Origin of the sequence: Verrucosispora sp. FIM060022 (assembly GCF_003977705.1) — a bacterium.
GTDB lineage: Bacteria > Actinomycetota > Actinomycetes > Mycobacteriales > Micromonosporaceae > Micromonospora > Micromonospora gifhornensis.
This window is the reverse complement of the sequence record NZ_RQIV01000007.1, coordinates 228,817-323,515: the sequence shown is the minus strand read 5'-3', so window position 1 is coordinate 323,515 and position 94,699 is coordinate 228,817. Positions and strand designations below refer to the sequence as shown.

90 protein-coding genes, 3 tRNA genes and 1 pseudogene (1 of these 94 cut by a window edge) are annotated in these 94,699 nt (G+C 70.6%); 60 read left to right on the top strand and 34 right to left on the bottom strand.

Features of this window, described 5'->3' with window-relative positions:
* A partial coding sequence (locus EG812_RS20560) for a non-reducing end alpha-L-arabinofuranosidase family hydrolase (RefSeq protein ID WP_199743912.1) occupies positions 1–1,066 on the bottom strand: 1,066 nt, incomplete at its 3' end.
* A 465-nt stretch (positions 1,067–1,531) separates the two neighbouring features.
* Here EG812_RS20560 and EG812_RS20555 point away from each other — a divergent pair.
* From EG812_RS20555 to EG812_RS20540, 4 genes are all read left to right on the top strand, one after another.
* A complete protein-coding gene (locus tag EG812_RS20555) occupies positions 1,532–1,747 on the top strand; it encodes a mycothiol-dependent nitroreductase Rv2466c family protein (protein WP_233579556.1) in 216 nt (71 codons plus the stop codon).
* A gap of 96 nt (positions 1,748–1,843) precedes the next feature.
* Entirely contained in the window at positions 1,844–2,974 is a 1,131-nt protein-coding gene (locus EG812_RS20550) for an ABC transporter permease (protein ID WP_126712488.1), read from the top strand.
* Positions 2,971–3,657, top strand: a complete 687-nt coding sequence (locus EG812_RS20545; protein ID WP_126712487.1) for an ABC transporter ATP-binding protein — start codon at positions 2,971–2,973, stop codon at positions 3,655–3,657. The genes EG812_RS20550 and EG812_RS20545 overlap by 4 nt, the downstream gene beginning before the upstream one ends.
* 40 nt (positions 3,658–3,697) lie before the next feature.
* The gene (locus EG812_RS20540) at positions 3,698–4,300 is read left to right on the top strand and encodes a TetR/AcrR family transcriptional regulator (protein WP_013736450.1); all 603 of its coding nucleotides are present in this window, start codon (positions 3,698–3,700) and stop codon (positions 4,298–4,300) included.
* A 37-nt stretch (positions 4,301–4,337) separates the two neighbouring features.
* Here EG812_RS20540 and EG812_RS20535 read toward each other — a convergent pair whose 3' ends face one another.
* The gene (locus EG812_RS20535) at positions 4,338–5,585 is read right to left on the bottom strand and encodes a putative manganese transporter (RefSeq protein WP_158632527.1); all 1,248 of its coding nucleotides are present in this window, start codon (positions 5,583–5,585) and stop codon (positions 4,338–4,340) included.
* Between the two features lie 197 nt (positions 5,586–5,782).
* Between EG812_RS20535 and EG812_RS20530 the strand changes: the two genes are divergently transcribed.
* The gene (locus EG812_RS20530; RefSeq protein WP_126712485.1) at positions 5,783–6,424 is read left to right on the top strand and encodes a response regulator transcription factor; all 642 of its coding nucleotides are present in this window, start codon (positions 5,783–5,785) and stop codon (positions 6,422–6,424) included.
* A 6-nt stretch (positions 6,425–6,430) separates the two neighbouring features.
* Here the strand turns inward: EG812_RS20530 and EG812_RS20525 are convergent, their stop codons facing one another.
* Both EG812_RS20525 and EG812_RS29115 read right to left on the bottom strand, forming a co-directional pair.
* The gene (locus EG812_RS20525) at positions 6,431–7,219 is read right to left on the bottom strand and encodes a spermidine synthase (RefSeq protein ID WP_126712484.1); all 789 of its coding nucleotides are present in this window, start codon (positions 7,217–7,219) and stop codon (positions 6,431–6,433) included.
* 56 nt (positions 7,220–7,275) lie between these two features.
* Complete coding sequence (locus EG812_RS29115; protein WP_158632526.1) at positions 7,276–7,452, bottom strand: hypothetical protein; 177 nt, start codon at positions 7,450–7,452, stop codon at positions 7,276–7,278.
* Between the two features lie 467 nt (positions 7,453–7,919).
* Between EG812_RS29115 and EG812_RS20520 the strand changes: the two genes are divergently transcribed.
* Both EG812_RS20520 and EG812_RS20515 read left to right on the top strand, forming a co-directional pair.
* The gene (locus EG812_RS20520) at positions 7,920–10,370 is read left to right on the top strand and encodes a non-reducing end alpha-L-arabinofuranosidase family hydrolase (protein WP_502697207.1); all 2,451 of its coding nucleotides are present in this window, start codon (positions 7,920–7,922) and stop codon (positions 10,368–10,370) included.
* Between the two features lie 155 nt (positions 10,371–10,525).
* Entirely contained in the window at positions 10,526–11,872 is a 1,347-nt protein-coding gene (locus EG812_RS20515) for a poly(ethylene terephthalate) hydrolase family protein (RefSeq protein ID WP_013736455.1), read from the top strand.
* 146 nt (positions 11,873–12,018) lie between these two features.
* On the opposite strand, the gene EG812_RS20510 is transcribed toward EG812_RS20515, so the two are convergent.
* The 3 genes from EG812_RS20510 to EG812_RS20500 all read right to left on the bottom strand — a co-directional run bounded on the left by EG812_RS20510 (position 12,019) and on the right by EG812_RS20500 (position 14,045).
* Positions 12,019–13,653, bottom strand: coding sequence for a hypothetical protein (locus EG812_RS20510; protein ID WP_126712482.1), 1,635 nt, complete (start codon positions 13,651–13,653; stop codon positions 12,019–12,021).
* Between the two features lie 193 nt (positions 13,654–13,846).
* Positions 13,847–13,919, bottom strand: a tRNA-Arg gene (locus EG812_RS20505).
* A 35-nt stretch (positions 13,920–13,954) separates the two neighbouring features.
* Positions 13,955–14,045, bottom strand: a tRNA-Ser gene (locus EG812_RS20500).
* Positions 14,046–14,658: 613 nt separating this feature from the next.
* Here EG812_RS20500 and EG812_RS20495 point away from each other — a divergent pair.
* Positions 14,659–15,540 (top strand): hypothetical protein, encoded by an 882-nt coding sequence (locus EG812_RS20495; protein ID WP_126712481.1) that lies wholly within the window; start codon positions 14,659–14,661, stop codon positions 15,538–15,540.
* 72 nt (positions 15,541–15,612) lie between these two features.
* Here the strand turns inward: EG812_RS20495 and EG812_RS20490 are convergent, their stop codons facing one another.
* Positions 15,613–16,383 (bottom strand): CPBP family intramembrane glutamic endopeptidase, encoded by a 771-nt coding sequence (locus EG812_RS20490; RefSeq protein ID WP_013736458.1) that lies wholly within the window; start codon positions 16,381–16,383, stop codon positions 15,613–15,615.
* 141 nt (positions 16,384–16,524) lie between these two features.
* Here EG812_RS20490 and EG812_RS20485 point away from each other — a divergent pair, with 141 nt between their 5' ends.
* On the top strand, positions 16,525–17,643 hold the full coding sequence (locus EG812_RS20485; protein ID WP_013736459.1) for a globin domain-containing protein: 1,119 nt from the start codon (positions 16,525–16,527) through the stop codon (positions 17,641–17,643).
* A gap of 163 nt (positions 17,644–17,806) precedes the next feature.
* Here EG812_RS20485 and EG812_RS20480 read toward each other — a convergent pair whose 3' ends face one another.
* Positions 17,807–19,321 carry a peptide deformylase gene (locus tag EG812_RS20480; RefSeq protein WP_126712480.1) on the bottom strand — a complete coding sequence of 505 codons (1,515 nt, stop codon included), beginning with the start codon at positions 19,319–19,321 and terminating at the stop codon, positions 17,807–17,809.
* Positions 19,322–19,655: 334 nt separating this feature from the next.
* Between EG812_RS20480 and EG812_RS20475 the strand changes: the two genes are divergently transcribed.
* A complete protein-coding gene (locus EG812_RS20475; protein WP_126712500.1) occupies positions 19,656–20,378 on the top strand; it encodes a hypothetical protein in 723 nt (240 codons plus the stop codon).
* 48 nt (positions 20,379–20,426) lie between these two features.
* On the opposite strand, the gene EG812_RS20470 is transcribed toward EG812_RS20475, so the two are convergent.
* Positions 20,427–22,250, bottom strand: a complete 1,824-nt coding sequence (locus tag EG812_RS20470) for a hypothetical protein (RefSeq protein WP_502697206.1) — start codon at positions 22,248–22,250, stop codon at positions 20,427–20,429.
* Between the two features lie 210 nt (positions 22,251–22,460).
* On the opposite strand from EG812_RS20470, the gene EG812_RS20465 reads away from it, so the two are divergent.
* Entirely contained in the window at positions 22,461–23,171 is a 711-nt protein-coding gene (locus tag EG812_RS20465) for a class I SAM-dependent methyltransferase (RefSeq protein ID WP_013736463.1), read from the top strand.
* A 120-nt stretch (positions 23,172–23,291) separates the two neighbouring features.
* Here EG812_RS20465 and EG812_RS20460 read toward each other — a convergent pair whose 3' ends face one another.
* On the bottom strand, positions 23,292–23,825 hold the full coding sequence (locus EG812_RS20460) for a YbhB/YbcL family Raf kinase inhibitor-like protein (protein WP_126712479.1): 534 nt from the start codon (positions 23,823–23,825) through the stop codon (positions 23,292–23,294).
* Positions 23,826–23,925: 100 nt separating this feature from the next.
* Positions 23,926–24,012, bottom strand: a tRNA-Ser gene (locus tag EG812_RS20455).
* Positions 24,013–24,169: 157 nt separating this feature from the next.
* Between EG812_RS20455 and EG812_RS20450 the strand changes: the two genes are divergently transcribed.
* Positions 24,170–25,147: an NAD(P)H-quinone oxidoreductase gene (locus EG812_RS20450; RefSeq protein ID WP_126712478.1), complete on the top strand. Its 978-nt coding sequence runs from the start codon at positions 24,170–24,172 to the stop codon at positions 25,145–25,147.
* Between the two features lie 32 nt (positions 25,148–25,179).
* Here the strand turns inward: EG812_RS20450 and soxR are convergent, their stop codons facing one another.
* The gene (gene soxR, locus EG812_RS20445; protein ID WP_013736484.1) at positions 25,180–25,617 is read right to left on the bottom strand and encodes a redox-sensitive transcriptional activator SoxR; all 438 of its coding nucleotides are present in this window, start codon (positions 25,615–25,617) and stop codon (positions 25,180–25,182) included.
* 47 nt (positions 25,618–25,664) lie between these two features.
* Between soxR and EG812_RS20440 the strand changes: the two genes are divergently transcribed.
* A complete protein-coding gene (locus EG812_RS20440; protein WP_013736485.1) occupies positions 25,665–26,399 on the top strand; it encodes a thiamine pyrophosphate-binding protein in 735 nt (244 codons plus the stop codon).
* A 32-nt stretch (positions 26,400–26,431) separates the two neighbouring features.
* On the top strand, positions 26,432–27,328 hold the full coding sequence (locus EG812_RS20435) for a transketolase family protein (protein WP_013736486.1): 897 nt from the start codon (positions 26,432–26,434) through the stop codon (positions 27,326–27,328).
* On the opposite strand, the gene EG812_RS20430 is transcribed toward EG812_RS20435, so the two are convergent.
* Positions 27,325–28,023, bottom strand: a complete 699-nt coding sequence (locus tag EG812_RS20430; protein ID WP_013736487.1) for a glycosyltransferase family 2 protein — start codon at positions 28,021–28,023, stop codon at positions 27,325–27,327. The two genes, EG812_RS20435 and EG812_RS20430, sit on opposite strands and share 4 nt — an antisense overlap.
* A 124-nt stretch (positions 28,024–28,147) precedes the next feature.
* On the opposite strand from EG812_RS20430, the gene EG812_RS20425 reads away from it, so the two are divergent.
* Together EG812_RS20425 and EG812_RS20420 are read left to right on the top strand one after the other, a co-directional pair.
* Positions 28,148–30,382, top strand: a complete 2,235-nt coding sequence (locus EG812_RS20425) for a glycosyltransferase family 39 protein (RefSeq protein WP_126712477.1) — start codon at positions 28,148–28,150, stop codon at positions 30,380–30,382.
* Between the two features lie 130 nt (positions 30,383–30,512).
* Complete coding sequence (locus EG812_RS20420; RefSeq protein ID WP_013736489.1) at positions 30,513–32,114, top strand: ricin-type beta-trefoil lectin domain protein; 1,602 nt, start codon at positions 30,513–30,515, stop codon at positions 32,112–32,114.
* A gap of 73 nt (positions 32,115–32,187) precedes the next feature.
* Here the strand turns inward: EG812_RS20420 and EG812_RS20415 are convergent, their stop codons facing one another.
* Entirely contained in the window at positions 32,188–32,697 is a 510-nt protein-coding gene (locus EG812_RS20415; protein ID WP_013736490.1) for a hypothetical protein, read from the bottom strand.
* A gap of 93 nt (positions 32,698–32,790) precedes the next feature.
* A complete protein-coding gene (locus EG812_RS20410) occupies positions 32,791–33,963 on the bottom strand; it encodes a thiolase family protein (protein ID WP_013736491.1) in 1,173 nt (390 codons plus the stop codon).
* Positions 33,964–34,090: 127 nt separating this feature from the next.
* Between EG812_RS20410 and EG812_RS20405 the strand changes: the two genes are divergently transcribed.
* Complete coding sequence (locus EG812_RS20405; protein WP_126712498.1) at positions 34,091–34,561, top strand: PH domain-containing protein; 471 nt, start codon at positions 34,091–34,093, stop codon at positions 34,559–34,561.
* On the opposite strand, the gene EG812_RS20400 is transcribed toward EG812_RS20405, so the two are convergent.
* On the bottom strand, positions 34,517–35,428 hold the full coding sequence (locus EG812_RS20400) for a rhomboid family intramembrane serine protease (RefSeq protein WP_043722339.1): 912 nt from the start codon (positions 35,426–35,428) through the stop codon (positions 34,517–34,519). The two genes, EG812_RS20405 and EG812_RS20400, sit on opposite strands and share 45 nt — an antisense overlap.
* Positions 35,429–35,574: 146 nt before the next feature.
* Positions 35,575–36,105 carry a peptidylprolyl isomerase gene (locus EG812_RS20395; RefSeq protein WP_013736494.1) on the bottom strand — a complete coding sequence of 177 codons (531 nt, stop codon included), beginning with the start codon at positions 36,103–36,105 and terminating at the stop codon, positions 35,575–35,577.
* Positions 36,106–36,164: 59 nt separating this feature from the next.
* On the opposite strand from EG812_RS20395, the gene EG812_RS20390 reads away from it, so the two are divergent.
* Entirely contained in the window at positions 36,165–36,971 is an 807-nt protein-coding gene (locus EG812_RS20390) for a hypothetical protein (protein ID WP_043726069.1), read from the top strand.
* Between the two features lie 123 nt (positions 36,972–37,094).
* Here the strand turns inward: EG812_RS20390 and corA are convergent, their stop codons facing one another.
* The 3 genes from corA to EG812_RS20375 all read right to left on the bottom strand — a co-directional run bounded on the left by corA (position 37,095) and on the right by EG812_RS20375 (position 40,386).
* A complete protein-coding gene (gene corA, locus EG812_RS20385) occupies positions 37,095–38,153 on the bottom strand; it encodes a magnesium/cobalt transporter CorA (RefSeq protein ID WP_431883091.1) in 1,059 nt (352 codons plus the stop codon).
* A 478-nt stretch (positions 38,154–38,631) separates the two neighbouring features.
* The gene (locus tag EG812_RS20380) at positions 38,632–39,726 is read right to left on the bottom strand and encodes an aminotransferase-like domain-containing protein (protein ID WP_126712475.1); all 1,095 of its coding nucleotides are present in this window, start codon (positions 39,724–39,726) and stop codon (positions 38,632–38,634) included.
* A gap of 159 nt (positions 39,727–39,885) precedes the next feature.
* Entirely contained in the window at positions 39,886–40,386 is a 501-nt protein-coding gene (locus EG812_RS20375; protein WP_126712474.1) for an ester cyclase, read from the bottom strand.
* Between the two features lie 236 nt (positions 40,387–40,622).
* Here EG812_RS20375 and EG812_RS20370 point away from each other — a divergent pair, with 236 nt between their 5' ends.
* The 5 genes from EG812_RS20370 to EG812_RS20350 all read left to right on the top strand — a co-directional run bounded on the left by EG812_RS20370 (position 40,623) and on the right by EG812_RS20350 (position 44,438).
* Positions 40,623–41,072 (top strand): NUDIX domain-containing protein, encoded by a 450-nt coding sequence (locus EG812_RS20370; protein ID WP_013736499.1) that lies wholly within the window; start codon positions 40,623–40,625, stop codon positions 41,070–41,072.
* Positions 41,073–41,313: 241 nt separating this feature from the next.
* Complete coding sequence (locus tag EG812_RS20365; RefSeq protein WP_043726079.1) at positions 41,314–42,045, top strand: phosphocholine cytidylyltransferase family protein; 732 nt, start codon at positions 41,314–41,316, stop codon at positions 42,043–42,045.
* Complete coding sequence (locus EG812_RS20360; protein WP_043722342.1) at positions 42,033–43,100, top strand: iron-containing alcohol dehydrogenase family protein; 1,068 nt, start codon at positions 42,033–42,035, stop codon at positions 43,098–43,100. Before EG812_RS20365 ends, EG812_RS20360 begins: the two co-directional genes overlap by 13 nt.
* On the top strand, positions 43,084–43,797 hold the full coding sequence (locus EG812_RS20355; protein ID WP_013736503.1) for a CDP-alcohol phosphatidyltransferase family protein: 714 nt from the start codon (positions 43,084–43,086) through the stop codon (positions 43,795–43,797). The genes EG812_RS20360 and EG812_RS20355 overlap by 17 nt, the downstream gene beginning before the upstream one ends.
* Positions 43,798–44,090: 293 nt before the next feature.
* Positions 44,091–44,438: a hypothetical protein gene (locus EG812_RS20350; protein ID WP_126712473.1), complete on the top strand. Its 348-nt coding sequence runs from the start codon at positions 44,091–44,093 to the stop codon at positions 44,436–44,438.
* Between the two features lie 72 nt (positions 44,439–44,510).
* On the opposite strand, the gene EG812_RS20345 is transcribed toward EG812_RS20350, so the two are convergent.
* Entirely contained in the window at positions 44,511–45,842 is a 1,332-nt protein-coding gene (locus EG812_RS20345) for a glycosyltransferase family 4 protein (protein ID WP_126712472.1), read from the bottom strand.
* A gap of 80 nt (positions 45,843–45,922) precedes the next feature.
* Here EG812_RS20345 and EG812_RS20340 point away from each other — a divergent pair, with 80 nt between their 5' ends.
* From EG812_RS20340 to EG812_RS20305, 8 genes are all read left to right on the top strand, one after another.
* Complete coding sequence (locus tag EG812_RS20340; protein ID WP_126712471.1) at positions 45,923–46,783, top strand: Fpg/Nei family DNA glycosylase; 861 nt, start codon at positions 45,923–45,925, stop codon at positions 46,781–46,783.
* 265 nt (positions 46,784–47,048) lie between these two features.
* Positions 47,049–48,620: a sugar transferase gene (locus EG812_RS20335; RefSeq protein ID WP_050814664.1), complete on the top strand. Its 1,572-nt coding sequence runs from the start codon at positions 47,049–47,051 to the stop codon at positions 48,618–48,620.
* 44 nt (positions 48,621–48,664) lie between these two features.
* Complete coding sequence (locus EG812_RS20330) at positions 48,665–49,891, top strand: sensor histidine kinase (RefSeq protein WP_013736508.1); 1,227 nt, start codon at positions 48,665–48,667, stop codon at positions 49,889–49,891.
* The gene (locus tag EG812_RS20325; protein ID WP_013736509.1) at positions 49,888–50,661 is read left to right on the top strand and encodes a LytR/AlgR family response regulator transcription factor; all 774 of its coding nucleotides are present in this window, start codon (positions 49,888–49,890) and stop codon (positions 50,659–50,661) included. The genes EG812_RS20330 and EG812_RS20325 overlap by 4 nt, the downstream gene beginning before the upstream one ends.
* 244 nt (positions 50,662–50,905) lie before the next feature.
* Positions 50,906–51,304: a hypothetical protein gene (locus tag EG812_RS20320; RefSeq protein WP_050814807.1), complete on the top strand. Its 399-nt coding sequence runs from the start codon at positions 50,906–50,908 to the stop codon at positions 51,302–51,304.
* Position 51,305: 1 nt separating this feature from the next.
* Complete coding sequence (locus EG812_RS20315) at positions 51,306–52,946, top strand: sodium/solute symporter (protein WP_013736511.1); 1,641 nt, start codon at positions 51,306–51,308, stop codon at positions 52,944–52,946.
* Positions 52,947–53,091: 145 nt separating this feature from the next.
* On the top strand, positions 53,092–53,856 hold the full coding sequence (locus EG812_RS20310; RefSeq protein ID WP_013736512.1) for an ABC transporter ATP-binding protein: 765 nt from the start codon (positions 53,092–53,094) through the stop codon (positions 53,854–53,856).
* Positions 53,841–55,532: an ABC transporter permease gene (locus EG812_RS20305; protein WP_126712470.1), complete on the top strand. Its 1,692-nt coding sequence runs from the start codon at positions 53,841–53,843 to the stop codon at positions 55,530–55,532. The genes EG812_RS20310 and EG812_RS20305 overlap by 16 nt, the downstream gene beginning before the upstream one ends.
* A gap of 112 nt (positions 55,533–55,644) precedes the next feature.
* Here EG812_RS20305 and EG812_RS20300 read toward each other — a convergent pair whose 3' ends face one another.
* Positions 55,645–56,061, bottom strand: coding sequence for an endonuclease domain-containing protein (locus tag EG812_RS20300; RefSeq protein ID WP_050814665.1), 417 nt, complete (start codon positions 56,059–56,061; stop codon positions 55,645–55,647).
* A 328-nt stretch (positions 56,062–56,389) separates the two neighbouring features.
* On the opposite strand from EG812_RS20300, the gene EG812_RS20295 reads away from it, so the two are divergent.
* From EG812_RS20295 to EG812_RS20240, 12 genes are all read left to right on the top strand, one after another.
* On the top strand, positions 56,390–57,025 hold the full coding sequence (locus tag EG812_RS20295; RefSeq protein WP_233579555.1) for a flavin reductase family protein: 636 nt from the start codon (positions 56,390–56,392) through the stop codon (positions 57,023–57,025).
* A 210-nt stretch (positions 57,026–57,235) separates the two neighbouring features.
* On the top strand, positions 57,236–57,589 hold the full coding sequence (locus EG812_RS20290) for a DUF485 domain-containing protein (RefSeq protein WP_013736516.1): 354 nt from the start codon (positions 57,236–57,238) through the stop codon (positions 57,587–57,589).
* Positions 57,586–59,262 carry a monocarboxylic acid transporter gene (locus tag EG812_RS20285; protein ID WP_013736517.1) on the top strand — a complete coding sequence of 559 codons (1,677 nt, stop codon included), beginning with the start codon at positions 57,586–57,588 and terminating at the stop codon, positions 59,260–59,262. Before EG812_RS20290 ends, EG812_RS20285 begins: the two co-directional genes overlap by 4 nt.
* A gap of 74 nt (positions 59,263–59,336) precedes the next feature.
* Complete coding sequence (locus EG812_RS20280; RefSeq protein WP_126712468.1) at positions 59,337–60,311, top strand: NAD-dependent epimerase/dehydratase family protein; 975 nt, start codon at positions 59,337–59,339, stop codon at positions 60,309–60,311.
* Positions 60,312–60,378: 67 nt separating this feature from the next.
* On the top strand, positions 60,379–61,605 hold the full coding sequence (locus EG812_RS20275) for an LCP family protein (protein WP_043722357.1): 1,227 nt from the start codon (positions 60,379–60,381) through the stop codon (positions 61,603–61,605).
* 328 nt (positions 61,606–61,933) lie between these two features.
* Positions 61,934–62,983: an LCP family protein gene (locus EG812_RS20270; RefSeq protein ID WP_013736520.1), complete on the top strand. Its 1,050-nt coding sequence runs from the start codon at positions 61,934–61,936 to the stop codon at positions 62,981–62,983.
* A 170-nt stretch (positions 62,984–63,153) separates the two neighbouring features.
* The gene (locus tag EG812_RS20265) at positions 63,154–64,119 is read left to right on the top strand and encodes an LCP family protein (RefSeq protein WP_502697205.1); all 966 of its coding nucleotides are present in this window, start codon (positions 63,154–63,156) and stop codon (positions 64,117–64,119) included.
* Positions 64,120–64,178: 59 nt separating this feature from the next.
* Positions 64,179–64,514: a rhodanese-like domain-containing protein gene (locus EG812_RS20260; RefSeq protein WP_043726098.1), complete on the top strand. Its 336-nt coding sequence runs from the start codon at positions 64,179–64,181 to the stop codon at positions 64,512–64,514.
* Positions 64,515–64,520: 6 nt separating this feature from the next.
* Complete coding sequence (locus EG812_RS20255; protein ID WP_013736523.1) at positions 64,521–65,312, top strand: glycerophosphodiester phosphodiesterase; 792 nt, start codon at positions 64,521–64,523, stop codon at positions 65,310–65,312.
* A 49-nt stretch (positions 65,313–65,361) separates the two neighbouring features.
* Complete coding sequence (locus EG812_RS20250) at positions 65,362–66,612, top strand: sensor histidine kinase (RefSeq protein WP_013736524.1); 1,251 nt, start codon at positions 65,362–65,364, stop codon at positions 66,610–66,612.
* Positions 66,613–66,680: 68 nt separating this feature from the next.
* Positions 66,681–67,094 (top strand): ATP-binding protein, encoded by a 414-nt coding sequence (locus tag EG812_RS20245; protein ID WP_013736525.1) that lies wholly within the window; start codon positions 66,681–66,683, stop codon positions 67,092–67,094.
* Between the two features lie 70 nt (positions 67,095–67,164).
* Positions 67,165–68,049, top strand: a complete 885-nt coding sequence (locus tag EG812_RS20240; RefSeq protein ID WP_126712467.1) for a DUF5926 family protein — start codon at positions 67,165–67,167, stop codon at positions 68,047–68,049.
* Positions 68,050–68,116: 67 nt separating this feature from the next.
* Here the strand turns inward: EG812_RS20240 and EG812_RS20235 are convergent, their stop codons facing one another.
* Positions 68,117–69,316 carry an arginine deiminase gene (locus EG812_RS20235; RefSeq protein WP_043722366.1) on the bottom strand — a complete coding sequence of 400 codons (1,200 nt, stop codon included), beginning with the start codon at positions 69,314–69,316 and terminating at the stop codon, positions 68,117–68,119.
* Between the two features lie 163 nt (positions 69,317–69,479).
* Here EG812_RS20235 and EG812_RS20230 point away from each other — a divergent pair, with 163 nt between their 5' ends.
* From EG812_RS20230 to pheA, 4 genes and pseudogenes are all read left to right on the top strand, one after another.
* Positions 69,480–70,214: a hypothetical protein gene (locus EG812_RS20230; protein ID WP_126712466.1), complete on the top strand. Its 735-nt coding sequence runs from the start codon at positions 69,480–69,482 to the stop codon at positions 70,212–70,214.
* Positions 70,215–70,387: 173 nt separating this feature from the next.
* Positions 70,388–70,846: a hypothetical protein gene (locus tag EG812_RS20225; protein ID WP_013736529.1), complete on the top strand. Its 459-nt coding sequence runs from the start codon at positions 70,388–70,390 to the stop codon at positions 70,844–70,846.
* 210 nt (positions 70,847–71,056) lie between these two features.
* Positions 71,057–71,521: pseudogene (locus EG812_RS20220) on the top strand (hypothetical protein); the annotation flags it as partial.
* Positions 71,522–71,648: 127 nt separating this feature from the next.
* On the top strand, positions 71,649–72,605 hold the full coding sequence (gene pheA, locus EG812_RS20215) for a prephenate dehydratase (protein ID WP_126712465.1): 957 nt from the start codon (positions 71,649–71,651) through the stop codon (positions 72,603–72,605).
* A 6-nt stretch (positions 72,606–72,611) separates the two neighbouring features.
* On the opposite strand, the gene EG812_RS20210 is transcribed toward pheA, so the two are convergent.
* The 3 genes from EG812_RS20210 to EG812_RS20200 form a co-directional block, all read right to left on the bottom strand.
* Complete coding sequence (locus EG812_RS20210; protein WP_013736532.1) at positions 72,612–73,328, bottom strand: AIM24 family protein; 717 nt, start codon at positions 73,326–73,328, stop codon at positions 72,612–72,614.
* Positions 73,329–73,385: 57 nt separating this feature from the next.
* Complete coding sequence (locus EG812_RS20205) at positions 73,386–73,730, bottom strand: metallopeptidase family protein (RefSeq protein WP_193386341.1); 345 nt, start codon at positions 73,728–73,730, stop codon at positions 73,386–73,388.
* A gap of 135 nt (positions 73,731–73,865) precedes the next feature.
* Complete coding sequence (locus EG812_RS20200; RefSeq protein WP_013736534.1) at positions 73,866–74,297, bottom strand: OsmC family protein; 432 nt, start codon at positions 74,295–74,297, stop codon at positions 73,866–73,868.
* Positions 74,298–74,481: 184 nt separating this feature from the next.
* Between EG812_RS20200 and EG812_RS20195 the strand changes: the two genes are divergently transcribed.
* The 3 genes from EG812_RS20195 (at position 74,482) to EG812_RS20185 (ending at position 77,040) form a co-directional block, all read left to right on the top strand.
* Positions 74,482–75,183, top strand: a complete 702-nt coding sequence (locus EG812_RS20195) for a hypothetical protein (RefSeq protein WP_126712464.1) — start codon at positions 74,482–74,484, stop codon at positions 75,181–75,183.
* Positions 75,184–75,403: 220 nt separating this feature from the next.
* Positions 75,404–76,225 (top strand): HAD family hydrolase, encoded by an 822-nt coding sequence (locus tag EG812_RS20190; protein WP_013736536.1) that lies wholly within the window; start codon positions 75,404–75,406, stop codon positions 76,223–76,225.
* Positions 76,225–77,040, top strand: coding sequence for an HAD family hydrolase (locus EG812_RS20185; RefSeq protein ID WP_013736537.1), 816 nt, complete (start codon positions 76,225–76,227; stop codon positions 77,038–77,040). The genes EG812_RS20190 and EG812_RS20185 overlap by 1 nt, the downstream gene beginning before the upstream one ends.
* A gap of 39 nt (positions 77,041–77,079) precedes the next feature.
* Here the strand turns inward: EG812_RS20185 and EG812_RS20180 are convergent, their stop codons facing one another.
* Positions 77,080–77,685 carry a bacterial proteasome activator family protein gene (locus EG812_RS20180; RefSeq protein WP_043722382.1) on the bottom strand — a complete coding sequence of 202 codons (606 nt, stop codon included), beginning with the start codon at positions 77,683–77,685 and terminating at the stop codon, positions 77,080–77,082.
* Between the two features lie 98 nt (positions 77,686–77,783).
* On the opposite strand from EG812_RS20180, the gene EG812_RS20175 reads away from it, so the two are divergent.
* Positions 77,784–78,581 carry an alpha/beta hydrolase family protein gene (locus EG812_RS20175; protein ID WP_126712463.1) on the top strand — a complete coding sequence of 266 codons (798 nt, stop codon included), beginning with the start codon at positions 77,784–77,786 and terminating at the stop codon, positions 78,579–78,581.
* 78 nt (positions 78,582–78,659) lie between these two features.
* Positions 78,660–79,856 (top strand): ABC transporter substrate-binding protein, encoded by a 1,197-nt coding sequence (locus tag EG812_RS20170; protein ID WP_043722387.1) that lies wholly within the window; start codon positions 78,660–78,662, stop codon positions 79,854–79,856.
* A gap of 55 nt (positions 79,857–79,911) precedes the next feature.
* Here the strand turns inward: EG812_RS20170 and ddaH are convergent, their stop codons facing one another.
* Entirely contained in the window at positions 79,912–80,745 is an 834-nt protein-coding gene (gene ddaH / locus EG812_RS20165) for a dimethylargininase (protein ID WP_193386280.1), read from the bottom strand.
* A gap of 59 nt (positions 80,746–80,804) precedes the next feature.
* Here ddaH and EG812_RS20160 point away from each other — a divergent pair, with 59 nt between their 5' ends.
* Both EG812_RS20160 and EG812_RS20155 read left to right on the top strand, forming a co-directional pair.
* On the top strand, positions 80,805–81,263 hold the full coding sequence (locus EG812_RS20160; RefSeq protein ID WP_013736542.1) for an Lrp/AsnC family transcriptional regulator: 459 nt from the start codon (positions 80,805–80,807) through the stop codon (positions 81,261–81,263).
* Positions 81,264–81,329: 66 nt separating this feature from the next.
* Positions 81,330–83,222, top strand: a complete 1,893-nt coding sequence (locus EG812_RS20155; RefSeq protein ID WP_126712462.1) for a beta-propeller domain-containing protein — start codon at positions 81,330–81,332, stop codon at positions 83,220–83,222.
* A gap of 107 nt (positions 83,223–83,329) precedes the next feature.
* Here the strand turns inward: EG812_RS20155 and EG812_RS20150 are convergent, their stop codons facing one another.
* The 3 genes from EG812_RS20150 to mobA all read right to left on the bottom strand — a co-directional run bounded on the left by EG812_RS20150 (position 83,330) and on the right by mobA (position 85,382).
* The gene (locus tag EG812_RS20150; RefSeq protein WP_013736544.1) at positions 83,330–84,409 is read right to left on the bottom strand and encodes a T3SS (YopN, CesT) and YbjN peptide-binding chaperone 1; all 1,080 of its coding nucleotides are present in this window, start codon (positions 84,407–84,409) and stop codon (positions 83,330–83,332) included.
* 86 nt (positions 84,410–84,495) lie between these two features.
* The gene (locus tag EG812_RS20145) at positions 84,496–84,744 is read right to left on the bottom strand and encodes a DUF6457 domain-containing protein (protein WP_013736545.1); all 249 of its coding nucleotides are present in this window, start codon (positions 84,742–84,744) and stop codon (positions 84,496–84,498) included.
* Positions 84,741–85,382 (bottom strand): molybdenum cofactor guanylyltransferase, encoded by a 642-nt coding sequence (gene mobA / locus EG812_RS20140; protein WP_126712461.1) that lies wholly within the window; start codon positions 85,380–85,382, stop codon positions 84,741–84,743. The genes EG812_RS20145 and mobA overlap by 4 nt, the downstream gene beginning before the upstream one ends.
* Before the next feature lie 73 nt (positions 85,383–85,455).
* On the opposite strand from mobA, the gene fdhD reads away from it, so the two are divergent.
* Positions 85,456–86,310, top strand: a complete 855-nt coding sequence (gene fdhD / locus EG812_RS20135; protein ID WP_043722393.1) for a formate dehydrogenase accessory sulfurtransferase FdhD — start codon at positions 85,456–85,458, stop codon at positions 86,308–86,310.
* Between the two features lie 63 nt (positions 86,311–86,373).
* Here fdhD and EG812_RS20130 read toward each other — a convergent pair whose 3' ends face one another.
* Both EG812_RS20130 and EG812_RS20125 read right to left on the bottom strand, forming a co-directional pair.
* Entirely contained in the window at positions 86,374–87,084 is a 711-nt protein-coding gene (locus EG812_RS20130; protein ID WP_126712460.1) for a GAP family protein, read from the bottom strand.
* Between the two features lie 76 nt (positions 87,085–87,160).
* The gene (locus EG812_RS20125) at positions 87,161–88,198 is read right to left on the bottom strand and encodes a DUF4192 domain-containing protein (protein ID WP_013736549.1); all 1,038 of its coding nucleotides are present in this window, start codon (positions 88,196–88,198) and stop codon (positions 87,161–87,163) included.
* A 228-nt stretch (positions 88,199–88,426) separates the two neighbouring features.
* On the opposite strand from EG812_RS20125, the gene EG812_RS20120 reads away from it, so the two are divergent.
* The 5 genes from EG812_RS20120 to EG812_RS20100 all read left to right on the top strand — a co-directional run.
* Entirely contained in the window at positions 88,427–89,341 is a 915-nt protein-coding gene (locus EG812_RS20120) for a fructosamine kinase family protein (RefSeq protein ID WP_126712459.1), read from the top strand.
* Entirely contained in the window at positions 89,338–90,348 is a 1,011-nt protein-coding gene (moaA, locus tag EG812_RS20115) for a GTP 3',8-cyclase MoaA (protein ID WP_013736551.1), read from the top strand. Before EG812_RS20120 ends, moaA begins: the two co-directional genes overlap by 4 nt.
* Before the next feature lie 2 nt (positions 90,349–90,350).
* On the top strand, positions 90,351–90,596 hold the full coding sequence (locus tag EG812_RS20110) for a MoaD/ThiS family protein (protein WP_013736552.1): 246 nt from the start codon (positions 90,351–90,353) through the stop codon (positions 90,594–90,596).
* A gap of 14 nt (positions 90,597–90,610) precedes the next feature.
* The gene (locus tag EG812_RS20105) at positions 90,611–91,969 is read left to right on the top strand and encodes a metallophosphoesterase (RefSeq protein ID WP_126712458.1); all 1,359 of its coding nucleotides are present in this window, start codon (positions 90,611–90,613) and stop codon (positions 91,967–91,969) included.
* Positions 91,970–92,030: 61 nt separating this feature from the next.
* Positions 92,031–94,699 carry the 5' portion of a UvrD-helicase domain-containing protein gene (locus tag EG812_RS20100; RefSeq protein ID WP_126712457.1) on the top strand. It continues 526 nt past the right edge of the window, so the window shows 2,669 of its 3,195 coding nt (coding positions 1–2,669); it begins with the start codon at positions 92,031–92,033; its stop codon lies beyond the right edge, outside the window.

The window sequence follows — 94,699 nt, the reverse complement described above, 5'->3', positions numbered from 1 at the left end:
ACATGTTCTGGTCATCACCGATCAACGCCTGATCGATCGGCCCGGTACCCGAGTTCGAGATGCTGCCCGTGAACAACGTCTGATGCGCCGACCAACTGTTCACATTCGCCGGGTTCGTCGACGTCCGGTACGAGAACGCCGGCCCACCCCACTGGTAGGCGAGGACCCAGATGTTGCGCGGCGCGAAGTAGAACAACGACGGCGCCACCGCGGCGAACGGCATCTGGTTCTGGCTGGCCGAACCCATCTGGTTCCAGTTCGAGAACAGACCGAAGTTCATCGAACCCCACGTCGTACCCGTGTCATGCGTGGTGGCGTACACCAGGTGCTGACCGTTGTACGGGGCGTGCGTGAAGTCCTTCAACGACACCCAACCCGCCCGAGGCTGCGCGAGCGCACCGGTCGACGACCACCGGTACGACGACGGCAGGTTGCAGGTGCCCGTCGGCGGCGGCGTGGTGGGGGTCGGGTCGGGGTTGTTACCCCCGTCGACGCGGACGAGCTGCCACTGCTGGTTGGCGCCGTTCCAGTCGTCGTACTGCACGATGTTTCCACCGTCGGCGGTCGAGGCGCCCTGCACCTCCACCACCTTGTTGCTGTGCCGGCTGATCAACCGGACGTGGCCACCGTCGGAGTCGGCCAGCCGGAACTGCTGATTCGCTCCGTTGTGGTCGGTCCACTGCACGATGCTGCCACCGTTGGCGGTCGACCAGTTGTAGATGTCGAGCACCTTGCCCGACAACCGCGACTTCAGGCGGTAGTAGCCGCCACCCGAGTCGACGAACTGCCACTGCTGCTGATTGCCGTTGTTACGCGTCCACTGGGTGATCCGCGCTCCGTCGTTGGTGGCCAGGTTGTACACGTCCAACGCCTTGCCACTGTTGCGGTTGAGCAGCACGTACCACGCGTTCGTGTCGACCGTCGCCGCGGCGGCCGGGGTCGATGTCACCGCTACGGCGGTGACACCGCCCACCACCGCCGCCACGCCGGCCGCGACGACGCGCAGCAACCGCCCGCGCCGACGCGACGGCGGCGCGAGCAATTCAGATCTACCAAAGGCAGACATGATCCTCCTTCAAGATGACCAGGACCCCGAACGGTCCAGGACGGGCACACCACGACGCGCAGCGACCGAGCCGTGACGTGTTAGCGCTAACAGTGGCGTCCGCATGCCCTGGCGCACGCCTGAACCAAGATCCGACGACACAGGCCTGCCCGGTGAACCTCCGGCGTCATCACCCTTGAACATCGAATGTGGGCGATAACATGTCGTTCGTCAAGTCGTAACTTGGTGGTTTCATGGAGACTGGCCGCGCCGGGAACCTGGGCGCGGCCAGTGCCAAACCGTCGCTGCGCAGGCATCGCCCTGCCCACCGCCGCAGCCCAGGGGGAGCCGCCCGCAGCAGGCTCCCTGATGGCGCTAACATCGGCGTTTACGCATGATTCGGTCGCCCCGCGCCCGCCCCGGAAAGGCGTACCGAACCCGGCCGGGCAGAGACTCGCCTTGCGGCGCACCATCGCGCTCGCTCGGATGGACGACGGACTGGCGAACAACAGCACCATCGACAGTGGTGGAAATCCAATGACCTTCTTCGGCCCGGTGATCTCCCGGATTCCGCGGGGCGAGGAGGCGGGCCGGCTCTGGGACGGCGTCGTACTCGTCGCCGCGATGCCCGGCTTTCACGAATTGAAGGGGCGCCCACCTGCCGAACCGCAATTCGGCGAGGTCACCCCTCACTCTGCGTGAGTTCCCTTACAGCATCCACCCTGACGCCATCTTCTCGACAGGGCGTCGGTATCTTTGCCGACATGCTGTCGGCTACCTATCGGATGCGGTGAGCCCATGTTCCTCGCCATACGCGAACTTACCTTCGCCCGCGGTCGATTCGCCCTGATGGGCGTCGTCGTCGCGCTCATCGCGATCCTCACCGTACTGCTGAGCGGACTCTCCGTCGGTCTGGTCAACGACGGAGTCTCCGGCCTGAAACGTCTCCCCGTGACCTCGCTGGCCTTCCAGCACGAGGTCGCCAAGGACTCCGCCTTCTCCCGCAGCGTGGTGGACACCTCAGCCGTCGACACCTGGGCGGCCCAGAACGGTGTCGCCGAGGCGGCACCGCTGGGCAACACCCTCGCCAACGGTCGGACGAACCAGGGAGTCGAGGTCGACCTCGCCCTCTTCGGCGTCGAGGTCGGTTCCTTCCTCGACCCGGCCGTCGCCGAGGGTCAGCGCCTGGCCGGCGAAGGCGAGGTGGTGATCAGCTCCACCGCCGCCGAGCTGGGCATTTCGGTGGGCGACACGATCGCCCTGGAACCCGCCGGGACCCCCCTCAAGGTGGTGGGCATCCTCGGCGAGCAGCACACCTTCGGTCACGTCGACATCGGTTACCTCCCGCTGCGCTCGTGGCAGGAAGTGAAGGCAGGCGTACGGGCCGGCGACGCCGCACCCGAGCGCATCTACAACGAGATCACCGCGGTCGCCGTACGCGCCGCCGACGGTGCCGACATCGACCTGGCCGCCGGTGACAAGGCCGCCGGCACGACCTCGCTGACCCTGGAGCAGTCCTTCGGTGCCTCGCCGGGCTACACCGCCGAGACCTCCACGCTCCAGCTGATCCAGGTCTTCCTCTACGCCATCTCGGCCCTCGTGGTGGGCGCGTTCTTCACCGTGCTCACCGTGCAGCGCAAGCAGGAGATCGCGGTGATCCGGGCGCTCGGTGCCAGCACCCGTTACCTGCTTCGGGACAGCCTGCTCCAGTCGGTGGTGCTCCTCGTCCTCTCCGCCGGGGTCGGCGTCGCCATCGGTGTGGCAGCCGGCGTCGGCATCTCGGCCACCCCCATGCCGTTCGTGCTGGAGGCCGCCCCCATCGCCGTCGCCACCGCTCTGCTGCTCATCCTGGGCGTCGTCGGTGCCACCGTGGCCGTCCTGCGCATCACTCGCGTCGACCCGCTCACCGCGCTCGGAGGCAACCGATGACCGCCATGCTGTCCCTGTCCGACGTCACCCTGATCCACGGCGACGGCGAAGACACCGTCACCGCCCTCGACAAGGTCAACCTGGAGGTCGAGGCGGGCGAGCTGGTCGCGATCGTCGGCCCCTCCGGCGCCGGCAAGTCCAGCCTGCTGGCGGTCTGCGGAGCGCTCATCAGCCCCACCTCGGGCACGATCCGGCTCAACGACCTGGACCTCAGTGCGCAGTCGCCGCGCCGGCTCACCGCGATCCGTCGGGAGCGGATCGGCTTCGTGTTCCAGAGCGGCAACCTGATCCCCTCGCTCACCAGCCTGGACCAGGTACGGCTGCCGCTGACCTTCGGCAAGGTCGCCAACTCGCGCGACCCCCGGGAGCTGCTGGCCGAGGTCGGCATGTCGCACAAGGCGGACCGACGCCCGCACCAGCTCTCCGGCGGCGAACGGCAGCGGGTCGGCATCGCGCGGGCACTTGTCACCCGCCCGCAGGTGCTCCTGGTGGACGAGCCGACCGCGGCGCTGGACCGCCAGCGCAGTCAGGACGTCGTCGCCCTGCTGGCCCGCGAGGCGCACGAGCACGGGGTCGCCACCGTCATGGTCACCCACGACCACGAGGTGCTGCACCACTGCGACCGGGTGCTTGAGATGATCGACGGCAGGCTGTTGCCCGCCGAGAGCAACGCCGCGGTCTGAGGTCACCGCCTAGGCCAGCTACTCAGACGAGGAGGAGCGCGTGCCGCGGATCCAGGCGGCCAGCGTCGCCGAGCACCACGCCCGACAGCGGCGTGCCCTGCTGGACGCGGCACGCGCACTGCTGGCCGAGACCGAGCAGGCGCCCTCCATGGCGGCGATCGGACGTCGCGCCGGGCTCGCCCGCTCCAGCGTCTACCAGTACTTCGCCTCCGCCGAGGATCTCCTGGCCGCCGTCGTCGCGGACGTCTTTCCGACCTGGGCGGGCCAGGTCCTGGAGCGGGTGGCGGCGGCGCCGACGCCGGGCACCCGCATCTGGGCGTACGTGGTGGCGAACGTCGACCTGTTCGCAAGCTCCGAGCAGGCGGTGGCCCGAGCCCTCACCCGGGTGGTGGAACCGCGCGTGTTGCAGGGCCCGATGGAGGAGTTCCACGCCCAACTCCAGGGGCCACTGCGGCAGGCGCTCACCGAGTTCGGTGAGCCGGAGCCGGAGACGATGGCCGAGCTGATCGACTCCCTCATCGTGCGCGCGTCCCAGGACGTCGGCGCCACCGCCCGTACGCAGGCGAGGAAGACCGCAGACGTCACGCTCGCCCGGTTGCGCCGACTGCTCGGCCCGTACCTCGGCCTGGGTCCGCAGGACTGACGCCCACCGACCCCGGCCGAGGCACGGGCCGCGCTGGTCAGAGCAGAAGCAGCAGGGCCGACCCGACCACCACCGCCGGAATGGTGGTGATGACCGTGGCCATCAACGCGGAGTGCCGGCGCAGCGTGGCGAGCGGGATCAACGCGTCGCCGTCCTGACTTATCGCGTTCGCGACCAGGGTCGGCAGCGGCAGTCCCCCGCTGACGTACAGGCCGGTGAAGACGATCTGCACCGCGCAGCCGGGGATCAGGCCGATGCCGGCGCCGACCAGCACCCCCAGCAGCCCACCGAGCGCGATCTGCGAACCGTCGAATCCGGTGGTGCTGGTGACCACCTGCCAGGCCAGGTACGCCACCGCCACCCAGACGGTGATGAAGGACGCCTCGTGGGCGCTGTGCCGCAGGGTCGCCCCGATCGACTGCGGATGCGCCGTCTCCAGGTTGTCGTCCGCCAGCCGCCCGCGACCGGCAGCGAAGATCACCGCGGCGAGCAGGGTGCCGAGCACACCGAGCGCCAGGTACGGGTCGATCCCACCGAGTGCCCGAGTCAGCACCGTCGGGTCGACCAGTTGGAACAGCACCGGCACCGACACGGCGAAGGCCGGCACGGTCAGGCCCCAGAAGAGCGTGGACGCCGACATCTGCGGCAGCACGCCACCGAGCAACCGTCGTGAGCCGGCCAGGTCGGGCACGCCGACTGCAACCAGGCCGCCACCGGCCCCGGACCCGACCGGCACGGACCCGGAACCGCCGACCCCAGAACCGCCGGACCCGGAACCGCCGACCCCGGATCCGACGGGCGTGGGCCTGACGGGTGCGGATCCGGCGGGCGTGGGCACCGCCGCGGACCCGGCGGGCACGGCCACCACGGCGGGTGTCCGGCGTACCGCACGTGCCGGGTCGATGCCGAGCGCGTCCACCACGTACCCGGTGATCAGGCCGACCACGAAGAGCAGCGTATGGATCTTGAGCGCGAACATCGGATTCCAGGCCATCACCACCCACGAGGAATCGCCCAAGGTCGCCACCAGGGCGGCGATCACCGTGCCGAACGACACCTTGCCCCGGGCGTACAGCGGCATGAGGATGATCGCGCCACCGCAGCCGGGACTCACCCCCAGCAGCGCCCCGACCATCGGCCCGAACCGCCGATGCCGGGTCAAGCCGTCGGTGACCCGGTCTCCGTAGCGCCAGCGCAGCCAACCGAAGAGCGCCACCATCACGGCGACGTAGACACCAACCTGCATGAACGCGTCAGCGATCGGACGCAGGACGATTTCGGTCATCAACACACCTCCAGGCGACAGACGGCCTGCGGGGGATGTGCTGCTCCAGGCCGCAGCAGGTACGCCACGGCACTTCCCCGGACGCTGGCCCTTATGGGCCAGTCGGCGACCCCGCTGGGTCATCCGGTCCAGTCACGGTCCGGGATCACCTTCGGTACGAATGCGCATGATGGCTCGTTAACCGGGAAGGAGCGAACATGTCACACTGTTCCCCCATCCGGGTCGCAGTCGTCGACGGCCAGCCGATCTTCGCTCGCGGCCTCGAACTGCTGCTTCCTGCTGCCACCGATGGGCGGGCGCAGGTGGTGGGCTTCACCGCTGACGCCGCGGCGGCGGCCTCGCTGGTCCGCCGGTGCGTACCCGACCTGGCCCTGGTCGACCTGCACATGCCGGCGCCGGGAGGGATCCGAGCCGTGGCGGCGATCCGACGGACCACACCACAGGTCCGCATCGTGGCGATGTCCGACGCGGAGGACCTGAGTTCGCCGCTACAGGCGTTGGAGGCCGGTGCCGAGGCGTACATGCCCAAGAGCGCCGAGCCGGAGAAGCTGCTTCCCCCACTGCTGGCGGTCCTGGACGGCTGGGCGGTGATGCCGACGCAACTGCTGAGCACGTTGCTGCGACCCGCCCGGTTCCCGCCGGTCAGCCTCGACGAGGCGGAGCGTGCCCTGCTCCGATCCATCGCCGCCGGCCGGAGCACCCTGGATATCGCCGATCAGATGCACGTCTCCGACCGGACCGTGAAGCGGATGTCGGCCGCGCTGTTGCGCAAGTTGCGGGTCTCCAACCGCGCCCAGGCCGCAGCTTTCGCGGGCCATGCGGGGCTGCTCGACGACTGACCGGTCTCACCGCTCGACGTCGTCGGTACGCGGACGGGCACCGGCGATGAACGTGTCGAGCGCCGGCCCGTGCAGCACGCCGCCGGGCAACGGATCACGCAGTGCCCGTACCACCAGGCGCGCCACGGGTAGTCGGTCCGGGCGCAGCGCCGCCGCGAGGACCACGTTGCCGTACCGCCGGCCGCGCAGCATCCGGCGGTCGGCGACGATGCAGACGTCGGCGAAGACCGCCCGCAGGGTGGCCGCCTGCACCCGGGCGAGGACCAACGGCGGCAGGTCTGTCACGTTGACCAGGTAGATGCCGTCCGGGCGCAGCACCCGGGCGACCTCGGCGGCGAACGCCACCGTCGCCACGTGCGGCGGCATCCGGGCCGCCCGGTAGATGTCGGCGAGCACCAGGTCGTACGCCCCGGCGGGGACCTCGGCGACCGCCTCCCGCGCGTCGGCGACGTGGATCTCGACGCCGGCCGGGACGGGTGGCAGCTCGCGTGTCACCAGGTCGACCACCGCCGGCTCCCGCTCGACGACCAACTGCGTCGAGCCGGGCCGGGTGGCGGCGAGATAGCGCGGCAGCGTCAGCGCACCGCCGCCGAGGTGCAGCACGTCCAGCGGCCGACCGGCGGGCGCGGCGAGATCGGCCACGGCGGCCATCCGCCGGACGTACTCGAAGTGCAGGTACGTGGGATCGGCAAGATCGACGTACGACTGCTCGACACCGCCGGCCAGCAGCGTACGCCCGGTGGGTCGGACCGGATCGACGACAAGTTCCAATCGGTCGTCGTCGGATGCCCCCATGACCAGGCAGGCTAACCGACCCGCCCGAGCTGCTCTGCCGGCCCGCCGGCACCGCCTCAGGCGGTGCCGGTATCGCGGCCGGCCCGGGTCGACCCGCCGGTCGCGAGCCGCATGAGGTCGGTGTTGAAGTCGATCTCCTGCGGGCCGCTGCTCGGCCGGGCGTTTCCACCCCAGGTGTGCTGGTAGCTGTCCCAACTCTGGTCGGTGATGGCGCTGCGGACGGAACTCGCCACCAGCGCCGCCAGCAGGCCGGGCCGGAAGGTTAACGCGCACTTGGCGGGTCTTCCGCGCCACCGGAGGTGTCGAGTCCTCCACTCCGGAGCGACGGCCGGAAACGGTACCGATTACTTACCGAAACTACCGGTTGAAAAGGCTGGAACTTTCTGCCAGCCTGATAGCCACCGATCGATGTTGTCGCTAACATGATCTTCCGGACCGGGGAGGCGCCTCTCGCGACCAAGGCCACCTACGCACCCGGTCACATCTCCACCACCTGCCAGTCCACCGCCCGCAACAACGTCTCCGCGGGCAGACCGGGCAACTCATTTGGAACCCTTTTACCCGCTGGTCAGCCGACTCGCCTCCGGGCGGACGCTGATGTGATTCCTGGCCCGGTCGGCGGACCTACATCGCAGCTCGCCGCCGTCCGAGCGCCCCGAACAGCGACAGACATCTCCTATCCCACTAGTGGAGGATCAGCATGATCTCCCGGACCCGTCCCTCCGGGCGTCGACTTCGAACGCTCTCCCTATCCGGAACGACCGCGATAGTTGCGGTCCTCGCCGCGTCGATGCTGCCCACTCTGGCCCACGCTGCCGAGTCCACCCTCGGTGCGGCCGCGAACCAGTCCGGCCGGTACTTCGGTGCCGCCGTGGCGGCTAACAAGCTCAACGACGGCGCGTACACGACGATCCTGAACCGCGAGTTCAACAGCGTCACGCCCGAGAACGAAATGAAGATCGACGCGACCGAGCCGCAGCAGAACAACTTCACGTTCGGCAACGCGGACCGGATCGTCAACCACGCCCTCTCCCGGGGCTGGAAGGTCCGGGGTCACACCCTGGCCTGGCACTCGCAGCAGCCCGCCTGGATGGAGCGGATGGAAGGCCAGGCGCTGCGCTCGGCCATGCTCAACCACGTCACCCGGGTCGCGACCTACTACCGCGGCAAGATCGACTCGTGGGACGTGGTGAACGAGGCGTTCGAGGACGGCAACAGCGGCGCCCGCCGTAACTCCAACCTCCAGCGCACCGGCGGGGACTGGATCGAGGCCGCGTTCCGCGCCGCCCGCGCCGCCGATCCGGGCGCGAAGCTCTGCTACAACGACTACAACACCGACAACTGGACCTGGGCCAAGACCCAGGCCGTCTACAACATGGTGCGCGACTTCAAGCAGCGCGGCGTACCGATCGACTGCGTAGGCTTCCAGTCGCACTTCAACGCCCAGTCGGCGTACAACAGCAACTACCGCACCACGCTGTCCAGCTTCGCCGCCCTCGGGGTGGACGTGCAGATCACCGAGCTGGACATCGAGGGCTCGGGCACCACCCAGGCCAACACCTTCCGCGCCGTGGTCAACGACTGCCTCGCGGTGCCGCGCTGCAACGGCATCACGGTATGGGGCATCCGGGACAGCGATTCCTGGCGTTCCTACGGCACGCCGCTGCTGTTCGACAACAACGGCAACAAGAAGGCCGCCTACACGGCCACCCTGGACGCGCTGAACAGCGCCACCCCCGGGCCGACCCCCACGCCGACCACTCCGGGCCCCACCCCCACCCCCACCCCGACCCCGCCTCCGTCCGGCTCCGCCAACGAGATCGTCGGCAGCCAGTCGGGCCGGTGCATCGACGTACCGAACGCGTCACAGAGCAACGGCACCCGGGTCCAGCTCTACGACTGCAACAAGCAGACCAACCAGGCGTGGACCTACACCGCCAACAGGCAGCTCCAGGTGTACGGCAACATGTGCCTGGACGCCGCCGGCACCGGCAACGGCGCAGCCGTACAGATCTACAGCTGCCACACCGGCACCAACCAGCAGTGGAACGTCAACTCCAACGGCACCATCAGCGGAGTCCAGTCCGGGCGCTGCCTCGACGTCTGGAGCACCTCCAACGGCGCCCAGGTCCAGCTCTACGACTGCCACACCGGTGCCAACCAGCAGTTCCGGCTCGTCTCCCTCGGCGGTTCCAACCCGCCGCCGACCACCCCGCCGCCGACGACTCCGCCGCCCGGCACCAGCTGTGACCTGCCGTCGTCGTACCGGTGGTCGTCGACCGGCGCTCTCGCGCAGCCGAGGTCCGGTTGGGTGTCGCTGAAGGACTTCACGCACGCCCCGTACAACGGTCAGCACCTGGTCTACGCCACCACCCACGACACGGGTACGACCTGGGGTTCGATGAACTTCGGCCTGTTCTCCAACTGGAACCAGATGGGTTCGGCCAGCCAGAACCAGATGCCGTTCGCCGCTGTCGCGCCGTCGTTGTTCTACTTCGCCCCGCGCAACATCTGGGTCCTCGCCTACCAGTGGGGTGGACCGGCGTTCTCGTACCGGACCTCGACCGACCCCACCAACGTCAACAGCTGGTCGTCGGCCCAGACGCTGTTCACCGGGTCGATCTCCAACTCCAGCACCGGCCCGATCGATCAGGCGTTGATCGGTGACGACCAGAACATGTACCTGTTCTTCGCCGGCGACAACGGCCGCATCTACCGGGCCAGCATGCCGATCGGGAACTTCCCCGGCAGCTTCGGCTCCAACTACACCACGATCATGACCGACACCACGAACAACCTCTTCGAGGGCGTTCAGGTGTACAAGCTCCAGGGCCAGCAGCGCTACCTGATGATCGTCGAGGCGATCGGCTCGCAGGGCCGCTACTTCCGGTCCTTCACGGCCACCAGCCTCGGTGGGACGTGGACGCCGCAGGCCACCTCCGAGAGCAACCCGTTCGCGGGCAAGGCCAACAGCAACGCGACCTGGACCAACGACATCAGCCACGGCGAGTTGATCCGCTCCAACGCCGACCAGACGATGACCGTTGACCCCTGCAACCTGCAACTGCTCTACCAAGGGCGGTCCCCCAACTCGGGCGGCGACTACGGCCTCCTGCCCTACCGCCCGGGAGTACTGACTCTGCAGCGCTGACCGCGTGCAGGTCCGGCTCGGGCACAGCCGGAGCGGGCGGGTTCGGCACCAGCCGAGCCCGCCCACCCCTCAATCACCCCCACCACCAGGAGGTACCGACCGTGCAAGGACAGGCACACCATCCCCCACCCGCGGCGACTGCCGATGCTGACCGAGTGCCCACCCTTCGGGGACGGCTGACCAAGCTCGCCGCAGCCGGGATCGCCGCCGCCGTCGGACTGCTCACCGTGACGGTGGCGGCCGGGTCGGCGTCGGCCGCCGACAACCCGTACGAGCGGGGCCCGGACCCCACCCGGACCAGCGTCGCCACCGAACGCGGCCCCTTCGCCAACACCTCGGTCAGCGTCCCCACCGGGTACGGCTTCAACGGCGGCCGGATCTACTACCCGACCGACACCAGCCAGGGCACCTTCGGGGCCATCGCCATCTCGCCCGGCTACACCGCACTGTTCTCCGCGGAACTGGCCTGGATGGGACCGTGGCTGGCGTCCCACGGCTTCGTCGTGATCGGCATCGAGACCAACAGCCGTAACGACTTCGACACCGCCCGCGGCACCCAGCTGCTCGCCGCGTTGGACTACCTGACGCAGCAGAGCCCGGTACGCGACCGGGTCGACGCGAGCCGGTTGGCCGTGGCCGGTCACTCCATGGGCGGCGGTGGGGCGCTGAGCGCCGCCACGCGGCGTCCGGCGTTGAAGGCGGCGGTCGGCATCACGCCCTTCTCGCCGTCGTCGAACCTGGCCAACGACCGGGTGCCCACGATGGTCATCTCCGGGCAGGCCGACACGGTGGTCACCCCGTCCTACGCCCTCGACCTGTACAACAGCCTCCCGTCCACCACGGAGAGCGTGTACGTCGAGGTCGCCGGCGGAGACCACGGCTTCATGGTCGGCCGGTCGAACCCGGTGATGATCCGGACCATGCTGCCCTTCCTGAAGATCTTCGTCGACAACGACGCCCGGTACAGCCAGTTCCTGTGCCCGCTGATGGACAACAGCGGCGTGGTCACCTACCGCAGCACCTGCCCGCTGATCAACACCCCGACCACTCCGCCGCCCACCAGCCCTCCGCCCACCAGCCCGCCGCCGACCAGCCCTCCGCCCACCACGCCGCCGCCGGGCTCGGCCACCCAGATCGTCGGCGTCCAGTCGAACCGCTGCATCGACGTCCCGAACTCCTCTCGGAACAACGGCACCCGGGTCCAGCTCTACGACTGCCACGGACAGACCAACCAGGCCTGGACCTACACCGCGAACAAGCAACTCCAGGTGTACGGCAACATGTGCCTGGACGCCGCCGGCACCGGCAACGGCGCGGCCGTGCAGATCTACAGCTGCCACGGCGGTGCCAACCAGCAGTGGAACGTCAACTCCAACGGCACCATCAGCGGAGTCCAGTCCGGGCGCTGCCTCGACGTCTGGAGCACCTCCAACGGCGCCCAGGTCCAGCTCTACGACTGCCACGGCGGCACCAACCAGCGATTCAACCTCGTCGCACGATGACAGTGGTTGACGGCCTGTTCGAGAACAGGCAGATCAGCCAGTTCTAAACCGAAAGCGGGCGGGCTCGACATCACGTCGGGCCCGCCCGTTTCGCGTAGGCACCCTCCGCCCGACTTCAGCGGAGCGCCTTTGTCGGAGCCTGTCGATCAGCCGATCGCGTACGCCCGGATGATCGTCACATCGGTGTAGCCGCCGGTGGTGTCGGTGACCTTCGCCCGCAGCGAGACCGCACCGGAGGTCGGGTTGCCGACCTGGGCGGTCCAGGTGCCGTCGATCTTCCTGACCTTCACCGAACGCCAGGTCTTACCGCCGTCGAACGAGGCCTTGGCGGTGACCGTCTTCACCTTCGGGTTCTTGCCCAGTTTGGCGTCGGGGTTGAGCTTGGGCCGGCTCAACGTCAACTTGACGTCGGTGGTGCTGCCCGGCTTCGCCTGGTTGTAGAGGTTCAGGCCGGTGGGCAGCATGGTGACGGCGTAGACGGGCGCCGTCACCGAGGTGTTCGGCTTCGCCTTGAACCGGTACGTGACGCTGGTCTTCGGCGACAGCATCCCGGCCGGGAAGGTGATCTCCGGGTAGTAGCGGCTCGCGTTGTTGGTGAGCTTGTACCAGCCGGACTTCTTCACCTTGTATTCGAGGTACGTATCGCCGGGCTCCCAGCCCTTGTCCTTCTTGGTCTTGACCGTCTTGCCACCGAAGGTCAGCGTCGCGGTCGCCTTGTCGCCGCCCTCGACGTTGTCGTCGCGAGGAAAACCGGGATCGGCGAACATGCTGTTCAGCGAGTAGGAGATCCGGCCGTTGATCACGACCGGCAGCCGCGCGGACGGGCCCCAGGCAGCCCGGAAGAAGTTGAGGGTGTGCGACTTGCCCGCCACAACCTTGCGGGACACCATGTAGCCGCCGAGGGTGACAGTGGTGCCATCCTTGGCTGCTGCATAGCTGCTGGCGCGGATCAGCCAGTTGCCGGGTGAGAGGTGCACCTTGGTCCGGTACGGCCGGTCGGCACCGAACAGGCCCGCGTACATGTGGTCACCGCAGACGCGTTTGATCGGCTGCACGGCGAGGTGGAGGCCGTCGATGGTCGCGGCCGTGCCCTGCCGGCCCGTCGCATTCACCGTACCGAGCGAGGAGCGCTTGTAGGTCTTGGACAGCCCACTGGGGACGCCGGTGCGGGTGTACATGACCGCGTAGCTGTCGGAGAGCCCGGAGCTGTCGCTCCACTGCCGCATCGCGCCGAAGGCAAGCTTCTTCGACGAGTTGGGAATGACGTAGAGGCTGCTGCCGTCCCAGTCCGAAGCCTCGACGTCGTAGCTGGCGGAGTCGGATTTGGTGCAGATCTGCGCCCTGGTCTGCGCCATGATTCCTTCACCGGCTGGTGCTGGACTGACACCCAAGGTGATCTTCTTGCCCTTGCGGGCGTCCACAGTCGTCTTGCTGGCACCGGAGACCTTGACCGTACGCGCGCCGAGCGTCACCGCGGAGCCGGTCCTGATCGAGGCGAGCACCGCGTAGCTGCCCTTCGGCAGCTTCGTCGACTTGTTGGACTTCACCGAGCGGCTCGAATTGGTGGCGAGGTTGACCACCGTCGTGGTGACGTTGACCTTCTTGCCGTTGCGATCCAGCGTGGTGATGGTGAGCGTGTTGCTGGCGGCGACCGCAGGAGCGCCGATGGCCAGCAGGATTGCCGGCACGAGCGCCGCCGCGACGACCTTGCCGGCAATCCGGCGGCGGTTACGGGTGGACGCGCCCAGGCTGGCACCGGCCGGGCTGAGTCGATCAGACAATTCCACATCCTCATGGGTGGAAACCAATCCAGCCCGTACGACAACGGGCGGAGCGCCGATGATAGATCGGGACCACCCACTCCCGCTGACCCGAATGACCGCGACGAGGGCCGCTGCCGCGGCGCGGGCATGACCGGCGGCAAGACAGAAAGAAGCCCCCTAGCGGCTGTTGGGCCTGCTAGGGGGCTGTCTGCGCGCCCGAAGGGACTCGAACCCCTAACCTTCTGATCCGTAGTCAGATGCTCTATCCGTTGAGCTACGGGCGCTGGTGCTCGGCCAGTCTACACACCCGGCCTTCGCGCGGAGACTCCGGGATTCGAACCCGGGAGGGGCTTTAAGACCCCAACCGCATTAGCAGTGCGGCGCCATAGACCAGACTAGGCGAAGTCTCCCTGGTGGCCCTGCAGACCACCGCGCCCGAGGATACAGGTCCGCCCCGGCCGGGAGCAAAGCGACTATCGGGTGCCGCTCGACCGTGGCCGCGCGGATGGGGAACGTGACCGCTGTGCGCTGCCGTTTTCCGGACTACGCTCCATCGACATGCAGGAGCAGCCGCCCAGCGAGCAGGACCGCCCGAAGTCTGCCGAGGGAGCACGTCGGCGCTCCCCGGAGGCGACCTTCACGCCACCTCCGGCACCGCCCGCCCCGACCCCGGATGAGCGGAACGAGCCTGGTGGGGCACGTCCTCGGCGGGCGAAGGCGGCTCCCGGCGTGCTGTTCCAGCCGCCTCCCACTGCGGAGCAGCCGCTGCCGCGTCAGGCGCGGCCAGCCTCGTCCTCACCCGCGCCGCCGCCGTTCGCGGCCACGCCGGTCGACGTCGGCGAGACGCGGATCACCGATTCGACCTCGGGTACGGGGAGACCTCAGCTCAGTGGCGAGGAGGGCCGGCCGGAGTCTCCGACAACTCGGCAGGCTCCCCGCGCAGCGAGGAAGGCCACCCCGAAGAAGGCGACGCCGGCGAAGAGAGCTGCGCCCGCCAAAAGAGCGACTCCTGCCAAGAGCGCCGTGCCGCCGAGCACCACGGTCGAGGACGCCGACGTCACCGGGACGAGCGCTGCGAAGAAGGCACCAGCACGCAGGGCCGCGTCCGCGAAGGCGGCCCCGCAGCCACTCGCGGCCAAGAAGACACCGGCCCGCAAGGCCGCCGCCCAGCAGACCGCACCCACAACCACAGCGGCCGAGCCGGTCCTGACCAGCAGCACGACTGCTGACCGGGCCGGGGACGCTGGCAGCAGCACCGGCGGGGTGCCGGAGGTGGAGTTGCGGGCGCTTGTGGCGCGCGTACTCGATCATCCGGGTTTTGCGCCGGAGTTGTTGGCGCTGACGGCGGTCGAGGTGCTCGGGCCGCGCGCGGCGCAGTGGGCGCGGCGGCTGCGGGAGACGTACCCGGGGGCGAGCGCGGACGGTCTGGCTCGGCTGGCCGGTCAGCGGTTCGTCCGGCAGGCGACGGTCGGTGGGGCGGGTGCCGCGTTGGCCGGTGCCTTCGCGCCGGTGGTCGAGTTGGCCGTGGTGCTCTGGTCGCAGGCGAGTCTGGTGCTGCACCTGGCGGCGGCGTACGGCCGGGATCCGGCGCATCCGGACCGGGCGGCGGAGCTGTTGGTGTTGATCTTGGTGCATCCGGATCTGGAGGCCGCCCGTTCGGCGCTGGCGGCGGCCCGCGCGGCCGACGGGCCCGGCGAGGAGCCCGGCCCACGGGCGGTCGAGGCGGCCTGGCGTCTGGCCGCTCCCCTGACCGCCCAGGCCGGCGGCTGGCTGGTCCTGCGCCTGGCTTCCCGCCTCATCCCCGGCGCCGCTCCCCTGGCCGCCGCCGTCACCACCTCCACCGCCACCCAACGCCTCACCGCCCGGGCCCTCACCGCCTACCGCCCACCCCGAAGCCAGAGTTGATCAAGAGGTTTGCGTCAGGTCAGGCACCGCTACAGACGCAAACCTCTTGATCAACCACGCAGAAAAAGGGGGTCAGAGCCAGGTTAGCCAGGAGTCGGGGACGAGGGTGTAGCCGACGAAGGCGACGATGTCGAGGAGGGCGTGGGCGATGATGAGGGGCATCACGCGGCGGGTGCGTAGGTAGAAGTAGCTGAAGACGATGCCCATCACGGCGTTGCCGACGAATGCGCCGAAGCCCTGGTAGAGGTGGTACGAGGCGCGCAGCAGGGCGCTGGTGGCGATGATCGCGCCGACCCGCCACTGGAGTTGCCGCAGCCGGGTCATCAGGTAGCCGACCACGATCACCTCCTCCAGGATCGAGTTCTGGAAGGCGGCGAGAATCAGCACCGGCACGGCCCACCACAGGTCGGGCAGCGCGGCCGGGACCAGGGTGGCGTTGAGACCCAGCTGCGCCGCCGCCCAGAACAGGACCAGGCCGGGCAGCCCGATCAGCGCCGCCAGCCCGGCACCCTGCGCGAGGTCGGGTCCGGGCCGCCGGAAGTCGACGCCGAGGGTCCGCGCCGGGTCGCCGGGGTCACGCGCCAGCAGGTGTACGGCGAGCAGCACCGGCAGCAACGCGAAGACGATGCCGAGCAGTTGGTACGTGAGGTCGAGGTACGGCCGAGCCGACGCGGAGGTGTTGAGCGCGGCGGTCTGCTTCGACAGCCCACCCTCGGCGGTGAGCTTCGCGATGATCGACACCGTGGCGTAGACGGCCGACTGGCCGAGGGAGAGGCCCAGCACCAGAAGTGTTTCGGTGCCGAGCATCCGGCGGGACGCCGGTCGGGTGAGCTCAACGGTCACCGCACCACTCTGCCGCACTGCTGGCACCCGGGTGCCACTGAGCCGGCCTCACGATGCGATCGCACATTCTGTGCGACCTTCATACACGCTCCGTGGACATTCTATGAGGGCCCGAACCGCCGTCAGAGAAGGAGCGCCCCCGTGGACAACTTCGCGCGGCTACTGAAGGAGAGTTGGGCCCTCGTCGAGGCCGACCGGGTCCGGTTGAGCGAGCACTTCTACGCCCGGCTCTTCCTCCTCGATCCGGAACTGCGCAAACTCTTCCCGGTACAGATGGCCGGGCAGGGCGACCGACTGCTGGAAGCGATCATCGCGGCGATCCACACGGTGGACGACCCGGAGGGCTTCGACGAGTTCCTCCGCGCGCTCGGCCGGGACCACCGCAAGTACCACGTCGAGGCGGCGAACTACGACACCATGGGCGTGGCGCTGTTGGACGCGCTGCGCAGCACCGCCGGGGACGGCTGGAACCTGGAGTACGACCAGGCGTGGCGGGACGCGTACGCGGCGATCAGCGAGAAGATGCTGGCCGGCGCGGCGGCGGACGACAACCCGCCGTTCTGGCACGCCGAGGTACTGACCCACGAGCGGTACGGGCCGGACACCGCCGTGTTCACCTGCCGGGCGCTGCAACATCCGCTCACCTGGAAGGCGGGGCAGTACGTCAGCATCGAGGCACCCCGCTACCACCCTCGGGTGTGGCGCACGTACTCGGTGGCCAACGCCCCGAACGACGACAACGTGCTGGAGTTCCACGTCCGTACGCCGGAGGGGGCCGGCTGGGTCTCCGGTGCCCTGGTCCGCCGGGTGAAGCCGGGCGACCTGCTGCGGGTGGCCGCCCCGATGGGTTCGATGACCCTGGACCGCTCGTCGGATCGGGACGTGCTCTGCGTCGCCGGGGGTGTCGGGCTGGCCCCGATCAAGGCCCTGGTGGAGGAGTTGGTCAGCTTCAACCGGACCCGCTGGGTGCACCTCTTCTACGGCGCGCGTACCGAATCCGACCTCTACGGGCTGGACGGGTTGCGCGACCTGGTGGCCGCCCACCCGTGGTTGTCGGTGACCGCCGCCTGTAGTGACGACCCGGACTTCGACGGCGAGCACGGCGACATCTCCGACGTGGTGGCCCGCTACGGCCCGTGGACGACGCACGACTGCTACGTCTCCGGCTCGGCGGCCATGGTGCGGTCGACGCTGCGGGTACTCGCCGCCGACGACGTCCCGCCGCAGCACACCCGGTACGACACCTTCGGCAATCTGTAGAGCTTTTCTCCCCCCGAACCGGGGCGCGTGCCCCTGCCCCCTGGGGCACGCGCCCCGGTCCCCCGAACGGGCGGACCGGCACCGCCCGCACGACCACGCCTGGCCGGCGTCGTTTCCACCCGGACCAGGCGTGGTCGTGCCACAGCCGTCGCGCGGGCACGACTCAGTAGCGCCAGGGGTGGCCGGTTTCGCGGTATTCCTCGATCGGCACCAGCGGCACGCCGGGTGCCATCCGGTCGACGTACAGCCGGCCTTCCAGGTGGTCGATCTCGTGTGCCACCAGGCGGGCCATGCCGAACTCGAACGAGGTGATCACACGCCGGCCGTCGAGTTGGGCGTGCTCCACGTCGAGCCGGAGCGGGCGCGGCACCAGACCCCGGTGGTCGAAGAAGGAGAGGCAGCCCTCGTACTGCTCGTCGGTGTCGGGTGCCGCGTCGACGACCCGGGGGTTGAGCAGCACCACCGGCTCGGCGGTGCGGTCGGGTGGGCGGATCACGGCCGCGGCCCGGCCGATCTCCAGTTGCGGGGCGGCGATCCCCACTCCCTTGGCGAACGGGTGCAGTTCGTCGAGGCGGGCCAGCGCGTCCGTCAGCCGATCGATGACCTCCCGGGCGGCCCGTGCCTCGCGCGGCAGGTCGAACGGGCGGGCCGGTTGCCGCAGCAGGTCGGCCCCGCGTTGCAGAATGCCGAGCCCGCGCATCCGCTCGGAGGGCCGGATCCGCTCGCCCTCCGGTTCGGCGTCCGACTGGGCCCGGAAGCGCCACTGCATCCGGTAGCGAGCGTTCAGCGGCGGGTCGTCGGTCGCCCATTCGAAGATCGCCCGGTCACCCTCGTCGCGCCGGGCGACGGCCCGGCGCAACGGGCCCTCCTCCGCCGACAGCGAGGTTTCCGCGCCCCAGACCTGCGGATCCAGCTCGGCAGGCAGGTCCAGGCGTACGGCGAGGTGCCGGGTCGGTACGCGGACCGCCCGCTGGAACCACGGCCCCCACTTGTCCCGCCCGACGGTGTACGTGTACTCGATGGTGGCGCGGTGACCGGGGTAGAGCGGGAAGCGCCGTTCGCCGTTCTCGAAGAGCAGCCAGATCTCCTTGAACGCGTCCCGGTCGTACTTGGCCCGCCAGTGCATGGCCTCGCGTTCGCCGGATTCCTCCCGGTAGGCCCGTAGGCCGAGTTCGGCGAAGGTGAGCGGGCGTTCCCGGTGGTGCCGATTGGAGCGGCCAGGATCGTTGGGGTAGCGGTCCACGGCGACCCGTACCAGGTAGCGGGTGATCGGTTCGGTGCCGGCGTTGTACAGCTCCCGGCGGATCAGGCAGCGGTACCCGTCCTCGGTGTAGGTGAGGATGCTCGACTCGTTCTCGACGATCAGCCCGGTGCCCGGCGGGATCCACCGGCCGCTCGGGTCGGGCTCCCGCGGGTCCCGTTCGGTGCGGGCGTGGCGCAGGTGGTCGTACTCCCGGAAGCGTTGCCAGATCGCGCCGCTGGCATCCAGGACGGCCTCGGCGCGCCGGGCGAAGTCCTCGGTGGGTCGGTGCCGCCGCCCTTCGACGTGGCTGACGTACGACGGGTCGAAGCCCATGAGCGTTGCCAGCTGTTTCTTGGACAGACCCCGCTCGGTGCGGTGGCGGGCGAGCTCGGCGGCGAAGGAGTCGGCAGCCCGATCGAGCGGTGAGGTCGTCATCAGCTTCCTCGTGGCCGGGAGTACCAAAACTTTCACGTTCAGTGGCCGGACGTGTACAGGACTGGCACCTTCTCGACAGGACGCTTGACGGCTGGGCGATTCACCCCGATACTGCGGCGCGTTTCCCGATGAACACGCTGGGTAACCGCGTGTCGCGCTTCCCACTTGTTGCCTCTGTAACTGCCTCCGTCGAGGGTTACCACCACCGGCAAAGTGTGGTTAGGCTAGCCTTAATTGAGGATCTCGGACGGAGGTGGAGCAGGTGACAGCCGTACTACCGGCGCACGCCGCCTCCTCGACGGCTCTCGATCCGGTGACCGCGACCCTGCGGGCCATGTTCGGCACCGACGTCCTCCCCGGGCTGGCACCGGGGCTGCTGGTCGTCGACGAGGCCGACTGGGCCCCGGCCGCGACCCTCGCCGACGGCGGTCGGCTGCCGGAGCTGCTCGGTTCCGCCGCCCGACTCTGGGGTGGCAGCCCGCACGCCTCCGCCGCGCTGGCCTGGAAGGCGTACAGCTACTGGGCGGCGTTGCCGGTGGTGCTCGGCTGGGCGGTCGCCCGGCGCGTACCGCTGCTCGACGCCGACAGCACGCTCATCCACTTCGCCGACCCGCACACCCTGATCACCCTCGGCCTGCGCCAGTCGACCCGGGTCGCGGTGCTGCCGGCCGATCCGCTGGTCGTCACCGAGCCGCAGCGGGTCCAGGTGGTGGCCGACGAGCAGGAGTTGCTGGCGACACTGCGGGCCGCCCTGCTGGAGGCGCACCTGTCGCCGCTGATCACCGCGATCCAGGGTGAGGTCCGCATCGGCACCCGTACCCTGCTCGGCTCGGTGGCCTCCGGCATCGCGCACGGATTGCTGACGGCTTCCGACAGCGTGCCCGGTTCGACTGTCGATGCGATCGACACCCTGCTCGACACGCTCGGCCTGGCCGATCTGGTGGAGCTGGTGCCCGACGCGGACGGCAAGCCGACCGTGCAGCGGCGCACCTGCTGCCTCGCCTTCACCCTGCCCAAGCCGAAGGTGTGCCAGGGCTGCTGCCTGCGCACCGCCTGACGGCCCACCGGCCTTCATCCTCTCAGTCGGTCAGCGGCCTTCACGCTCTCAGCCAGTCAGCGGCCGGACATCCCAGACCCACACACCGCCGGTGTGCACCGGCTCGATCCCGGTCAACTCGGTCATCGCCTGGCGCAGCGCGTCCGCGCGCTCCTGCGGGGCGAGGACCACCGCGCCGGCCCGCCAGTAGCGCAGATCCTCGACCGCCTCCCGCCGATTCTCCGCGGTGACCGGTGGCACCTCGCCGCTGCGCCGGACGGTGGCGACGAAGCTGCTGGTCGGGCGGGGTGGTGCGCCGAACAACGCGATCCGGTCCTTGCCGGGGCGGGTGTCCGGGCCGAGGAAGTAGCCGCGGGCGATCGGCATCTCCAGCCGGGTCTGGGCGGACCAGCGCAGCGGGTCGGCGTACTCGGTGTCCGGCAGCGGCAGGGTGACCAGGCTGCGGCCACCGGCCAGGTAGGGACGCCAGGCACCGGAGGTGACGAACTCGGGGGTCGGATCAAGGCGCTTGGTCGGCAGCGGGGTGGGCAGCACCGGCACCAGCGCCATCGCCAGTACGGTCACCGTGCCGAAGCGGATCTGCGAACGCCGGGCCGGATAGCGGGCCGCCAACTCCCGGGCACGCTCGGCAGCATAGGCGAGCAGCAGCCCGATGATCGGTGTGATCGCCAGCGCCCAGCGGGTCGGCACCACCGAGTGCAGCACCGGCAGGTCCTCCAGCAGCGCCCACGGGGCCGGTATGCCGGTCCCCTCCCGGTCGAAGCGGATCTCGCGGCCGAGGGAGAGCACCGCGAAGAGCACGCCCAACGCGGCCAGCGCGAGCACCACCACGTTGCGCCGCAGCCACCAGACCACCGCCGCCATCAGGATCACCAGCGGCCAGCCGAAGAAGGAGTTCTCCTCGGTGGGGTTCTTGGCCAGGCCGGTCGCGCTCCGCGCGTCCCCGGCCAGGGACTCCCGGGCGTACGCGACGAACGAGGCCAGGTCGGTGGAGTAGCCCCGGATCACCCAGGACAGCCCGTTGTAGGCGCCCGGACCGAAGAACTGGACATACAACGGGTACGCCAACAGGACCACGGACGCCGCCGCGGCGATGCCGAGCCCGGCCAGGAAGGTACGGGCCCGGCCGCGTAGTGCGGGTCGGGCGAGGGCCAGTGCCACGATCACCACGCCGAGACCGATCGCGGTCATCAGCAGGATCTCCAGGTTCAGGAAGGCCTGCCAGACGATCACCAACGCGAGCAGGAGGCCGTTGCGCAGCCAGCGTCCCCCGTCGGCCAGCCGCACCGTACGCCAGATGATCAGGGGTACGACGTACTGCGACACGATGTTCGGGTGCGCGTTCGCGTGCGAGATCATCGCCGGCGCGTACGCGCAGAAGGTGGCGCCCAGCCAGGCCGGGCCGCGCGCGCCGACGAGTACCCGGGACAGCACGAAGTACCAGGCGGTCGCCGTGGCGATCATCCCCAGCGTGAGGAATACCAGGAACGCGGTACGGGTGCCGAACAGCAGGGTGACAGGCGTCATTGGCACCGAAACAGACAACACCGAGGTATTTGCTACCAGATTGACTGTTTCGGGGACGTTCATCCGGTCCGACGAGAAGGGGTAGGCAAATTCGGTCACGACCCGCGCGCCGTGCGCCATCATCCATTCGAATTGCGCCATATCCGTCTTGTTGTCCCGAATGCCGTGTGTGGGATTCCACCACATCCGGGCCGTAACCCAGAACGCCAGCAGCACGAAACTCGCCACGGCGGCGACGTCCTTCCACCGCCCTGACCTGCTGAAACGCCTGGTGTCCCGCAGCTCGCCCGGCGACTCTCCCGCCCCGGACTCCTCGACGTGGCGACCCGATTCAGGAGTAGTCATAACAATTCGCAGCGTAGTCGGCCAATCAGGCCGTCGTGCAGGGTTCGGGTCACTCGCGTAACATCTGCCAAGTTCGCTGACCACCACCGATCGTGCACCTAGCCCCCGACCAATTCGGTTGTGCCAGACCCCGACAATTCCGTCACGCCGGGCGGATGGTTCACTCAGTCGGTCCTGGCGCGGTCGAGTCGTATCGTGAGGAATCGACGCATGACAGAAATCACTGGGGATCAGCGCATACAGTCCGAGGTCCTGGAGGGCCTCGCCACCGCGGTCAACCACCGACGCTGGTTCGTCGAGCTGGCCGTGCCCTACCTCGGCGACAACCCGATCGAGATCGGCAGCGGTCTCGGCGACTACGCGCTGGAGTGGGCTGAGCACTTCCCCCGGTTCACCGCCACCGAGGCCGACCCGGACCGCCTGGTCGCGCTCAAGGAACGCCTCGCCGACCGGCCCAACATCGAGGTCCGCCAGATGCTGCTGCCGCACTCGGAGCAGGGTGACTACAGCGCGGCGGTGTCGTACAACGTGCTGGAGCACATCGAGGACCACGTGGGCGCGCTGCGCAGCATGGGCGAGCTGGTCCGGCCGGGCGGCGCCGTGGTCATCATCGTGCCGGCCTTCCAGTTCGCGATGAGCCCCGCCGACATCGCCACCGGCCACGTCCGCCGCTACACCAAGAAGACCCTGTCAGCGGCGATGACCGAGGCCGGCCTGCGGGTGGAGAAGATCCACTACGCGAACGCGCTCGGCCTGATCGGCTACTTCATGGCCACCAAGGTCTTCCGCCTGATGCCGAAGGAGGGCCCCATGGTGAAGGTCTACGACACCCTGGTCCTCCCCGCCACCAAGGCCGCCGAACAGGTCCTCCTTCCCCCCTTCGGCCAGTCCGTCTTCGCCGTAGCCCGCACCCCCGCCTAACCCCTCCACCCACGCACCCTCCCCGCGGCGCTCCCCCGCCGCGTTGATCAAGAGGTTTGCGTCTGGATCCGGCCGGATTCTGACGCAAACCTCTTGATCAACTGGGTCCAGGGCGAGGGGTCAGGGCGTGACCTGGTAGGTGGGGCGGATGGTGGCGCGGGCGAGGGTGTGGAAGGTCAGGTTGAAGCCGACGTACGCCGGGGTGGCGTCCGGGGTGACGTCGAGGCGCTCCACGTCGAGTGCGTGGACCGCGAAGACGTACCGGTGGGGGCGGTCACCGGGCGGCGGGGCCGCGCCACCGAAGCCCTGCTCGCCGTAGTCGTTGCGGACGGTGAATCCGCCGCTCAGGTCGTCGTCGGCGACCCCCCGCGGCAACTCGGTCACGTCGGCCGGCAGGTTCACCAGCACCCAGTGCCAGAAGCCGCTACCGGTCGGCGCGTCCGGGTCGAAGCAGGTCACCGCGAAACCCTTGGTCTCGGCCGGAAAGCCCGACCAGGACAGCTGCGGTGAGACGTTGCCGCCGCCGGTGCTGCCGTGCGCGTGCGCCGCGTCCATCGGCTCACCGTTCTGGACGTCCTGACTGGTCAGCGTGAACGAGGCGACCGTCGGCAGCAGCTCGTACGGGTCCGGGGCGATGGGACGTTCCAGGGTCATCGAGTCAGGTCCTTCCGATGCGGGGTGGCGTTCTGCCGCCCCCTTCATACCCTGTGACCCGCTGGCATTCGTGAAACCCGCGCTGTGTCAGCCCAGTGAGCGGAGGGTGTGGGATTCGAACCCACGAAGACATCGCTGCCTTACCGGTTTTCAAGACCAGCGCCATCGGCCACTAGGCGAACCCTCCCGGACCGCGCGCCGCGCGGCCGTGCTTAGTCTGCCACGCCCGGGCGAGCGCCGAACGGGGGGAGCTACCCGTTTCGTCATGATCACTCACCCTCTGTGCGGGCAGCAGGTGGGGACCTTGAGGTGGGGTGCGGGTCGGATCGGGTAAGACTGGGGACATGCGCGCGATCGTCGTTTCCGAGCCGGGTGGGCCGGAGGTGCTGAGCTGGAGCGAGGTGCCTGATCCGCAGCCGGGGCCGGGCGAGGTGCTGGTCGACGTACGGGCCACCGCCGTCAACCGGGCGGACCTGTTGCAGCGGCAGGGGCACTACCCACCCCCACCGGGCGCGTCGGAGTATCTCGGGTTGGAGTGCTCGGGCGTGATCAGTGCGCTCGGTGCCGGGGTGGACGGCTGGGCGGTGGGGCAGCAGGTCTGCGCGCTGCTGGCCGGTGGCGGGTACGCCGAGCGGGTGGCGGTGCCGGTGGGGCAGCTGCTGCCCGTACCGGATGGGGTTGATCTGGTGGATGCCGCAGCCTTGCCCGAGGTGGCTTCGACGGTCTGGTCCAACGTGGTCCAGGTGGCTCGGTTGGCGGCGGGCGAGACGTTGCTGGTGCACGGCGGTGGCAGCGGGATCGGCACGTTCGCCATCCAGTTGGGTGCGGCGTGGGGCGCGACGGTGGTGGCGACCGCCCGGGCGGCCAAGCACGATCGGCTGCGGGCGTTGGGTGCCGCGCACCTGATCGATTATCGGGAGCAGGACTTTGTCGAGGAGGTCCGCAGGGTCACCTCCGACGCGGGTGCCGACGTCATCCTCGACATCATGGGCGCGTCGTACCTGGGTCGTAACGTGGCTGCTCTGGCGTACGACGGACGGCTCGTGACGATCGGCATGCAGGGTGGGCGCAAGGGGGAGTTGGATCTCGGTGCGTTGCTGGCCAAGCGCGGCACCGTCGCCGCGACGGCGTTGCGGTCCCGCCCGCTGGAGCAGAAGAGTGCCATCGTCCGTGGGGTACGCGAACAGGTGTGGCCGCTGGTCGAGGCCTGTCGGATCCGGCCGGTGATCGACCGGCGGATGCCGATCAGCGAGGCGGCCGACGCGCACCGCCTGGTCGAGTCGAGCGACCATGTCGGCAAGGTGCTGCTGACGGTCGACTGAGCCGACCCGGACCGCAACAAAACAGTGCCGCCTCAGCGGGGCAGGGTCAGTCGCGCTCCGGGGCCTTCACCGGCCAACTCGTCGCCCGGGTTGTAGAGGGCGCAGCGGCTCAGGGACAGGCAGCCGCAGCCGATGCAGCTGTCGAGGTCGTCGCGGAGCCGGTTCAACAACCTGATCTTCTCGTCCAGACGGTCGCGCCAGGCCATCGACAGCTGCGCCCAGTCGTCGGCGGTGGGCGTACGCGAGGCGGGCAGTGAGTCCAGTGCGGACCTGATCTCCTCCAGCGAGATGCCGACCTGCTGGGCGATCCGGATGAAGGCGACCCGGCGCAACTCGCCACGGTGGTACCGGCGCTGGTTGCCGCCGGTGCGCTCGGCCCGGATCAGCCCGAGCCGCTCGTAGTAGCGCAGCGCGGACTGGGCCACCCCACTGCGGGCGGCGAGTTGACCGATGGTGAGTGCTTCGTGCATCACTTTCGCCTTGAACTGAACCTCGCTTCAACTTGCAGGCTAGTCGCATGTCCTCACTAGCCACCATCACCACCCAGGTCGCCGAGGCGGCCGCCCCGCTGGACGGTCGAGACCCCGTCGCCCCGCTGCTGGAGCGGGTCCGCGCCGGCCGCGACTTCGGCCCGAACGTCTACTCGACCCGCGACGTGCTGTGGGTGCTCTACGACCGCGTCCTGCGGGTCACCCCGGCAACCGTCGACGAACCCGACCGGGATCGTTTCCTGCTCTCCAAGGGGCACGCGGTCGCCGGTTACTACGCGGTGCTGGCCGCGAAGGGCTTCATCCCACCCGACTGGCTCGACGACCAGGGCGGGCCGGACAGCCGGCTCGGCGACCACCCGGACCGGACGCTGGTGCCGGGGGTGGAGATCGGCTCCGGGTCGTTGGGGCACGGTCTCGGCCTGGCCGTCGGCAGCGCGCTCGGCCTGCGCGCCCAGGGCCTGCTCGACCCCCGGGTGTACGTGCTGCTCGGCGACGCCGAACTGGACGAGGGCTCCAACCACGAGGCGATCGCGTACGCCGGTGCCGTCGGCCTGGGGAACCTGACCGCGGTCGTGGTCGACAACTCCTCCGCCACGTACGGCTGGCCGGGCGGGGTGGCCACCCGCTTCACGGTCAACGGGTGGACCGCGGCCACCGTCGACGGGCACGACCAGGACGCCCTGCACGCGGCCCTGACCGGGCACCACGGCCACCGGCCGCACGTCGTCGTCGCAGTCGTCAACAACGGAGAGCAGGCATGAGCGAGATGACTACGGCAGTAGCGGAACTGAGCATGCGGGACTGCTTCGTCGACACCACCACCGCCCTGCTGGCCGAGAAGCCGCGTACGGCGTTGGTGCTCGCCGACATCTCCGCCTCCCTGTTCGCCTCGGCAGCCGAGCGGCACCCCGACCGGGTGCTCAACGTCGGCATCCGGGAGCAGTTGATGGTGGGGGTGGCCGGTGGGCTGGCGTTGACCGGGTTGCGCCCGATCGTGCACAGCTACGCGCCGTTCCTGGTGGAGCGGGCGTACGAGCAGATCAAGCTCGACCTCGACCACCAGGCGGCGAGCGCGGTGCTGGTCAGCGTCGGCGGCTCGTTCGACCGGGCGGAGTCCGGTCGCACCCACTTCAGCCCGGCGGACGTCGCGCTGTTCGACACCCTCGCCGACTGGACCGTGCACGTGCCGGGGCACCCGGGCGAGGTGTCCGGGCTGCTGCGTGCGACGGTGGCCGCCGACACCTCGGCGTACCTGCGGCTGTCGACCCTGCACAACGATCGCCCGTACGCCGATGCCGGTGATCTGGTGGTGGTGCGGGACGCGGGTCCCGGCGCGGCCCTGCTGGTCGCGGTCGGCCCGATGCTGGACGCGGCGCTGGCCGCCGTCGCGGACCTGCCCGTCACGGTGGCGTACACGCACCGGCCGCGTCCGTTCGACGTCGCCGGGCTGCGGGCGCTCGCCGGCACGGAGGTGATCCTGGTCGAGCCCTACCTGGCGGGGACTTCCGCCCGCGTGGTCTCGGCAGCGCTGGCGGATCGACCGCACCGGCTGCTCGCGCTCGGGGTCGGTCGGGAGGAGCTACGCCGCTACGGTTCGGCGGAGGATCATCTGCGCTGGCACGGGCTGGACCCGGCCGGGTTGCGCCGCTCGCTGACCGGCTTCCTCACCCCGGCCGCGATCGCGGGCTAGGCAGCGGTGGGACGGCGGCGAGTGCGCTCGCGTCCGAGGATCCAGAGCGCCTCGACCCCGTCCCGCCAGGTGATCTTCTTGCCTTCCTCACGGCCCCGGGCCCGGTAGCTGATCGGCACCTCGTACGGCCGGATACGGCGACGCAGCAGCTTGCCGGTCACCTCGGCCTCCATGCCGAAGCCTCGGGAGCGGATGTCCAGCGAGCGGTAGAGCGCGACCGGCATCAGCTTGAAGCAGGTCTCCAGGTCGCCGATGTAGGAGTTGAACAGCACATTGGCGGCCATGGTGACGCCTCGGTTGCCCATCACGTACCAGAAGCTGTAGGCGCTGTGGCTGCCGAAGGTCCGGTTGCCGTAGACCACGGTGGCCCGGCCGTCGAGCACCGGGGCGAGCAGTTTGGGGATGTCCTGCGGGTCGTACTCCAGGTCCGCGTCGAGGATGACCATGTATTCGCCCTCGGCGGCGGCGACCGCCGTACGGATCGCGGCGCCCTTGCCTGCGTTGCGTTGATGCGTGATCACGCGCAGTCGGGCGTCGTCGGCGCGACCGAGAACCTCTCCGGTGCCGTCGCGGCTGCCGTCATCGACCACCACGAGTTCGATCTCGCACGGATATTCCACGGCCAACGCCTGCTTGAGGGCGTCCCCGATGCGCTCTTCCTCGTTGTAGACCGGCATGAGGATCGACAGCTTCACGGGATTCTCCACGAGGGCGGCAGTGTGTCGGCCATAGCCTAGCCTGGCAGCTCAGCGATGTGGTGGCGACTGCCGATGGACATCCGCCATCGCACATTCAGGCTGATGGTGTTTACTTCCGGCCATGTCGGCCGTCGGCTTTCCGCTCGTCCTGGCACCCGTCGCCGCCGTCGTCGCGCTGACCGTGGCGTTACGGCCACGGGCCGTGGACAGTGTCGCGCCCCGACGCCTCGCGGTGATCCGGGCCGCCCTGGCCACCGGCGCGTTCGCGGTGGTGACCGTCGAGGTGCTGGGCGGGTCGGGGCTGCTGACACCGCCCGCGTTCGCCGTGGCCTGGCTGCTCTTCGTGGCCGGGTGCGTGGCGGCGGCCGGGTGGCGGCAGCGCCGCGACCGGCGGAACCTGTCCACCGAGGCCGCGACGGCGTCCCTTGCGGATGCCGTGGACCGCACCGCCGCACCGCCGCCCGCCCTGGTCGCGGCCGGGTCGGGCACGTCGGTGTCGTCCGGCACCCGACTGGCCACCGAGGTCCGCCCTGCCGGGGCAGGCTTCGACCGGGCGCCGACACCGGGCGGGGACGGCCCGGCACGCTGGTGGGCACCGCTCACCGCTTTCTGGCGTACGGCGGGTCGGGGCGAGCGGCTGCTCGCCGGCACGGTCGGCGGCCTCGTCCTGGTCGAGTTGCTGATCGCACTGCTGGCCGCACCGAACAACTTCGACTCGCAGACCTACCACCTGCCGAAGGTGGAACGGTGGGTGGCGCAGGGTGACCTGACGTTCTGGGCCACGGCGATCCACCGGCAGGTGACCATTCCGCCGGGTGCCGAGTACCTGCTGCTGCATCTGCGCCTGTTCACCGGCTCGGACGTGCTGTTCAACCTGGTCCAGTGGGCCGCCGGGGTGGGTGCCCTGCTGGCGGTGGCCCGGCTGACCGCTCAACTGGGCGGTGGTCGACGGGCCCAGTTGCTTACCGCGTTCCTGCTGGCCACCACGCCGATGGTGGCGTTGCAGGCGACCAGCACCCAGACCGATCTGGTCTGTGCCGCCTGGGCGGTCTGCGCGGCCACCCTCGCCCTGGACGGGCTGCGGCGACGCGCCCACCTCGGCGACCTGCTCGCCCTGGGTGCGGCCACCGGTCTGGTCGCGGTGACGAAGACCAGTGGCCTGCTCGCGGTAGGGCCGCTGCTGGTGCTCTGGGGGCTGGGCCAGTTGCGCCTGGCGTACCTGGCCCGGCCGGCGGGTCGACGGCGGATCCCGGCCGGCGGCCTGGCCCGTACGGTCGGCGCGTCGGTGCTGATCCTGCTGGTCGCCGTCGTCGTGGTCGGTCCCTTCATGGGTCGGGTGTACGCCGAGTTCGGTCATCCCCTCGGCCCGGACCGGCTGCGCAACTCGGTGCCGATGGAGCGGCACGATCCACCGTCGGTGCTGGTCAACGCGCTGCGCATCGGGCACACCGCGTTCGACACCCCGCTGGCCCCGCTGCGTGACGTCACCGCCCGGGCGATCGTCGGGGTGGCCGACCTGCTCGGTGTCGATCCGCAGGACCGCGACATCACCTTCGGGCGGGAGAGCTTCCCGGAGCCGTCCTGGTATCCGGACGAGGATCGGGTGGCCTTCCCACTGGCCGGGGTGCTGGCGCTGCTCGCCGTCGTGGCGGCGCTCCGCCGCCCGGCTCGGATCAGCCCTGGTGCGGCCGGGGCGTCGCGGGCGTACGGCGTGGTGGTCGTCGTGGCGGTGCTGCTGCACACCACGATGATCAAATGGCAGCCCTGGGGGAACCGGCTGTTGCTCTATGCGCTGGCGGTGGCGGTGCCGCTGGCCGGGCTCTGGTTGGACGCGCTGCTGCGCCGCTCGGCCTCGGCGCGGCTCGCCGGCCCGTCGGGACGCGCTGCGGGTGGGCGGCGGTCGGTCGCCGCGACCGTCGTGGTGACGGTGTTGGCGACCTCCGCACTGGCCGGGGTGCTGGCGGTGTCGTACGGCTTTCCCCGCCGGCTGGTCGGCTCGGGCTCGGTCTTCACCACCGCCGAGTGGGAGCTGCGTTTCCTGCGGCGTCCCCAGTGGGCGGAGGAGTACCGGTGGGCGGCCGACGCGGTACGCGCCGCCGAGGCCCGCCGGATCGGCCTGTCGCAGCGCAACGACGACTGGGAGTACCCGTGGTGGTTGCTGCTGCGTGACGAGGACGGCCGGCCACCGGAGCTGCTCGCGCTCCAGTCGGTGGTGGACGGCCGTCCGGCGGCCGACCCGACGTCGGTGGACGCGATCGTCTGCGTCGGCAGCCAGCCCCTCTGCGCGGACCTGGTGCCCGACGGCTGGGAGTTCGAGTTCCGCAGTTACGTCGGTTACGCGCTGCCCGGCCGCTGATCTCCTGCCCCATTGGCCCGGTTGATCGCAGCACGCAAGTATCCCGAAGCGTATTCACATACATGCCTCCACGCGTTACCGTCCGGTAACTCGATCGACGTCCCACGATCGAACCGAAAGGAGCGCGTCGATGTCTGGTTTCCCTGCCAGGCGTGAACGGACGCCCCGACGGCGACTCGTCCAGGTCGCCGTCCTCGCCACCGCTCTCGTCCTGCCCATGTTGGCCGGGCCGGCCTCACCAGCCGCCGCGGCCGACCGTCCCGCCGTCCAGCCACTCCCCGCCCACCTCGAAACGATCCGCGCCGCCGAAGCCACCCAGCTGTACGGCACTCCCGGCATCCGGCCACTCGCCCAGCGCCGCACCGCGCTGATCACCATGGGCGACAGTCAGATCTCCGGCGAGGGGGTGGGCAACTACGTGCCCGGCACCCACCAGCCGGGCAACTGGTGCGACCGCTCGTACGACCAGGCGGTGTTCCGTACCGGCATCGCCGCCGACGAGCGTTACAACATCGCCTGCTCGGGCGCCACCCCGTGGAACCTGATCGCGGGCGGACCGACCCAGCACAACGAGCTGAACCAGGGCGACCACCTCGCCATCAAGGCGCGCAACACCAACATCAAGCTGATCTGGGTGGTGGTCGGCGCCAACGGTGACGGCACGATCCAGTTCGGTCCGGTCGCCACCGACTGCGCGGTGCGCCGCGTCCTCTTCCAGGGCCCCTGCTGGCCCACCTACACCGACCAGTGGACGGTACGCACCGACGGCAGCCGGCGCGCCGTCGAGGACGCGCTGACCGACATCCGCCGGACCATGACCGGTGCCGGTTACCTCAACACCGACTACGAGTTGGTGCTGATGTCGTACTCCAGCCCGGCCAGCCCCGACGTGGAGGACAACCCCAACTTCCCCGGTTGGTACGCCGGCGGCTGCCTGCTCTACCTGGCCGACGCCGCCTTCGCCCGGAACAAGGCGGTACCGCTGTTCGAGTCGGCGCTCCGGGCGGCGGCGGCCAACACCGGCACCCGCTACCTCGACGGCAGCCGACTCTTCCACGGCCATGAGGTGTGCACCGACAACACGTCAGTGCGTGGCCTCTACATCGAACTCGGCGTCTGGGACGAGAACGCGGCCCGCCAGTCGTTCCACCCGAACTACCGGGGTCACGGCATGTTCGCCCAGTGCATCACCCAGTTCTACGCCTCCGGCCAGCAGCAGGGCACCTGCGTCGACCCGGCGAGCACCGGCAACGGCGTGCTCTACCCGGGCCTGATGCAGTTCAAGCAGCTGCGCAACGCCGCCACCGGCACCTGCGTGGACGGCAAGGGGTACGACTCACGCAACAACACCGCGCAGCAGTCGTACCGCTGCCACGGGGGCCGCAACCAGGGCTTCTGGTACGACCCGACGCGGCAGTCGCTGCACTCCGAGCTGTCCCACGACCGCTGCCTGGACGTCTCCGGCGGATCGTTGACCTCCGGCACGACTGTCAACATCTACGACTGCCACGGTGGTAACAACCAGAAGTTCGTCTTCTCCGGCAACCAGATCCGCGCCGCCGGCAACACCAACCTCTGCCTGGCCTTCGACAACCCGCTGCTGGGCACTCCCCGGCTGCGGCTGGCGAACTGCTCCAGCAGCTCCCGGCAGCAGTGGTCGTTCGAGTCACGGTCGTTCGCGCAGCCCGTCGGGTACGGGTACGACGACTTCATCGGGTCTCGCGTCTACTGACGCCGGCCCCTGATCATCGGCGGGGCGGTGGGTTCACCTGCCGCCTCGCCGGTCGTTTTCGCCGAGGCGACGGTCAGTGCGCCGCGGCCGGGTGCAGCGTGGTCGGACGGACGGCGGAGGCTTCCGCGACGGTCGCCAGAACCCGGGGCCGGGTGGCGCGTACCCGGGTGCGGAAGGCGTGGTTGAACAGCGCGTCGAGCTGCCACACCTGCTTCGGGTGCTGGGTGCGGACGAGGAAGCGCTCACGGATGCCGTCGATGGCGGTGGCCGCCAGTTCGACCGAGTGCAGTCGGGGGTCGGGGCTCCAGGTCACGTGGCTCAGCTCGCGCAACTCGGTGTTGAGGTGCAGCCGCAGCCGGTGCAGCACCCGGGTCTGCCGGGTGATCACGAGACGTCGATGGGTGAGCAGGAGAAGGTATTCGCCGGACATCGGCCGGTCGGGCCGGCTGCACCGGGTGACCAGGACTGTGGCGTCGCTGGCGCCGACGCAGCGACGGAACACCGGCATGTGTCGGGTCGCGGTCTGCACCGCCAGCCCGGCCTCGGCGGCGGCGGGAAGGAACGTTCGGGAGAAGACGTCCATGCCCTACCCAACGACCTTGCTCAACCGGTGACGTGGCTCACGCAACTGCTTTTTGCAAATTCCACGTTACGAAGATCGGCTCGGCGGCGCAGGTCAGAGCAGCTCGACGATCGTCGCATTCGCCATTCCGCCACCCTCGCACATCGTCTGCAGGCCGTAGCGGATGCCGTTGTCGCGCATGTGGGCGAGCATCGTCGTCATGATCCGGGCACCGGATCCGCCGAGCGGGTGCCCGAGGGCGATCGCCCCGCCGCGCGGGTTGAGCCGCTCCGGGTCCGCCTCGGTCTCCGCCAGCCAGGCCAGCGGCACCGGGGCGAACGCCTCGTTGACCTCGTACACCCCGATCTCCTCGATGCCCAGCCCCGCGCGGCGCAGCGCCTTCGCGGTGGCCGGAATCGGCGCGGTGAGCATGGCGACCGGGTCGTCGGCGGCGACCACGGCGGTGTGGATGCGGGCCAGCGGCCGCAGTCCGTGCCGGCTGGCCCACTCGCTGGTGGTGACGGCCAGCGCGGCCGCGCCGTCGGAGATCTGCGAGGCCGAACCGGCGGTGACCACTCCGTCCGGGCGGAACGGGGTGGGCAACTCGGCCAGCTTCTCCAGTGAGGTGTCCCGGCGTACGCCCTCGTCCGCGGCGAACTTGCCGCCGTCCGGGAGGACAACCGGTGCGATCTCGCCCTCGAACGCTCCCGCGTCCTGGGCGGCGGCGGCCTTCTCGTGACTGGCCAGGGCGAACTCGTCGAGCTGGGTACGGGACAACCGCCAGCGCTGCGCGATCAACTCCGCGCCGACGCCCTGGTTGAACGGCAGCGGCGAATCCTCGGCGACGCCCTCGACGCCCCGGTAACGGGCCAGGATCAGGTCGCTGAACGGCTGGCCACCGGCCACGCTGGAACCCATCGGCACCCGGGTCATCGACTCCACCCCGCCGGCGACCACCAGGTCGGCCTGGCCGGAGAGCACGGTGGCGGCGGCGAAGTGCAGCGCCTGCTGACTGGAGCCGCACTGCCGGTCCAGCGTGGTGCCGGGTACCGACTCGGGCCAGCCGGCGGCGAGCACGGCGTTGCGTGCCACGTTCCAGGACTGCTCGCCGACCTGGGAGACGCACCCCCACACCACGTCGTCGACCTGCGCCGGGTCGAATCCGGTCCGTTCGGCGAGGGCGCGCAGCACGTGCGCCGACAGATCCACCGGGTGCACTGCGGCAAGGCTGCCCTTGCGCCGTCCGACCGGGGTACGCACCGCACCGACGACAACCGCGTCACTCATCTGTACTCCCCGGTAACTTGGGCTGCCTCGATCCTACGCCCATCTGCCGGTCGTCCGCCCGCGCTGGCATGCTGGTCTCGTGCCTTCCGAAACGGATGCTGGTCGGGTGCCTTCCGGGACGACTCCGATGCAGTGGCGGATACCTGCGGCCCTGCCGGTGCTCAAACTGGTCGGCGCGGCCGGCCTCCTCGCCCTGGGATTCCTGCTGGCCGAGGGTGATCTGCTCCGGCCGGTGGCCGGCGCGTTGGGCGCCGCGCTGCTGGCCGGATGGGGCGTACGAGACGTGATCGCACCGGTCCGGCTGGCGGTCGACCCGAGCGGGATCACCGTGCCGAAGGGCTGGACCGGCCGGCAGCACCTGCCCTGGTCGGCGGTGGAGAGCATCCGGGTGCAGCGCCGACCCGGGCGCGGCTTCGCCGGCCCGGCGCTGGAGATCGACACCAGCGAGACGCTGCACCTGTTCAGCCGGCTCGACCTCGGCACCGACCCGGAGGACGTCGCCGACGCCCTGGCCGCCGTCCGCCCGGAGCCGGCACGACCGTCCCGGCCGCCCTCAGGCGAGCAGAGCGACGGTACGGATCAGAGCCGCGCCGAGTAGCAGCACCATGATCACCGTGCCGCCCACCGCCTGCACCAGCGTCCGGTGTGACCTCGGGGCGTAGGCCAGCACCAGGGCCATGAGCCCGCCGAACACCAGGCCGCCGAGGTGCCCGGCGATCGAGATCTGCGGCACGGTGAACGTGAAGATCAGGTTGATCACCAGGATCGGCAGGATCGCCGAGGTGTCCCGACCGAGCCGTCTCATGATCACGAATATCGCCGCGAAGAGACCGAAGATGGCGGTGGACGCGCCGGCCGACATCTGGTTCGGCGGGCTGAACACGTACACCGCGACGTTGCCGCCGAAGCCGGCGATGAAATAGAGCGCGGCGAAGCGCAGCGGCCCGAGCACCGCCTCCAACGACTGGCCCAGCACCCAGAGGGCCCACATGTTGAGCAACAGGTGCAGGATGCCGTAGTGCAGGAACATCGCGGTGACCAGGCGGTACCACTGGCCCTCGGCGACCCCGCCGATGCTGCCGTCGAGGAACATCGCCCGACCCAGCACGGCACCCCACTCGGTCAGCGGGGTGCTGCCACCCATCAGACCGCCGAAGCCGGTGCCACCGGCCGCCGCGTCCCCGCCCCGGTCGGAGGCGATCGACACCAGCATGATCAGCACGTTGATCGCGATCAGCGCCTTGGTCACGTAGCCGTGCCGGCCGGCGGCACCGCCACCGAAGGCGGTACGCGCCGGCCGGACGCTACGACGTCCTTCCGACACACACTCCGGGCACTGGAATCCGACGGATGCCTCGTTCATGCAGTCCGGACAGATCGACCGGTCGCACCGGGTGCATCTGACGTACGTCTCCCGCCCGGGGTGGCGGTAACAGGCCGGAGTGGTCGGCGCGGACTCACTCACCGCGAGCCCCAGGTGCCCGAGCGCTCAGTCATGCGAGCAAAGGTACCTTGATCCGCCGCAGCGACGGATGGGCCGCACCCCGGTCGGATCCTCCATGCCCGCCACACCCAGGCCCGGGCGGCGGACACGGCCGGACGACGTACGGGTCAGGCGCCCTGACGCTCGATCTCGACCCGCTCGATGACGACGTCCTGAAGCGGCCGGTCGCTCGGGCCGGTGGGGGTGTTGGCGATCGAGTCGACGACCTTCGCGGACTGCTCGTCGGCCACCTGACCGAAGATGGTGTGCCGGTTGTTCAGGTGCGGGGTCGGCGCGACCGTGATGAAGAACTGCGAGCCGTTGGTGCCGGGCCCGGCGTTCGCCATCGCCAGCAGGTACGGCCGGTCGAAGCGCAGTTCGGGGTGGAACTCGTCGGCGAAGTTGTAGCCCGGACCGCCGCGACCGGTGCCGGTCGGGTCACCCATCTGAATCATGAACCCGCTGATCACGCGGTGCGAGATGGTGCCGTCGTAGTACGGACCACTGCCCGGCTGGCCGGTCCGTGGGTCGGTGTACTCGCGCGTGCCCTCGGCCAGCTCGACGAAGTTGCGGACCGTCTTCGGCGCGTGGTTCGGGAAAAGCTCCAGCCGGATCGGACCGGCGTTGGTGTGCAAGGTGGCGTAGACAGCCTCAGCCACGGGTACTCCTCACTCGTTGGTCAGTTCCTTGCGGATCCTCCCATGTGCCCGATCTGGACATGCGGAGGCATCCGAAGGTGGAGGATGACAGAGGACAACTCCCAGGAGGTGGGAACGTGTTTGGATTCGCGCGGCGCAAGACCCAGGGGCAACTGGCCAGGGCCGAGCTGAACCGCGGCGTTGGTCACCTGCGTCAGGCTGCCACGCACGCGGCGAAGGGTGCCGGTGCCACTGTCGGTCCACGGGTCGAGGCGGCTCGCAGTGCCGTCATGCCAGCCACTGTCATGATCCGTGATCGCGCGTCGAGCGGTCTGGCGACGACGGCTGCGGCACTCGCGCCCCTGACCCTGGCGATGCGGCAGGCGCAGGCCGAGGCAGCCGGCAAGGCTGCTGCCGGAAAGAAGGTTGCCGCCACCAAGAAGGCGGCGGCCACCAGGAAGGTCAAGGCGAAGAACATGAAGGCGAAGAAGAAGTCCCGCCGCGGCACCATGATCGGCCTGCTCGCCGCCGGCACGGTGGCCGGTTTGGCCGGTGCGATGGCTCTGCGGCGCTACCGGGAACAGCAGGCGTGGGCCGAGTACGACCCGGGCACGACGCTTGAGCCGATGCGCGAGGAGGTGGAGACCATCGAGGTGCGTACGACCGGACCGGCCGGCGCGGGCAAGGCCTCGACCGGCGCGGGCAGTTCCGCGGTGGCCGCTGGCGACAGCGCCTCCACCACCAAGACCACCACCCCGCCCAAGCCCACCCCGACCGACAAGGTTCCCTCGGTCGCCGAGGGCGCCCGCACCACCAGCGGCCGCCCCGCCGACAATCTCACCAAGGCCGTCAACAACTCCCCCACCTCCTCCAACGGCCGCCCCTAACCCCACCTCCCACCCCGTCGATCTTGCACTTTGTGTCGCTGCATAGCGGACTTATGCCGCGAATCAGCGACCGAAACTGCAAGATCGGCGGGGAGGGGTGGGGAGGGGTGGGGAGGGAGGGCGTTAGAGCCAGTCGTTGCGGCGGAACCAGCGGTAGAGGGCCAGGGAGATGGTGAGCATCAGGGCCAGGACCACGGGGTAGCCGTAGGCGACCTTCAGTTCGGGCATGAACTCGAAGTTCATGCCGTAGATGCCGGCGATGGCGGTCCAGACGGCGGCGATGGCCGCCCAGGCGGCGATCTTGCGCATGTCGTTGTTCTGGTCGACCGTCACCTGGGCCAGACGCGCCTGGAGGATCGAGTTCAGCAGGTCGTCGTACGAGTTGACCTGCTCGACCGTACGGCTCAGGTGGTCCTGCACGTCACGGAAGTAGCGGCGTACCTCCTTGGGCACCTCGCGGTTCATCTGCGTGGTCAACGCGAGCAGCGGACGCTGCAACGGCATCACCGCGCGCTTGAACTCCACCAGTTCCCGCTTCAGCTGGTAGATCCGCTGGATCCGGCCGGTGGCCTGACGGTCGAAGACCTCGATCTCCAACACGTCCATGTCGTCCTCGAGCTGGTCGGCGACCTCCAGGTAGAGGTCGACGACCCGGTCGGTGATCGCGTACGCGACCGCCCAGGGGCCGTGCAGCAGCAGGTCCTGGCGGCTCTCCAACTCCTCCCGCACCGGTGCGAGCCGACTGGCGTCGCCGTGCCGGACGCTGATCAGGAAGTGCGGACCGATGAAGAGCATCACCTGCCCGGTCTCCACGACCTCGGAGTTCTCGGTCAACTCGGTGTGCTCGCAGTAGCGTGCCGTACGCAACACCAGGAAGCTGACCTCGCCGAAACGCTCCAGCTTGGGCCGCTGCTGGGCCTTGACGGCGTCCTCGACAGCCAGCTCGTGCAACCCGTAGCTCTCGGCGATCTCGGTCATCTCGGCCAGCTCCGGCTCGTGCAGCCCGAGCCACACGAAGCCGCTCTCCTCGCGGCGCGCCGCCGCCAGCGCCTCCGCGAAGGTCCACTCGCCGGGCTGGCGCCTACCGTCGACGTAGACGGCGCAGTCCACCACCGCGCTGCGTGGCGACTCGGCCGGAACCGTCACCGTCCGTGTTCCGTCCGGGCTGAGTCGACGTGTCATGGCGCGTACCGGTGACCAGTCGCGGGGCCGCAGTGCCCGGCCGGCGACCGCGGAGCGGGCCCGATCCTGATCCGGAGGTGACGTCCGCTGGTCGGCGGTGGAGGTGTTCCGGCCTCGCTTGATCCGATCGGTCATCACGCCCCCTCCGCACGCCCTGGTTGCGGCTTGCAGGGTACGCCGCAGCAACGATCATGGTGGCTTCGGCGACCGCCGGGGGGTGGCGCCGGACGGACCGGACCGCTACGGGGGGTGAGGCTGCGGCCCGGCCCGCCCGGCGCCATGGGGGCGGGGGTGGTGCTGCCGCGTCACCCAGGGGCGTACGGCGGCCGGCTCGCGTCGGGCATGTCCACGATGGTCGAAGCCCGGAAGGCCGCAGTACGCAGGTGAGTGACGCTCGCAGCATTGTGAGCCGCCGGTCGCCCCGAGGGGGAGCCCTGGAGCGACCGGCGTGGCCGTACTGTCAGAAATCCGACAGATTTCAGCCGCGAACCGCTTCCATCGCCTCGGCCAGCCGCCGGACACCCTCGTCGACACGATCCGCGGTGACTGCCGAATAGGCGAGCCGGAGCGCGTGCCGCCCACCGTCGATGACGAAGTCACTGCCCTTGACCACCGCGACGCCCCGCTCGGCGGCCGCCGGCGCCAGCTTCTCGACGTCGACGTCCTCCGGCAACTCGACCCAGAGGAAGTAGCCGCCGTCCGGCTCCACGAACCGGGCCTCGGGAATGTGCCGGCGCAGCGACTCGGCCAGCACCCGCGCCCGCTCGCCGAGCGCCGCCCGGACCGTCTCGATCGACCGCTCGATGTCGCCGGAGACACAGAACTGGTGCACGATCGCCTGCGCCACCATGCCGGGCGAGATGTAGAGGCTGGTCGCCTTGCTCGCGATGGCACCGATCAGGTCCGCCGGGCCGACCAGGTAGCCCACCCGTACGCCGGGGCAGACCGTCTTGGTGAAGCTGGAGGCGTGCACCACGACACCACGGGTGTCCATCGACAGCATCGACGGCAGCGGCTCACCACGGAACCGGATGTCGGCGTACGGGTCGTCCTCGAAGATCGTGAAGCCGTACTCCGCGGCCAACTCCAGCAGCTCCCGGCGCTTGTCCAGGGAGAGCGTCACACCGGCCGGGTTCTGGTAGTTCGGAATGATGTGCGCCAGCCGTGGCCGCACCCCGGACTCCAGCAGCTTGCGCAGCTCGGCAGTGTCCAGGCCGTCCGGCTGGATGGTGACTCCGTGCAGCTCGCTGCCCATCCGCTGAAGGTTCAGCAGGGTCCGGTCGTAGGTCGGCCGCTCCACCACCACGGCGTCGCCGGGGCGTACCAGGTGGTCGAAGAGGAAGGCGTCGGCCTGCAGGGAACCGTTGGTGATCAACACCTGGTCGGCCTCGACCCCGTGCTTCTCGGCGATCCACTTCCGCAACGGAAGGTAGCCGACGGAGGTACCGTACGCGGTCACCCCGGCGGGGTCGGCGTCGAACGCGCGGACGGCGGCGGCCTTGAGCCCTTCGACATCGACGATGTCCAGCGAAGGCGCGCCACGGGCGAAGGAGATCAGCTGCTCGGCGGTCATGGCTGTTCAGCGTACGTGCGGTGGCAGGGCGTACGCCGACGGCACGGCGATGTCCGCATCCTGAGCCACCGGGTCGGGTGAGCCGGGCGACCGGGAAAGGCGAGTGGGTGATCGGGAGGACGGCCGAGCAGGTCAGGACTTACCTGACGGCGGAGCCGGTCAGGCGGCCGCCGGTTCCCGTCCGGCGAACACCGGCTCGCCGGTCGACACCGGGGACACGGAGGCCAACGGCACCTGCCGGGACAGGCCCGCCACCTGCACCCCGAGCGAGGTGATCAGCTGTCCCCAGTCGAAGTAGGACCGCCAGGTGACGATCCGACCCCGCCGCACCCGGACCATGTCCACCACCTGCCAGGACACGGAGTGACCGGTCGGTGCGACAGTGCCGAACGGGGTGTGCAGCACCCCGGTGTGGGTGCCGGTGAGCCGATGCTCGACCGCCGCCCCACCGGCCGTGCGTACCGCGCCGAGTGGGTCGACCCGCAGGTCAGGAAAGGCACCCGTCCAGGTACGCAGCAGCGCCGGCAACTCGGTCGGGCGCACCGTCACGCCGGGCATGCCGTAGCTGCCGTCGACCGCGTACAACTCGGGCAGGCGGGCCACGTCCCGCCGCAGCAGCATGGCGTACTGCTGCTCGATCAACCGGTCCGCGCCACGCATCCCGTCCTCCCCACCAACCCACTCCACCCCCGACCCAACCCCCATACCCCCCACCCCACCCCACCACACCGCCCACCCCAGGCCGAGGGGGCCAGTCCGTCGATCTTGCAGTTTCGGTCGTTGATTCGCGGCTTGTACCCGTTATGCGGGGACACAAAGTGCAAGATCGCCGAGCAGGTGCCAGCAGGCGCTGGGCGGGGGCGGGGGCGGGGGTGGGGGAGGGTTAGGGTGCTGGGGTGTCGGTCGAGCCGTTGCGGTGTGCTGGGGCGCTGATCGTCGACCCGGAGGGGCGGCTGTTCTTTCAGCGTCGGTCGCCGGACCGGCGCTTGTTCCCCAACTGCTGGGACATCGTGGGTGGTCACCTCGAACCGGGCGAGACCGTCGAGGAGGCCCTGCGTCGAGAGGTCTTGGAGGAGACCGGCTGGCGGGTGGCGGAGATCCTCGGCCCGGTCGGTGAGTTCCGCTACGTCGGTGACGACGGTCTGACCCGGATCGAGTACGACTGGCTGGTCCGGGTCGACGGTGACCTGGCCGCTCCGGTGTTGGAGGCCGGCAAGCACACCGAGTACCGCTGGCTCGGTCCGGATGATGTCGACGTGCTGGACGAGCACCGCCATGTCAACGAGGGCCTGATCCGCCAGATCGCGGAACGAGCCTTCGCCCTGCTGAGGTCAACGCATTCCTGAACGACAGCGGCCGACCGGCGCACCCATGCCGCGATGGTCGCGCCCGCCAACTACCCGCTGTTCGTCGCGACGGTGCCGGCGGACTCGTGCCGCAACGGCTGGACACGCCGGCCGACCCCGGGTCGCGGCGGCTGGAGATGTTGGCCCACCTGGCAGCGGTGTCCGGCTGGGCCGACGGCAGCCCTCGGGACGGCGCTATCCTCCTCCGGTGAACGCCGTGAAGACAGAGACTGGTACCGGCATGGTCGGAATGGTGCTGGCGGCTGGCGCGGGTCGCCGGCTGCGCCCGTACACCGACACGCTGCCGAAGGCGCTGGTGCCGGTGGATGGCGAGATCACCATCCTCGACATCGCCCTGCGCAACCTGGCCGAGGTGGGACTCACGGACGTCGTGGTGGTGGTCGGGTACGCCGCGGACGCCGTCCGGGAACGACAGGCCGAGCTGGAGCGCCGGTACGGCGTCACGATCACTCTCGTGCACAACGACAAGGCCGAGGAGTGGAACAACGCGTACTCTCTCTGGCTGGCCCGGGACTGGTTCGCCCGGGGCGTGCTGCTGGTCAACGGTGACACGGTGCATCCGGTGAGCGTGGAGAAGACGCTGCTCGCCGAGCGGGGTCCCGGTGTCCTGCTGGCCATCGACAACATCAAGCCGCTGGCGGAGGAGGAGATGAAGACCACCTTCGACGCCGCCGGCCAGCTCACCCGGATCACCAAGCTGATGGACCCGGCCGAGGCGTACGGCGAGTACATCGGCGCGACGTTGATCGAGCCGCAGGTGGCCGAGCCGCTCGCCGATGCGCTGGAGGCGACCTGGCGACGCGACCCGAACCTGTACTACGAGGACGGGTACCAGGAGTTCGCCGACCGGGGTGGCGAGGTGCGGGCCGCTCCGATCGGTGACGTGTCCTGGGTCGAGGTCGACAACCACGCCGACCTGGCCCGGGCTCGGGAGATCGCGTGCCGTTACTAGCCCGTACCGTCACGACGCCGCTGTCGATCGAGGTCCGCCGTGGTGCGGTGACGGACCTCGGCGCGCTGCTCGCCGACCGGCGGATCTCCGGTGGCGGCGACGTCGCGGTGGTGGTCGGCCCCGGGCAGGGCGAGAAGATCGCCGAGATGTGCCGGCCCTCGCTCGGATCGGCCGACATCTTCACGGTCAGCGGCGGCACCGTCGACTCGGCCAACGAGTTGGGCGATCAGCTCCGCCGCCGGCACTACGACGCGGTCGTCGGCATCGGTGGCGGCAAGACGATCGACACGGCCAAGTACGCCGCCACCCGCTACGCCCTCCCGATGGTCACCGTGGCGACCAGCCTCGCCAACGACGGCATCGCCTCCCCGGTGGCCTCGCTGAGCCACGAGGGCGGCAAGGGGTCGTACGGCGTGCACATCCCGATCGCCGTCCTGGTCGACCTGGATTTCGTGGAGAACGGCCCGGATCGGCAGACCCAGGCCGGCATCGGCGACGCGGTGAGCAACCTGAGCGCCTGCGCCGACTGGGAGCTGGCCCATCAGGTACGCGACGAGCCGATCGACGGGCTGGCCCTGACGCTGGCCCGGACCGGGGCGGAGGCCCTGGTCAACCACCCCGGCAAGATCACCGACGACGCGTTCCTGACCACGTTGGCCGAGGCGCTGATCCTGGGCGGCATCTCAATGTCGGTCTGTGGTTCCAGCCGACCGGCCAGCGGCGGCGACCACGAGATCTCGCACGCCATCGACCACCTCTACCCGGGCACCGGCTCGCACGGCGAGCAGGTCGGCCTGGGTGCGCTGTTCTGCACCTTCCTCCGTGGTGACCTGGAGCGCTTCGGCCAGCTCGCCCGCTGCCTGCACCGGCACGGCCTCTCCACCCGGCCGAGCGAGTTGGGTCTCACCGACGAGCAGTTCGTCGAGGCGGTCGCCTTCGCGCCGCGTACCCGGCCGGACCGCTACACCATCCTTGAGCACCTTGCGCTGTCCGCTGACGACCTCCGTACCCGGCTGGGAGACTACGTTGACGCCCTCCGTGAGCACCTTGGCTGAGCCGTCCCACCCCACGGTCGCCGACTTCCACCGGGTGAACCGGGGCGGTGGCCTGTTCAGCGAGTCGGTCAGCCAGTGGATCGGTGCGGTCTTCGCGCTTGTCGCCCAGCGTCTCGGGCTCCGGCCGACCGCCCTGACCATCACCAACCTGGTGCTCGGGCTGGCCACCTCGGCGACCGTGGTCGCCCTCGCCGGCCCGGTCGCCGCCGGGGACGTACCGGCCTGGCTGGTCGGGCTGCTCGCCCTGGTCGGCTGGCAGGTGGCGTACGCCCTGGACTGCGCCGACGGCCAGTTGGCCCGGGTGACCGGCCAGGGCAGTGCGGCCGGCGCCCGGGTGGACGTGCTCTGTGACGTGGCGGCGCAGATCGCCCTGGTCGCCGCGTTGTCCGCGACTGCGGTGGCGCAGCGTCCCTCGACGCCGGTGTGGCTGGTGGCCGCGTTCGCCGGGAGTTGGATGGTCAACCTGGTCACCTCGGTGATGCAGTCCGGCCCGAACGCGGCAAGCATGGTCACCTCGACCTCGCTGCCCGTACGCCTGGTCAAGCTGGTCCGCGACTACGGCGCGGTGATCTTCGCCGCGGCGCTGGTCCTGGCCGTCGCCCCGGCGCTGGTGTTCTGGGTGATCGCGGCGTTCACGATCGTCAACGGCGGCTTCCTGCTCGCCAGCATCGCCTTCTCCGCCCGCGCCAGCTGGTAAGGAAGGGCACCTTCTTAACGCCTCGCGTATAGGAAGGGCCCCCTATTAACGCGTCGGGAGCCGGGCTGGTGCACCGGCTATCCCGATGCCGGGCTCCAGGGCATCCCGGTCTGATCCAAGGGCGCTGGTGGCCGGCTGCGACGACGAGACGCCGCTCCCGCTGTGCCGATTTCAAGGTGATCGACAATTGTTGACACTTCAAGCAAAGCCATGGAAGATCCCATAGACGGATATCGCTTCATGGCGAAGCTGATGTTCTCGCTCCCCACGCCACCCCACCCTTGGGAGACCTCATGCGCAAAACCGCCAAGCGGATTGCCTCGGTCCTGGCCGTCGCAGCCCTGACCACCACTCTGGCTGCCGCGCCCGCGGTCGCGAAGGAGGTGGAGCGGGAACCGTTCAAGGTGCCTGACCAGGGCCTGGTTCTCTACACCGCGAACAGCGCCTACGTGGTCGCCCGGCACACCGCAGCCGATGACCTCTGCCACCCGATGCAGGACGCGGCCACCTCCATCAGCTGGACCCCCGTGTACGCCATCGCCTACGCGAGTGACGACTGCACCGGCTACGGGTTGCAGCTCAGCGGCTGGCAGGGCTGGAGCCCCGGCGTATTCCTCTCCTACAAGCTCATTGCCTACTAGATCGACTTCGTTACGCCGTAGTGGCGGTATCCAGGCAGGTGGGATACCGCCACTACGGCGTAACAGCGTTGATCAAGAACGCGCGAGCCCCGCGTACACGGCGAGGAGTTGCTCGGTGACCACGTCGGGGTGGAAGACCCGCTCGTAGCGGGACCGGGCGGGGGCGGCGAGTGCGGCGGCGCCGGCGGCGGCCAGCGGCAGCGCGGCGGCGAGCGCCGCCGGCTCCGGCGGCACCACCCAGCCGGCCTCACCGGCCAGGACCCCGGCCGGCAGCGCGGACGCCACCCCGGAGGCACTGCCCAGACCGGCCATGCCACCGACACCACCCGGCCCGCCTGAAGCGGCGGGGCCGCCGGGGCTGGCCGGGGCGGGGGCCGAGGCGATCACCGCCGGGCCGGTGCCCGCGGGCTCGCGCGGGGTGTCCGCGCCGACCAGGTACGGAATACCACCCAGTGCCGTGCCGAGGACCGGTCGGCCGCTGGCCAACGCCTCGATGATCACCGTGGGCAGCACGTCGTGCCAGGTGGAGGTGGCCAGCACCACGGCGCTCGCGGCCAGTGCCGAGCGGACCCCGGCCCGGTCCAGCGGGCCGAGGAAGGTCACGTCGGCGCGTTCGGCCGCCGCCGCCTCGACCAGCGGACGCAACTCACCGTCACCGGCCACCCGCAGCGGCCCGAGCCCCCCGTCGGGGTGCCGACGCCACGCCTCCAGCAGCAGGCCGAGCCCCTTCTCCGGGGAGAGCCGGCCGAGGAAGAGGAAGCCCTGACCAAGCGGGGCGGGCGTACCAGGATCGGGAATGCCGTTCGGCTTCACCACGATCCGAGAGTCCGGGATGCCGTAGTCGCGCAGGTGGTCGGCGACCGCGCTGGTCAGCGCGATGAACCGGTCCACCGACTTCCAGGTGCCCCGGTGCACGGCCAGGGTGGTGGCCATCAGCGCGCTCTGCGCCCGGGACCCGCGGTAGCAGCGGTGCACCACCGCCGGCACCCCGAGCGCCCGCCCCCGGCAGTCCTGGCAGATCACCCCGTCGCGGAAGTACAGGCCCGAGGAGCAGACCTGGCGGTAGTTGTGCACCGTCTGCACCACCGGCACGCCGTGCTTGTGCGCGGTCCGCACCACCCAGGGCGAGAGCAGCGGGTACGGGTTGTGCAGGTGCAGCACGTCCGGCCGGTGCTCGGTGAGCAACTGGGACAGCTCCTGCTGGGCCCGGGGCGCATAGATCGGGGAGATCGGCAGCAGGGCCTTCGCCGTCTTCGGCATCGACGGGATCTCGTCGGAGCTGCGCAGGAAGGGCAGCACCTCCACACCGGCGGCGGTGAGCTGGGCGATCTCCGCGTCGACGATGGTGTTCTCACCGGAGGGCTGAGCTTCCCGGTACCGGTTGTGCGCCACCACGATTCTCACGGGATTCGTCTTTCGTTCACGACTGCGGGACTCGCAAGCTCATTCCTCGCGCTCACGGGAAAGAAGGCTACCGTTGGACGATGCCCGAACTACCGGAGGTGGAGGCGCTCGCGGGTTACCTGCGACAGCGCGCGGTGGGCCGCCGCGTCGAGCGGTTGGAGGCCGTCGCGATCAGCGCCCTGAAGACGTACGATCCGGCGCTGACCGCGGTCACCGGCCGGTCGGTGACCGACGCCCGCCGGCACGGCAAGTTCCTCGACGTCGTTTTCGACGGTGACCTGCACCTGATGGTGCACCTGGCGCGGGCCGGCTGGCTGCACTACCGGGAGGCGTTCGCCTCGACCGTCCCGCTCCGACCGGGCAAGGGCCCGATCGCGCTGCGGGCCCGTCTGGACGACGGTTCCGGTTTCGACCTGACCGAGGCCGGTACGCAGAAGAAGCTCGCCGTGTACCTGGTGACCGATCCGCAGGCGGTGCCCGGAGTGGCCAAGCTCGGCCCGGACGCGCTCTCAGCCGATCTGGCCGCCTTCGCCGGGGCACTGCGGAGCCGCCGGGGACAGCTCAAGGGGGTGCTCACCGATCAGGCGGTGCTGGCCGGGGTGGGCAACGCGTACTCGGACGAGATCCTGCACGCGGCGAAGCTGTCACCGTTCGCCCTGACCGACCGACTCACCGACGACCAGATGGCGACGCTGCACGCGGCCACCCGACGGGTGCTCGGCGACGCGGTCACCCGCTCACTGGGGCAGCGGGCTGCGGAACTGAAGGGTGAGAAGCGCTCCGGGCTGAAGGTGCACGCCCGTACGGGACTGCCCTGCCCGGTCTGCGGCGACACCGTGCGTGAGGTTTCCTTCGCCGATTCGAGCCTCCAGTACTGCCCGACCTGTCAGACCGGCGGCAAGCCCCTTGCTGACCGAAGGCTGTCCAGACTTGTACGGTGAGTAACGACACGCTTGACTACGGAGCGGAATCGGACGCGGGGTACGCAACCACGGTCCGGCACTCTTCCCGGGCCGCCATCCATCGGTATAGTGGCTCGGTCCCCGGCTTCCGGATGGCGTGGAGCCGGCCAGATCCCAGGCGAAAACGAATCCGTCACGCAATGTCTCTCGGGTCGGCGTCGAGGCGGAATCCGCGTGGGAAACTGGAACGGTGGGAGACTCGGGCCCTTACGGCGAGTAAGCGGTGCGGGTCATGCGGGAGGACATGGGTGAGGTGACGACAAGCCTCCAGCGCCCGGTAACCAACGAAGGCCGGAGCAGACTCGTGCGGCACGTCGACAGCTTCGAGATCCAGCCGCCGAACCCGCCGTCGCACAACGGCGTGCCCCGCTCGGCGTGGGCGCGGGCTCGACGACGCGTCTCCCGCTGGCATCGGCCGTACACCGCGATTCTGCTGCTGCTCGACTTCGCGGCGGCGGCCTTCGCCAGTTTCACCGCGATCCGCACCTTCGACCAGGCCACCGCCGGTTTCCACGAGGCCCAGAACGACCCGACCTGGTTCCACACGGTGGCTTTCCTGCTGCTGCCGCTGGGCTGGCTGACCATTCTGTGGTTCAACGGGGCCTATGACCGGCGCTGTCTCGGTCTCGGGCCGGACGAGTTCAAGCGGGTGATCCGGGCCGGCGTGGCGGTATGCGCGGCCGTGTCGTTCCTCGCCTTCGCCACCAAGACCGACCTGTCCCGGTTCACCGTCGGCACCGCCCTGCTGCTGGCCCTGCTGTTGATCCTGCTGGGCCGGATCCTGACCCGCTTCGTGCTGCACGTGATGCGCCGCAACACCCAGCAGGCGGCCCACCGGATGGTGCTGGTCGGCACCCTGCCGGAGTGCCTGGAGGTCTACACCGCGGTCACCCGCAACCCCGCCGCCGGGCTGGTGCCGGTGGCCATCCACATCACCGACGGTTACGCCGCGGCCAAGGGCGTGCAGACCCCCGTCCCGGTGTACGCCGGCCGTGACGTGCTGGCCCTGGTGCGGGAGGTCGGCGGCGACACGATCGCGGTCTGCGGCTCGGCCAGCGCCGAGCCGGGCGAGCTGCGCCGGCTGGCCTGGCAGTTGGAGGGCTCCGGCGTCGACCTGGTGGTGGCACCGCAGCTGACCGACATCGCCGGCCCCCGGGTGCACATCCGCCCGATCGAGGGCCTGCCGCTGCTGCACGTCGAGGAGCCCACTCTGTCGGGGCCGGCGCTGCTGGCCAAGAACATGATGGACCGGGTCGCCGCCGGCCTGGGCCTGCTGGCGCTGATCCCGGTCTTCATCGTCATCGCCATCGCCATCCGGATCTCCGATCCCGGTCCGGTCTTCTTCCGCCAGCCCCGGGTGGGGCACGAGGGGCGCACCTTCCGGGTGTGGAAGTTCCGCACCATGTACGTCGACGCGGAGGACCGGCTGGCCAGCCTGGTCGACCAGAACGAGACCGACGGCATGTTGTTCAAGATGAAGCAGGACCCTCGGGTCTTCCCGGTGGGTCGCTTCCTGCGTGCCTCGTCGCTTGACGAGCTGCCGCAGCTGATCAACGTGCTGATGGGCGAGATGTCCCTGGTCGGGCCGCGTCCGCTGCCCGCCGACGACGGCGACTTCCTCGGCGACGTACGCCGCCGGCTGCTGGTCCGCCCCGGGATGACCGGGCTGTGGCAGGTGTCCGGCCGCTCCGACCTGTCCTGGGACGAGGCCGTCCGACTGGACCTCTACTACGTCGACAACTGGTCGCTGGCGTACGACCTGAGCATCCTGTGGCGCACGGTGGGCGTGGTGCTGGCGCGCAAGGGCGCGTACTGAATCAGCTCTTTCCCTGCGCCACCGCAACCAGCAGGATCATCGACGTGGGTGGCAACCTCTCGGCCGGCATCGGAGTCTTGTCGCTGGTCGTCGTGCTGACCGGGGCACTGGTCGCGGTCGCTCGGCTGCGTGGCCGGCGGGGCATCGCCACGGCCAGCCAGCGGGCCACCTACGAGGTGCTGCACACCACCGGGTTGGCCGCCGAGCCGCTGCGGGCCGGGCTGAGCCCGGCGGGTGCGGCGAAGGCGGCCCGGCACCTGCGTGGCCTGGTCGGCGCGGCGGGGTTGGCGTTGACCGACACCGAGGAGGTGCTCGCCCTCGACGGGCGCGGTGCGCACCACACCGACCAGCTGCGCGCGGCGGCACAGCGAGTGGTGGCCACCGAGCGGTCCACCGTGCTGGGCGAGGCCGAGTTGTTCTGCGACCGCATCGACTGCGCGGTCCGGGGTGCGGTGGTGGCCCCGATGGCCGGCGCGGAGGGCCGGGTGGCCGGTGCCATGATCGCGGTCACCGACGGCGTGCCCGGTCCGGGCCTGGTGCAGGCGACCATGGAGACCGCCCGCTGGGCGGGCAGCCAACTCGCCCTGGCCGAGCTGGACTCGTCCCGGGAACGGCTGGCCCGCGCCGAGGTCCGGGCGCTGCGGGCGCAGATCAGCCCGCACTTCATCTACAACGCGCTGACCGCGATCGGCTCGTTCGTCCGGACCGATCCGGAGCGGGCCCGGGAGCTGATCCTGGAGTTTGCCGAGTTCACCCGCTACTCGTTCCGGGCCCACGGTGAGTTCACCACGTTGGCCGAGGAGCTTCGGTCGATCGACCGCTACCTGACAATCGAGCGGGCCCGCTTCGGCGACCGGCTTCAGGTGCGGCTGCAGATCGCCCCGGAGGTGCTGCCGGTGACCCTGCCCTTCCTCTGCCTGCAGCCGTTGGTGGAGAACGCCGTCCGGCACGGGTTGTCGCGCAAGCCCGGCACGGGCATGGTGAGCATCGAGGCGCGGGACGCGGGCGCCGAATGTCACATCACGGTGGAGGACGACGGAGTGGGGATGGATCCGGGCACACTGACCGCCGGAATCGCCGAGCTGGCCGGGGCCACCGGTGATCCGGGGGACGACCCGGGCCAGCACGTCGGCCTCTCGAACGTCGACGAACGACTCCGCTCGGTGTTCGGCAGCGACTTCGGCCTGGTGGTGGAGACGGGCGTGGGGTCGGGCACGAAGGTGAGCATGCGGGTGCCGAAGTTCCACCCCGGCGTACGGGCGCGTTCGTGACCGGCAACGGCGGTACGCCCGGCTTCCTGCGGGTGCTGGCGGTGGACGACGAACCCCCGGCCCTGGACGAGCTGGCGTACCACCTGCGTACCGACCCTCGGGTGGCTCGGCTGCACACGGCCGGCGACGCCACCGAGGCGCTGCGGGTGCTCCGCGACGACGAGGTCGACGTGATCTTCCTGGACATCCGGATGCCCGGCCTGGACGGCATGGAGCTGGCCCGGGTGTTGCGTCAGTTCGCCCGGCCACCGGCGATCGTCTTCGTCACCGCGTACGACGACGGTGCCGCGGACGCCTTCGACCTGGGCGCCACCGACTACGTCCGCAAGCCGGTACGCGCGGAGCGGCTCGCCGAGGCGCTGCGTCGAGTCGTCGGGTCACGGGTGCTGCCGTCGCATCCGGCGGCCCTGGCCCGCGCCGAGGAGGACCCGACGATCCCCGTCGAGCTGGCCGGCTCCACCCGGATGCTGCCCCGCTCCGCCGTGCGTTGGGTGGAGGCGCAGGGCGACTACGCCCGGCTGCACACCACAGAAGGTTCGCACCTGGTGCGGGTGTCCCTGGCGACGCTCGCCGAGCGGTGGGCCGACGCCGGGTTCGTCCGGATCCACCGGTCCTACCTGGTGCAGTTGCGGCTGATCGCCGAGCTTCGACTTGTCAATTCCGGCTACGTGGTCGTGGTCGACGACGCGGAGCTGCCGGTGAGTCGGCGGCACACCCGGGAGTTGAAGGACAAGCTGGTCCGAGCCGCGAAGCAGGAATGGAGCCGCTGAGCGTCCACACCCTTGTCCACAGGGTCAGCGGGTTGTCCACAGGTTGTCCACAGCCGCTTGACATTCCCGTCGGGCGGACGAGACTGCCGGGGTGGCCGCCGAGGATTCACCACCGGCACCCCGCCGACCCGAGCCAGCCGGGACCGCCGCGCCGCCGCCCCGGGCTGCGGAGCCGCTTCAGGCTGCATCGCCGCCCCGGGCTGGGGAGGCGCCCCGGGCTGAGGAGCCGCTTCAGGCTGGGGAGCTGGCTGCCGCGCAGCTGCGCGGGTCGGGGCCGGCTGCACGTACCCGGGTGGTGTTGGCCGAGGTCTCGGGCCGACGACAGCGGGCCGGCGGTGCCCGTACCGAGTTGACCCAGCAGACCCGGGTCGGCGAGACGCTGATCCGCGGCCTGGTACGCGCCCAGCTCGCGCTGGCCCTGCAACTGTCGGCGGTGGTCCTGGTCGGGCTGGGTGGACTGCCCTGGCTGTTCGCCATCGCCCCCTCGGTGGGCCGGATGACAGTGCTCGGTGTCAACCTGCCCTGGCTGCTGCTCGCCGTGCTCTCCTTCCCGTTCCTGGTCGCGGTCGGCTGGACGTACGTACGGCTGGCCGAACGCAACGAGCAGGACTTCACCGACCTGGTCCAGCGGCCGGAGCGTTGAGGTGACAAACGACCTCGTCGTACCGGCGATCGTGGCGGTCACCCTGGCCACCCTCGGGATCGGCTTCTACGGGCTGCGGCTGGCCCGCACCACCTCCGACTTCCTGGTCGCCTCGCGGGTGGTCAGCCCGACCTGGAACGCCGCCGCGATCGGCGGCGAGTACCTGTCGGCGGCCAGCTTCCTCGGTGTCGCCGGGCTGATCCTCAAGTACGGCGTGGACGTGCTCTGGTATCCGGTCGGCTTCGCGGCCGGCTACCTGGCCCTGCTGCTCTTCGTCGCCGCGCCGCTGCGCCGCTCCGGCGCCTTCACCCTGCCCGACTTCTGCGAACTGCGGCTGGGCTCCCGTCGCCTGCGCACGCTGGCCACCGTCTTCGTGATCTTCATCGGCTGGCTCTACCTGGTGCCCCAGTTGCAGGGCGCCGGGCTGACGCTGGCCACCCTGGCCGGTTCCCCGTACCCGGTGGGTGCCCTGGTGGTGGCGGTGGTGGTGACCGCCAACGTGGCGCTGGGCGGGATGCGGGCGGTCACCTTCGTGCAGGCGTTCCAGTACTGGCTGAAGTTGACCGCGCTGGCCGTGCCCGCGATTTTTCTGGCGCTTCAGTGGCAGGCCGACGGGCGGCCGGCGGTGACCCCGCCCGACGGGCCGACCTTCCGAACCGCGACCACAGTCGTTGTCGAACATCGCGCCGTCCTGACCCTGCCGGACGGGCAGAGCCGCCAGGTGAACCCCGGCGACGAGTTGACCTTCGCCGCCGGCGAGCCGGTGCCCGAGGTGTCCGGGGTCGCCACCAGCGCGACCGACTGGTTGCTGCCCAGCACCGCCGGCTCGGACGACCGGGGGCTGTTCGCCACGTACTCCCTCATTCTGGCCACCTTCCTGGGCACCATGGGGCTGCCGCACGTGCTGGTCCGCTTCTACACCAACCCGGACGGCACCGCGGCCCGCCGGACCACGCTTGTCGTGCTGGCCCTGGTCGGGGTCTTCTATCTGCTGCCCACCATCTACGGCGTGCTGGGTCGGATCTACACCCCACAACTGCTGGTCAGTGGCCAGACCGACGCGGTGGTGGTGCTGCTGCCCGAGGCGGCGCTCGGTGCCGGGACCACCGGTCGACTGCTGGCCGCCCTGGTCGCCGCCGGGGCATTCGCGGCCTTCCTCTCCACCTCGTCCGGGCTGCTCACCAGCGTCGCCGGGGTGATCTCCACGGATGTGCTGGGCCGTGGCTCGGTACGCGGCTTCCGGCTCGCCACGGTGATCGCCGGTGGGGTGCCACTGATCCTCGCGCTGAACGTCTCCGGACTCGACGTCTCACAGGTGGTCGGGCTGGCCTTCGCCGTCGCCGCGTCCAGCTTCTGCCCGCTGCTGGTGCTCGGCATCTGGTGGCGTGGGCTCACCGACGCGGGCGCGGCCGCCGGGATCCTGGTCGGCGGCGGCGCGGCGGTGTCGGCGGTGCTGATCACCGTGCTCGGGCCGCCGCTGAGCGGCTGGCCGGCCACCCTCACCGCGCAGCCGGCCGCCTGGACGGTGCCGCTGGCCTTCACGGTGATGGTCGCGGTCTCGCTCGCCACCCGTGGCCGTACCCCCGCCGACACCGGCCGCACCATGCTCCGCCTACACGCCCCCGACAGCCTCCGGCTGTGAAAGGAAGGGCACCTTATTAACGCCTCGTGTAGAGCAAGGGCCCCTTGTTAACACTCGCAGCGGATGACGCCTACGACTGTGGGATGAGTCAAGCTCAGCCTGGTGGCTCAGGGTGCGCTGGCCGCCACCGGATACGGTCTGTCACATGACTGGCGAGTACCCTGCGTTGGCGCTACGTGGCCTGGCCAAACGATTTGACAGCAAGGTCGCCGTGGCCGGGGTGAACCTGGACGTACCGGCGGGCTCGTTCTACGGGCTGCTCGGCCCCAACGGCGCGGGCAAGACCACCACCCTGTCGATGGCCGTCGGGCTGCTGCGACCGGACGCCGGCAGCGCGTGGGTGCTCGGGCGCGACGTGTGGGCCGACCCGGTCGAGGCGAAACGGCTGTTCGGGGTGATGCCCGACGGCGTACGGCTGTTCGACCGGCTCAGCGGCGCCGAACTGCTGGCGTACCACGGATTGCTGCGGGGCATGGACCCGGCGGTCGTCGACCAGCGCGCGGCGGAGCTGATCGACGTGCTCGCCCTCTCCGATGCCGGCCGCACCCTGGTGGTGGACTACTCGGCCGGCATGAAGAAGAAGATCGGCCTCGCCTGCGCCCTGCTGCACGGACCCCGGCTGCTGGTGCTGGACGAGCCCTTCGAGGCGGTCGACCCGGTCTCGGCGGCGCTGATCCGCGACATCCTCCAGCGGTACGTCACCGGCGGCGGGACGGTGATCTTCTCCAGTCACGTCATGGAGGTCGTGCAGCGCCTCTGCTCGCACGTGGCGATCCTCGCCGAGGGCACCATCAAGCGGGTGGGCACCCTGGAGGAGGTACGCGGGGAGCGCTCGCTGGAGGAGGTCTTCGTCGAGGTGGTCGGCGGGCGTACGGCAACCGGCGAGGAGTTGTCGTGGCTGTCCCGGTGACCGACCCGGCCAGCCGCGTACACCCGGTCAAGGCGCGGCACTTCGTCCGGCTCAAGCTGCGGGTGATCGGCAACAACTTCCGGGGCCAGGCCTGGCGGGCCGTGCTGTTCGTGATCGGCTCGCTGGTCGGGCTCTGGCTCGCAGCCACCGCCTTCTTCGGCCTGGCAGCCCCCGGGTTCGCCGGCGAGGACCGGTACGCGCTGCTGGTCGCCGCGTTCGCCGGCGGCCTGACGGTGCTCGGCTGGCTGCTGCTGCCCCTGGTCTTCTTCGGCGTCGACGAGACCCTCGACCCGGCCCGCTTCGCGTTGCTGCCGCTGTCCCGCCGGACCCTGGTCACCGGGCTGTTCGCCGCGGCGCTGGTGAGCGTGCCCACGGTCGCCGTACTGGTGGCGCTCTCCGGGCTGGTGGTCACCGCCGGGGTGTTCGGTGGCTGGCCCGCAGCCGCGGTGGCCGTTCTCGGAGTGATCTCCGGACTGCTGCTCTGCGTCGCCGCCGCACGGGCGATGACCAGCGCCTTCGCCAGCATGCTCCGATCCCGCCGGGTACGCGACCTGGCGGCCGTCCTGCTCGCGGTGGCCGCCGCGTTGCTCGGTCCGTTGCAGCTGGCCGGTCTCGCCGCGATCCGGGACACCGACTGGGACCGGCTCACCGGTGTGGCGACCGTGATCGGCTGGACACCGTTCGGCGCACCCTGGACCGCCGGCATCGACGTGGCGCAGGGCCGAGCCTGGGCGGCACCGCTGAAACTCCTGATCACCGTCGTGACGATCGTCGCGCTGCTGGCCTGGTGGTCGCGCTCGTTGGAGTCGGCGATGATCGGTACGGCCAGCACCGGGCCGTCCAAGGGCAAGCCGGAGGTCAGTGGCGGCGCGGTGGCCCAGCTGTTCCCACAGGCGGCCGGCTGGCTGCGCCGGGACCGCTTCGGCGCGCTGGTCGCCCGGGAGGCCCGCTACTGGTGGCGGGACGCCCGACGGCGGGCGAACCTGATCACCATCGCGGTGGTCGGCCTCTTCGTGCCGGTCATGGTCAACGTGGGTGGGCAGGGCTTCAGCATCGACAGCGAGCAGGGCTTCAGCCTCCCCTCCGACACCTCACCGCTGCTGGTCAGTCTCTCCATGCTCTTCGTCGGGTTGCTGGCCGCGATGACCCTGGCCAACCAGTTCGGTTTCGACGGCAGCGCGTACGCGGCCAACGTGATCGCCGGCGTGCCCGGCCGCCTGGAGTTGCGCGCCCGGATGGTCGCCTTCTCGCTCTACGTGCTGCCCATGCTGGTCCTCGTGGCCGTGGTGATGGCGTTGATCCTCGGCGAGCCGACCTGGGTGGGCTTCATGGCCGGCACCCTGATCGCCACCTTCGGCGCCGGGCTGGCGGTCAACTCGTTCGTGTCCGTCCTCGCCGCCTACTCGCTGCCCGAGACGAGCAACCCGTTCGCGATGAACAGCGGCGCCGGGGTGACCAAGAGCCTGCTGGCCCTGGTGGCCATGGTCGCCACCGCCGCGACCGGCCTACCCACGGTGATCGCCGCCGCGCTGCTCGGCGACGCCTGGCTCTGGTTGGGTCTGCCCCTGGGCATCCTCTACGGCGTCGGCGTGGCGCTGCTCGGTTCTTACCTGGCCGGTGACGCCCTGGACCGTCGCCAGCCCGAACTGCTGACCGCCGTCACCCCGCGCCGCTGACCATCCGCGGCCGATCGCGGCTCGCGGCTCGGCGGTCGCTGGTCTGGGGTCGCTGGTTTGGGGTCGCTGGTCGCGGCTCACGGGCCGGCGGTCGCGGGGTGACGGCCGGCGGTCACGGGGCATGCTGCTCGGGGATGCGGGGTGCACCGTTGCGGTGGCCGCGGGAGCGCAGGGCGGCCCGCACCTCGGCGACGAAGCCGTCGAAGTCCTCGCGGAGGCGCTTCGCAGTCAGGTGCAGGACGATCCAGTCACCGCCGACCACCGGCTTGAGCCGTCGGCGATCCGCGTCGAACTGCGCCGGGTCGTCGTGCCAGAGGCCGTCGTACTCGATCGCCACCCGATAGTCCGGCCAAGCAAGATCGAGACGGGCGAGGAACCGACCCTGGGCCGACACCACCCATTGGGTACGCGGACGCGGCAGCCCGGCCAACACGAGCCGAACCCGAGCACGGGACTCCTGCGGCGACTCGGCCCCGGCATCCGCCAGGTCGACCGCGACACGCGGGCCCTCACGGCCCCATAGAGGCATGGCCTCGATGCAGGATCGCGCTCGATGCGGGAGCCCGCTCCACCGCCTGGGCGACCCAACGAACAAGCGCCCTCGCACGTCCCGCAGGGGATTACCTCCAGCAAGATCGCGCTCGACGTGGGAACAAGTGCCCTCGCAGGCCCCGTAGAGGGGTTATCTCGAACAAGGTCACGCTCGATCTGTGATCGAGTGGTTCCGTGCTGGCAACCAGACCACTCGATCCCAGATCGAGCGTGACCTTGTCGGATCGGGCCTTGCTGCGACCCCGCGTTCACCCCCGCCGGGCCGCTAAGCGGCACCCGCGCACGGCGAGTTGGCGTATTCAGCCCTGTTCCGGCCTCTTGCACGCGCCGGTGGGCCGCGACACCGGGCCGAGCTCTATCAGCGGTTCGTCGGCTGGGCGCGGGCACGCGGGCAGGCCGGGCGGGTCACAATGTTTCACGTGAATCCAGAGCCGGGCGCCCAGATCCACCACAGCGATCCGTTCGCCGTACCGGCCGACAAGCGTTCGCCCGTACGCCGGTTTCGGGGTCGGCTCGCCGCGCCGGTGACGCTGTGGACGGCGCCGGGGCCGGCGGGTTTGACGGTTTCGTCGACGTTGGTGGCCGACGGTGATCCCGGGCGGTTGCTCGGCCTGATCGACGCGGAGTCGGATCTCTGGGCGGCGGTCGAGGAGGCGGGTCGGTTCGCCGTGGCACCGTTGAGCCCGGGGCACCGACAGCTCGCCGACCGGTTCGCCGGTCTGTTCCCGTCCCCTGGCGGCCTGTTCGCCATCGACAGCTGGGCCGAGACGCCCTACGGGCCGGTGCCTGCCGACGGCGGCGGTTGGGCCGGTTGCCGGCTTGACGGCGCGCGGGAGTACGGCTGGAGCCTGCTGGTCGAGGCGACCATCGAGCGGGTGGAGCTGACGGACGACGGTGGGCCGCTGCTGCACCACCGTGGCCGCTACCACGAGCTGGGCTGATCCCGCCGAGCCACCACCGTCGCACCCGAGCTACAACCACCTGCCCGCTGCCGCGCGGTTACCGGTCAGCGGTGTGATCCAGGTCATTGAGCGCAGCAGCGCGGCCGTTCGGCGCAGCCGTCGACCGGCACCGATATTGCCTCTTCTCCGGCGGGGAGCGCGCTTTCTACCGTGCGCGAAACTCCTGACGTCTGTGAAGGTGGTGATCAAATGTCCACGGACACCCCTGCTACCGCGCCGACCGACTCGGAACCGGAGCGGTACCTCGCGGTCCAACGGTCCGACGAGTTCGCCGGGTTGCGTCGCGCGCTGCGCGGCTTCGTCTTCCCGATGACCATCGCGTTCTTCCTGTGGTACGCGCTCTACGTGATCCTCTCCGCGTACGCGCGAGACTTCATGGGCACCCGACTGTTCGGCAGCAACATCAATGTTGCGCTGGTCTTCGGCCTGCTCCAGTTCGTCTCCACCTTCCTCATCGCCTGGCTCTACTCCCGGTACGCCGACCGGAAGATCGACCCGGTGGCCGACAAGATCCGCGGCGAGCTCACCGGAGGTGAGTCGTGAACTCAGTCGTCCTCGCGGCCGAGGCGGGCAACACCACCGCCCGCAACCTGACCATCGTGCTGTTCCTGGCCTTCGTGGCGGCGACCCTGGCCATCACGATCTGGGCCAGCCGGCAGACCAAGACCGCCACCGACTTCTACGCGGGCGGCCGGTCGTTCTCCGGCTTCCAGAACGGCATGGCGATCGGCGGCGACTACATGTCCGCCGCGTCCTTCCTCGGTATCGCCGGCATCATCGCGCTCTACGGCTACGACGGCTTCCTCTACTCCATCGGCTTCCTGGTGGCCTGGCTGGTGGCGCTGCTGCTGGTCGCGGAGCTGCTGCGGAACTCCGGGCGGTACACGATGGCCGACGTGCTGGCGTTCCGGATGCGCCAGCGTCCGGTGCGTACGGCGGCGGCGGTCTCCACCATCACCGTCTCGATCTTCTACCTGTTGGCGCAGATGGTCGGCGCGGGCGCCCTGGTGGCACTGCTGCTCGGCATCCGGCCGGGCACCACCTTCCTGGGCATGGACGCGGACACCGCCAAGGTGGCGACCATCATCATGGTCGGCGCGCTCATGATCATCTACGTCACCGTGGGTGGCATGAAGGGCACCACCTACGTGCAGATCGTCAAGGCGTTCCTGCTCATGGGTGGCGCGCTGTTGATGACCCTGCTGGTGCTGGCGAAGTACAAGTTCAACCTCTCCTCGCTGCTCGGTGACGCGGCCGCGAGTTCCGGCCAGGGCACCGCATTCCTGGAACCCGGTCTGAGGTACGGCGTCGAGGTCGCCGGCAACGCGACACAGACCTTCTACAACAAGGTCGACCTGCTCTCCCTCGGCATCGCGCTGGTGCTCGGCACCGCCGGCCTGCCGCACATCCTGATCCGCTTCTACACCGTCCCGACGGCGAAGGCGGCTCGCAAGAGCGTGCTCTGGGCGATCGGCATCATCGGCTCGTTCTACCTGCTCACCCTGGCGCTCGGCTTCGGCGCGGCGGCGCTGGTCGGTGGCGACGCCATCCGGGAGCAGGATCGGGCCGGCAACACGGCCGCACCACAGTTGGCCGAGGCCCTGGGGATCGACTTCTTCGGCGGTGAACTGGGTGGTGCGGCATTGCTAGCGATCATCGCGGCGGTCGCCTTCGCCACCATCCTGGCGGTGGTCGCGGGGTTGACGTTGGCCTCATCGTCGAGCCTGGCGCACGACTTCTACGCCAACGTCGTCAAGCGGGGCTCCGCGTCGGAACGGCAGGAGGTGAACGTCGCCCGGATCTCCGCCCTGGTGATCGGCGCGGTTTCCATCGCCCTGTCGATCTACGCGCAGAACCTGAACGTGGCGTTCCTGGTGGCGCTGGCCTTCGCGGTGGCCGCCTCGGGCAACCTGCCGGCGATCCTCTACAGCTTGTTCTGGAAGCGGTTCAACACCTCCGGCGCGGTCTGGGCGATCTACGGCGGTCTGCTCGCGGCTGTGGTGCTGGTGTTCTTCTCACCGGTTGTCTCCGGTGCGCCGACGGCGATGTTCCCGGACCACGACTGGCAGTGGTTCCCGCTGTCCAACCCGGGCATCCTGTCCATCCCGTTCGGCTTCCTCTGCGGCTGGATCGGCACGGTGATCTCCAAGGAGAGCGACGAGGAGAAGTACGCCGAACTGGAGGTGCGTGCCCTGACCGGTGCCGGCGCGCACTGACCCGCACCTGTTAACAGGGGCCCCCTGTAGTACGCGAGGCGTTAACAGGGGGCCCCTCCTTTAGGCTTGGCGGCATGAAGGTTGAGCAGCGTTTCGGTCCCGGTCACCGGGTCCTGGTCACCGGCGGCGCCGGCTTCGTTCCCTCGCACCTGGTGGATGCGTTGATCGCCCGCGGTTGCACGGTGATCGCGGTGGACAACTTCGTCACCGGCTCGAAGGAGAACGTCGCCCACCTGCTCGACGCGCCGACCTTCACACTTGTCGAGGCGGACATTTCCGACGGGCTGCCGGATCATCCCGCGCTGGCGGAACGGTTCGACGCGATCCTGCACATGGCCTCGCCGGCCAGCCCGACCGACTTCGAGAAGTTGCCAGTGGAGATCCTGCGGGTGGGTTCGGTGGCCACCCTGCACCTGCTGGACCGCGCGGTCGCCGACGGCGCCCGGTTCCTGCTGGCCTCCACCTCCGAGGCGTACGGCGACCCGAAGGAACACCCGCAGCGGGAGACGTACTGGGGCAACGTCAACCCGATCGGCATCCGCAGCGTGTACGACGAAGCGAAGCGCTTCTCCGAGGCCGCGACGATGGCGTACCGACGCAGTCGGGGTCTGGACACCGCCATCGTGCGCATCTTCAACACCTACGGCCCCCGGATGCGGCCGGACGACGGACGGGCCATCCCGACCTTCATCTCCCAGGCGCTGCGTGGTGAGCCGATCACCGTGCACGGCACCGGCAACCAGACCCGCTCGATCTGCTACGTGGCGGATCTGGTCCGGGGCATCCTGCTGTTGCTCGACTCCACCGAGAGCGGGCCGGTGAACTGCGGCACCGAGCACGAGGTGAGCATGCGGGAACTGGCCGAGACGATCGTGTCACTCTGCGGCAGCAGCTCTGAGGTGACGTACGTCACCCGCAGCGCCGACGATCCGGAGATGCGCCGGCCCGATCTCAGCCTCGCCCGCGAGGTGCTCGGCTACGAGCCGACGGTGACGCCGGAGATCGGCCTGCGACGCACCATCGACCATTTCCGGGAGCGGCTGGCCTAGCCGGTCCGACACGGCGCGGGGGTTCGACGCAGGGCGACAGTGGCCGGGGCTGCGTACCCTGAGTGACATGTCAGCGACCAGCCCCGATGCCCACCGGCTCCCTCACCTGCACCGCAGCGCCGGGCGCGCGGCGGTGCCGGGCCCCGGTCGCGGCGGGCGTGCCGCCCGACCGGCCGACACCGCCCAGTGGCAGCCCGGCTACGACGAGGAGCCGGTACGGTCCGGCGGGCCGGGCGGCCCGCGTGGGCCGCTGGGGCCGGGAGGGCCGGGCAGTGGTCCACCCCGGAGGCGGGGACCGCACTGGCGGCGCATCGCCCTGGTGGCCGGCGTCGTCGTGTTGGCGCTGGCGTTGATCGGTGGGGGCGGGGCCTGGTTCTACGCCCGCAGCCTCGACAAGAATCTGGCCCGGACCGACCCCTTCTCGGAGATCACCGGCGGTCGGCCGGCGAAGTCGGTGGACGGCGCGCTGAACATCCTCATGGTGGGTACCGACTCGCGGGATCCGGACGCGCCGATGGACCGGCCCGGTGAGTGGCGGGCCGACACGATCATCGTCATGCACATCCCCGCCGACCACCAGAAGGCGTACCTGGTCTCCATCCCCCGTGACCTGTACGTGCCGATTCCGGAGAGCGCCGGCGCGGACTGCGGCTCCGGCCAGCGTCGCAAGATCAACGCCGCCTTCGCCTTCGGCGGGCTGCCGCTGGCGGTACGCACGGTCGAGTGCTTCACCGACGTGCACATCGATCACGTGATGGCGATCGACTTCGGTGGCTTCAAGCAGGTCACCGACGCCCTCGGTGGAGTGGATCTGGAGGTGGAGCGGACGATCACCTCGATCCACAAGCCGTACCGGAAGTTCACCAAGGGCACCAACCACATGAACGGGACCGAGGCGCTGGACTGGATCCGTCAGCGCAAGCAGTTCCCCGACGGCGACTTCGCCCGGATGCGCCACCAGCAGGAGTTCCTGCGTGCCCTGATGGACAAGGCGGCGAGCACCGGCACGCTGACCAACCCGAAGAAGCTGAACGCCTTCCTACGGTCGGTGACCGACGCGGTCACGGTCGATCACGGCTTCTCGCTCACCGACATGGCGGTGCAGTTCCGCAACCTGCGGGGCGAGAACCTCACCTTCGTCACCAGCCCGCACCTGGGCAGCGAGACCATCAACGGCGAGTCGGTGGTGGTCTCCGACCGGGAGAAGGCCCTGGCCATGTACCGCGCGATGTCCGCCGACACGATGGCCGAGTGGATGTCGGCCAACAAGCCATCGACCAGCGGCAACGGCTGACGCGGCCAGCTGAACCCTTCCTGTGAGCCAACGGCTGATCGGATGTTTGACTCTGACCGTTCGGTCATTTCGCCAGGATGACGCGGCGGAGAACAGTAACTGGCCGTCATGAGAACTCGCTTCGGCGGGATTGCGTACGTAAAGTGTCTCCGCCCCCTTTTGCTACACAAGAGCTGGAGCGCGCATGCCGGTTCACAGTTCCGCCTTGCTCGAACCACCTCATGCGACAGCCACCCCACCGCCGCCGCCCGGGGGCAGGAAGCGATCCGGTAAGGCCGGGAAGGGGCGTCCGCGGCGCAAGGATCCGCTCTGGGCCCGACTCACCGTGGTGGCCGGAGCCGTGCTGATGATGACAAGCGGTGTCGCCATCGTCGGCAGCAAGGCGGTGATCAGCCAGGCCACCGGCAGCATCACCCAGCGCAACCTGCTCGGCGACGCGGGCAAGACGTTGGCCGAGGGCGGGTCCGACCTCAAGGGCCCGATCGACATGCTGCTGCTGGGCGTGGACGCCCGGGAGCGCTGGGCCGCCGACGACGTCCGGGCGGACAGCATCATCGTGCTGCACATCCCGGCCACCCACGACCAGGCGTACCTGATCTCCATTCCCCGGGACACCGAGGCGCAGATCCCCGCCTGGCCGAAGGGCAACTACGCCGGCGGGGTCGACAAGATCAACGCCGCGTTCCAGGTCGGCGCCCGCAACGGCGGCGGCTGGGAGGGCGGCGCCCAGGTGATGGCTCAGACGATCAAGAACATGACCGGCGTCAGCTTCGACGGCGCGGCCATCATCAACTTCGGCGGCTTCAAGAACGTCATCGACGCCCTCGGCTCGGTGCGGATCTGCCCGAAGCAGGACGTCAAGTCGACCCACATGTCGTACGTCGACGGCAAGCCGATGTGGAACGCGGACGCCAAGAAGACCGGCAAGCCGCGTACTCCGGTGGTGCACAAGAAGGGCTGCCAGGAGATGGAGGGCTGGGCCGCGCTGGACTTCTCCCGGCAGCGCTACGGCCTCGCCAACAGCGACTACGACCGCCAGCAGAACCAGCAGCAGCTGATCAAGGCGATGGCGAAGAAGGCCAGCCAGAACGGCACGCTGACCAACCCGGTCAAGCTGAACGAGTTGATCAAGGCGGCGGGCAAGGCGTTCATCCTCGACACCGGCGGCGTCTCGGTGGAGGACTTCGTCTTCACCATGCGCGGCGTCACCGGCAACGAGCTGATCATGCTCAAGACCAACGGCGGCACCTACAACGCCAAGGGCAACGGCAACGAGGCGCTCGACGAGCAGACCCTGGACATGTTCCGGGCGGTCCGGCAGGACAAGCTCGCCGAGTTCGTCTTCTACAACCCCGAGGTGATCTCCAACCGGAAGTGACCGGCGGGCGCGGATCTTCGCAATGTCCCGTCACGCTGCGTAAACCTCTCCTAGCCTGACATGAGACGTGTTCAGGTTGGGCTAGCGGGAGGGACGTCACGGCCAGTCGGGTGCGCGACGGCGGGACGCGGCCGCCGGGGAAGGGTTCCCGGCATCCGCGCTGGGCCCGCGTGCTGCTCGGAGCCGGGCTGGTGGTGGTGCTGCTGGCGGCGGTCGCCGTGGTCGGCCTCCGGGTGCTCGCCGACCGGTACGAACGCACCATCACCCACGAGCAGTTGCTCGATCCGTCCGCCCGCACCGACCGTACCGACCTGGACGGACCGCTCAACTACCTGCTCGTCGGCTCGGACCGGCGTCCCGGCGACACCGGTCCGGAGCAACGCACCGACACCATCCTCATCGTGCACGTCCCCGCCGGGCTGCGCGACGGCTACCTCGTCTCGGTACCCCGGGACCTGTTGGTCAGCATCCCGGCCGCGGCCGGCTGGCCGGGCGGCGATGACAAGATCAACACCGCTTACGAGTACGGCGGGGGCGGCCAGTCCGGTGCCCAGTTGCTCTCCACCACCCTGACCCGGCTCACCGGGATCCGCTTCGACGGTGCCGCCCTCGTCGACTTCGCCGGACTACGCAGCGTCATCGACCTGCTCGACGGCGTCGAGATGTGCGTACGGACCGAGGTGCGCTCGATCCACACCAACCGGGTCTTCCAGCCCGGCTGTCAGCGGATGGACGGCGCTCAGGCACTGGACTACGTACGCCAGCGCTACGACCTGCCCGGCGGCGACTACGACCGGCAGACCCACCAGCAGCAACTCCTGGCGGCGATGCTCAAACGAGCGGGCGAGACCCGGGTGCGCACCAACCCCGTCCAGATGCACCAGCTCATCAGGGCCGTCGGCGAGTCGTTGACCGTGGACACCAACGGCGTACCGGTGGAGGATCTGCTGCTCGCCCTGCGCGGGCTCTCCACCGACGGACTGCGCGGTGTGCAGGTGCCGTCGTACCCGCAGACCATCGACCAGGTCTCCTACGTCCTGCTCGACAACGGCGGTGAGGGACTGTTCGAGGCGGTCCGCGGCACCCGGATGCCGCAGTGGGCCGGTGCGCATCCGCGCTGGGTGACCCAGCTCTGACGGAGCCATAGGTGGCGTCGATCCTCGCCGGGCCCGCCGAGGATCTACCCTTGGTACCCGTGTTCGGATCCCAGATACCCACCGTGACCGTTTCCGAGATCACCGACGACACGTACCTGCTCGACGTCCGGGAGGACGACGAGTGGGCCGCCGGTCACGCGCCGGAGGCCCACCACCTGCCGATGATGGAGTTGCCGGCCCGGATCGCCGAGGTGCCGACCGACCGCGACGTGGCCGTCATCTGCCGCTCGGGCGGGCGCTCCGCCCAGGTCGTGGCGTACCTGATGCGCAACGGGTGGGACCAGGTCCGCAACGTCGCGGGCGGGATGGGCGACTGGGCGAGCGCCGGACGGCCGGTGGTCGCCGACAACGGGCAGCCGGGCCGGGTTCTGTAGGGCGCAATGGGCGCACCCCTCGTATTCGCGCACCGCGGCGCCTCGCACGACCTGCCCGAACACACCCTCGCGGCCTATCTGCGGGCGCTCGACGAGGGTGCCGACGGGCTGGAGTGCGACGTACGGCTGACCCGCGACGGGCACCTGGTCTGCGTACACGACCGTCGGTTGGAACGGACCAGCAACGGCCGAGGGCCGGTCAGCACCCGTACCCTCGCCGAGTTGGAGAGCCTGGACTTCGGTTCCTGGCACCCGGGCTGCGTACCGCCCGACGGTGACGAGGTGCTCGACGAGTCGCACACCCGGCTGCTCACCCTCGAACGGCTGCTGGAGGCGGTCCTCGCCGCCGGTCGACCGGTACGGCTGCTGGTGGAGACCAAGCACCCGTCCCGCCACGGCGGGGACGTCGAACGTCGACTGGTCGCCCTGCTGCGCCGCCACGGGCTGGCCGAACCGCGCCCGGACGCCCCGGTACAGGTCACCGTGATGTCGTTCTCCCCGCTGGCCGTACGCCGGATCCGGGCTCTTGCTCCCGCGCTGCCGACGGTGCTGCTGCTGGAGGTGCTGCCGCGCTGGCTGCGCCTCGGCCGCCTGCCGTTCGGTGCCGGCATCGCCGGTCCGGGCATCGGGCTGGTGCGGGCCCGACCGATGCTGGTGCCCGCCCTGCGGGCAGCCGGCAACCAGGTCTACGTCTGGACGGTGAACGAGCCGAACGACCTCGACCTGGTGCTGGCCGCCGGGGTCGACGGCGTGATCACCGACCGTCCGGCGCACACGCTCGCCCGATTGGCCCGGTAACCAACTCGGGGGTGCCCAGATACACGAATCGCGGGGCACACTCTGGGTCATGCCGGACCGCACCGACTACTCGGCCCTCATCGCCGGGCACACCGTCATCATCGAGATGATCAATTCCGGTGACGCGGGTCTGCCGGTCCTGAACCGACTGCTCCGGATGGCCCAGCCGGCCCTCGGTGCGGCAGGCATGGCGTTCGTCGAGTTCGCGCCGAGCGGTGGGCGGGTGATCGCCGCCACCGGCGCCGCCGAGTGGATCGTCGGCCGGCCGGTGCCTGCCAACGACCCGGCCACCACCTGCCTGCTCTCCGGGCCGCGCGTGCGGTGCGTACGGACCGACCAGCTGACCAATCAACTCGCCGTCGAACTGGCCGGCCGTGGACTGCTGCAAATGGTCGTGTCCCGGGCGGAACTCGGCGGGCACACCGTCGGCAGTCTGCACGCCCTCTACTCCGCCGACGCCGAGGAACCCAGCACCGAGGAACGGGGAGTCGTCGCCTACCTCGGCACCTGCATCGCGCACATGTACGGCGACCACAGCCACCTGCCGGTGCAGGGTGACGATCCGACGGTCGCGACCCGCGCCGACGGGCCGGACCTTCGAGACGCCCTCGACCAGCAACGCCACGACCGCGAACGCGACCTCTTCGTCGCCGTCACCAGCCACGAGCTGCGTACCCCGGTGACCGTCATCAAGGGGTACGCGGACACCCTCAACGATCACTGGGACTCGCTCGGCGAGGCCGACCGGCGGCAGGCGGCCCGGGTCATCGGGCAACGGGCGAACGAACTGGCCCGGCTGCTCGACCGGCTGCTCTCCTCCGCCGCCGAGGTGTGGCCGGGCGACGGCCCACCGGCCCCGTTCGACTTCGCCGAGACGCTCCGGGTCGCCGTCGCCAACCTGCCGGCCGACCTGCGCCGCCGCGCCACGCTCCAGGTGCCGGCCGACCTGCCCCGGGCGGTCGGGCACCGGCAGAGCCTCGCCACCGTGCTCACCGAACTGGTCACCAACGCCGGAAAGTACTCCCCACCCGGCTCGCCCATCGAGATCAGCGCAGCAGCCGACGGCCGGACGGTCAGCCTTCAGGTCAGTGACCGCGGCATCGGCATCCGCCCGGAACACGTCGAACGCGCCTTCGAACGGTTCTGGCAGGGCGACTCCGGCGACCGGCGGCGCTATCCCGGCACCGGTCTGGGCCTCTATCTCGTCCGTCGGATCGTTGAACAGCAGAATGGATGGGTATTCCTTCGACCGAGGACCGGCGGCGGTACGGTCGCAGAGATGCGACTGCCCTGCCGGTGACCGGTGGGAACAACGGGGGCGGAAGAGGGGCAGAGGTGTCGACCGCAGCTGTCGAACGAGCGTGGTGCGTGGTGGTGCCGCACCACGCCACCGGGGCGCGGGTCGCCCGACACCGGCTCGCCACCGAGTTGGCCGAGGTGGTGCCCCCGACGGTCCTCGCCGACCTGGTGGCGGTCCTGGCCGAATTGGTGGGCAACGCCGTCCGGCACGCCGACCCGCTGCCCGGCGGGGTGGTCCGGGTGTCCTGGCGGTTGCGCGCCACGACCGAGGGCACCCAGGTCCGGCTCCAGGTCACCGACGGCGGGGCTGCGTGCGGTCCGCAGATCCGTCCGGCCGACCTGGGCGCGGCCGACGGCCGTGGCCTGCACATCGTCTCCGGGCTGGCCGACCGGTGGGGCGTGGAACGCGACGGTCTCGGGCAGAGCGTCTGGGCCGACTTCGATCCTGTGCCGCAGCGGCCGGGCCTGGTGCCCGCCGGCTGAACGGCCCGCCAAGGTGGCAGGGGTGGGTCCGGCCCACGCGGTGCCGCCGGGGCCTCTAGGCTGTCTGGCCGTGAGCAAGCGTCGAAAGAACCAGCGGGCGGCCACTCCGAGCGCAAAGCGGGAGCGGGTACGCGACGTCTTCGTGCCCCGCCCCTTCGAAGGGCTGGCCGACGAGCCGGAGTGGATCGCCCTGCGCGAGCTGGTGCCCGCCGCCTCCGCGCCGCTGCGGCTCACCCCGGCGCTGACCGAGGAGTACGGCGACCGCCCGATCACGCTGGCCACGGTGCTGCCGATGGCCGCGCCGGCGATGAGCCGGCAGGACGGGCGCGTCTTCATCGGGCTCCAGCGGCACCAGCAGTCCGGTGACGTGTCGCGGGATCTGGCCGAGTCGCTGCTCTGCGCGCTGCGGACGGAACCGGGCGCGCCGGTCGCCGTACCGCCGTTGCCCGGGCCCGGGCCTCGACTGCAGGACATCCTGGCCGACGGTCCGCTGGAGATCACCCTGCACGAGGGGTTCGAGTTCTGGCTGGTTCCGGAGGCCGTCGACGACCCGACCGTGCAGGCGTCGCTGGAGCGGGCCAACGCGGCGATCTACCCGACCGTACGGTTGGCCGCCGCACCTGCCGCGTACTGGTGCCGGGTGCCGGAGAAGGCGCACGTGCGCTGGGTGCTGCCCGAGGACGAGGAGGCCGCCCTGGACGCCCTGGCACGGCTGAGCGCGGCCGGCTCGCTGCCCCTGGGTGAGTCGACCAAGTTCGCGGGCATGTTCCGCGCGCACGGGCGACTGGTGCCGGTCTGGGATCTGCCCGAGGACGTGCCGGCGAGCGACTGGGAGGAGCCGGTCGCCGGGTTCGCCAAGCGGTACGCCGAGGCGCTCGCCGAGACCGGCCCGCTCGACGCGGCGGCCCGCCGGTCCCGGCAGGGTCTGCTCGGCCGCCAGCTCACCCTGCGCTGAGGTCGGGCGCGGGGTGTTAACAGGGGGCCCCGCCTCTACCTGAGGCGTTAAGAAGGGGCCCCTCCTTTCACCCCCGCAGCAGCGGGCAGGACATGCAGCGGGGGCCACCCCGCCCGGAGCCGAGTTCGGAGCCGGCGATCGGGATGATCTCGATGCCGGCCCGTTCCAGCTGCGCGTTGGTCTCGATGTTGCGTTCGTAGCCGACACAGAGTCGGGGTGCCAGCGCCAGCGTGTTGTTGCCGTCGTCCCACTGTTCCCGCTCGGCGGTGACCGGGTCGAGACCGGTGTCGATGACCCGGAGCTGATCCAGGTCCATCGCGTCGGCCGCCGCCCGCAGGAACGGCGCCGGCCCGTCGACCCGCGGGTCGTCGCCGTCGGCACCGGCGATCACGGTGTACGCCGACAGCGAGGTTGCCACGTTCGGGTACATCAGCACCGCGTCGACGTCGACCATCGTGCAGATGGTGTCGAGGTGCATGGTCGCCCGTTCCTGGGCGATCGGCACGACGAGGATGGTGTGGGCCAGTTCGGCGGCGAAGACCCGACGGGCCAGCCGCTCGGCACCGGCCGGAGTGGTCCGCTCGCCCACCCCGACGGCCAGCACCCCGGGCGCCAGCAGCAGAACGTCGCCGCCCTCCAGGTGCTCCAGCTCGGGCCGGTAGACGAACTCGGTGTTGGCGAACCGCGGATGGTGACGGTAGATCGCGTCCGTCAGGGTGGTCTCCCGGCGGCGGGCCGGCATGGCCAGGCTGGTCACGCCCACCCGGTCCCGGATCCACAACGACGAGTCGCGGGTGAACAGCAGGTTGGGCAGCGGTTCGATGACGAAGTCGTGCCGGTCCATCAGGGTGTACACCAGCCCACCCGGGCGGTCCCGGCCGATTCTCAGTTCCTCGTGGGCCAGACCGGCCACCAGCACACCGGCGAGGGCGGCCGGGTCGAGGTACGACAGGTGGGCGGCGACCCGGGCCCGCAGGGTGTCGCCGAGCCGGGGAGAGTCGAGCACCTGCTCGGTGAGTTCGTGCCGGGCGTCGGCCACCGCCAACGTCTCGGTGAGCAGGTCGGTCAGGTAGAGCACCTCGACGCCGCGGGCGCGCAGCGCGTCGGCGAAGCCGTCGTGCTCCTCCTGTGCCCGTCCCACCCAGGGGATCGCGTCGAACAGGAGGGAGTCGTTGTTGCGTGGGGTGAGTCGGGCGAGTTCCGGCCCCGGTCGGTGCACCAGCACGCTGCCGAGCCGACCGACCTCACTGTCCACGTAGTGGCTCACTCTCGCAGCGTAGGGCAGGGTTTGGCGGCATCTGGGAAAACAGCTGTGGATGAATACGGCATTCATCCGCAGTCATTCCGGCGCTCCGGCTTGCCGACCACCCGGACCAGCAACGTAGTGTAGTGAGAACGTAACTTCGAGGGACCTTTTGCCGGAGGTCGCGATGACTGTCTTCCCCGCTCGTCGAGCCGTACCCCCGACCCGGGCACTGCCGCCCGTGGCGGTACCGCACCCCCGGACGGAGGCGGCAGGGGTGGCCGCTCGTCCGTCCCCGTTGGAGTGGGCCCGGCGTCGCCGGGCCGAGCGTGGCGCACGGCGGCTGGAGGCAGCCGGTGCCCGCGCGTTGGGCCAACTGGGTCACCTCGGGCCGGCCTGGCACGTCGTCGACTGGCCCCGGATGGACCCCGCCGACGTGCTGCTCGACGAGAGCGACGACAACCGGGCCGGGTTCCTCGCCATCGGTCCCAGCGGCCTTTTCGCCGTTACCATCGCCGACCACGGCCGGGCTCGCGTACTGGTCGCCGGTGACGTGGTGCAGATCAACGGCAAGCGTCCGCCGTACGTGACGGAGGCCCGGCGGGACGCCCGGCGAGCCAGCAAGGCGCTCACCGCAGCTGTCGGCCATCCGATTCCGGTCACGCCGGTGCTGAACTTCGTCGGCTCCGGCGTGATCAGCGTCTACGGCCTGCCGAAGGACTGCCTGATGGCCACGCACCGGGAACTCGACAGGTTGCTCGTCGCGGGCGGCAACCGGATCAGTCCGGCCACGGCGGAGAAGCTTTCCCGGGTGGCCCAGCATCCCAGCACCTGGACCACCGGTGGACACCAGCCGGCGGCGGACTACCGGTGGTACGAGGACGGCCGAACGGCCGCTGACAAGGCGGCCACCCACCGGTAACGTCTGCCACGACGCCACGCGGCCGGGCTGTCCCGGCTCGGTATTCGTCCCGGCCGGCTCAGCTGCCGACCGGGACACCGATCCCACCGACGACCCGATGCGCGACGCACGGTCGGCGGTCGCCGCGATGACCGGCTAGCGTGGACGTACCGTCGGTGTACATAGGAGGCGCGGTGGCCCACGTCGAACTCTCGCTCTCGGAAGTGTTCGCGCCCACGACGGGGACACCGACAGAGCAGGAGTGCGACAACATCGGTCGCTGGTCGGCGACGGTGTCCAGCGCGGACGAGCCGTGCCTGCTGATCGACGACCAGACGCGGGTGGTGGCCGTCTCCGCCGCCGGCTGTGAGCTGCTCTGTCTGGGTACGCCGGAGGAACTGATCGGCCTGCCGCTGCTCGACGGCGGGTTGCGCCTGCTGGACTTCACCGCCAACCGGGGCGAGTTGACCGAGCCGGAGATCGACAAGATCCCACCGCTGCTCGCGCTCACCTCGGGCCGGCTGGCCCGAGGTCTGTTACGCATCGAGTCGGCCACCGTCGGTGGGCCCGACGCGACAGTCGACGCGGTCTCCACCCCGGTGCTCGCCGATGGTGCCGTCGCCGGCTCGCTGACCTTCTTCTCCGAGGTCTGAGCACCCGTCACCGGCACAGGCTCGCGGGCCGCTGTCGGTGCGGTCTTCCACCACGGCAACGGATCCTCCTACCATGGGCCCACCCCATGCACGCCCCCGCGTTCCCCGAGGATCCCTCCCGTGCCGCCCAGTCCCCTCCGTCGCGCCGCTGCCGGCCGTCGCCCGGCCCGCCCCGACCCGCGCCCGCGCGTCGGCTGGGCGGCCGGTGTCCTGGCGCTGACCGGGCTGCTGCTGTCCGGCTGTGGCGAGCCTCCCGAGGTGCGCGATGGCGGCACATCCGGATTGCCGACCACCACGGCGACTCCCAGCCCTTCCGGGCCCGTTACGCCCTCGCCCTCGGTCGCCGTACCGCCCGTCGCCGGCACGGCCGTTCCGACGACGGATGCCGGCCTGGTCGCCACGGCCTGCCGGGGCGAACCGTCGGGTCAGGGCGTCGTCAATCTGGTCCGGGGGCGCTCCGGCCTCCTGCCCCGCAACGCGAAGGTCAAGGTCAGCGAAGGCCCGTTGTGCGCCGCGGACTGGCACTTCACCGCCCTCGACGTGACCGGTTACGAGCCGCTGCACGTGGTCACCCGCCGGCAGGCGGGCGCGCTACGGCTGGTCACCGCCGGCACCGACGTGTGCTCGGTCGAGGTACGGGTCACCGCGCCGCCCGGCGTCCGTAGGCTGGCCTGCGGCGACGACGCCCCGGTCACCGTGCCGTTGCCGACGCAGTTCCCGACCACACCGACGCCGTTGCCGACGACGCCCGCTGCGACGCCTTCGACCACCACACCCGGACCGGGTGCGTAGGCTGGACGCCATGCCGGGAACACCGCCGACCCGCTTCGCCTTCCTCGGTCCCGAGGGGACCTTCGCGGAGCAGGCGTTGCGCACCCTGCCCGCGGCCGAGCGGGGCACGCGTACGCCGGCCCGCAGCGTCGGTGAGGCGCTGGACGCGGTACGCGCCGGTGACGCCGACGCCGCGCTGGTCCCGCTGGAGAACTCGATCGGCGGCGCCGTCGGGGTGACGCTGGACGAGTTGGCCGAGGGCGAGCCGTTGGTGATCACCCGCGAGGTGATCCTGCCGGTGGAGTTCGTCCTCGGTGCACGTGCGGGCACTCAACTGTCGGCGGTTCGCACCGTCGCCGCTCATCCGCAGGCGTCCACGCAGTGTCGCGGCTGGCTGCGGACGTACCTGCCGGACGCGACAGTGATCGACGTACTCTCCAACGGCTCGGCGGCGGCCGGCGCGGCCACGGGTGAGTACGACGCGGCGATCTGTGCTCCGGTGGGCGCGACGCGACACCGGTTGGCGGTGCTCGCTGACAAGATCGCCGATCATCCCGACGCGGTGACCCGGTTCGCCCTGGTCGCCCGGCCGGGTCCACCACCGCCTCCGACCGGCGACGACGTGACGACGCTTGCGGTGTACATCGCGCACGACCGGGTCGGCGCGCTGTTGTCCGTACTCATGGAGCTTGCGGTCCGGGGTGTGAACCTGAGCCGGATCGAGTCCCGGCCGACCGGCAAGGCCCTCGGGGAGTACGTCTTCTTCCTCGACTGCACCGGCCACGTCGCCGACGTCCGGCTGGGCGAGGCGCTCCAGGGGCTACGGCGGGTCTGCGCCGACGTACGCTTCCTCGGCTCCTATCCGCGTCACCGGTGGAGCGGGGCCGAGGGCGAGCAGGCGGTGCCCGCCCCGGCCGGTCTCTCCGACGCCGACTACGCCGACGCCGCGGCCTGGCTCGCCCGGCTCAGGGCCGGCGAGCTGAGCTGAGTCGGCTCAGCGGAACAGGCCGCCGAGCACGCCGCCCTGATCCTGCTGACCGCTGCCCATGATCGGCGGTTCCTCGGACGGCTGGACGACGACGAAGCCCTGCCCCGCGAAGCTCATCGTGTACGCCTCGCCTGTGGTACGGCCCAGCAGCGTGCCCAACCCGAGCTGGTCGGCCCGGTGGTAGCCGGTCTGCAGGCCGGCCGACCAGCAGACCGCCGCCTGCGGATCCACATAGGTGGGCGCGTCGACGGCGAGCACCACCGGGGTGCCCCGGGTGGTCACGGCGATCCGGCCGTGGCCGGTGAAGACGCAGTTGAACAGGCCGGTCGAGGCCATGCCCGCCCCGCCGACCATCTTGATGTCGTACTGGAGGCTGGGGTCGAAGGCCAGCACGCTGGAGCCGTTGATGGACAGTGCGTCGCCCGGTTCGAGGTCGATGATGTGCACGTCCTTGGCGAAGTCGGCCAGGAAGACGTCACCCTGGCCGGTGAGCTTCATCAGCGGCACGCCTTCGCCGGTGAGCTTCTGCTTGAGGAAGTTGCCCAGTCCGCCGGAGCCGAGCGCCTGGAACTGCACATGTCCCTGGTACGCGACCATCGAACCGACGCGGGCCAGCATTTCGCCATTGAGCTCGATCTTGAGCATCTTGGAGTTCTGGAGCCGCATGCCGGGCTGTGCGGACTCCTGCTCCAGGTTCGCCGCTGAGAACAGTTCGCTGCGCATGTCTTCCTCCGTACTCGGCCGGGACTGGTCGAGACGATAGGTCAGCTGCGCAAACCGTCAACCCCAACCGAGGTCGTGCAGGCGCTCGTCGTCGATGCCGAAGTGGTGGGCGATCTCGTGCACCACGGTCACCGCCACCTCCTCGACGACGTCGTCCTCGGTCTCACAGATCCGCAGGATCGGGTTGCGGTAGATCAGAATGCGGTCCGGCAGGACACCGGCGTAGTCCCACCCCCGGTCGGTCAACGCGTGCCCCTCGTACAGGCCGAGCAGATCCTCCCCAGGCGGGGGATCGTCCTCCACCAGGATCACCACGTTGCTCATCAGCGCCAGCAGTTCCTCCGGAACCTCGTCCAGCGCCTCCCCCACCAGTTCCTCGAACCGCTCCCGCTCCATCTCCACCGCCACGTCACCATTCTCCCCCACCCCCAACCCACCCCCACCCCGCGATCTTGCACTTTTCGTCGCCGCATAACGGGACGTAAGCCTCAACCAGTCGACCGAAAGTGCAAGATCGCGGCGGTCAAAGGGGGTGGGTTAGGAGGAGAGGTGGGTGGTGAGGGTGATCTCGGCGCCGGGGGAGAGGAGGCGGGAGATGGGGCAGTTCTGCTTGGCGGTCTCGGCCAGCTCGGCGAAGCGTGCCTCGTCGATGCCGGGAACGACACCGACGGTCTCCAACGCGATGCGGGTCACGGTGAAGCCCGCGTCGGTCTTGTCCAGGTGCACCTTCGCGGTGGTCTCCACGGAGGTCGGCGTCGTGCCGGCGTCGGCGAGGGCCTTGGAGAAGGCCATCGAGAAGCAGCCGGCGTGCGCGGCGCCGATCAGCTCCTCGGGGTTGGTGCCCTCACCCTCCTCGAAGCGGGACTTGAAGGAGTAGTTGCCCTCCAGTCCACCCTTGCCCGTGCGAATGGTGCCGGACCCTTCGGGGAGGTTGCCCTGCCAGCGTGCGGAAGCGGTACGAATAGGCATGCAGCTGACGCTAGCCGAACGCGCACCCGCCGGGCGACCGACCCCGCCAGCTGCGTCCACGTTCCCCGACGGGAGAGGTGGGCTGTGCCAGAATTCGTCACAGACCCCGCCCTGGGCACGCAGCCAAGCCACGAGCAGGCAGCAGGGCCACGAGCAGGCAGCCCGGCCACAAGGAGGCGCAGCGGTGACCCATGACCTCCCCATTCCCCGCCAGGAGGACCGCTCCGAGAGCACAAGCGTCCTTGAGTGGGGCACGGAGGACGAGAAGACCACCAGCACGAGTCGGTGGCGCTCGGCCCTCGGCGGCCTCGGCCACGACCACCGGGTACCGCTGCTGCTCGTCGGGCTCGGTGTCGCCGCCACCCTCGCCTCCCTGCTCGGCGAATGGGTCACCGTCACCCTGCCCACCGGCAGCGAGCGGATCGAGTTGCCGAGCAACGTGTCCGAGATCGGCGGTCTGGGCGTCGGCTACCTGGTCGGGATGCTGATGCTCGGCGTCTCGGTGGCCCTCGCGCTGCGCGGCACCGACAACGTACGCGCCAATGCCCGGGTCGCCGGCCTCGCCCTGGCCGTGGGTCTGGTCGCCGTGCTGGTGGCCACCGCCGTCGCCCTCGAAGACGGCGGCGGCCGCGCGGCGTTGGCCTACTCCACGGAAGACGGATTCGCAGTCGAGCTGGGGCGAGGACTGGTCGCGGCCTTCGCCGCCGTCCTGCTGTTCGCCATCGCCCTCGCCCGCACCACCACCAGGCCCGAGGGTGCGACAAGCGAGCCGGGTCGGCGTCAGCCCCGCCCCCACCGCCAGATCGACGACACCGACACCGACGAGGGCGGGCGGCCGATCGACATCACCGTCACCCCCACCGTGCCCTTCGCCCGCGAGCCCTGAGCCGACTGACCGGTGCCCCACGCCGCCCCGGCAGACCACCGCACGTTGAGCGGGCCACCGGACGTTAAGCAGCAGCCCTTCCGCTCGCCGCATCCGATTCGCCTGGAAGCCGTGGTTGCGACCCGTTCGACGAGGTACGGTTGCTGCCCGCCGTCACGCCGGGTCGCCACCTGACGACCGGAAACGGCTGGCTGCGACGGCGGTGGGCGAAGGAGGAGAAATGACCCGCCCGGGCCTGCCCAAGCTGATCGCCACCGACCTCGACGGGACGCTCGTGCGCAGCGACGACACCGTGTCGGCGTACACCCATGAGGTTCTGGACCGGGTGCGTGCGGCCGGGATTCCGGTGGTCGGTGCCACCGGCCGGGGCCCGCGGCTGACCGAATTGACCCGCAACGACATCCGCGCGGCGGACTTCCTGGTGATGGCCGGTGGCGGCCGGGTGGTCGACCAGAGCGACCCGGCCGGGCCGGTGGTGCTGCGCGACGAACGGCTCTCCAGCGAGGTGCTGGCTACCCTCCTGGCCGACCTGGAAGCCGCGGTCGGCCCGCTGACGGTGATGGTCGAGGCGTCCGACGAGCACGACGCGCCCCTGTGGGGCGACTACCACCCGGCCTGGCCGTATCAGGACCGGTTCGAGGTACGCACCCGCGACGAGTGCCTGGCCGGTGACGTGATCAAGGCGTTCGCGCGGACCGCCGACCACCATGTCGACGAGTTGCTGGCGGTCGCCAGGCAGATCATCCCGCCGCACCTGGCCGCGCTCACCCAGGCCGGGCTCGGCTTCATCGAGATCAGCCCGTCGGGGGTGGACAAGGCGACCGGGCTGAGTGTGGTGGCGCAGAGCCTCGGCGTCGACCCGGCCGAGGTGCTGGTCTTCGGTGACATGCCGAACGACCTGCCGATGTTCGAGTGGGCCGGCTGGGCGCGGGTGGCGGTGGCGAACGCTCACGCCGAGTTGCGTGCCGTGGCCGACGACGTGACCCTGCGCAACGACGACGACGGGGTGGCGGTCTACCTCGACCGGCTACTGTCCAGGTGATGGAGGCACTTCCACGCCTGGTCGCCAGCGACATCGACGGCACGCTGCTGCGCGACGACGCGACGCTCAGCGCCCACACCGCCGAGGTGCTGGCCCGGATCTCCGCCCGGGGCACGCCCGTCGTGCTGGTCACCGGCCGACCGATCCGCTGGCTGAAACTGGTGTACGACCAGCTGGCCGAGCCGGTGCCCGCGGTCTGCGCCAACGGTGCGGTGGTCTACGACCCGGTCAACGACGAGGTGCTGCGCGCCGATCCGCTGGCCCCCGAACTGCTCGCCGAGGTGGCCCGCCGGCTGCGCGCCGAGGTGCCCGGGGTGAGCTTCGCGGTGGAGATCGCCGACAGCCGGCAGATGCGGCACGAGGCGCACTACCCGATGCGCTGGGACGCCGACGACACGGCGATCCGGGTCGTGACGACTCCGGACGAGCTGCACTCGCTGCCGGCGGTGAAACTGCTGGTACGAGCCGAGGAGCAGCAGGATCCCGATCGGTTCACCGAGCTGGTCGCCACTGCCCTCGCCGGACTGGCCGAGGCCACCCACTCCTCGCGCTCCGGCCTGGTGGAGATTTCGGCGGCCGGGGTGACCAAGGCGGCCGGCCTCGCGTGGTACTGCCACCGGCTCGGCATCGAGGCGGACGAGGTGCTGGCCTTCGGCGACATGCCCAACGACGTACCCCTGCTGACCTGGGCCGGCCGGGCGGTGGCGGTGGCCAACGCGCACCCCGCCGTACGGGAGATCGCCGACGAGGTCACCTCGGCGAACTCGGTCGACGGGGTGGCGGCGTACCTGGAGAAGGTCTTCGGGGTGGACTGACGGCTGCGGGGCGCGGCACGCCGCACCCCGCAGCGATCGTCAAAGGTACTGGCCGGTGCTGTGGCCCTCACCGCCGGGCACCTGGCCCAGGCCGGGCATTCCCGGCAGGGCCGCTCCGCTCGGCCCGCTCGGCAACGCCTGCCGGCCGGAGCGCATCTGCTCCAACTGCACCCGGGCGGCCATCTGCTGGGCGACCAGGGCGGCCTGGATGCCGTGGAACAGCCCCTCCAGCCAGCCGACCAGCTGGGCATGGGCGATCCGCAGCTCACCCTCGGTCGGGGCCTGGTCCTCGGTGAACGGCAGCGAGAGTCGCTCCAGCTCCTCGCGCAGCTCGGGCGCCAGCCCTTCCTTGAGCTCGACGATCGACCGCTCGTGGATCTCCCGCATCCGATGCCGGCTGGCGTCGTCCAGCGGCGCGGACTTGACCTCCTCCAGCAGCTGCTTGATCATGCTGCCGATCCGCATCACCTTTGCCGGCTGCTCGACCAGGCGAGTGGGGTCCTCACCCTGGCCGTCGTCGGTCTGCACGGTGCCGACGGGTCGGCCGTCCGGGCCGACCACCACCACGGTGCCCGAGTGCCCGGTGCCGTCCCGGCCAGGCTCGTCGTTCTGTCCAGCGGTACGCGCTTCGGTCATGGCATCCATCTTGACTCAGCCGTCCCCGTCGCCGCCCGCCGGCCCGGCCGAGAAGGTGCAATGGACCCGTCCGGTCGGCCGCCGACCAGCCGCGCTACCGTCGGCCGATGTCGCCCGATCCCCGCGCCGTGCTCAGCCGACCCGCGCCTGAGCCGGACCTCACCGTCGCCTACGGCGAGCATCCCGATCAGGTCGCCGATCTGCGCCGCCCGCCCGGCGCGACCCCGCCCCGCCCACTGGTGATCGTGGTGCACGGCGGTTTCTGGCGCGTGGAGTACGACCGGCGGCACACCGACTCGCTGGCCGTCGGGCTGGCCCGGCTCGGCTTTCCGATCGCGCAACTGGAGTACCGCCGGACCGGGCAACCCGGTGGTGGCTGGCCCGGCACGCTGACCGACGTCCGCTCCGGGGTGTCCGCACTGCCGGGGTTGGCCGCTGCGGCGCTGCCCGGTCAGGTCGCGCCGGTGCCGCCGATCCTGGTCGGCCACTCGGCCGGCGGTCATCTCGCGCTGCACACCGCGACGCGCTCACCGCAGGACGTCGGCGGCGTGCTCGCGCTCGCCCCGGTCGTCGACCTGGCCGAGGCGTACCGGCTGGATCTGGACGCGGGCGCGGTGGCGGCGTTGCTGGGTGGTGGGCCGGCCGATGTGCCCGATCGCTACGAGGTCGCGGACCCACGAGCCACCCCACCTCCGTCAACACGGACGGTAGTGATTCACGGCACCCTGGATCAGCACGTTCCGGTCCACATGAGCAGGGCGTACGTGCAGGGCGCACAGGCACTAGGTGCGGATATGCACCTTGTCGAGCTGCCCGACTGCGAACATTTCGGGCTCATCGACCCGGAGTCTCCGGCCTGGTCGCAGGTTACCGCCGCGTTCCGTTCTCTAGTCGAAGATCATTAACCATTGACGCAGCGTCGCTAAGCAGGTAGAACGCCGGAGGGGCGGGAGGCCCCGGCAGCACATCCGAAGGGAACCCCGGTGTCGCAGATGAACCGTAGGCGGGCACTCCAGATGCTGGCCGCGCTCGGCGCCGGCGGCCTCGCCGCCGGATGTGCCTCGGACACCGAGGAGCCCGCGAAGCCGAAGAGTCCGGTCAAGGTCGGGCTCGTCGCACCGCAGTCCGGCTCGGGCAAGGCCGTCGGTGACGAGTTGCGTAACGGCTTCCAGCTCTATCTGGACCTCAACGAGGGCCAACTCGGCGGCCATCCGGTCAACCTGCTCGTCGCCGACGAGGGTGACAGCGTCAAGTCCGGTCAGGCCGCCGTCGACGGGCTGCTCAAACAGGGCGTGCTCGCACTGACCGGAGTCGCCTCCTCGGCGGTCATGTTCGGCATCCGGGACACCATCGAGCAGGCCCGGGTGCCGCTGATCGGTTCCAACGCCTCACCCTCCAGCCTCCAGAGCGTCGTCTACATCTGGCGCACCTCGTACGTGCTCGACGAGGCCGGCCGGGCACTCGGCCGCTACCTGCGGGACGTGTTGGGCCCCGACGACCGGGTGGCGATCGTCATGCCGGAGTCGGCCGTCGGAGGAGACGACGTGCTGCTCGGCTTCCGCCAGGAGTTCGGCGAATCCGACCCGCGCATCGCGGATCAGGTCGTCTTCACCACCAACAACGCGAACCCGGGCAAGGGCGCCTTCGTCCGGGACATCGACCGCGCGTTGAGCCGCAACCCGTCGGTCGTCTTCTGCTTCTACTCCGGCCCGGCGGCGGCGGAGTTCATCATGCAGCTCCGCGACGCCGGCTTCCAGGGCGGCATCTACGCTCCCGGGTTCCTCACCGAGGGCACCGTGCTGGACAGCGTCCGGCCGGCCAACGACGCCCTGGGCATCCGCACCGCGCTGAACTACTCCGCCGACCTGAACAACGCCGCCAATCGCCGGTTCGCCTCGGCGTACCGCAAGAAGCACAGCGCCTCGCCGACCACCTACGCGATGGCCTCGTACGACGCGGCGAAGGTGCTCGACCAGGCGATCCGCCTGGCCGGCGAGGACCCCACCCCGCAGACGGTCAACCTGGCGCTGGGCCGGATCGGTCAGATCGACAGCCCGCGCGGCGCCTGGCAGTTCAACCAGCCGCGTACCCCGCAGCAGAAGTGGTACCTGCGGGAGGTTCAGCACGACGGCCAGGTGCTGTCGAACGTGATGGTCAGCGAGCTGGCCACGCTGGGCTGACCACCCCGGTTCGCCCCCACGACGAGCAGGGTCGGCCACCCCGCTCGTCGTCCGTTCAGTGCCGCAACTCGGCGATGCAGCACTTCACGCTGCCGCCGCCCTTCTTCAGCTCGGCCAACTCCACCGGCACCGGCGTGTAGCCGGCCGCCTTGAGTCGCCCGGCCAGCCGGGTCGCCTCGCTGTTGAGCACCACGTTCGCGCCGTCGCTTACCAGGTTGAGTCCGAAGGCGAGGACGTCCTCGGCCTCCGCCAGCACCGCGTCCGGAAAGAGTTGGGCGAGCACCTTCTGACCGGCCGCGGAGAAGGCGCCCGGGTAGTAGACGATGTTGCCGTCGTCGATCGAGGCGAGGGCCACGTCCAGGTGGTAGAAGCGCGGGTCCACCAGCCGCAGCGAGATCACCGGACGGCCCAGCGCCTCCTGCGCCTCGGCGTGCGCGGCCAGCTCGGTACGGAATCCGTACCCGGCGAGGATCAGCCCACCGTGCGCCTCCGGCAGGTACGCGAAGTCGCCCTCGCCCTCGTTCGTCTCGTTCGGCGCGATGAACCGCCAGCCCTGCGACTCGTAGAAGGCCCGGTGGGCAGCCGCCTCGGCGGTGCGCTGATGGTGCTTGAACCGGGCCCCGTAGACCGTTCCGTCGACGCTGAACGCGCCGTTGGCGGCGTAGACCATGTCGGGGAGTCCGGGCTCGGGTGCCAGCAGGTGCACCTCGTGCCCCAGACCGACAAGGGTTTCCCGCAGGCGGTCCCACTGCTTGACGGCCAACTCCGGGTCGACCGGCCTGGTCACGTCCATCCACGGGTTGATCGCGTACTCGACCGCGAAATACTCCGGTGAGCACATGAGATATGTCCGCTTTCGCGGCACTCGCTGCTGGTCCACGGTCACCAAGAGTAGGTAGGCTCAGACTTTCGTAACAGCCACGACCATTGCTTGTCAGGGGCGAAACGTTGCAGATCGACGCGGTTGACCAGCGAATCATTGCATTGCTCGTCGCTGATGCCCGTGCCTCGTACGCGGACATCGGCACCCGGGTCTCACTCTCCGCTCCGGCCGTCAAGCGACGGGTGGACCGACTACGTGCCGCCGGGGTCATCCGGGGATTCACCGCCATCGTCGACCCGGCATCGGTCGGCTGGACCACGGAGGCGTTCGTCGAGCTGTTCTGCGCCGGCCGCACCACCCCGGCACAGATCGGCGCCGCGGTGCGCCGCCATCCCGAGGTGGTCGGGGCGTACACGGTCTCCGGGGAGGCCGACGCGCTCGTGCATCTGCGGGCCGCCGACATCGCCCACCTTGAGCAGGCGTTGGAGCGGTTGCGGGCGGAAAGTTTCGTGACCTCCAGCCGCAGCACCATCGTGCTGTCCCGACTTGTCGAGTCCCCCGGCGTCGGCCCGTCGATCAGCTGACCATCGGTCGGGATCTCGCCGCCGGTGCGGAACCGGACGACGACCGGCGGCGTCGAAGCCGACATGATGCGGGCAAGCAGAGTCGTCGCGGTCGGCAGCACCCTGGTCGCACTGACCCTGCTCGCCGGCAGTACGGCCGGTCCGAACCCGGTCCGGCCGACCGGGTCGGTGATGGTGCCGGTGGCCGCCCTGACCTCGTTCGACTCCTGCGCCGACGCCCTGACCGAACTGCGCGCCGCAGCCCGCGACTCGGTCGGGCCGTACGGCTTCGAGGACGGCACACTGTTGAGCGCCCGGGCGGCCGTCGCGGCCGGGGCAGAGGGCGGGAGCCAACCTCTCGGCGATGCCGGGCCTGACCACTCGAAGACCAACAACCATGAAGCCGACGCGGACGAGCCGGACGTGGTGAAGACCGACGGCCGACGGATCGTCACGGTCACCTCCGGCGTGCTGCGGGTGATCGACCCGGCCGGCCGACGGATCACCGGCCAGCTCGACCTGCCCGGCGCGGAAGCGGACGCCTACTGGGGCTCGTACCGACTGCTGCTGCACGGCGACCGGGCGTTGGTGCTGGCCGACGGGTCACCGTTCGTCACGATGGACCGGGCCTGGCCGACGCCGCCGGTCGAATCGGCCCGCCTGTTCCTGGTCGACCTGGCCGGTGCGCCCACGGTGCTCGGCTCGTACCGGATCGAGGGCAGCCTGCTCGACGGCCGGCTGACCGGCGACACCGCGCGGGTGGTGGTCCGCACCGCACCCCGGATCGAGTTCCCGCTCGACGCGATCGGCAGCGACCGGGCCCGGACCAGGCAGAACCGCGCCATCATCGACCGGGCCGGAATCGAGGCCTGGCTGCCGGAGTACGAGTGGACGGCCGGCGACGAGCGGCACACCGGGCGGGTCGACTGCGATCGGCTCAGCCGTCCGAAGCGGATGACCGGCACCTCGCTGCTCACCGTGCTCAGCTTCGACCTCGCCGCCGACCAGCTGGGCGCGGGCGACCCGGTAAGCGTCGCCGCCGACGCGACCACCGTCTACGGCACGGCGCGGAGCCTGTACCTCGCCGGTCAGCAGCCACAACCCGGTATGGGCCTGCTCCGCTGGCGACCCACCGTCCGCGACCAGGTCACCGAGATCTACCAGTTCGACACCAGCGAGCCGGGTCGTCCCCGCTACCTCGCCGCCGGCACCGTGCCAGGCTGGCTGATCAACCAGTACGCGCTCTCCGAATGGGACGGACACCTGCGGGTGGCCACCACCGTCGGCGACGTCTGGGGCGAGGAACGCCGATCCGAGTCGACCGTACGGGTGCTGCGCCGCGACGGCGGGTCACTCGTGCCGACCGGTGCGGTCGGCGGGCTCGGACGCGGCGAACGCATCTACTCCGTGCGGTATCTCGGGCCCGTCGCGTACGTGGTGACCTTCCGGCAGACCGACCCGCTCTACTCACTCGACCTGACCGACCCGACGAAGCCGCTGGTGACCGGCGAGCTGAAGATCACCGGCTATTCCGCGTACCTGCATCCGCTGCCCGACGGGCGGCTGCTCGGCGTGGGTCAGGAGGCCGACGGTCAGGGCCGCACCGAGGGCGTGCAGGTGTCCCTCTTCGACGTGCGGAACCCGGCCCGGCCGGCCCGACTGGACCAGTGGCACCTACCGTCCGGCTGGTCCGCCGCCGAGCACGACCCGCACGCCTTCCTGTACTGGCCGGCCAACGGCCTGGTGGTGCTGCCGGTGGACACCGGCCTGCGGCTGCTGCGGGTCAGCGCCGACCGGATCAGCGAGATCGGTCAGGTCACCCACCCGACCGTCACGACGCACAGCGACCGGGCCTGGCGGCGACCGGACGTGCAGCGTGCACTGATGATCGGCGACGTGCTCTGGACCGTCTCCGAAGCGGGCCTACGGGCCTCCGATCCGGCCACAGCCCAGAGCCTCGGCTGGATCCCGACGACCTGAATCACCCTCCCCCGAGGGGTGGGGCCCGGTATCTGGGGATCTCCGGGCCCCACCTCTTGACCTCGACGGCACCCCGACTTGACCTCGACGGCACCCCGACGGCGGGCTCAGAGGTACATGCCGGTGCGGTGCTCACCCCGCCCCGGCTTGTCCCCCTCGCCGAAGAAGCGCTTGCCGCCGAACTCACCGTGCAGCCGGTCGTCCAACTCGTCGGCCAGGCCGGTCATCACCTGCACGGCGAGCATCAGGTGGGTGGGCTGGAAGTTGCGGCCGAAGACCGGGATCGACGCCCAGACGGTGTCGTCGGCACAGTAGAGCCGGCCGATCGGCATCCGGTTGGTCAGCTCGGAGAGCTTCACGTAGAGCCGCTCGGTGGGCTCGACCTCGGTGAGCACCGGGGAGAAGACGTCGACCAGCGGCGGGTTGTCGCGTACCCGGACGAAGACCATCGCCGATCCGGCACGGATGTTGATGTCGCCGTCGGAATCGACCTGGACCCGGTCGGAGTCGGACTTCAGCATTGTCGACACCACCGTCCGGACCCGCTCGGCCAACTCCAGCACCTCGGTGTCCGCGCCGGAGTCAGCGGTGTCCGCCAGCGCCTGCGCCAGATCGGTCTCGATCTCCCGACCGGTGCCGAACTCGCTGCGTGCGGTGCCCAGTGGCGCGCCGGCAAGCGGCTCACCCTCCGCGTCGACGATCAGGTAGACCAGGAACGCCGGGTGTGGCGCGCCGTAGATGTCGCGCAGCGTACGCGAGATCAGGGCGGCCAGTCGGCTGCTCTCGGTCACCGCGCAGTGCAGGCCGAACTGGTCACCGGAGCCCTCCAGCACCCCCGGCGGAGACCAGCCCAGCGCGACCATGTCGGCCACCGCCGACCGGTCCAGCCGGTAGCCCTGCGGCAGGGTCGCGTTGCCCACCGCCCGCGCCGTCAACCCACCGTCCTCGGTGACGTCGACGCTGACGGAGTAGACGGCGTCATCGATACCGGAGGCCGTCGGGTCGAGGGTCAACTCCACGTGGGCACCCGGTGGCAGGGCCGCCAGCCGGTCGGCAAGTGCCCGCGCGAACTCCCGCCACGCATGGGTCACCTTCGCCCGCAGGTCGGCCGTGCTCGGCTCATCGAGCAGAATCGACTCGTGGTGTGCCGGCGTGCCGGGCGGTGCCGAGGGGTGGTCTGCCGTCATGATCGCCTCCGTCCGTTCCGGCCACCCTACCGAGCCCGCCGTCTCCAGGGATCAGCCCGGACCGTGATCGGACACCGCTCACGCGGTCAGCGGTCGCCGCCCAACTCGACCGGCCAGGTGCCGGCCAACTCGGTCAGCCGGGCAGCTGCCACGGCGGGATCCGCACCCCGGCCGACCGCCAGACCCAGCAGGTAGGCGGTGACCGGTGCACCCGGCCGGAGCACCTGATGGGCCACGTCCCGGGCCAGATCGAGCACGGGTTGTACCGGCACGTCGGCCGGGTCGACACCCAACTCGGCGCAGGCCGCCGTGAGCCAGTCGTCCATCACCGTCATCGCGACCACTCCTCCGCCTGCCGCAGGTCCCGCTCAGTGTCGCAGTCGAACCAGGGCGCCGGGCCGTCACCGGGCCAGGTCAGCTCGCGTACGGCGAGGTCGGCGAGCAACTCCCGCAGCGCGGCTCCGGCCAACCCGCCACGTCGAACGGTCAACCGGTCCAGGGCCGCGCGCAGCGCCGCGGGCCGCCACACCCCGCAGAGCGACTGCCGCCGCCCGTCCGCGTCCACGAAACAGACCCCGTCGGCGGGTGGGGCGCTGCTCGACGCGGCCGGTTCGGCGCTGCTCGACGCGGCGGGTGGGGTGTCGAGGTGACGCAGCAGTTCACCGACGGCGGACCGGGTCAGCAGCGGCAGGTCGGCCGCGAGCAGGGCGACGGCCGGCACGTCGGCGTCGAGCAGGGCCAGCCCGGCTGCGGTGGCGGCCACCGGCCCACCGCCCGGTGGCGACTCGCGGGTCAGTCGTACGCCCGGCGGGGCCGGTCCGGGCCCGACCAGGATCCGAGGCGACGCGTCGGCGACCGCCGTGAGCACCCGCTCCCGCATCGGCACACCGCCGACCGGCAGCGCCGGCTTGTCCAGTCCGCCCAGCCGGCGGGCCGCGCCGCCGGCGAGCACCACCGCCGCGTACGCGCTCACCGGGCCACCGTAACGCCACGCGCTCTGCGGGGCTGGTCGGGCCGGGGCGTGGCGGTCGGGGCAGGATGGTGGGGTGGGACGTGCTGCTGACCGCCGCGTGGTGCTCCGCGTGGACCTCGACGCCACCGCCGACGGGCGCACGCTGACCCGTCGGCCGGACACCCTCGCCGCCGAGGAGCCGCTGGAGATCCGGGTCGGTGCGGCCGGACCGGGTCGCCGCCGCCCGCTGTCGGTCACCATGCGTACCCCCGGCGCGGATCTGGACCTGGCGCTCGGTTTCCTGTTCGCCGAGGGGCTGATCCGGTCGGCGGACGATGTGTCGACCGCGCAGCTGTGTGCCGGCGCGGAGACCCCGAACACCTACAACGTGGTCGACGTGGCGCTCGCGCCTGGCGTACCGGAGCCGGCTGCCGAGGCGAGTCGCCAGTTCACCACCACCAGCGCCTGCGGGGTCTGCGGCAAGGAGAGCATCGAGGCGGTGCGGACCCGGTCGATGTTCGACGTGGCCGGCGACCCGCTCACCGTGCCGGCGGAGTTGCTGGCCGAGTTGCCGCAGCGGCTGCGCGCCGGGCAGCGGGGCTTCGACCGTACCGGCGGGCTGCACGCCGCGGGTCTGTTCACCGCCGACGGTGACCTGGTGGTGCTGCGCGAGGACGTGGGCCGGCACAACGCGGTGGACAAGGTCATCGGCTGGGCGGTACGCGAACGGCGACTGCCGCTGGCCGGGTACGTCCTGCTCGTCTCCGGACGGGCCAGCTTCGAGCTGACCCAGAAGGCGTGGATGGCCGGTCTGCCGCTGCTCGCGGCGGTCTCGGCACCGAGCACACTCGCGGTCGACCTCGCTGCCGAGGCCGGAATGACCCTTGTCGGTTTCCTGCGCGGCCGGACCATGAACGTCTACACCGGCGCACACCGGGTGAGCGCCTGACGCGACCGCTCAGCGGTTCAGGAGCACTCAGCCGTCCGCGAGCAGTCAGCGGTTCGCGAGCAGTCAGCGGTTCGCGAGCATCTCGAACAGCCCCAGGCGGACGGCGGCGTCCCGGGCGATCAGGAAGCCGGCGATGCCCAGGACCCAGCCGAGCATGCTCCCGGACGACCTGACGATCCATGCGTTGAGCCGGGCGAGCACCGGCTCGACCAGCCTCGGCCAGGCCAGCCGCGCACCCAGCAGCACCACCGCCGGCAGCACCATGACCAGGCAGTATCCACCGAGCAGGGCGACCACCGCCGGCATGTCCAGACCCGAGGTGCTCAACAGACCGAGTGCGCCGAGGTACGGCAGCATGGTCGCCACCTCGGCCAACGCGGCGAACAACGCCAGCCCGACCAGCCAGCGCCCGGACGAGTCACCGGCGGTGACCCGATCCCGCCAGCGCAACACCCGACCGGTCCCGGCGCCGCGCTTGCCGTCGTACCGGAAGCTCACCAGCAGCAGGGCGACCCCGAACACCAGCTGCGCCCAGATGACCGGCCGGTTGTCCAGCGCCCCGCCCAGCACATCGGCCAGGCCGCTGCCGCCGAAGAAGAGCGCCAACCCCACCAGGAAGTAGAACCCGGCGATGGTGCCCAGGTAGGTCAGGACCCGCCGGCCGCTGACCGGGCCGGGTGCCAGCAGCAGCCACACCGGGATGAACAACGTGCCGATGCTGGTGCTGTCGATCAGGGCGAGCCCGGCGAGTGAGAGCAGCAGTGCAACGCTCATGCGCCCCCCGACGCCGCCCGGAACATCCGCCGATTATCCAGCGTCGCGGTCCATCCCGCCGCCCCGGTCGGGTGTGTCATCGCCGCCGGGGGCGCGACTTGCGCCGCTCGCGACGGGGTGTCACCACCGGCCCGTCGGCCGGCCATCCGTCGAGCCGCGACGGCGGCACTCCGCGACGCAGCAGGTCGTCGATCAGCAGGGCGAGTGAGTATTCCGGGTGCTCGGCCAGCACCCGTTCCAACGCCACCGCCGCCAGGGCGCCCTGCCCGGCCCGCCAGGCGGCGAACGCCAGCAGCGCCCCCGGGGCGGCGATCAGATCCGGTTCGACGCGGCGCAGCAGCTCCGTCCAGAATGCCACGTCCTCGTCCCGGCCGTCGGTGCGCTCCCAGGCGTGGTCGCGTACCGGAAGGTGGGTCAGCAGCAGGCACAGCCAGGCGATTTCGTCGTCGGTGAGCTGCGCACCACGGTCGTGCCGACGCCGGGCGGCACGGTACGCCGACACCCCCGCCGCCCGCAGTGCCCGCGCGCCGAGCAGATCCGCCGGGGGTGCCGTCGCCAGCAACCCGGTCAGCCGCTGCTCGGCCCGCTTCGCGGCGTGCCGGGCGGCTGCCCCGCCGATCGGGGCGAGCTGAGCGGCGAGCGCCGCCCGGTCGGGCAGGGCGACCTGGCCGGCGAAGACGGCCGCCGCCGGCACCGCGCTGCCCTGCGGGTCGTACGCGGTTCCCTCCGGCGGGCAGCACTCCGGTTCGGTGCAGAGGTACGACCACCACCGTCCGTCGGTGACCCGCAGCGCGTCGAGCACGGCCAGGCCGGCCTCGGTCAACGCCCCTCGGACCGCGTCGAGTGCCGGGGTCACCCGGGCTGCCGGGCCGTACCCGATCACGGTTGCCGAGTCGGCGCTCTGCTGGGCGGTGACCGCGGCGATGTGCCCGGCCGCCTCGTCGTGCTCGGTCTCGCCGGGCAGGTCACCACGGGCGACGAAGACCACCCGGGAGGCCGACAACGCCACCACCACGACGCTGTCGGTCGGATGGAAGCCGAGCAGGTACGGCACCGCGGCGATGAGGTCGGCGGGCGAGCGGACGGTCAGCCGGGGAATCTCCGTCGAGTTCATGGGGCCAGCCTGCGAGCCGAGCGGTACGCGCCGCCGCCCCTGTGGACGACACGCCGGTTATCCACAGCTACTCAGCGTATTTTCCCTGGTCAGCAGAGTTCTCCATCCGCCTGCCACCCCTGCACTACGCGCGGGTCCACGGTGCAGGCGTTAATAAGGGGCCCTTCCTCTACCGGAGGCGTTAATAAGGTGCCCTTCCTTCCCGCCGGAGGCGATACGTTGCGGGGCATGGATCTGGCGTATCTGCGAGCGCATCCGGAGCAGCTGCCGACCTTCCTGACCCACCAGCGGATCCGGGAGACGCCGGTCGGCGGCGGCGACATCTGCGCCGCGTCCCGACTGACGCTCGACGACGGCCACTCGGTCTTCGCGAAGACCTGGCCGGAACGGACGCAGCGGCCGGTCCCGGAGGGGTTCTTCGCCACCGAGGCGGCCGGGCTGCGCTGGCTGCGGGAGGCCGGCACGGTCGCGGTTCCGGAGGTGCTGGTGGCGCTGCCCGACCTGCTCGCCCTGGAGTGGATCGAGCCGGGTGAGCCGAGCATCGACGCCGCCGAACGCTTCGGCCGGGAGCTGGCCGGCCTGCACCGGGCCGGGGCGTCCGCCTTCGGCGCGTCCTGGCCCGGGTTCATCGGGGCCCTGCCGGCGGACAACACCCCGCACGACGGCCCCTGGGCGGACTGGTTCGCCCGGACCAGGCTGCTGCCCTACCTGCGCCGCTCGGTCGACAACCAGGCCCTGGATGCCCGCGCCGCCGGGCTCGTCGAAGAGGTCGTCGCCCGGATCGGCGAGTTCGGCGGGGAGGAGCCGCCGGCCCGCATCCACGGCGACCTGTGGCCGGGCAACCTGATCTGGGGGGCCGACGACCGGGTGTGGTTGGTCGACCCGGCCGCGCACGGTGGGCACCGCGAGACCGACCTCGCGCAACTCGCGCTTTTCGGTGGCCCGCCGCACGGTGCCCGGATCATGGCCGCGTACGACGAGTCCTGGCCGCTTGCCGACGGTTGGCGGCAGCGGGTGCCCCTGCACCAGTTGCACCTGATGCTGGTGCACACCGCCTTGTTCGGAGCCGCGTACCGGGATTCGGTCGTCGGGCTCGCCCGCGCCACCCTGAGCGGGGCCGGGCGCGCTACCGTCGACGGATGAGCGTCGCGCCGCCCGGGGGCCTCCTCGTCGACCGGTACGGCCGGACAGCTCGGGACCTGAGGGTCTCCCTGACCGACAAGTGCAACCTGCGCTGCACGTACTGCATGCCCGCCGAGGGGCTGCCCTGGTTGGCCGGGCCGCAACTGCTCACCGACGACGAGGTGATCCGGCTGGTCCGGCTCGCGGTGCACCGGTTCGGCGTCGACGAGGTCCGGTTCACCGGTGGTGAGCCACTGATCCGTCCGGGTCTGACCGCCATCGTGGCGGCCGTGGCCGCCCTCGACCCGCGTCCGCGCATCTCGTTGACCACCAACGGCATCGGGTTGGCCCGGTTGGCACCGGCGCTGCACGCCGCCGGGTTGGACCGGGTGAACGTCTCGCTGGACACCCTGGATCGTGATCGCTTCCTCCGGTTGACCCGGCGGGACCGCCTCGACGACGTGCTGGCGGGCCTGGCCGGGGCGGCCGCCGCCGGGCTCACCCCGGTCAAGGTGAACAGCGTGCTGATGCGCGGCGTCAACGACGACGAGGCGCCGGCGTTGCTCCGCTTCGCCCTCGACCACGGCTACGAGTTGCGCTTCATCGAACAGATGCCGCTGGACGCTCAGCACGGCTGGGACCGGTCGAGCATGGTCACCGCCGAGGAGATCCTGGCCACGCTGGGTGCGGCGTACGAGTTGAGCCCGGATCCGGCCGGACGCGGCGCGGCCCCGGCGGAGACCTGGCTGGTCGACGGCGGTCCGGCCCGGGTCGGGGTGATCGGCACGGTGACCCGTCCGTTCTGCGGCGACTGTGACCGGACCCGGATCACCGCTGACGGTCAGGTCCGCAACTGCCTGTTCGCCACCGAGGAGACGGATCTGCGCGGGGCGCTGCGCGCCGGTGCCGACGACGACGAGCTGGCGCGGCGGTGGTCGGCCGCGACCTGGCGCAAACGGGCCGGTCACGGCATCGACGACCCGAGCTTCCTGCAACCCGCCAGGCCGATGTCGGCCATCGGAGGATGACCATGGCGACCGTCACCGTCCGCTACTTCGCCGGGGCGCGAGCTGCGGCCGGGCTCAGCGAGGAGACCGTTCCGGCGGGTCGTACGCTCGACGGATTGTTGACGGAACTGGCTGAGCGGCACGGTCGGCTGGTCCCTGTGCTTGCCGTGGCAAACTTCTTGGTCGATGGCGTGACCTGTCATGATCGGGACAAGCCGCTGCCGGCCGGAGTGACGATCGACGTCCTGCCTCCCTTCGCCGGCGGCTGAGGGGGACTTCACTCGTGCTCGCGGTACTCGGTTTCGTGGCCACTCTTGCCCTGATCACCGGGCTGATCCACCTTTACCTCTGGAAGCGGCTGGTCAAGGACACCACCAGGCCCGGCCGCTGGCGGCGGATCGGCACTGTCACCGCGGTGGTGCTGGCGCTGCTCGTACCGGCGACGATGATGGGCACCCGCGCCGGCATGTACTGGCTGGCCTGGCCGGGCTACGTCTGGCTCGCGCTGATGTTCTACCTGCTGGTGCTCCTCGTGGTGCTGGAAGTCCCGATGCTGGTGACCCGCCTGGTGCTGCGCCGCCGCACGGCGGTGGCCGCGCCGGAACCGGTGCTGGTCGGTCCCGCCAGCACGCCAGGCACGGCGACCACGACCGGCACGACCACCACGGTCGGCGCGACCACCACGGCCGGCGCGACCACCACGGCGACCACGGCGGCTGACGGGCCGGCGACGCCCGGCACCCCGCCGACCGCCGACGAGGCGAGCGAGCCGCCGGCCGCCGGGGCGATCGGGCCGGACCACGATCCGGGCCGCCGGCTGCTGCTGGCCCGAGGTGCCGCGATCTTCGCCGGGCTCACCGCCGCCGGTCTGGTCGGCAGCGGCGTACGCACCGCGATGGGTCCGCCGCGACTGGACCGGGTGCAGATTCCGCTGGCCAAGCTGCCGCGCAGCATGGACGGCCTGCGGATCGCCACCGTCTCCGACATCCACATCGGGCCGCTGCGCGGCCGGCTGCACACCGAGCGGATCGTCGCCGCGATCAACCGCCTGGACGCCGACCTCGTCGCCGTCGTCGGCGACCTGGTCGACGGTACGGTGGCCGAACTGGGCGAGGCCGCAGCGCCCCTGCGTGATCTGCGGGCCCGGCACGGCAGCTACTTCGTCACCGGCAACCACGAGTACTACTCAGGTGTCGAGGAGTGGGTGGCCGAGGTCGACCGGCTCGGGCTGCGGGTGCTCCAGAACGAGCGGCTGGAGATCGCCACCCGCAACGGCGTACTGGACCTGGCCGGGGTCAACGACGTCAGCGCGGCGGGTACCGGAGTGGCCGCCCCGGCCGACTACGCCGCCGCGCTGGCCGACCGCGACCCGTCCCGCCCGGTGGTGCTGCTGGCACACCAGCCGGTGGCCGCGTTCGAGGCGGCGAAGTACGACGTCGACCTGCAACTGTCCGGCCACACCCACGGCGGCCAGATCGTCCCGTTCAACCTGCTGGTACGGCTAGAACAGCCGGTGGTGTCCGGCCTCGGTGAGGTGGACGGCACGAAGGTGTACGTCACGAACGGCGCCGGATTCTGGGGCCCGCCGGTCCGGGTCGGGGCGGAGCCGCAGATCACTCTCGTGGAGTTGCGCTCGGCATAGCGCACCTCACCTTCGTGCGTGGCGACGCGCGGGAGCGTCACCGGTCGTGGCAGGATGCGGCGTGCCCCCGTTCAGCGCCGTACCCCCCGGTGGCCTCCCGCCCTTCGTCGCGGACCTGCACATCCACTCGAAGTACTCGCGAGCGTGCAGCCGTGATCTGACCCTGCCGAATCTCGGCTGGTGGGCGCGACGCAAGGGCATCTCGGTGCTCGGCACCGGCGATTTCACCCACCCCGCCTGGTACGACCATCTGCGCGAGACGCTGCATCCGGCCGAGCCCGGCCTGTACCGCCTGTCGGCGGAGATGGAGCGGGACATCGCCCGCCGCCTGCCGCCGAGGCTGGCCAGCGAGGCGGACACCGACCCGGTCCGGTTCATGCTCAGCGTGGAGATCTCGACGATCTACAAGCGGGACGACCGGACCCGCAAGGTGCACCACCTGATCTATCTGCCGGATCTGGACGCGGTGGGCCGGTTCAACGCCGCCCTGGGCCGCATCGGCAACCTCGGCTCGGACGGCCGGCCGATCCTCGGCCTGGACTCCCGGGACCTGCTGGAGATCACCCTGGAGGCCAGCCCGGACGGCTACCTGGTCCCGGCGCACATCTGGACCCCGTGGTTCTCCGCGTTGGGCTCGAAGTCCGGCTTCGACGCGATCGCCGACTGCTATGCCGACCTGGCCGAGCACATCTTCGCCGTGGAGACCGGGCTCTCCAGCGACCCGGAGATGAACTGGCGGGTGGGCAGTCTGGACCGCTACCGCCTGGTCTCCAACTCCGACGCGCACTCCCCGCCCGCGCTGGCCCGGGAGGCCACCGTCTTCGCCGCGCCTCGGGACTACTTCGGCATCCGGGATGCGCTGCGCACCGGCGACGGGTTGGCCGGCACCATCGAGTTCTTCCCCGAGGAGGGGAAGTACCACGCCGACGGCCACCGGCTGTGCGGGGTGAACTGGGCGCCCGAACGCACCCGGCAGGCCGGCGGCCGGTGCCCGGAGTGCGGCAAGCCGCTCACGGTGGGCGTACTCAGTCGGGTCGAGGAACTGGCCGACCGCCCGCAGGGGTACCGGCCGGAGCACGCCCGTGAGGTGACCCATCTGATCCAGCTCGCCGAGATCCTCGGTGAGATCAACAAGGTCGGGCCGCGATCGAAGAAGGTCGAGGGGAAGCTCACCGACCTGGTCGCCGCGCTCGGGCCCGAGTTGGAGATCCTGACCCGTACCCCGTTGGACGAGATCGGCCGGGTCGGCGGGGAGTTGCTCGCCGAGGGCATCGGCCGGCTGCGCCGGGGCGAGGTGCGCCGGGTGCCCGGCTACGACGGCGAGTACGGCGTGATCACGCTGTTCGATCCGGCCGAGTTGAGCAACTCCGGTGCCTCGGGCGGCCAGGAGACGCTGTTCGACGTGCCGGTTCCGGCGCAGCGGCGGCCCGCCGACTCGGACCGGCCGGTCGCCAGGGTCAAGCGGCCGGCGACCAAGGCCGAACCGAAGCGTCAACCGGCCCCACCACCGCCGCCGATCGCCCCGCAGCCCTCTCCGCACGAGCCGTTCGAACCGATGCTCGCCGGCATGGAGGAGGTCGGCACCGGCCTGCTCGACCGGCTCGACGCGATGCAACGGGTCGCGGCCTCGGCTCCCGGTGGTCCGCTGCTGATCGTCGCCGGACCGGGTACCGGCAAGACCCGTACGCTCACCCACCGGATCGCGTACCTCTGTGCCGAGTTGAACGTCTTCCCCGAGCAGTGCCTGGCGATCACCTTCACCCGACGGGCGGCCGAGGAGCTTCGGCACCGCCTCGACGGCCTGCTCGGCCCGGTCGCCGAGGACGTCACGGTGGGCACCTTCCACTCGCTCGGGTTGACCATCCTGCGGGAGAACGCCGAGGCCGCGGGCCTGCCGGGCGACTTCCGGATCGCCGACGACGCCGAGCGGGCGGCGGCTCGCGCGGAGGCCGGCGACGACCTGGCCCGGTACACCGGGCTGCTGCGCAAGCAGGGCATGGTCGACCTGGACGAGCTGCTCACAGTGCCGGTCGCGCTGCTGCGCGAGAACCGCAAGCTGGTCGAGCGGTACCGGGACCGCTGGCAGTGGATCTTCGTCGACGAGTACCAGGACGTCGACGCGGTGCAGTACGAGCTGTTGCGGCTGCTCAGCCCCGCCGACGGCAACCTCTGCGCGATCGGCGACCCGGATCAGGCCATCTATTCGTTCCGGGGTGCCGACGTCGGGTACTTCCTGCGCTTCTCGCAGGACTTCACCGACGCCCGGCTGGTCCGGCTCAACCGCAACTACCGGTCCTCCGCGCCGATCCTGGCCGCCGCGGTACAGGCGATCGCGCCGTCGTCGCTGGTCCGGGGCCGCCGGCTGGATCCGGCCCGGCTCGACCCCGAGGCCCCGCTGGTGGGTCGGTACGCCGCGGCCTCCGTCGCCGACGAGGCCGATTTCGTGGTACGCACCGTCGACGAACTGGTCGGCGGCCTCTCGCACCGGTCACTGGACTCCGGTCGGATCGACGGCCGGTCGACCACGCTGTCCTTCTCCGACATCGCCGTGCTCTACCGGACCGATTCGCAGGCGGCCCCGCTCGTGGATGCCCTGTCGCGGGCGAACATCCCGGTGCAGAAGCGCTCGCACGACCGGCTGCGGGACCGGCCCGGGGTGCTGGCCATCGCCCGCGAGCTGCGGCACGCCTCGGGCGTGGACGGCGCGCTGCCCGCCCGGGTACGCCTCGC

Coding starts and splice junctions, on each gene's coding strand:
- EG812_RS20130 (WP_126712460.1), bottom strand. CDS start 87,084: ATGAGCGTTGCACTGCTGCTCTCACTCGCCGGGCTCGCCCTGATCGAC.
- EG812_RS20335 (WP_050814664.1), top strand. CDS start 47,049: ATGGGTGAGGTGACGACAAGCCTCCAGCGCCCGGTAACCAACGAAGGC.
- EG812_RS20310 (WP_013736512.1), top strand. CDS start 53,092: ATGACTGGCGAGTACCCTGCGTTGGCGCTACGTGGCCTGGCCAAACGA.
- EG812_RS20180 (WP_043722382.1), bottom strand. CDS start 77,685: ATGGATGCCATGACCGAAGCGCGTACCGCTGGACAGAACGACGAGCCT.
- EG812_RS20420 (WP_013736489.1), top strand. CDS start 30,513: ATGTCTGGTTTCCCTGCCAGGCGTGAACGGACGCCCCGACGGCGACTC.
- EG812_RS20465 (WP_013736463.1), top strand. CDS start 22,461: ATGACAGAAATCACTGGGGATCAGCGCATACAGTCCGAGGTCCTGGAG.
- EG812_RS20525 (WP_126712484.1), bottom strand. CDS start 7,219: ATGGGGGCATCCGACGACGACCGATTGGAACTTGTCGTCGATCCGGTC.
- EG812_RS20475 (WP_126712500.1), top strand. CDS start 19,656: ATGTTCGGCACCGACGTCCTCCCCGGGCTGGCACCGGGGCTGCTGGTC.
- EG812_RS20230 (WP_126712466.1), top strand. CDS start 69,480: ATGACTGTCTTCCCCGCTCGTCGAGCCGTACCCCCGACCCGGGCACTG.
- EG812_RS20460 (WP_126712479.1), bottom strand. CDS start 23,825: ATGACCCTGGAACGTCCCATCGCCCCGGACCCGTACGAGCTGCTGCCG.
- EG812_RS20425 (WP_126712477.1), top strand. CDS start 28,148: ATGTCGGCCGTCGGCTTTCCGCTCGTCCTGGCACCCGTCGCCGCCGTC.
- EG812_RS20410 (WP_013736491.1), bottom strand. CDS start 33,963: ATGAGTGACGCGGTTGTCGTCGGTGCGGTGCGTACCCCGGTCGGACGG.
- EG812_RS20290 (WP_013736516.1), top strand. CDS start 57,236: ATGTCCACGGACACCCCTGCTACCGCGCCGACCGACTCGGAACCGGAG.
- EG812_RS20520 (WP_502697207.1), top strand. CDS start 7,920: ATGATCTCCCGGACCCGTCCCTCCGGGCGTCGACTTCGAACGCTCTCC.
- EG812_RS20415 (WP_013736490.1), bottom strand. CDS start 32,697: ATGGACGTCTTCTCCCGAACGTTCCTTCCCGCCGCCGCCGAGGCCGGG.
- EG812_RS20545 (WP_126712487.1), top strand. CDS start 2,971: ATGACCGCCATGCTGTCCCTGTCCGACGTCACCCTGATCCACGGCGAC.
- EG812_RS20340 (WP_126712471.1), top strand. CDS start 45,923: ATGCCCGAACTACCGGAGGTGGAGGCGCTCGCGGGTTACCTGCGACAG.
- EG812_RS20480 (WP_126712480.1), bottom strand. CDS start 19,321: ATGACGACCTCACCGCTCGATCGGGCTGCCGACTCCTTCGCCGCCGAG.
- EG812_RS20380 (WP_126712475.1), bottom strand. CDS start 39,726: ATGACCGCCGAGCAGCTGATCTCCTTCGCCCGTGGCGCGCCTTCGCTG.
- EG812_RS20150 (WP_013736544.1), bottom strand. CDS start 84,409: ATGACGGCAGACCACCCCTCGGCACCGCCCGGCACGCCGGCACACCAC.
- EG812_RS20125 (WP_013736549.1), bottom strand. CDS start 88,198: ATGAACTCGACGGAGATTCCCCGGCTGACCGTCCGCTCGCCCGCCGAC.
- EG812_RS20375 (WP_126712474.1), bottom strand. CDS start 40,386: ATGCGTGGCGCGGACCGGTTGATCGAGCAGCAGTACGCCATGCTGCTG.
- EG812_RS20405 (WP_126712498.1), top strand. CDS start 34,091: ATGCAGTGGCGGATACCTGCGGCCCTGCCGGTGCTCAAACTGGTCGGC.
- EG812_RS20185 (WP_013736537.1), top strand. CDS start 76,225: ATGGAGGCACTTCCACGCCTGGTCGCCAGCGACATCGACGGCACGCTG.
- pheA (WP_126712465.1), top strand. CDS start 71,649: ATGCCGGGAACACCGCCGACCCGCTTCGCCTTCCTCGGTCCCGAGGGG.
- EG812_RS20155 (WP_126712462.1), top strand. CDS start 81,330: ATGCGGGCAAGCAGAGTCGTCGCGGTCGGCAGCACCCTGGTCGCACTG.
- EG812_RS20120 (WP_126712459.1), top strand. CDS start 88,427: ATGGATCTGGCGTATCTGCGAGCGCATCCGGAGCAGCTGCCGACCTTC.
- EG812_RS20110 (WP_013736552.1), top strand. CDS start 90,351: ATGGCGACCGTCACCGTCCGCTACTTCGCCGGGGCGCGAGCTGCGGCC.
- EG812_RS20555 (WP_233579556.1), top strand. CDS start 1,532: ATGGACGACGGACTGGCGAACAACAGCACCATCGACAGTGGTGGAAAT.
- EG812_RS20145 (WP_013736545.1), bottom strand. CDS start 84,744: ATGACGGTGATGGACGACTGGCTCACGGCGGCCTGCGCCGAGTTGGGT.
- EG812_RS20300 (WP_050814665.1), bottom strand. CDS start 56,061: ATGCCTCTATGGGGCCGTGAGGGCCCGCGTGTCGCGGTCGACCTGGCG.
- EG812_RS20390 (WP_043726069.1), top strand. CDS start 36,165: ATGCGGAGGCATCCGAAGGTGGAGGATGACAGAGGACAACTCCCAGGA.
- EG812_RS20435 (WP_013736486.1), top strand. CDS start 26,432: ATGCGGGACTGCTTCGTCGACACCACCACCGCCCTGCTGGCCGAGAAG.
- EG812_RS20350 (WP_126712473.1), top strand. CDS start 44,091: ATGCGCAAAACCGCCAAGCGGATTGCCTCGGTCCTGGCCGTCGCAGCC.
- EG812_RS20200 (WP_013736534.1), bottom strand. CDS start 74,297: ATGCCTATTCGTACCGCTTCCGCACGCTGGCAGGGCAACCTCCCCGAA.
- EG812_RS20275 (WP_043722357.1), top strand. CDS start 60,379: ATGTCAGCGACCAGCCCCGATGCCCACCGGCTCCCTCACCTGCACCGC.
- EG812_RS20535 (WP_158632527.1), bottom strand. CDS start 5,585: ATGACCGAAATCGTCCTGCGTCCGATCGCTGACGCGTTCATGCAGGTT.
- EG812_RS20530 (WP_126712485.1), top strand. CDS start 5,783: ATGTCACACTGTTCCCCCATCCGGGTCGCAGTCGTCGACGGCCAGCCG.
- corA (WP_431883091.1), bottom strand. CDS start 38,153: ATGACACGTCGACTCAGCCCGGACGGAACACGGACGGTGACGGTTCCG.
- EG812_RS20440 (WP_013736485.1), top strand. CDS start 25,665: ATGTCCTCACTAGCCACCATCACCACCCAGGTCGCCGAGGCGGCCGCC.
- EG812_RS20250 (WP_013736524.1), top strand. CDS start 65,362: ATGCCGGACCGCACCGACTACTCGGCCCTCATCGCCGGGCACACCGTC.
- EG812_RS20210 (WP_013736532.1), bottom strand. CDS start 73,328: ATGCGCAGCGAACTGTTCTCAGCGGCGAACCTGGAGCAGGAGTCCGCA.
- soxR (WP_013736484.1), bottom strand. CDS start 25,617: ATGCACGAAGCACTCACCATCGGTCAACTCGCCGCCCGCAGTGGGGTG.
- EG812_RS20550 (WP_126712488.1), top strand. CDS start 1,844: ATGTTCCTCGCCATACGCGAACTTACCTTCGCCCGCGGTCGATTCGCC.
- EG812_RS20255 (WP_013736523.1), top strand. CDS start 64,521: ATGGGCGCACCCCTCGTATTCGCGCACCGCGGCGCCTCGCACGACCTG.
- EG812_RS20175 (WP_126712463.1), top strand. CDS start 77,784: ATGTCGCCCGATCCCCGCGCCGTGCTCAGCCGACCCGCGCCTGAGCCG.
- EG812_RS20470 (WP_502697206.1), bottom strand. CDS start 22,250: ATGACTACTCCTGAATCGGGTCGCCACGTCGAGGAGTCCGGGGCGGGA.
- EG812_RS20365 (WP_043726079.1), top strand. CDS start 41,314: ATGGTCGGAATGGTGCTGGCGGCTGGCGCGGGTCGCCGGCTGCGCCCG.
- EG812_RS20190 (WP_013736536.1), top strand. CDS start 75,404: ATGACCCGCCCGGGCCTGCCCAAGCTGATCGCCACCGACCTCGACGGG.
- EG812_RS20280 (WP_126712468.1), top strand. CDS start 59,337: ATGAAGGTTGAGCAGCGTTTCGGTCCCGGTCACCGGGTCCTGGTCACC.
- moaA (WP_013736551.1), top strand. CDS start 89,338: ATGAGCGTCGCGCCGCCCGGGGGCCTCCTCGTCGACCGGTACGGCCGG.
- EG812_RS20450 (WP_126712478.1), top strand. CDS start 24,170: ATGCGCGCGATCGTCGTTTCCGAGCCGGGTGGGCCGGAGGTGCTGAGC.